We start from the raw sequence: 115343 nt of genomic DNA, 5'->3' as shown, positions 1-115343 counted from the left end.
CAGATTTTAGGTATGCGAGACTTCATGGACACCATGCGTTCAAGTGGCGAACACACAGGCGGTCCAAAGGCGTTCTCCCAGCGCGACAAACAAAACTTTGCCAATGCGCTAGACCGCCTCCTAACCCAAGGCCTCCGCAACCTCAAATAAAATATTGGGGTCAGAGTACATTTCTACAGCATGCAACACTCAAAATATGGGGTCAGAGTACTTTATGTACTGAAAAAAGTACTCTGACCCCATTAACTTTAGCAGTCGCCACCGCCGCCGCCATCACTGCTGCAAGATGAGCTTGAACTTGAACTGATACTTGGCGTGTAAATGGCAGCGCTACTGTCTCCGTGGGAACCGGACTTGCTGCTGCTAGTCTTTGTGGCAAACGATACTAAAAACACCAATGTACACAGAGCAATAATAGCGATAGATGCTTTCCATTCTCCTGTTGTAGCGCCCGCGTAGCATGCATATGCAGCCACGGCGATACTCACAAGCCTTACTAGTATTCTCATAACGTTCTCCATTGCATCGGAAAGTATTGGGGTTGTCGCTATTTTACGATGGTCATTTCTTCGATGAGGTTTGTTGCACCGTCAACGTATTCCATTACCCATAGCATGTAGCGGCTATCTACATGGATGGTACGGGTTGTTTTCGGGTCAAAGTCCCAATCTGAGTTAACGCTTTCAAATGTACCGTCAAACAACAACCCGATTAGTTCTGCTTTTGCGTTAAGCGTTGCAGAGCCTGAGTTTCCACCTGTAGAATCTAAATCCGTAAGGAAGTTAACCGGCACGCTATTGATGTCTTCAAGTTTGTACGGACCGTACTGCTTGTCTTTAATAAGCTCAAGCTGCTTTTTCGGTGAATCAAACGGTGTTTCGCCGGTATCTTTTTCCGTAATGCCTTCAAGACGAGTGAAGGGTTCGTAGATAAGGCCATCTTTTGGCGAACCGCCCATCACATTACCGTAAGTCACACGAAGCGTGCTGTTTGCATCTGGGTAAGCAAGGCTGCCTAAAGATTTTTGCCACTCAATAATAGCACTCATGTATTTAGGACGAAGTGCAGCAGCTTTACCGCTTAGCGTTTTGCTTTCATCTTCGATTGCCATTTCGGTATCGAAAAGTGCAACTGCCAGCTTAATGAATGGGTCATTGCTGTTTTCAAAATCAGCACGGCTTGCGGTTAACCATTTTAAACGTTCCTCAGTGCTTGTAAGTGAAGTATTGTCGTAAAACGCTTTTAACTTCTTCTGAAGTGTTTTTCCGTCAGTATCACCATCAATGCCTACTGCTTTATCGAAAGCCGCAACGCGGTTTTCTTCAGGCTGCTCTAGGTACATGCTGATCATCTTTTGCCACACAGCTTGATCAACAACCGCATCAAAACGGCGCTCAATGCGTTCTACGCCTTCTTTAATGCGTATTTGATCACGCTCTTGATACCCACGCTCACGCTCGGCATCTGGCTTTTCTCTCTCAATAGCATTGCGATAGAGGTTTTGGGCAGAGGATAAAAGCTGCGCGCGACTTAGGTTGTTGTACCAGAAGTTTTGCTTGTTCATTTGCATTTGTTCAGCGCTAACCGCATCAAGATCGGCAAGTGCTTGCTTCATTTCACTCTTACCGTTTTTATCAAGCCATGCTGCCAGCTGCTCTTCACGTTCTGCGCGACGGGGAACGAGTCCAACACGTTTGGCGCCAGAAAGCTGCCCCAAGGTGTTTTTGTGAAAGTTGTTTAAGCCCGCTAGCGTTGCTTCATACTTAATGCGCGCATCACTGCCTTCTTCAGACGCATTTTCAATGGTTTTGATCCATTCACCCACCAGTTCAAGGTAGGTTGGATATAACCAATCAAATGTGTAAGAGACTTGCGACAAACGGGCATAACGATTGGTTGAGCCCGGGTAACCCGCCGCCATTACAAAGTCGCCGTCTTCAAGGCCAGCAGCTGAAACTTTTAAGAAATGGTCTGGTTTAAATGGTACGTTGTCTTCACTGTAATCAGCTGGTTTGCCGTCTTTGCCAACATAAGCACGATAGAAAGAACAATCACCAGTGTGACGAGGCCACATCCAGTTATCTACATCACCGCCGTATTTACCGATAGAGTCAGCAGGCGCATAGGCAATACGCACGTCACGGATTTCCATTTGCTTAATAAGCTTATACTCAAGGCCTTGGAAAAACGAAGGAACAGAACAGCGGAATCCTGCTTCAGATTCACATTCTGCAATTAAGGCTTTGCGATTTGCTTCAATGAGGTCGTAGCGTTCACGCCCTTGAACATCATCACCGATACCGCCAATAACTTTGTCGGTTACGTCAGAAAAATCGACCGTAACGAACATGCGTGTACCCGGTGCTGCGGGTAGTTCATCACCAATTTCCTTCGCTAAAAAGCCGTCTTTTAAGTAGTTGTTTTCTGGGGTGCTGTTGTATTGCACTGAACCGCGTGCGCAGTGATGATTGGTTACTGCTAAGCCTTTGTCAGACACAAAGGATGCTGAACACCCACCAAGTGAAACAATAGCGCCCATAGGAAAGGCGGTTAAATCGTTAATGCTCCTGGCAGGAATTGCCAAACCGGTTTCTTTTAAATCGTCTGCAATTGAAGGGAGCTGTTCTGGCGTGAACATACCTTCCTTAGCGTTAACCTGCATTGCCGCGCCAATCAACGCAGCCGAAATACAAAATACACTTACTTTAGACATCGGTGATCCTTGTTCTTGTCGTCTATCTCATTGTTATAAATCAAACTTAATACATACCAAGTTAACGTTTACGTCAACATTGTTACAGTGTAACTAGAATACTCTGTGTGCCCTATAAAAAAGCGTATAGCGCACAGCGCAAATTTGTTAGGAAGTGTGACAAACTGCCAATGAAGGCAGAGAAAGGCGCTTTTATCGCAGAATTAGGAAAGACGAAAGGCAAATAATTCGAACGAAAACAAAAAAGGCAGAGTATCAAACTCTGCCTTTAGAATTAGAAGATCGGTAGTTAGCGATTAAAGTACTGACACCAATGCTTTCGCTAGTGTTTCCACGTTTTCTTGATTGATGCCCGCAATGTTTACGCGACTAGAATCTACAAAGTAAACGCTATGCTTTTCACGTACTTCGCGCACTTGCTCAGGTGTGATACACAAGAATGAGAACATACCTTTTTGGTCGTTCACGAAGCTAAAGTCTTTTGGTGAGCCATTATCGTGAAGGTTTTGAACAAGCATGGCACGTAGAGACTTCATGCGGTCGCGCATTTCGTTCACTTCAGATACCCACTCGTTATTAAGTGCTTCGTCAGAAAGAATGATGTCTACTAGTGCACCGCCGTAGCTTGGCGGCATTGAGTAGATGCCACGAGCAATAGACTGAATTTGACCCTGTGCAATTTTACGGGTTGCTGAATCTTCAGTAATAATAGCTGCTAGACCAACACGCTCACGATAAAGACCGAAGTTTTTAGAGCAAGACGCCGCCACAATTACTTCTGGAAGATTTTCAACTAACAAACGCATGCCGTAAGCATCTTCGTCTAAGCCTTCACCAAAGCCAAGGTAAGCTACGTCGATGAAAGGCAAGAACTCACGCTCTTTCGCTACTTCTAGTACTTCATCCCATTGTGCATTAGTAAGATCTGCACCTGTTGGGTTGTGACAACAGCCGTGAAGAAGAACGATATCGCCTTTTTCAGTTTTGCGAAGGGTTTCCATCATAGCATCAAAACGAATGCTCGCTGATGCTTTATCGAAGTACGGGTAGGTTTCAATTTTAAGGCCCGCAGAGCCGATAAGTGGAATATGGTTAGCCCATGTTGGGTCACTTACCCATACTTTGCCATTTTCATTACAACGCACTAGCAACTCTGAAAGAATACGCAGCGCGCCACAACCACCTGGTGCTTGAACCGCTGCAACGCGGTCAGCAAGAAGTACAGGGCTATTCTTACCTAAAAGCAAAGACAACATACCGTCGATAAAACCTTGGTTGCCCTGAGGCGTAATGTAGGTTTTGCTGGTTTCTTTGCCTAAAAGCACTTTTTGCGCTTTTGCGACACTTGAAAGAATAGGTGTATTACCTTGCTCATCTTTATATACGCCAACACCTAAATCGATTTTATTTGGGTTGGTGTCTTCACGAAAAGCAGCTGACAGGCCAAGAATTGGATCTGGGGCGAGATGGGGTAATACTTCAAACACGATATGTCCTCACGTTACGTTGGTGTGCAATAATTAGCAGGCAGGCATTATGCCACCGATGGTAGAAAAAACGACCCCTAAAGGTTGAAAATATTTCAATTAATCTGCTTTATAAAGCGTAAACGAAAGTTTCATTTCAAAAATACCTTAAATTGAAAAAGAAAAGGCACGAGTTTCCAATGCTTTTCCTTTGTCTGAGAACCGACGTTCCTTCCAAGTGAGCGTATTGTTTTTATCAACCAATACCAGAGTAGATGTACGCGTGCCGTATTTTTCGGTTTGAATGAAAATGGAAGATAACGCCTTTTCCCATTCATAACCTATCCCCGTGTCGGGTAGCAGGGCATCCTCTGCTTTATTTTCGTGGCGTAAAATATCAAATAAATCGTCATTATTGATTGTGCTTTGATGCTGCACATAGTCATTTAAGGCAGTAACGCCTTGAGTGACTTTTGGCCAAGGAGTAGCAATATCAGCATTTGACAACCCATATACACCGGTATCAATTGAGTGGGTCGAATTGTTTACGTTGTTGTAAACGCGAAGTGCATTTACATCACCAAATAGTAAGTTATATCCGTTGTACTGGTGACGAGTTTCTTCAAGCGTAGCTAAATATGCCGACTGTGCGGCATATTCGTCGTTGGTTGGGTTCTGTTTTAACCAATTAGCAACCAATTCCCCGCGGGATACTGCATTTTTATTGACGTTGTGTGGGTCCCTCACATTGGTAAGCGCTGCAATTTTTCCGTTACGCGTAACACCCATCCAGGTGCCGTCAGCTTCTAAATCCTGCCCCGCAAGCAAGTGCGGGTGGCTTTCCCAAAATGTTGAAGGTGCAGTTGGTCTTGCGTAAAACTCGTCTCGATTCGCCGCAATTATAAGAGGGTAATCATCTCGCATCTTGTTTGCGATAAATAAAATACACATAGCGTACTAGTGTCCTTTTCTTAACTTGTCCACCGCACATCGCTGAATTGCTTCTGTTAACAATTGCGTTACATTTCTGTTTTGATTACTCTTCGTTAATGTACGCGCAGTATGATGTGTTACGTGCAGTATAGTGTGTTACGTAATAAAGGAATATGCGGGTACAAAACAGAAAAAGAAAGCACGAAGGTAAATGAAGTATTGAAAGCAAACTGCCAATAATGCCATGTGATATAGCTCACCAGTATATAAATTGCCAAACCAAATCTTAAATAAAACCCAATATAGAACAAAAAGCAGAGCATAATAATAATGACAAAACCCTCGCATTCTAATAACCACTCTAAATTAGCCAGTAAAGTCGTCGTAGGGAGCAGTATTCCTCGTAAGTGGCCAAACTGGCTGTCGTCGTTTGCCGCATGGGTGCTCACAAAAAGAGGCTGGCAAGTAGAAGGCGAACTGATTAATCAGAAAAAAGCCATATTAGCGGTAGCACCGCATACATCAAACTGGGACTTTTTTATTGGCTTATTCGTGGTTTTTTCATTCAAGCTGAATATTAACTTTTTTGGTAAACACACCATCTTTAAGCCACCCTTGGGTGCCATTGTAAGGAGGCTAGGGGGCATTCCCATTGAAAGAAGTAAAGCCCACGGCGTGGTCACCTCTATTGCAAATAAAATTAAAGAGGCTGATCAGCTTATTCTTGCCTTAGCGCCAGAAGGTACTCGTAGCCCCATTTATCCATGGAAAATGGGGTTTATGCATATTGCACAACAAGCTGAAATTCCTGTTCAAGTCATAGGTTTGGACTACGCTAGAAAAAGAATTGTATTGGGGCCAATTATTCAGAAAGTGACTAATATAGATGAACAAATGCAAACTATTTATACGTTTTATGATAATGTTTGCGCAAAATATCCTAAAAACTGCATTATAAAGCCATAACCATTTTTGTAAGTGGTATGTACGCACCTGTCTTACACAGACGCATACGGTGCGTATTTGGCTAGTTCGCAAACATTTAATTCCGGAGCTTCACCCGTGACAAAATTGGGATTCACAACCCGTCAGGTACATTCTGATCGCATGCTAAACACCCCAGAACATGGTGGTGTTCACAGCAGCACATCTAATTCGGTTCTTTTTGAGTTTAAAGATGCGCAAGGCATCATAGATGCGTTTCAAGGCAAGCGCGCAGCTCACGTTTACTCTCGTTCTTCTTCGCCTTCGGTGGCTGCATTACAAAATATGCTGAATGACTTAGAAGGCGGTGTAGGTACGTTATGCTACTCAACCGGTATGGCGGCTATAAGCAGTTCTTTATTTGCCTTGTTAAAGGCGGGCGATCATTTAATCGTAAGCCAATACCTTTTCGGCAACACAAGAAGCTTTTTTGAAACAATTAAAGACTTCGGTGTGCAGGTTACCTACACAGATGTGACCGACATTCAACAAGTTAAAGAGGCGTATCAGCCAAACACGAAAGGTGTCTATACGGAAACCGTGGCAAACCCTGTAACTCAGGTTGCTGATCTTCATGCCATTGGTCAATTCTGTGAAGAAAAGCAAATGCTGTTTATGGTTGATAACACTATGACGCCGCCACCTGTTTTCTACGCAAAAGATGTTAAGGCATCATTGGTGTTTTGCTCATTAACCAAATATATAGCAGGTCACGGCAACGTATTAGGCGGCGCAGTAGTCGACACTGGCAACTTTGACTGGACAAAGTTTGACAACCTCAAGCCTGCTTATCAGGTTGCGGATACAGCACAGTGGGGCATTACTCAAATCAAAAAGAAAGGCCTTCGTGATTTAGGCGCTACATTGGCACCTCAATCAGCCACGGCTATCGCTTTAGGCATGGAAACCTTAGATTTGCGTTTATCTCGAAGCCAACACAACGCGATGCAGCTAGCAACCTTTCTAGATAATCACCCGAAAGTCTCTAAAGTGTTTTATCCAGGTCTTGCCGACCATCCACAGCATTTTATGGCACGGGAATACCTTAACGGTGGCTACGGTGCAATTTTGAGTTTTGATCTAATTGATGGTGCTGACCCTGTTGCGTTTTTAAACGAGATGGAGCTGGTAATCTGCGCCACACACTTAGGCGATAATCGTACCCTCGCACTACCTGTAGCACCTACTATTTATTTCGAGAACACGGCAGAAGAACGTGAACTTATGGGTATTTCCGATACCATGCTACGTATTTCGGTAGGTATTGAAGACACTCAGGATCTTATTGCGGATTTTGAAGCAGCGCTAAACACGATCTAGGCAATGTTTTGCTGAGTTAGAGTAAAGAAAAAGGGGCTTTCGCCCCTTTTTTATTTTATACTAATTGCCTTCAATATACTTAAAGCAATACGTGTGACCGGACCCTGTTAGTCAAAACCTAGCGTAATTTGTCCACGAATTTCACCGCTTGGGAATGCATCTGAGTGGAAGTTAGTGTAAAGACCTCCGTCTGCCATCACGCCCATTTGCTCATTGGTTAACGTAGTATTAGCTGGTACAGACCACATACCGCTGGTACCGGCAGTAAGTCCGATTAGAACATCTCCATTTACGCCCATTTCACCCTCATGAATGTGAGCCATGTTGGCTGTCATACCAGTTATAGTTACGCTTCCTGACAGTGCACCTGTTGATGTATTCAAAGTAAATGCACCAGCGCCGCTTGCTGTAGTAGTTACTGCAGGCACTTCTTGTAGGCCGTTGGCAATGATGCCGTACACTTCAATGTTGTCAGGCGTGATCTGACCTCGAATTTCGCCACCAGTATTGGCTGCTGTATGTACGTTTACATAGTGGCCTCCTGATAGTAATAGCGTAGCTGTGGCTTCATCTAGCGCTATGCTTCCGTCTGTCATCCAAACACCAGCAGTGCTTTCACTTTCCACAAGTCCTACAAGTACGTCCCCATTTTCACCAGCAAACCCGGTATGAATGTGCGCCATAGTCGCGTTTTCAATAGTGGTTACCGCCACAAGAGAAACGTTGTTGTCCGTGGTATCGAAAAGAGCATAGCCAGACCCCATTGCCATGGTGTCAACCGCTGGCACCTCTTGGCTGCCGCTTAGTGAGAAGGTTACTACCGCAGTTGTGTCGGGTACAATTTGACCGCGCACTTCACCATTAGGGTTAGCGGTAGTGTGAACATTTAAATACCACTCACCGCTGGTAAGTGCGTCTAAGTTGCTAGGTGAAATATTAGTTTCAGCTAGAACATACGTACCATTGCCAGCATCAGTTAGTGGGAAGGCAACTGGCCCATTCATGCCGATGCCGCCATCGTGTACGTGTACACCCGTAACGTCAGTTAGGCCTGAAACGTCAACGCTTACACTAAATGCAGGCAAGTCTTCGTCAATCTCAACGACTGCTGTTGCGGTTGACATGGTATCAACAGCAGGCACTTCTTGTGAGCCACTTAAATTAACGTTGTAAGTCATGTCAGCGTTAAAAGCAGGTGGAGGTGGTGCTAGGCCATCAAGTAATGCTAATTGAGGTAAATCACCTTCCATTGCGCCGTCTAGTGCAATTGCCGTGTAAATTTCGCCGTTTTCTAATGATAAGACGTCTGTTTCAATTGCCGCTGTTTTGGTACCAGTAGGCGTAACCGTCACTACGTAGTCACCTTCCGCCAAACTTACGTAACCTGTTTCAACAAGCTCACCAGTCTCAAAGGCAATATCAGCAAACGCTGGGTCCACCGCACCAATTTCACCATCTGCGGTTACGTAAATGTCTACGTTACCTGCTGAAGGTGAAGCATGTACAATGCGCACTTTCGCTTCTGTCGCGACTGAGCGAGGCATATCAACAAGTACATCAAGTTCTGGCGCGGCTAAAACGTTATTTGCGATAGCGGTATAAGACATACCTACTTCTAGTGTCAATTCTGCATCGTCAACAGCCACAATACTGTTGTCACTATCGGCTACAACATCAATTAAGTAATCACCCGCAGCAACAGACAGGTAATCGGTGGTGCGTGGGAACTGAATGCCGTCTACTAGCACAATCTCGTTATTGGCAATAACGTCCACCGCTGGCGCGTCGCTAATACCATGTACTACGCGAATTTCGGCACCTGCCTCTGAATCCCAAATTTTGAAACTGCTGTCACCGTCTGCTGCCAGTAATGTTACTGGTGAGTCACCTGTACCTACGTTATTAGTGGCAGCGATAAGCAAATCAGCACCGTCAGCTAAGTTAACCGTACCCGAGTCGTATACAACCGTTGTATCACCTGCCGGTGTAATGCGGATTTGATAATCGCCCGCAGGTACTTGAATCAAATCTGTTGCGTCGGTAAATTCGGCAGTAACAAGCGGCTGCTCGGCGGTGATTTCTGTGTCTGGTGCTGTAACATAAATATCAACCGTTGGGGCCATAGACGCTGCATGTACAATCTGTACTTGAGCGTTACCAGCATCAACCGCGGTTTCCATACTGGTCACAGTTAAAAGCGATAATGTTTCATCGCCAACATTACCCACGGCAAAAAAATCGTAGTTCACGTCAGCTTCTAAAGTAACGTCAGCTTGCAGCACTTCAGCGTTTTCACCTGGAAGAATACCTGTAACACCAATATCGTATGTACCTGTTTCCACCTCAAAACGCGATGAAGCGACTTGGTAATCAACGCTTTCAAGATCGTTGAGTATGGCGTCATTAGCAGTAATGTTTACCATTGGTGCGTCTGATGCTGCGTGAACAACTCGAACGTTTGCGTATTCTGGGGCGGGTGTGGGCTCTTGTACGACATCGTCGTCATCGTCAGAGCAGCCGATTAAAAATAGTGGTAAGATTGAACATGCAAGGAGCGCTTTGGTCCTTCTCATTTTTTGTATCCTCTTAATTGTGTTGTGGCAAACTCGATTACGCGAGGCAAATAAGAGAAGATCATCCTCCTTGCAACATTAACGTAATGTAATGTTTTCAAATAATTTACAAGGCAGTCTAGTTTTTCAAATTTCGTTCGATAAACTAGAACAGTTACCTCATTTTTTTGAGATTCTCATCCTAACTTATTCCGCTAATATGATTGTGTACCACCTAAACAACACATATTGGAGTGCGGCATGAAAACAGTTTTAGCTATATTTTCCAGCCTTAGTGGCGAACAAGGTAATTCTTCAAAAATTGCAAACGAATACCTTTCAAAAATTGAAAGTGATGACTCAGTACGTATTAATCGTGTTGATGTAGCCTCGCTGGCGCTTCCTCACCTAACAGGTGAAGAGATGCAGGCGTGTATGACCGAAGCATCTGAGCGAAATGAATCACAGCAGGCATTGGCAAAAGTCTCTGACGATATTGTTGAAGCAGTGAAAGCGGCTGATGAAATTGTATTGGCAGTTCCAATGTACAATTTTGGTATTCCATCGAGCTTGAAAGCCTATTTCGACCGTATTGCACGATCGGGCATAACATTTAAGTATACCGAGACAGGTCCTGTCGGTTTGCTAGAAAATAAATCAGCCACGGTTTTTGCTGCTCGCGGTGGTGTATATGCTGGGTCTGACTTCGATACACAGACGCCATACTTAAAACACTTTTTAAATTTCATAGGTATTAGCGATATAAAATTCGTTTATGCTGAAGGACTTAACATGGGCGAAGAGCAAGCAAACAAGGCTTTTGCTGAAGCAAGTGAAAAAATTATTGAACTAACCAACAACTAAACACACTAAATTAATGCAGTTAGCTAAAACGTAGGAAGTATGTTTTCAGCTAAAAGTGTGTTCCAAGTTGAGTGTGCTTGATTGCCCCGCCTGTTAGGCGGGGCTTTTTTATGTGCAGAGCTTTTACGGCTATGCTTTCAAATGAACAAGAATAAATAATTAAATACCTATTCACCTTTAATGAGTGCTTCTACATCGGCAATGAAGGCAGGATCAGTAGGTTTAGTTGAGCTTGGGTAATGAGTGATTTGTTTACCCGTGCTATCAATTAAGTATTTATTGAAATTCCAAGAGGGTGCTTTCCCGGTAGCGGTTTTAAGCATTCTATACATAGGATCTGCGTCGTCACCTTTTACCGATACTGGTTCGAACATCGGAAACTTCACGCCATAGGTTAATTCACATAGCTCTGCCGTTTTGCCCTCATCGCTGTCTTCTTGGTTGAAGTCGTGTGAAGGGAAACCTAGTACGACAAAGTCCTTATCTTTATAGTCGCTGTATAGCGCTTCTAATCCTTCAAATTGTGGCGTGAAACCGCAATAGCTGGCAGTGTTAACGACAAGTAGTGTCTTTCCCCCATATTCACTGCACAAATTTACCGTTTCTTGCGAGTTAAGCTTACGTTTCATAAACTTAAGTACGCTAGGGCACTCGTTCGCAAAGCTGGCAGATGTGAAAAAGCTGAGCGCAAGAAGCGCCGGTACAATACCTTTTTCTTTCATCGTGTTTTACCTCATCAGTTAATTTTTGTTATTTTGTTGAAGATCATCAGACCTTATTCCAAGACCATAAACGGCAATGGTTTACGTTTGGTTCACTATCACACTCGATGAACGTTAGCGCTTTAGCTATGGCTCTGCGTATAATGTTAACGATTTTTACATAACAACGACTTAAAATAATGAAAAAATACTCTTCTTTACTCATCGCAGCTAGCGTTACCTTTGCGTTGGGCGGATGTGCAAGCACCACTAACGAACCCTCTAGCCAAACAACCTCTGCATCGCTTCCGGCTGCCACAGTTCAGCAAACCGTTACACCAGCTGTAGCGCCCCAGAACAGCGTGCAAAAAGGTGAAATTACTTTAAAGCAAATAATGTCAGATCCCCAATGGATGGGCGCGCTACCTGAAGGTATGGGGTGGTCGGTGAATGGCGATAAAATTGTTTTTGAAAAGGAAAGACAAGATAGTGCACTGACAGATGTCTATATTGCAGAGCTTTCTAACCCTACAAATGCTGTAAAAGCACCATTGTCCGATTTGCACAAATACCGTTTTGACGAACGTGTAGTAAGAGATGACGGAGTTATTGCTTATTCATTTGAAGACAGTGTTTATGTGCAGTTTACCAACGGTGAAACCGTGCGTATCGCTCGTGGCGGTAATGCGTTATCAACACTTTCATTTATGACTGATGGCCGTTTAATGGCGTTAAGCGGTAACAAATTCATTGCTATAGACCTATCTAACGGCACCCGCGAAGAATTGTTGAGCTGGGAGTTTAGCGACGAACCCAAATCGGTTGAGCCGCCTAAAGATTATATTGCCGATCAGCAACAGTCGCTGGTGGAATACATCAAGCTGCAGCGCAAAAATAGGCAAGAAAAAGACGACGCTCAAAAAGCGTTAGCTAAAGAAAACAGCAGTGTAGCACCTACGCCGTTTTACTTTGATAAGTCGCATCGGCTAGCGGGTATTAGCGTATCACCTGCGGGTAACTTTGCAGTAGTCGCCACCACGGAAAGTAAGCCGACTCGTGATGACAGCGACATCATGCCGCATTATATCCAAGAAGACAGCCGTATCGCCGCGAAACCAGTACGCCAACGTGTGGCTGATGCAGAATCGGTAAATCACACACTTTGGCTGCTAAATATTAAAACTGGCGAGAAAAGCGAACTTAAATACTTCAATCTGCCTGGTTACAATGACGACGTACTTGCAGACGTTAAAGCAGAGAACGCAAAAGCGAAAGGCACAACTTATGAAGTGAACCGTTTGCCCCGCGACATTACCTTACTGCAAAGCTGGTATTGGACTAAGCCTTCGATTCGCTGGCACAAAAACGGTAACGCTGTTGCCGTTATGCTAGAAGCGTGGGACAACAAAGACCGCTGGATTGCAACGGTCGACTTAGCGAATAAAACGCTAGAAAACCAACATAGGCTTCATGACGATGCGTGGGTAAACTACCGTTTCAACGCATTTGATTGGCTAAATGACAGCGAAACACTTTACTATCAGTCTGAGCATACTGGTTACTCTCACCTATACGTTCAAAAGCCAGGCGAGAAACCTGTCGCGCTAACCAGCGGCCGTTTTATTGTTGATGACTTAACGCTTTCTAGCGATGACAATTATATCTACTTTAAAGCCAACATGGAGCACCCGGGGCTTTACGAAGTTTATCGTGCAGATTTAAGTGACAATACCATCGATACCATGACTGATTTGAATGGTATGACAGACTATTCACTTAGCCCTGATGGTGAACATTTGCTGCTAAGCCATAGCAAGGTGAATCAGCCACAAGAGCTTTACATTAAGCCAGCAAACGAAGCAACAGCGGCAAAGCAAATCACGCAAAGCACCAGTGCAGATTTTAATGCACTTCCATGGGCGGTGCCTAACATCGTTGCTATTGAATCGTCGCATACCGATGCACCTATTTACGCACGAGTATATTTACCGGAAAATTACGACAAGACGGCACCAAATAAAGCGGTAGTGTTTAATCACGGTGCAGGCTACTTGCAAAACGCCCACATGGGATGGTCTGGTTACTTCAGAGAATACATGTTCCATAGCATGCTCGTACAGCAAGGCTATGTCGTACTAGATATGGACTATCGCGCTAGTGCTGGCTACGGACGTGATTGGCGAACGGCTATTTATCGCCAAATGGGTACGCCTGAAGTGCAAGATTTGCGTGATGGTGTTAACTGGCTTGTTGAAAATGCAAATGTAGATCGTGAGCGTATTGGCACATACGGCGGTTCATACGGCGGCTTCTTAACCTTTATGTCTATGTTTACCGCGCCAGATCTATTTGCGGCAGGTGCAGCGCTTCGCCCGGTGACCGATTGGGCGCATTACAACACGCCATACACGGCAAATATACTGAATACGCCTGATATCGATCCCATCGCTTTTGAGCGTAGCTCGCCAATTTATTTCGCAGATGGGCTAGAAAAGCCATTACTTATCAATGCGCCAATGGTTGATGACAATGTGTTTTTCCACGACACCGTGCGATTGGTACAGCGTCTTATCGAGCTTGAGAAAGAAGATTTTGAAACGGCTATTTATCCGGTAGAGCCACATGGCTTTGTGCAGCCAAGCTCTTGGCTTGATGAATACCGCCGTATCTACAAGCTATTCGAAGAAAACTTATAGGCAGAAATGCGAGTGCAACCCAGTGATCAAGAGCCACTGAGTTGCTCACAGCGCGATAGCTATTTAAGACGGATAAAAGCTTACTAAAAAGGCCCAAACTCAACGAATTCGGGCCTTTTTTAATATCGTAATTCTCTTACTAAAGCGTATTTTATCTATTTCACGACTCAAGGTGCGCAATAAGAGTGATGCTATATTGCTCGAGTTTCTATTTTCTTTTCGCCGTAATAAACATAAGTAGAAAGATTGCGATACCGGTAAGCGCGCCGAATAAATGCGCATCTACGGCAACTTTTGCGTCAATTAGGTTTGCGACTTGTTCGCTGCTACCGTCTATTTGTTCGTAACCTACTTTTATGGCTAAGCCAATAAGCAACAACCAACCCGACTTCATTTTCTCTTTTATATCAACACAGGTGCCCCATGCGAAAATACCGTGTAACGCACCAGACAAACCTGCGTACCAAATAAGATCGGGTGAAAACAAGTAAAGCCCAACACTAGTCCCCAAGCAGCACCATACAAAAACTTTTAAGTACAAACCAATGCGATAATGTTCGCCGTGTAGCGCCCACAACAGCGCCAGACCTGCTAAATTTAAAAGTAGGTGGTAGCCATTGGTATGCACAATATTACCGGTGACTATGCGCCAAGTTTCTAAACCTTGAATGGCATACCTATCGTAAGCCAAATAATTGCCAGACATAGGCTCAAAGAAAAACGCGACAACGGAGCATAGCGCAATAAAAAGGGGACCCGCGCTATACTTAAGCGAAAACGGCAGTGACATCATCAGTGTTAGTTATTTTTGAATTTCGAATTTGCTGGCTATGATACAGAAATTGCCTACTGGGTGAAAACTGAAGTACACCCGAAATAAAAAAGACGACAGTAAAGGAGTGATTATGTCTTACATCATTACCGAAAATAATCAGCAGTGCTTAACCATTACGCTCAACCGGACTGACAAGAAAAATGCGTTAACGCGCGATATGTACCAAGAAATGGCGAATGCCATATTAGGTGTTAAGAACGATGGCTCAACGAAAGTGGTGGTGATAAAAGGGGCCGGTGATTGTTTTACTGCAGGAAATGATATTGGAGACTTCGCACAGCAACAAGATCATGCCCAAGTGCCAGAGACTGCAGCATTTATGCGTGCACTAGCCGCCTGTCACTTACCGGTTATTGCACAAGTTCACGGATTAGCAGTGGGCATAGGCACAACGCTTTTACTTCACTGCGATTTTGTATACGCCACACCAGATACCCGATTTGTTCTACCGTTCATCAACTTAGGGCTTGTTCCCGAGTATGCATCAAGTTATCTTTTGCCTAAGGTTGCGGGTCATATCAAAGCGGCAGAATGGTTGATGCTAGGTGAACCCTTTACGTCTGCCGATGCTTATCAATTTGGTATTCTGACAAAAATTATTGACGCACACGAAATGGATCAAACCGTTCAAACTACGGTAGACAAACTTGTCGCCAAGCCTTCGTTCTCGCTTAGACAGACTAAAGCTCTATTAAAAGGTGACGGGGAGCGAACAAATCAACAAATGAACGAAGAGTTTGATATATTTTTGGAAGCGTTGGGCACAACCGCAGCCCAAGAAGCGTTTGATGCGTTTCTTAAAAAACGCCCAATTAACCCCGAAAAATTTAAATAAGAGGAAGTATTATTTTGAGACGCAGTGCTTTGTTCAGAGCTTCAGTAGTTACTCTTGCATTATCTAGTTGCTTCATTTTTGGAGCTAACGCTAAACAAGCTCGCGAAGTTGGTGAGCCTGAAGCGGCTACAGGCTACATAGAGAAAAAGGCTTTTGAAGCCAAAGACTATATGGTAGTGGCGGCAAACCCCTATGCGTCATGGGCGGGGAAGAATATTCTAGAAAAAGGCGGTAGTGCGATAGATGCTGCGGTGGCTGTTCAATCAATGCTTTCTCTGGTTGAACCGCAATCATCAGGCATCGGTGGTGGTGCCTTTATCCTTTATTGGGATAATAAGAACAAAGTACTTCACACCTTTGACGGCCGTGAAACCGCGCCCAAAGCCGTCAATTCTCATTGGTTCATTGAAGGTAACAAGCCAATGCGCTGGTTAGATGCCGTAGTTGGTGGTAAGTCAGTAGGCGTGCCCGGTGCAGTAAAAGCGTTAGAAATGGCTCAAAGCGAGTTTGGTAAGCTACCTTGGAATACGCTATTCGACGATACAATTAAAACAGCTGAAGATGGTTTTAAAGTATCCCCGCGTTTAGCTAAGCTGGTGGCGTTGGACTACCACCCAGGCCTTAAAACTTTTCCTGCAAGCTCTACTTACTTCTTTCCAGCAGGCCTCCCTTTAAAAGAAGGCACGGTTAAGAAAAACAAAAAGCTCGCCAAGACTTTAAAAGGTATTGCGGAAAAGGGCAGCGACTATTTATTGAAAGGCGAGGTCGCTGAAAAAATTGTAAAAGCGGTAAATAGCGCTGAAATCAACCCAGGTCAGATGACGTTAGAAGATTTAGCAAGCTACGAGCCTGTAAAACGCGAACCTGTTTGTGGGTTATATCACAAAAAGCGTATCTGCGGTATGGCGCCACCTAGCTCTGGTGGTGTGAACGTTTATCAAATTCTTAAAATGTTAGAAGGTTTTGACCTTAGCCAGTATGCGCCGGATTCAGTTGAGTTTGCGAATTTGTACTCGCAGGCAAGTGCGCTTTCATACGCTGATCGCGAGAAGTTTATAGCAGATAGCGATTTTACTAACCTGCCGTTTGCGGCCATGATCAACACTGCCTATCTTGAACGCCGAGCTGAGAATATTGCTGTAGATAAAGAGTGGCGTCGCAAACGCGCGGGTAATCCATACGCCGATGCGAATGTAGCGCTTGGTACATCAATGGAACTGCCCAATACCTCTCACGTCTCTATAGTAGACAAAGAAGGCAATGCGGTATCAATGACCACAAGCATTGAATTTATGTTTGGTTCTGGGATTATGGTAGAAGGCTTCCTGCTTAACAACCAGCTTACCGACTTTTCATTTTCGCCGACTAAAAACCGCTTTCCTGTACCAAATCGTGTAGAGCCTGGTAAACGCCCTAGAAGCGCGATGAGCCCTACAATGGTCTTCGACAAAGAAGGGAACCTAGAGGTTGTTGTCGGCTCGCCGGGCGGCTCTAGAATTGTAAGCTATGTCGCTCAAACCCTAATTGGTGTTTTAGACTTCGGCTTGGATATTCAACAGGCTATCAACTTGCCTAAAATAACCAATAGGAATGACTACACGGCGTTAGAGAAGGGCACGCCAATAGCTGAGCTTGAAGAGCCGTTAAAGGCACTCGGCCATAACGTCAAAGTAGTGGATCTAAACAGTGGTCTTCATGGCATTCAGTTTAAATCAGGTAAATTAATTGGCGGCGCAGATCCTCGCAGAGAAGGCATTGCAGTAGGGCGCTAATTTGGCGTTTGCCTTGTTAAAACTAGATGCAGTAATGCGCTGTTGAGTGAGTGAAAGCGGAAGATTAAATATCTTCCGCTTTTTTGTTTGCGCTGGGGAGTGTAAATAAAATGGTCTGCTCTTTCTAGTTTCTACTCTTAACTATATGATTTTTCAAGAAGGAGCAATACTGAACGAATATGTGCGGAGAACGACGCCGCAGGTGTTACTTGAATAACACGCCAGCCCTGATTGTTGTACTTTTTAATTTCTTCGTTAAGGGTGTCTAAATTGAGTTGGCTAGACCAAAAGTTACGAGTTTTAAATTCAACGACTTTTTGCATTTATATAGTTCCTTCTACAGCTTTATTCTTTAAATTATTAAATAGTAATATAACCTTCAAGGTAAGACACTGCTTGGCCAGAAATAAGCACGCGATCACCTGCTACTTCACACTTCACTGTACCACCTCGTTTAGATGCTTGATAAGCCATAAGTTTTGAACGTCCAAACACTTTTGCCCAATAGGGCGCCAGCCCAGTGTGGATTGAACCGGTAACCGGATCTTCATCACCGCCGTTCGCAGGCCAGAAATAACGGGATACAAAGTCAAATTGCGTACCCGGTGCTGTCACTACCAAATCATAGGGCGCAAGTGTTTTAAGCTGCTCGCTGTCTTGAATTACACTTAAAACGTCGTCTTCGTCAGAATAAACAGCAAAATAAGCTTGGTCATTTTTTAAAACATTTTTGGGCTTGATGGAAAGCCCTTGCAATAACGCTTCAGGTACGTCGCTGACTGGGCTAGGCATTCTATTAGGAAAGTCCATTTGAATGAATCCGTCGTCTTTCTTAACGACTTTCATCATCCCCACCGATTTGGCGAATAGAAAAATGTGCGGTAGTTGGTAATTTTCGCTAAAGATTACGAACGCGGATGCCAGCGTTGCGTGACCACAAAAGTCGATTTCCGTTATGGGAGAGAACCAGCGTATAGCAAATACACCGTTGTCGTCTTCTACCAAAAATGCGGTTTCTGAAAGGTTATTTTCAGCAGCGATTTCTTGCATTTTGTCATCGCTAAGCCATTTACCCGTTATAACTACAGCAGCAGGATTGCCCTTAAACCTTACATTGGTAAATGCATCGACAACGTTAATTTTAATTTTCATTCGAACGCGCTTTTTTTATGATCGTATTTAAGTTTGGTTTAATTGGCATTGCCTTAAATGGGCTAACGTTAGCCCCGCCTGTATTTCCATGAGGTACTAGCCCAAAAATAGTTTTCGTGGCTGCGCCAGTTATTCTGAAAAGCTGACCAAAAAACTCGTGCAAATTACCTTGTTTCACTGCCCATAAAAGCATCTGAACGTGTACTTTAACGTGTAGCCTTGTAGAGGCTTGACCAAGAACGTGTGCATTTTCTAAGTGTGAAAAAGCACACTGTTGGCTGTTTTGGTTTTGCTTTTTATGAGCTAGCGCTATTTCAGCTTCTACATATGGGCGAATATTGCGCGTAAAGCCTTTTGCTTTGAACATGGTGTAAGCACCTTTTATTGAGGTTGATTTAAACCAAGGGCTTTTTGCATTTTCTTGGTTAACCCTAACGATACAAGTTTATATGATGCGCTTAAATAATATTCTAACGCTTCATCTTCATCGCTCTCACAATTGTACTGCTGTATCCATTTCATTCCACGACTAGCAAGATAGGGCGCAGGCCTATAGCCAGGCTTTTCTTCCAGAAAATAATAATTTTGCTCAGACGTTTTAAAGGTAAAAGCAGGGTACCCATCTTTGCCAAAATTCCCTATAGCAAAAACTTTCCCACCTATCTTCCATACATCTGAGTTTCCCCATTGAACAACATGGGTAGTATGGGGTAGCGCTTTGCAAAAGAGATTGAATTCATCGATTGTCATATCATTCTATTTATTGAAGAAGTTAACTAGCGGTTATTGTGCTTCATAATCCACCTTAACCTCTTGTTAGAAACACCCAATACACTAAACGCGATAACAGTTCTGCCCAGAATGCCAAACCATGGTGTGAAAAAAACAACAGCTTTCCATTTAACTTCTACACGAACATCTGATTTCGCCATTTACATACCTTTCACTATAATTAGCTGCTGGGCATTGCATTTTTATTTGATTGCACTTAGAGCGGTTACCACTAGACACTTTATTTCCGGTAATTGTTGAAGAAACCACGTCACCTAGAACCTCCTCAGCAGTCCAGGGCTCAACATCAAGTGCAGTGCACCCAGACAGCAACCCTAATAGTAAAATAGCAGCAAAAACGGTTTGTACTTTTCTCATAATTTGGACTTTTATAAAATCAAGACCTGGACTTCTGTTGTTTGACCTACGACTTAGTGTATTTATATTCAAAAGACACAACCGCAGCACACAATCCGCCGACAATAAAACAAAACAGGGCAGTAGATACTGTGCCTGCACTAAAAAGCCACGCTATACTTCTCGCGCCATCCCAATACGCTGAAAAAATTTGGCTATTTGAATCGCCATACATAGTTCTTGGCCCAAGGAATATACTAGAAACCCAAAGTAAAATAGTCAGCAACGAAAAGATATAGCCAAGAACACTCGTGGCTCTTGCAGCGAAGAGTAGGGTAGGAAGGTTATCCGTTTTAATCTTTGAGTGTGGGTAAAACTTCATGAAAATCCTTTTAAAGCTTTGAAAGATTAGATATATAGTTCTTCTAAACTTGCTTAAACAAACTGTTTATCAAATCACGTACAAATTGAAAAGCATCACGTATAACCTAATAGCTTTGCTGCCAGTAGTGCCAACGATATTACAGCAATAAATATTTGTAAAAAAACTAATTTCGCTTTTGGCTTCTTTTCCGACACCAAAAATTGTTTGATGTTCACCTGAGCGGTCAAAAACAATACTGAGATTAGAAGCATAGACACAGCAACAAATGGCTTGTCTGATTGAAAATAGCCAGCAGCTAAATATATTGGAGCTATTGCAAAGAAAGTGAGAATAATCCTAGCCGGTATTTCATTTTTTATCATAATACTTCCATGTGTTGGTATGAATACTGTGCTTCATCTTAATATTACAACAAAGCAGGCGTTGAGCTTTGTTGCAGCTGCTAAGCCTTAATAGCGTCAATGATGAATAAATAATCCCTGTCATCATTTATATACAGTTTTAACAGCAATTCTTAACGGTGTGTTATACGACAATATCAAACTATAAGTAACCTGAACTTTTATATTTCGCGGTCGTTTGGGCGTGTGAGTGAAGCCTCCCAAGAAACAAGTGCAGCAAATAGAGCAGATAAGATCAATATAACTAAAGCAAAAACAAGAAAAATTAATCCCATTTTGTACGTGTCTGCATGATAAGTTTCTCCTTGGCCTCCAACCGGTATACTTGGAAATGCATAATTATAAATTTCGGAAGCGAAAGCTAAAAGGGCTATACCTATAAAGAAATAACCGACATAAGCTAACAAACGCGCAAAAAATAGAATTATGCCCAAGTTCCTGGGCTTTAAATCAGAGTAAGGTATTAGTTTCATCATAAGTTTCTTCCATTAACTCGCTGTGCGCTATCGATTTCAGTAAACGACTGAGGCAGTGCGGCACTATTATTAAATTCAGTGAAGCCGTTATTCACGAGTCTGTTTTTGCAAATAATGGATGCTAAGCAGACGAGCAGAGTTGTACATCCAGTTAACGCAGATTCCAAAGATGATAAATACAGGCAGTGAAAACGTTGAGAGTGATAATATATTGGCTTGAGATGCGTTTAGCCCGGCTAGCTCTAACAGCAAGCCAGAAAACAAAACCGAGATTATAAAAATTACTACTTTAAAGGAATTATTGTTAGTAACACCCATTATTACTCTCCTTGCGGGTTAAGCTGCGCAGACAATACTTTTCCGCTTTCAGTTCTTATTAAAAGGAATAGAAGAAAGCCGAAAGCACCAATAGAATTAAGCCAAATAAAATGTAAAAGATTAGTATCCCTTTATTGTATATAGCCATTCACAAAAAAACTGCTTTTCGACAGCCTTCACTTTCTAACAGCGCATAAGGTTCTATTAATAGGTTGCTATGCGTCCATTGCTGCCATTAAAAGAAAATAAAATGTAGCAATATCACTGCTCCCATCAAGAGCATATTCAATAATCTAAACCTTTTAAACTGTCTTATTTTTTCATCGGCTACAGTTGAAAAAAAGCCTGTTTTGAGAGATTCATTTAAATTTGCACTTGTAACAGACCATTGAGAAACGCTTAAAGAGTTGCGGGATAATTTTCCCCATTCTTCTGGGTAGGTGAAAGATAAATATTTACACATATCTCTAAATTTTTTTATTTGGAGAAAAATAAGTATAGATATTAGAACTAAGGGGATGAAACTTTCCATGTGATTGTAACCTCCTGTGCGCACGACTCTTAAATAAAGGGCGCATATACTAATTCTTTCTTTAATCAAAGCGAAGCACTAGAACCGCCGCTTTTGTGTCCCTTTGATACCGCGAGCGACGTGTTTTAATTGTTATATCGCAGTTTTGCCAGAGATACCAGAAGCTATAGATTGGTTTATTTTGTATTGAAAGTAGATGACGTGAAAAAAGCTGCTAAGAAATGGGTCTAGCCACAAATAATTGCCTTTTGACGCTTTGTTTATCCTGTTGATTCTATTTCTAACTTTGATAATCCATACAATATGGAAAACTGCGGATATTAGATGAAGAACCTTAGCCGTAACGAGTAGCGCTGCTGGTGCAGGGAACAGAAAATAGTAAGCGAGTCCTAGTAACGAAAGTATGTGAATCGAAATTGCAGTGGATGTAAATGCCTTTGATATGTGGCTTTTTATTGTCGAATTCAGTATTTCAGTTAACTGCCACAGGCGATACACAACGTAAACCCCAAATGAGAAAACGCACAAAGCTAGAACCGTTACTATTGATTTTTCTTCAAACAAACTATTTATTTGTGGCATTTCTTCATCCTTGAATTAATCGTTAAAATATCAGTGTGGTCTGCTGATAGTTTTTCAAGGCTGAGAAAGTTACATAGTTAATTCTTTGTGTTGCACTTCGAGTTGAATTCGCGACGCGACTTGTAAAAATTGCTGGCATATAACAACCTAACGCAAGAAAGCAGTAGGTTGATTAGGTTGTTATTCAAAGAGCCAATTAATTCATAGAAAGAAGGCTACGAGGTTTAAGCTCTAAATTACTTTCTAAGCTTTCTATTTTTAAGAGAAGATCTTGATTAGCTTTGCTTGTTTGTTCAATTTGACTCTGAAGCCTGTCTACTTTGCCATGTAGAGTACTATTTGCTTGATTTTGCTGATACAGGATAAAGGACTGCAAACTTATTACAGATGTGAAAGCAACGGCTGATAAAACTATTTTTGTACGGCTTTTCATAGAACTTCCTTATTTGAATAGAGCTTTTAGGTTACCAATGATTTTCTTATGTTTCACATTTATTCGTATAACTTTCTAATGACGAGGCCACAACGGCTAAACTCTGAAGCAACGCGGAATTGAGCAAAGCTCTAGCTGTCCCGTGCCTAGTTGGTTTTATATAAAGCCAACTGTTAGCCGCCCCGAATTTATGCGTGTCAGCCTGTCGAAGCAGGCCAGCTTAATTGTTGTTAGGCATGTTCGTCCACAACCTTCAGTTGCGATATGTCCATTACTCTTACATGTGTTTGGTAATAGTACTTACCGGTAGGTTTGCCGTCTGATAAAAATGCAATCTCAACCCGCTGTGCTTCACCATTAACTACTATTGCTTTATTTAAAAAATATTCTTGCGGCGGCATTCCATATTTAGCGGTTAATTGTGCAATTACTTTTGGGTGTAAAGCGACGGTTACTGCTCTCTGATCACGATAGTCTTTTTCAGTATTTAAATAGACATATTGCCCTTGGCTACCAGTTGCGACTATTTGAAGAGTGTATTGTCCAGGTACACCTTTAGGCGCTGAATCTGCAGCAGCCTTTATTATTTCCATTGTGTCTGAGAATACAGATGTAGTATGCGAGGTTGTGGAAGTGCAACCAGCAAGTAAAAAGATAAACGCTAAAACAACATTTTTCATAATTTATTTCCTTATATTTATGCCACTGCGTCGCTGCCTTTTATTCGCTAATTGCCAGCCGTAGAAACATGCAGGAAGCATGATAATAGAGCTAAATACTGCTTTGGTGTTTAACTCTAAAATACCGAACAACAAAAATACTGACGAGAATAGTCCGAATACGACACACCAAAACTTTAGCGCCAAAGGAGATATTAAACCACCATATTTTTTAGGTTTATGAAAAAGCAGCCTGTATGAAAGCAACGCAAACCATATGCCTAGAGAGCTTGAAGCTAAAATACCTATTGCTGCGGCAAAAGAAGCTTCACCTTTAACAAAAATAATTAAAACTAATCCAAAGAAGATAAGTGAGATAAATGTCGTCACGATGCCAACTATAATTTCGCTAAAACGTCCTGTATTCGCTTGATAGTCCACCAATTTTTCCTTTAACGTAACACCTTGTTATAACGATTTTTCAATAGGCTTTGAAATTTCTTGTCCACCAAATATAAAAGCTAACATAAACGTTAACTCATCTAATAGCCATAAATTAGCTAATCCCGTTAGAAACATTACGATTATTAAGGCAACACCGGGTATGAAAAATGTGAGAAAACTATTTTTCCTTTGACTTGGGAAAAGAGATAAGTATAAAAAAGCTAAAATAACGCCACAAAAAGCTGATAGCAAATAAGGCATTAAGTTGATAGGCCTCATCTCAACTTCTGAATAAAAGCTACGGGTGAAAAAAAGCGTCAAAGCCATAACAACTGACATTATAGTTGTTGACTTTATATTTTTCGTTGTAAGAAGCATCGTGATGTTCCTTATCGTTATAGCACTAAGCTAAAGGGCGCTTTTCTTTAGAGTATAATGGCGAAGCCGTCCTGCGTGTTAGCGTCCCAGCAAGCGATAGCGAATGACTTTATTTTTTTGTTAGGCGGCATGCAGATCTATTGGCTGCACGTTATCCAAGTTGATGTTCTGTTTGGCCTGCCAAAGTTCGTAATTGTCTTGCATGCTGAGCCAACTTTCAGGGCTGCGCCCCAATACTTGTAATAGTCTTAACGCCATTTCTGGCGTTACTGCACTTTTCCCCTTCACTACACGATTTAATGTTGAAGCGGCAACACCAAGATGGGTAGCAAGGGACCTGCAACTTATACCATGTGGCTCCATGTAAATAGACTCAATAAATTCACCTGGATGCGGTGGGTTATGCATATTCATTAGTGATAATCCTCGTAATTTAAGATGTAAGCATTACCATCCGTGAACTCAAAAGTTACTCACCAATTACCGTCCCAACCCGCGCAGCGGGCGAACTTGATTTTTTGTTAGGTGCGTGCATTTTTAAACCACTACCCTAGGTGGTTTACCATGAGAGTCCAAGTACAATTTTCTGAGATTATCTGGTACGAGAGGCCAGCCACGTTCAACGCCTTCTTTGGTACCTTTCCAGAATAAGTGCTCTGTATAATATATATCTATGTACTCGAGTTCCGCCTTGGTTGCAGTATCTAGTTTCTCGCTCATGTACTGCAACTGTTCTAGCGCTTCTTCTAAGTCGCCTTGGTTTAACAAAATAGTTGTCAAATTTGCGAACTCTTCCATTAGAAATGTAAGCGCCCAACTCTCATGTTTTTCCATAAGAGGAATAACGTGAGGAAACTTAGTGCGGATCTCTTTTAAGAATCGTCTTATTTCTGATTTAGCCATTGATTTCCCAGAAGCACCTAACACCCGCATAAGGGGCGCATGTATGCGTCCCAGCGAACGCAGTGAGTGCGTTTATTGATTTGTTATCTTCTTTCCTTGATTGCCTAAAAGAAGACCATTTACACTTAAGTCCTCATCCAATTGAGGCCAATGAATACCTTCGCCATCACCCAGTATCTCCCAATCTTTAAGTTGATCTTCAGTCGCAGATGAAAGCGATGGAAACCAAGCTAAAGGAACAGAAAGAGAGCGGCCATCAATTAGACTGATAATAAGTGAGTCTGAGTCAAAACTAACTGAGTGAGCAAGAGGGTGATGTTCAACTGCTAAAATAGCCATTCAAAGCCTCCAAAAATGTTTCTTTATTTTCGACCACCAATTGCTCGAGTTTTCTTAACTCTTTCGGTGGAAAACGAGTAGAGCTAGCTAAAGCAACGGGCTTTAACCAAAATTTAGCAAGCATCTTCTCTCGCTGAATATGAATGTGTGCGAGTTCACCGTTTTCATTACTATAAAAGAAGAAACGATAAGGCCCTAACCTTAATACTGTCGGCATATATTAAGATTATCGCAGAAGAGCACATATGCCAATTGGACGATAACTTTTCAATAACGGGCGCAGGCACGTAAGGCATAATGGCGAAGCCGCCCCGCGTAAATGCGTCCGAGCGAACGAAGTGAGTGAGTTTATTGAGTTGTTAGCTACCATAGTCTGAAAAAACTGCATGGCTAAACACGTTTTTTGCTTTACCAATCTCACTATCTAGATGCTTTGGTTGCACCCAAACATCAATGGCATTGTTGCTGTTTTGAAAGAGGCTTAATCGATTCCCGTGAATCTCAATTTTTACAACGCTTTCAATTGGAATAGATTTTTTGTGTGCCAAAATAAACTGAAGTTTAGCTGTTTGATTAATCAGTACCTTGTTTCCATTAACCTCAAAAAGTTCTCTGTTTCGATTCCTGATGTGCAAAATAAAACAATGGGACGCTAATGCAATCAATAGGATTAAAGACAGATTTTGCATTAAAAAAGAGAATAATTCTTCCATGATTTCCTCTGGTAGCTAACACCCTAATAAGGGGCAGTAATACATGGGCTAAAATCGGAGCGAAGCGACAGAGCCCATGTGTTACTGTCCCAGCGAACCCGCGAGCGACTGAGTTAATGCGATTGTTAGTTGCCGTAAATTCAATAGTTGTGCTAACATTTGTGTGCACATTTCATAAGGAGTTTACCATGGATACCCGTATTCAGTTTAGAGTAGATGAAGAAACTAAACGGCTAGCTCAGATAATGGCCGAAAGCCAAGGACGCACTTTAAGTGACGCTTGTAGAGAGCTTACGGAAGAACTCGCTGAACAGCAACGAAAAATAATTACTCATGATCAGTGGCTTACTGAAGAGGTTAATGCTGCGTTCAGTAAATTAGAGAGTGGGCAAAGCAAGTTTGTCAGTCATGAAGAAGCGAACTTGGACATGGAAGCTCGAAAAATGAAAATTAGGAATAAAGCCAAAAAATGATCTTATGGGAAAAAAGTTCGTTGGACGATCGTGAGGCTATTTTCGAGTTTTTATACGAATTTAACCCATTAGCAGCAGAAAAAACTGATGCAATAATTGAGAAGAAAGTTGAAAACTTGAACCAGCAACCTCGTATGGGAGTGGAGAGAGAGGGTATACCGGGAAGACTGTTAATAATTCCAGAGGTTTCAATGATTGTTTCATATTTCATAAAAGACGACACTATTCACATTCTTCGAGTTTTACACCAAAAGCAAAAATTTCCTGTAGGCAACTAACACCCGCATAACGGGCAAAAATACGTAGGCTATAATACCGAGCGAAGCGAGGGAAGCCTACGTGTTTTTGTCCCAAGGAGCGCCAGCGACTGAGTTAATGCGCTTGTTATATTTACATTACTCTAATACTTGGCTTAAGTACGGTTCTATATTTCCGCTTTCATCATTAGCTGATTTAACCTCCAGAATGAAGATAGAAAGAGCAAACCAACCGATAGCAAAACCATAGTTGAATACCCAAAATAGAATTAAAGCGGGAATACCGCACCAAATTAAAATTGTCAGTATTCGACTTTTCACATTCAACGGTGCGTCTTGTCGATAGAGCTTTACAGCATTATTCACAATCTCAACTTTCTTACTGTGCTTGAGATTCTTTAATCTTTTGTCTTCATATAGCTTAAAATGGAACACTGAACCTCCTTGTAAATATAACGCCGTGCTTTGCGGCAAATTTGGAGCGCAGCGGAGAATTTGTTCGACAACAGCACCTTTTTAGTGGTCCTCTTTTCGTATGGCACGGAGTCTATTCATAACTGATTGGCCATAAGGAGTAAGTGTCCAATATGTACCTCTATCTTTAACGCTTCTATTTTTTACGTTTTGTGCAATTAACCCTAGGGCATTAAATTGGACAATAGAGGTTTCAAAATCTGACTTTTCGTACTCGATTGATCTGATGTAGCCATAGCCCTCAAAGCTCTTTGCATCTGGAACAACTTCATTTATACGCCTGCGAACAAACTCCCCAAATCTAGAAGCCAGTTGAATATTACTTGCTTCATGCATCATTAACGGAGACACCTCATAGAATATTTCATTCCATGTTGCCTCAATTTCCCAGTCCCATGAGTAGCTCTCATAGTTATCAAGCTTCTTGGATTCAAATTTACAATTAATGGTGAATGTATCGTCTCCTTGCGATAGTTTTTCTGTCCCTTTTGGAGCCTCGGTTTGGGCAGATGCCATTTCCGTTTCTAGCTCCTCTATTCTTCGGCGTAGCCGAAGAATTTCTGTGCTAGCCTCTGAACTAGCAACTTGATCACCACGAACCCAACCAATTCCGGGGTGCTTCTTTTGCAGCATGATTAGGCTACGACTAACAACAGAGCCAAGTTCTGAGGGAGTGTTCCAATACTTACATACTTTTTGCTGTGACAACTCTCTAAATTCTTTTAGCTTAGTTTTTCCTTCCTCAGTTTGCTCGGTATATTTGGCGGGAATTGAATCAGGATCTTTATGCAGAAATGCAATGACGGGCTTTTCAGTTTCGATTGCATAGCGGTATTCCATTTCCGTATAGCTTATTCCTCCAGGTCCTAAACTTCCGTAACGACCGCCGATTACAACAATATAATAATCACATTCGTCGATTACGCCCTTTATCAAGGACCACTGATCTTCGTCAGCGGCTGGAAACAACTCCATTCCTGCAGGAATGCAATCTAGTTCTAAAAGTGCATTCATAATTTCCTGTCTTTCAGGTATCAGGTCAACATAAGTTGAGCTAACAAATACTTGATATTTTTTATTTATATTGCTCATTGATTCTCTCTTGACCACTAACTTTTAAATAAGGGGCGCAGACGTGTGGGCTAAAATCCGAACGAAGTGAGCAGCCCACATGTTTGCGTCCCAGCCCGCGCAGCGGGCGTGCTTAATTTTTTTGTTAGCCTTTACCTAACCTTTCTTTTCAGATGGTTGCGGAGGCTTAACTTTTGGCATTGGAGTCTCAGTTGACGATGGAGGTAAACCTCTATTTTTTTTAATATCGCGACCTTGGCTTTTGTTTTCTTTCATGATGATTCCTCAACCATAGAAATTTTTAAAATACTGCCCGGCTTGATCTTTAGCCTTAACCAATAGTGAATCGATTATAGGTAGAGGATCAGCCCCTAAGTGTTTATTAATTATTTGACGCCTTTTCTCTTTGTAATTCATGTGCAGCTTATGAATTTCATTGTTTGACAATTGCCCTTCAGCAATTCCAAACCAATCGCTTTCCATTGCTAAGAAAAGAGCTTCCATATCGCTGGTTATACCCTGTAGTGCCTTTAATCTTTTTGCGTAAGGTAGGTAACTTTTTATGGCTGAAATTACTTGAGAAATTGCAATTAGTGCAGCCCACATGAAAGAAAATTGAGACCAAATAGCCCAGCCAGCGATACTAGAGCTACTGGTAATGGCTAAGTACATATTGATGCTTCTATCTTTACTAATATTCTTTTCTTGGTAAAGCTCTAGATAAATTACATGGATCTTTAATTGGTCTAGCTCTCTCCAATATTTTTCTTGATACTGCATCCATACTCCAATTAAGGGCTAACTTTTAAATAAGGGGCGCAGGCATGTGGGGCATAATGGCGAAGCCGCCCCGCGTGTATGCGTCCCAGCGAACGTAGTGAGTGTGTTGATTGGGTTGTTAGGTTTGACCCAATAAAACCTCATTCTTGCAAAGCCGCTGTCACCTATTCTTTCGATATATCGACGGACTCATTGTACTTACGTTTTAGATATTTAACGCTAGCATTTAGTTCTTTGAGCTCCTTACCATACTCAACCCCCATGTCCCTGATATTTTTTACTCTCTTAGATATCAGAAAGACAAAAATGGGCACAGCAATCCAAAGCAAAATGAGTATCAAATAAAATAGCGCACCGATCGCGCCAACACCTGCAAATATAGAATCCATTTAATTTTTCCTCCTTAAAACCTAACACCCCACTAAGGGGCGATAACACATGGGCTAAAATTAGGAACGAAGTGACGCAGCCCATGTGTTAGCGTCCCAGCGAGCGAAGCGAGAGCCTTGAGTGGTTTGTTAGGTGCGTGCCTATTACGACCTCAAGGTTGCTCATACATTTTGATAGGCATGCCATTTTCGTTTCTCACTACTCTTTTGGGTTTATTTCTTTCTAATTCAGCCTTCCACTCAGGTCTTACTACCAAATAGTAGTAAACAATAAACCCTAACCATGATAGGAAAAACGCCATTAAAAACCAGATGACCTTGTTATTACCCGAGGCTTTCTTAGATAGCAATGCAAGAACCCATGGTAGGGCAGTTAAAACGAAAATGAATAAGAGAGATATAAAAAAAATTGCAACCTTCATAAAGCATCCTTTCTTTCTGATTATTCAATAAAGCACCTAACACCCACATAAGGGGCAGTAACGCGGGGGCTAAAATCCGAGCGAAGCGACAGAGCCCACGTGTTACTGTCCCAGCGAAGCGACTTAATGTGTTTGTTATAATTTTCTATTATAGACTTCCTCTGCGCCCTTTGGAGCGGGCAATAGAAGTTTCCCCTCTCTGATACAGAATGTATTTTGTTGTATATCCAGAGGTATTCTTGTGTCTTCAAATTGAAGGACAAAGCAGCCTTCATCATCCGGTGGAGTTATTAGCGAGAAATGAGTTCTTATGGGGTTTCCTCTACTTGGATAAACAGAATATAGGCCGTCAGATATTACTATTTCCTGATTTTTTAATATCTTTGAGAATTTATGAACTTCTTCTTCACTCATTTCTGAATTTTCAAAGCTTTCAATTGTTTCTGCCTTACTGAAAATCCAGTGTCCAATAAATTCATACTCTGTACTCTTGATAGTCTTCCCAATCGTATAGCTGCTATATAAAATTAGGCTAACCGAGATAACTGTAAGAAACGTCCTTTTCATTAAAATCACCCCTAAATTATAACTTTCCAATAACGGGCGCAGGCATGTGGGGCATAATGGCGAAGCCGCCCCGCATGTATGCGTCCCAGCGAACGAAGTGAGTGTGTTGATTGGGTTGTTATGTGCAACCATTAATAACCTTGTTCTTTTGCAAGTTTTATTTCTAGTATCACTCTTTGGAGAAGGAGTTTCCCAAATTTCTCTGTCAAGTAGCTAGTAAAACCTGTCATTTCATGCTCAACGTGCTCCGCCACTTCGCTCGGTATTTGAAGTGATAGATTATAATTAAACTGATAATCATCAAACGCATCTTTCATGCGTGATATAACTATATCGGTCATCTCTAATGATGCTTCGCTTTCCGCTAATATATTCTTAAGAGTTTTTTCAAAGCTGTTCCACTCTTGAACTGCTTTGGTTGGAAAATTGACTATGTTATTCATGTTCATCCTTGCACATAACTTTTCAATAACGGGCGCAGGCACGTGGGGCATAATGGCGAAGCCGCCCCACTTGTATGCGTCCCAGCGAACGCAGTGAGCGAGTTAATTGAGTTGTTATGTTTCTAATACTCCTCACCCTCATCCCCTACAAGTCTGGCTCCAAGTAATTTAGCTAACTTTTTCGCTTTCCCTATTTGGGCCTTGTCACTACCTAAAGTAATGCTGCCATTTGAGAATGTGAAATAATATTTTCTGCGTAAAATTGGACTAGTCCAAACGCAACCATTTGGAGTTTGGATTTCAATGGTTTCACCCGTTTCCGGATTCATTGCTTTAGCAACATGCTGCACAGTTAATGACGAATCGCTTTCGCAAATCGCCAACCATTCACTTACAGAAATCTGGTTATCACGCTCAATATGCAAACTATAAGAAGCCATAATATTCCAGCTTATTAATAATAAAATCCCAACTAAAATTTTACGCATAGTTTTCGAGAAACATAACGCTAAGCTTTGGGGCGTTAGCACGTGGGCTAAAATCCGAACGAAGTGAGTCAGCCCACGTGTTAGCGTCCCAGCGACCGGAGGGAGTGCCAACAGCGTTTTGTTAGGCGTACAAAGGAACGTACGCAGCTTTGCTGCCACCACTAGCCAAATAGACCGCGTGTTTAAATTATTGAATTTAAGATAAAACAACCCTGTGCGAAATACCAGATGTTAAGGACATTGCTGGATAAAAGAGCGAGTTTAGAAGACTGATGATGTTGAATGTTGGTATTTCGGTGTTGATAAAAAGCGCGTTGCTAAAGCCGGCGAAACTACCGAAAAAGCAAGCTGTAAAGACAACCTAGCGAAACAACCTTGATGCTTTAATGTCACGGTTAAACCCACTTTTTTACGTCCGTTCTTAAGCGCCTTGTTAGGCACGTGTGAATCGAAGAGCTCTTTTATTAATTTCACTTTATTAACTGATTGGCTCTCAAAGAGCTAATCAGCAATAGAATTGCCATCCCACTTATGATCTGGATCTGGAACAAAAGTAAGTCCGGCTCCGCGTTGATTTGACATAGAGACTAGCCACCCTCCGCTAATTTTGGTTCGATATGTATATTGGCTGCTACCGTCATTATTTTTGAGTGCTTGCCAGCTCAACGTTGGTGAGTCAGCTGAACCACTTGAAAAAAGGCCCATAAAATCTCCTTTATAAAAAAAGTGCCTAACAATTTAGTGTACGGAAAAAATCCTTTATGCAGGGTGGAATAAATCCGTATATCAGTTTTGTGTTGTTTTAAGTTATCACCTTAAAACAACACATTAAACCAAAAATAAATGTATCCGAGCTCAAAAGCCGGAAAACATCCTTTTTATTTTTACTTATCGTAAAATTGGCAAGGGCTGTATATAAAAACAGTGCCTGCTTTACTTGTTATAAGTAGGCATCGGGGTGAATTTTGTTTACCTTCCATTCACCATCTTCTTTAATCAAATCAAGGCTTCGAAGGTCTTCTACCTTGTCGCCATTGTAGTTCCCGCTTAAAAACACCGTAATGGTCGACTTTTCTGAAAATTCGTTTCTGCCAATCTTACCTGCACTTTGCGGGGTTACGGTCACAGTGTCGTACTTTAAATTAAGCAGATGTCGTTGAACGTTACTATTGGTGTGGTATCGCGTTAGTATGCGCGACATTTTTTCACTGGATAGACGTATTGCTGTATCAAGATTATCGTCTTCGTAAACACTTTTTAGGAACATAACTGTGGTGTATTCAGGTGTGCTTTCGTCAAGCATGCCATACCGCCCAATTCCTTCTTTTTTCTCACCACAAGCCGATAAAATCAAAACTGTAAAAAGCCCTAATAGGGCGTACCACATACGCGTTTTCATTTGGGTTACCTTAATATAAAGAGGTCCGTTTCTTATTGATAGTTTCATATCTTAACTAAGTCAATGTAACGACTGCCAAGAAGTTTGCTAAGCGGATTATTCACAAAAAACTGTATAAAAGCAAAGTGACGATAGGGTTTTACAAATTGTTGTTATAAAGAGGTTTTCTTTGAAGCATAAAAAAACGAGGCACCGGGCCTCGTTTTAGCATTATTGAAATTGAAAGGCAGTTATTGCACTTCTTCTTGCTCGTCAAACGCACCAGCAAATAGAGGGCTACTAAGGTAACGTTCTGTACCACTTGCTAGCAGTACCACAACCACTTTGTCTTTATTTTCTGGGCGTTCAGCAAAACGCTTAGCGGCAACAACAGCTGCACCAGAAGAAATACCCGCAAGAATACCCTCGTCGGTCATTAGCTTGCGCGCCATGTCCATACATTCTTCGTTGGTAACTTGCTCAACTTCGTCAATTAGGTCTAAGTCCAGGTTACCTGGAATGAAACCTGCTCCAATACCCTGAATCTTGTGTGGGCCAGGGGTTAGTTCTTCACCCGCAAGCGCTTGGGTAATTACTGGTGAGTCTGTTGGCTCAACAGCAATTGAAGTGATCGCTTTACCCTTTGTGTTCTTAAGGTAGCGGCTTACACCCGTTATAGTACCACCCGTACCTACACCTGCTACGAATGCATCAACTTTACCGTCGGTATCTTCCCAAATCTCTGGGCCCGTCGTTTTTTCGTGAATAGCTGGGTTAGCAGGGTTGTCGAATTGTTGAAGCAATACGTATTTGTCTGGATCTGATGCCACAATTTCTTGTGCAGCGGCAACGGCACCTTTCATGCCCTTAGGCGCTTCGGTAAGTACAAGGTTTGCGCCCAATGCTTTTAGAAGCTTACGACGCTCAAGACTCATGCTGCTGGGCATGGTTAGCGTTAGCTTGTAACCGCGAGAAGCCGCAACAAACGCTAAGGCGATACCAGTGTTACCACTGGTAGGCTCTACAATTTCTTTACCTTCGGTAAGGACGCCGCGCTTTTCAGCATCCCAAATCATGTTAGCGCCAATACGGCACTTAACGCTGAAACTTGGGTTACGCGATTCAATTTTTGCGTATACATTACCTGATGTTACGCGGTTTAGCTTAACTAGTGGCGTGCGGCCAATAGATAGGGAATTGTCGTCAAATACGTTCATTATAAATCCTTACCTCGTTCCTTATTTTATAGGAAACCCCGTCTGTCGTGATCTGTACGACCTTTTTAGTAGTTAATAATTCAACGCGTGTGATAGTTAATAATTCACACCCTGAATTAGGGGATTTCGTCATACCCCTATATCATTGGTCCCAATCAGTAAAATGCAAAGTGCTTTTTAGCTATATGTTATATCTATGGGCAATCGTGAGAAGGTCTTGATATTATAGTTAAAATTGCAAAGACGAAAAATTATACGGAGTACAACAATAATGGCTTTCAGTGGCACGTCTAATTATATTGCAACCAAAGACTTACAGCTGGCGGTTAACGCTGCCATCACGCTAGAGCGTCCGCTTCTAATTAAGGGCGAGCCAGGCACAGGTAAAACTATGCTTGCTGAAGAGTTGGCAGAGAGTTTAGGCACCGAATTAATTCAGTGGCACATTAAATCAACCACCAAAGCGCAACAGGGTTTGTACGAATATGATGCAGTATCACGGCTTCGCGACTCTCAACTTGGCGACGATCGCGTTCACGATATAAGCAACTACATAGTAAAAGGTAAGTTGTGGGAAGCATTTAGCGCAGAAAAACGGCCAGTGCTGTTGATTGACGAAATCGACAAAGCAGACATTGAGTTCCCCAACGACCTGCTGCTAGAACTCGATAAGATGGAGTTCTTCGTATACGAAACACAAGAACGCGTAGTAGCAAAGCAGCGTCCTATTGTTATTATTACGTCTAACAACGAAAAAGAACTACCTGATGCTTTCTTGCGCCGCTGCTTCTTCCACTACATTCAGTTCCCGAACCCAGATGAAATGCAAGAAATCGTCAATGTGCATTTTCCTGATCTAAAGAAAAAGCTGCTTGATGAAGCGCTGAAAGCATTCTTTGAAATTCGCGATGTTCCAGGGCTTAAGAAAAAGCCTTCTACGTCTGAACTTATCGACTGGCTTAAGCTTTTAGTTGCTGAAGATATTCCACCTGAGGCGCTGCATTCAAAAGACGGTAAAGCAGCGATACCGCCGTTATACGGCGCATTGCTTAAAAATGAGCAAGACATTCATTTGTTTGAAAAACTGGTCTTTATGGCGCGTCGCTAATGCTTATTCAGTTTTTTTATACGCTGCGAAAATATCAGGTCAAAACTACGCTACGCGAGTTACTGGATTTACTTAAAGCGTTAGAGCATCACGTGGTATATGCCGACATCGAAGCTTTCTACAGCTTGTCTCGTACTATTATGGTGAAAGACGAAACCCAGTACGATAAGTTCGATAGGGCGTTTGCTGAGTATTTCGAAGGGGTAGAGTCTATCGACTTGTTCGGTAAAGACATTCCTGAAGAGTGGCTTCGTAAGGAAATTGAGAAAAACTTAAGCCCTGAAGAGCGCGAGGCACTGCGTAAAGCGGGCGGCCTCGACGAACTGATGGAAACTTTGAAGAAGCGCTTAGAAGAACAAGAAAAGCGCCACCAGGGTGGAAATAAATGGGTTGGCACGGGCGGCACCTCGCCCTTTGGCGCTTATGGCGACAACCCAGAAGGCGTGCGAATAGGGCAAAAAGGGAATAGAAAGTTCTCAGCGGCTAAAGTGTGGGATAAGCGTGAGTTCAAAAACTTAAGTTCAGATGTTGAGCTGGGTACGCGTAACATTAAGGTGGCGCTAAGGAAGCTGCGCAAGTTTGCTCGTACGGGTGCCAGCGAGCACCTAGATGTGCCAACAACGATAGGCGAAACCGCAAAGAAAGGTGGTTTGCTTGATATTCATATGGCGCCTGAGCGCCATAACGCAGTAAAGGTGTTGATGTTTTTTGATGTGGGAGGCTCTATGGACCCTCACGTTAAGAGCACCCAAGAGCTTTTTTCAGCAGTGCAGACCGAGTTTAAGTACCTTGAGTACTTTTACTTTCACAACTGCGTGTATGAAGAAGTGTGGAAAGATAACCTTCGCCGCAATAAAGAGCGCATTCCTATTTGGGATATCATTCACCGCTACGGGAAAGACTATAAAGTTATTTTTGTAGGTGATGCAACCATGGGGCCGTATGAAATTACCTACCCAGGGGGCAGTGTAGAGCATTGGAATGAAGAGCCAGGTAGTGTATGGATGCAGCGTTTGCTGAACCACTTTAACAATGCTGTGTGGCTTAATCCGCAAGCTGAGAATTATTGGCCGTATTATTCGTCTATTAAAATTATCCGCGAAATAATGAAAGACAGAATGTACGGGCTTACTCTTGAAGGGTTAACGGAAGCGATAAAAGGGCTTAGTAGAAGCCGTTGAGTCATTTAAGGGAAAAAGGCTTTTTTGCACACGCGAATACAGCGCTGGCTCTTGCTTTGCTAACTACAAACGGGTCAGATTGCGACGTTAATGATTTTGCGTTTGTCTTGATAAATCGCGTTGACTAAAAGGTGTTACATTGAGTTCGGATGTTTATCGCTTAGCTTTCGTTTTACTTGCTGGCGGGCAAAGTTCCCGCTATAACGGCAACAAACTCTTATCAGAGCATCCGATTACAAAATTGCCGCTTGTTCAGCACAGTGCTAACGAAGTTATTCACGCTCGCGATAAAATAGTGTCGATCAGCAAACATCCAGTTACGGTTGTTACAGGCAAATGGCACGACAGCGTGAGTTCGCAGTTAGCTGAAGCTTTTTCTGGTCTACCTGTATCGCATATTGAGGTGATAAACAATAAGCAGTGGGAAGAGGGGATAGCGTCAAGCATTCGCAGCGGGCTTTCACATTTACTACGCCCGGCATTACAACGTAAAACGTCGCTTTCACCAGCTTCGCTTCCAAAACCACCTCTACAAACATCGTCGTTACCTGAAGGAGCATCTTCTAGCACCAATCCTTCACATGTGCTTGTTACCCTTGCTGACTTGCCAAGTCTTAACACACAGGATCTTATCCGCCTTATTGATGCTTCTAAAGCTTACCCAAACCACATAGTGTGTAGCGAGTGGCAGAAGCATGGGCAGAGGGATGGGCAGAAAGACGACCAGAAGGATGGAAAGCCTAATAGTCGCTTAACAGTGCCTGCCATTTTCCCAGAGGCAATGTTTAGCGAATTATTAGCGCTACAGGGAGATACTGGCGCTAAGCCAATTATTAAAAAGTATGTGAAGTTAGGGAAAGTAACGGCTGTGTCTATACCCAATGCACAAATTGATATAGACACCCCGCAAGATTGGAAAAAACTTAAACAGCGAAATTAGCCCTTTTTCTACCGCGTTTTAGGCAGTCTTCGCTAACAATTCTGTTTAAGCATTCGCTCAGCGATGAGCTGCACTTGGCCTTTGAATATAAAGAAGTCGCGCTCCAAGCATTACGGCTGCTGCACTTAAGCCTACGATGAATCCTATCCAGAACCCCGCTGCCGCCATCGGCTCAGCCGTGACCCAGTCTGTTCTTCCTAAAACTACACCCGTAGGAAGTCCTATTAACCAGTACGACACAAAGGTAATGATAAACATCGCCGTAGTGTCTTTGTATCCGCGCAATGCATTGGCAGAGATAACCTGAACGGCGTCTGACAGCTGAAACAGTGCAGCGTATATAAGTAGCGCATTGGCTAACGTGTAAACTGCATGGTCGCTGGTGTATAGCCCAATAATGAAACCTTTAGCCAACAGAGTGAAGCTCGCTGTACACGCAGAGGTGAAAAAGCCGATAAGAATAGCGGTACGGGCTGCTATTTTGGCCTGACGCTGATTTCTTTGCCCAATGCGATACCCAATACGGATCGCGGCAGCCATCCCAATACTCATAGGAAACATAAACATGAGCGCCGAAAAATTCAGGGCTACTTGGTGGGCTGCTACCGTGGTAGCGCCAAATGGTGCTAATAACAATGCAACTAGCGAAAACAGTGTTACTTCGAACAAAATCGTCATGGCGATGGGTAAACCCATCTTAAAGGTTCGGCTTATGGTTACCATGTTTGGCTTGTACAGCTGACTAAACAAATTGTATTTTTGCAGGGCAGGGGCAAAGCGCACATAGACAAAGGTTGCAATCAGCATAGTGTAAATAACGATGCCGGTAGCAATACCACAACCAGCGCCACCCATAGCAGGCAGCGGGCCAACACCGTAAATAAATAGGTAGTTTCCAACAATATTAGCCATCAAGCCAATTACGGTAATGATCATCGTTGGTTTGGTTTTACCTAAACCTTCACAATAGTTTCTAAGCCATTGGTACAGAGCAAAACCAGGCATGGCAAATAGAACGTAAAGCACATAGTCTACCGTGATGCTGTGCAGTTCAGGCGCCATAGGAAAAAGCGCTACCATATTTTCAGTGAATGGAATTAACCCTGCTATTACCAATCCCACGAAGAAGACCAGGTAGCCCGCTTGCTGACTGGCATCAGCAATGTTGCTAATACTTTTGTTGCCTTGTAACCGCGAAATAATAGGGGGAAGCGCAAGGGCTATACCTTGTATAAAACACAGAAGTGGTACGGTTATGCTAAACCCTAGGGCCACTGCTGCCATGTCCGTAGCGCTATAACGCCCCGCCATAATGGTATCGCTTACGCCCATTAGCATTTGTGTAATTTGCGCAACTAGCAATGGCCACGCAAGCTTTAAAATATCTCTTCCTTCTACAAGAAAGCGTTTCTTATTCACGGTAATGTGTCTCTATATAAGTCGCCAAGAGCGACGAGGGTGATGGCTAATTGTTTCGCGTAATGCATTGATAATTATTTTAGGTAAATACAGCCGTCAAACCGAATCGCAAAAAAAATGATCTAACGTAAAGCGTTTAAACTACAGCCATTTTAAAAATGAAGCGGCATGACGGGAACAGTGTCGCCAATGTTTAACTCACTTATATCCTCATGCACTACCATAAGGCAGTTGGCAGAGGTGATTGACGTCATCACGCCAGAACTTTGTGATTTAAACGGCGTGACTTCCCATTCTCCTTGGTTGTTTCTCACCATAGTTGCACGTTGGAAATCTCGTCGACCCGCACGGCGTTTAAGCGGTGTGGTAATAGTCGCGTTCACAAAAAACGGCTCGTGGCTTTGTGCTTGCCCCTGCATTTTCTTGATAACGGGCACAACCAATAACTTGGCGGTAACAAATGAAGATACGGGGTTGCCCGGTAAACCACAAAACAAGGTGTTATTAATTTTGCCTAAAGCGAAAGGTTTTCCCGGTTTAACCGCGACTTTCCAAAAATCGATAGTGCCTAGTTCAGCGATGATATCTTTTACGTAGTCTGCGTCACCAACTGAAACACCACCGCTACTTACCATCACGTCAACACGCTCGCTGGCTTCAATAAATAGCGTACGCAAAGAAGCTTCGTCATCTTCCACAATACCGAAATCTACAAGTTCTACGTTTTCATTGCGTAATATACTGCTCACGCCAACGCGGTTCGACTCGAAAATTTGAGTTGGTTTAAGGGCGTCACCAGGGCCGGCAAGTTCAGAGCCGGTTGCTACCACACCAACGCGGAGCTTTCGGTAAACTGCTACGGTGCTTTTTCCTTGAGAGGAAAGCAACATAAGATGCTCGGCGTGAAGGCGGGTGCCTTTACTAATTAGCGTATCGCCACAGGCAATGTCATTGGCTTTCTTGCGAATATTCTCTTTGGCAGAAGGAAGTTTGTTTATGACTACAGCCTTGTCGCGGGTTTCAGTATTTTCTACCATCACGACGGCATTGGCATTATCCGGAATGGGCGCGCCAGTCATTATTTTAAACGCTTTACCATTTTCAAGCGGCTCGTCAGCGCTCATACCTGCGGTAATAACACCTTGTACTTCAAGCTCAGCGTTATCAGAAAGGTCTTCAACGTTAACGGCGTAGCCGTCCATCGCAGAGTTGTCCCACGGTGGAACATTGATATGAGCGATAACATCTTCTGCTAAGATGCGGTTGTTGGCGTCAAAAATACTCACATGTTCAATGTCGCTTATCGTTTCTGCAGCGTTAAGCGCTTTAGTAAGGGCTTCTTCAAGTGAAAGCCATTTAGATGACATACCAACAACTCCAATTAATTATTTAACAGGCGGATATTACAGAAAAAACATCCTTATACCAAAGGTTAAAGCGTGAAATAAAAGAAAGTAGCTAGCAATGCGTGTAAAGCGCAGTCACGGATTCTACCCAAGTGACATCTATAGAATTTTATCAATAACGCAGTGTCAGGATTTCACTAAAGCTGTCGAACACCCAGTCAGGTTGATAGGTAGAAATACTTTCGCCGTAATTGTAGCCATAGGTAAGGCCAATACTTTTTATGTTGGCGGCCTTCGCAGCAAGAATATCATTCTTGGAATCGCCTACCATCACACATTGTGAAGGTGAAATATTAAGCTGTTCACAGGCGTTTAAGAGGGGCAGGGCAGACGGCTTTTTCTCCGGTAAACTGTCACCGCCGATAGTAAGTGAAAACAGAGACAACAACGAGAACGAAGACAAAATAGGCTCAATAAATTCTGAAGGTTTGTTAGTTATCAATACTAGCGTATAACCACGCTGTTTTAACGCATGTAGCGTGTCAAAAACACCATAGTAAAGCACAGTTCTTTTAGTTTCTAACGTTCTGTAATAGAAAAGAAATTTTTCTAACGCAGCATCAACCTCCAATTGCTTACGGTTGTGGTTTATTTTCGTATCTCCACTTAACCCGCGTTCCACTAAAACCCGGGCGCCATTTCCCACCCAGTGTCGTATAACGTGCTCGTCATAAGTAGGCAGTTGATAATCGCTTAGCATCTTATTTAGGGCGGTTGCCAAATCAGGCACAGAATCGACAAGCGTTCCGTCTAAGTCGAAAAGAAAGGTATTAATTTCTTGCATTACAAACTTGATTAACTAACTAGTGTAAGAAGCATAACACCGCAGTATCCATACCGCGGTAGATTTTTTAACCATCTAGACTTTTTTCAACTATTTACTCAAAATCTTGGTTGCTGATCCAAAGTACTTGATAAGGCTTCATTTGTAAGAAACCGCTGGATAGCGCTATTTCATCACGGGTGATAAGGTCAATCCAGTTATCAGTACCAATAAGATTAATGTCAGACAGCAGAATAGTTTGTTCTTCATCTGAAATATTACTAATACAGAAAATACTTTGTTTTCTGTCCAAGCTTTGGCGCCAGTAGCCAAATAATTGGTCACCAAGCTGCAAAGTAAACTGCGTAGCATTGGGGTGGAATGCAGGCTGTGCTTTACGTATGCGTATAAGCTGCGAGATTCGCGTGAGTACCTTGTGGTGCTGAGAAAAAGGCGAGTCTAACTGAGCCTCTAATTCACTAAAGTCCCAGCGCTTTCTATTTATAGAGCGATTTTGGCCGGTATTAGCAACTTTTTCATAATCGTTAGATGTACCAAGTAAACTGTGGATGTAAATACCTGGAATACCCTCCATACCTAACATAATGGCATGCGCACAGATAAAACGGTCAACCTGATATTTGTCTGGGCCCTTGATAGTGCCTTGCAGAGCGTCGAATAGCGTTATATTTATTTCATAAGGTTTTTGCTGGCCGTGCTCAGATGCACGCCACGACACTTTGCCGCCAAAATGCTGCATAGCATGTACTAAATCAGATATTTCTTCTTCGGAAAGTAAGCCTTCTGCTGGGCGAAGTCCAATACCGTCATGAGATGCAATAAAGTTGAAATAAGCCGTGCCGTTTTGAGCCGGCGGCATACTCATCATCCAGCTTTTCAAGTACGAGCAGTCACCGGTCACTAGGGTGTTTACAAGCAAAGGCGGTAGTGAAAAGTTATAGATAGCGTGAGCTTCGTTTGCATTACCAAAATACGTCAAATTTTCCCTGTTAGGAATATTGGTCTCGGTAATGATGATGATGGATGGGTCTACATGCTCAATAAGGGTTCTTATTAAGCGAATAACCTCGTGGGTTTGGAATAAGTTGATACAGTTTGTACCTACAATTTTCCAAAGAAATGCAACGGCATCCAGGCGGAAAATCTTTGCGCCTTTGTCGATGTAAAGCTTAATAATATCAATAAAGGCCAACAGTACTTTCGGGTTTCTAAAGTCAAAGTCAACTTGGTCATGACTAAAGGTACACCAAACGTGTTTAGTGCCGTTCGCAGTTTCTGTTTCGCGAAGTAATGGCGACACGCGAGGGCGCGTCACCATAGATAAGTCATCGCTTGGGTCGGCTGTGAAGAAAAAGTCAGATCCCGGACCTTCACCTTTGATAAAGTTATCGAACCACACGCTTCTTGCAGAACAATGATTGATTACTAAATCTGTCATCAGTCCGTAATCAGCGGCTATGGCTTCAATATCGTCCCACGAGCCTAAAGATTCGTTCACGGTGGAATAATCGATAACCGAGAATCCATCGTCTGAACTGTACGGAAAAAATGGCAAGATATGCACGTTGTTCACCGTATTCTTACAGTAGCGATGCAGAAACTTGTTTAATGTAACCAGAGGGCGCTCACCGTCGTCAATAACGCTATCACCATAGGTAATCATGATGATGTCGTCTTCATCCCAATAGTTGTGGTGTGACTTAGGTGACGCAATGTCGGTTTGCTGCTGAATGCCTATTGTATTCATTAGCTCAGTCGCTAGCGTCTCATAAGAGACGTCTAGCGCTACATCAGCATAAATGCTTTCTAAATGGTGCTTTACTTTGTCATGGAGATGATCCCATGCCATATTACTTACTCCATATATTCTGCAGTATCGGCTTCAACCGCTTCTAATAATCGTTCTAAAATATCTGGCACCGCACTGGTTACGCGGTTCCAGCTTGGTATAAACGGTGTTTCCATCGGGTTTTCTAAGAAGTTTTGCCCCGCTTTCATTATATTGCTGGCGAACATCTCTACCGCTTTTTCTTCGCTATGAATGTCTAAGTTCAGTCCATTCATTACCGCGTCATTGTGATAAGTTTCTATAAAGTCTAGCGCAATTCTGAAATAGGTCGCTTTAATCGAACGGAACATTTCATTGCTAAACGTGTAACCTTGCGTAGCGAGCTTTCTGAAAATTGCCTTTGTAATGTCGATAGACATTTTAGACAAACCACCCTGGTCATTATTAAGCGAAAGGTCTTGGTGTTTATGGTCATAAATATCGCATATATCTGCTTGGCACAGACGATTGTGTGAATAGTTGCGGTGCATTTCCGACAACACGCCAATCTCTAAGCCCCAGTCACTTGGTATACGAATATCGTTTAATACATCTCTTCTAAAAGAAAATTCACCTGCAAGTGGGTAGCGGAAGCTGTCCATAAACTCTAGGTACTCGTTATCACCCATAATGCGTTTTAGTGCGCGAAGTAGGGGGGTGACCAGAAGACGTGAAACACGACCGTTAATTTTGCCGTTTGCTACTCTTGCATAATACCCCTTACAAAATTCATAGTTGAACATAGGGTTAGCGACAGGGTAAATAAGCTTGGCAAGCAAGTCTTTGTTGTAAGTAACAATGTCGCAATCGTGTAATGCTACAGATTCTGCTCTGTTAGATGCTAATACATAGCCCATGCAGTACCAAACATTGCGGCCTTTACCTAACTCTTTAGGTGCTAGGCCTTGTGCTTGAAGTTCTTCGTCAAGCGCTTTAAGACGCGGACCATCGTTCCAAAGTACTCTGTGATGCTGAGGTAGCTTTCCAAAGAACTTGAGCGCGTGTTTGTACTGTTCTTCATTGGCTCGGTCTAAGCCAATAACAATTTCTGATAAATAGGGAACGCCAGTGAGTTCGTTGACAATATGCGGAAGTGCATCACCTTCTAGTTCTGAAAACAGCGACGGAAGAATAAGTGCCATAGGGCGCTTTTGTGAAAACTGTAATAGCTCTGTTTCTAACTCTTCGGTAGGACGACGAGCCAAGTTATGTAACGTAGTAACCACACCATTTTGATAAAAATCAGCCATGTGTCCTCCTGATCATAGGGATAATAATTGGGTAAGCATTTCGTTCCAGCCTTCAGGGCCGGTTAGGGTGCTGGTATAGACCTCTTCTTTTTTTACAGCTGGCGGAGGATTTACCGGTGATAAAATGCGAATTGGGACGTGCGCTGCTTCAAGCATTGCTACATCATTTTTACCATCGCCAAGGGCAATAGTCTTTACTTTAGTGGTATGTTGCTTTTGATATTCACTAGCCAGCCATTTTAGCGCTTGGCCTTTATCGCAATTACCTGAAATATGAATAAAACGGCCGCCCTCTAGTGGAAAGGCACCGCGATCTTTTACAATTTTTAAAAATCGCTGTTTCTCTTCGTCGCTGCCCAACCATAAAACGGGTTCGCCGAATTGACGCTTAGCTGCAAGTGATGCAGAACGCTCGTCTAGACCTGTACATTCTTGAATTTCTGCGTTTGACATTTTTGAGAACTGCTTATATTTACCCTCAAATTCGCTGCCAATTTTTTCCAATAGCTTAATCCAATAATTTTTATTGGAGATAAAAGCTTTGCACCAATAGCCGTCTATCCAAACCGTGCCGCTAGGCTTTTGTTTAAAAAAGCCATGGGGGATGAAAATAGCAGCACCATTTTCAATAATAAACGGCCCGTCTAAGCCAATTCTTTCACGCAATGGCTGTAATTCAGCAAAGGTTTTACTAGTGGTGGGAATAACGGGAATGTCTTGTACTTCTAATGCCGTTAAAGCCGGTTTCGCCGCCTCAAAAGAGTAGGTATGGTGGTCTAACAGCGTGCCGTCCATATCGGTGAAAACAAGCGTTTTCGTCATCGTTTTACGTCCTGTTTAGTTATCGTTCTTGTTTCATCAAGATAAAACACGGTATCGCACTTTTCAGGCAAATGCGCTAATGCGTGTTCAGTGATGCGCTGATAGTGTTGCACAAAGTTTGCCACTTCTTCATCAGACATGACGCCGTCGCTATCAATGGAAGCTTTTTGGGCAAGTTTGTGTTCTTGTTCTAACCGCCATTGATAAACACAATCGAAACTGGGAGCTTTAAGCATGATGCGATAGTCAATTTTATCGAAGAGTGTTTGGTAATCACCCGCTAATTCAGTATTAACGAACGAACGCCAAATGCTTAGTGGATCTTCAACTTCTTCAAGGTGATTCACGGGGCGTTTTAATTCGCTAGAAGCCTGGGGCGGCGCACCTACACACCATCCTTCTAGTATGATGAAGTCAGGTGAAGATTCTATTACAGGCCATTGCTCTTGCGGGAATGGGTTGTCCGTTGCCTTGTTAAAACGAGGTAGAGATGTCCGCGTGCCCTTGGCTAAACTACGAAGCGTATTTAAAGCTAAAGTTACGTCATGTGTGCCCGGTACACCGCGTGTTGCGAGTAGCGGATGTACTTTAATTGCTAGCGCGTTGCGCTGGGATTGGTCGTAGTAAAAGTCATCAATAGACAGTGAAACAACTTGTTTATTATGTACAGATGAGAGGAAAGATTCGATAAAACTGGTCAGAGTAGATTTACCTGAACCCTGACTACCGTTTATACCAACAATAAAGGGTTTTGTTGCACCTTCTTGGTGCTTTAGCAGCTGCTTGCATAATGGTGTGAACCATTTTTGTGCAGTTTCTGCATAGCTACTTGGCAATTGGTGCGTCGTTAAAAAGCTATGTATATCCATGTTGTCACCTTAATCAATGCAGAATTCGCACGTTCTTCTTGATTAAGATAACAACATTTGTGCCAATCGGGTAACTTGCTAGATACCCGAAGAATTACTTCTTATTTGCTACGATAACGGCCCGTTGTGGTGCAGGATAACCTTCTATGGTGCGAGTAATATCTTCTTGATCGAGAAAATCTTTCAAAGATTGCGATTCCATCCAAGACGTTGAACGTTGTTCGTCTAGAGTAGTGTGGTTAACATCCACAACGCGGATGTTTTCAAATCCCAGGCGCCCCAGCCATACAGAAAGAGCGGCGGTACTGGGTAAAAACCAAACATTTCGCATTTGCGCATAGCGCTCACCGGCCATTAGCACAGTGTTTTCGTCGCCATCAACAACTAGGGTCTCAAGTACTAACTCTCCACCTTTTCTTAGCTGATCTTTAAGCTGCTGCAGAAAGGTCATAGGATCTTTGCGGTGATAAAGCACACCCATCGAAAATACAGTGTCAAAGGCTTTCAATGGCTGCATCTCTTCAATGCCTAATGGCAAAAAGTGGATGTTGTCACAGGGTGTTGTGGAATTACTGATAAATTGCTTAATGGCGTGAAACTGGATAAGAAACAACTGAGTAGGATCTATACCCACTACTTTTTCGGCCCCTTCACCGAGCATACGCCACATGTGATAGCCACTACCGCAACCTACGTCTAAAACGTTTCGGCCTTTTAAAGAGGTAATGTGAGGCGCTACACGGTCCCATTTCCAGTCTGAACGCCACTCGGTATCTATGTGAATGCCATGCAGGTGGAAAGGACCCTTACGCCACGGCATAAATTGTTTCAGCAAACCTTCTATTTGCTTTTGCGTATATTCGTCAATGTCGTCTTTTGTACCTATCGAAACGCTCGATGAAAGGTCAACATGGCTTGGAGAGGTCGACGGCAGTTTTCCAAGCATCCGGCACCATTTATCAAATTCGCCGTGCTTAGCGTTTCGCTGCCAGTCGTCCATGTGAGCTGGAAGGGTTTGCAGCCAATGCGAAAGAGGGCTGTCTATCAACGATTTGTAGCAATCGTTAAACCAAGTCTGTTCTAGTTTACTCATAGTCTTCTTTATATGTATTGAAATCGAAATAACACGAAGCTTGAAATGCGCTAGTGCCTAACTTTTAATGGCGACCATGGACGTAAAGTTATAGCACTTGTACCACATCACTACATCTGTAAATCCTACTTTTTTCAGGCGCGTTTCATGTTCACTGAAGGTGTCGGTTAACATGACCTTCTCTAGCGCTGCGCGTTTTTGACTTACTTCTAGCTCGCTGTATCCATTGTCGCGTTTAAATTGGTGGTGTAAGTCTACAAGTAATTCGTTTCCATTGAGGGTAGGGTGACGAATTTTTTCTGACAATACTAAAAAGCCGCCTGGGTTTAACCCATCGTAAATGCGCTTTAATAGTGCTTCGCGGTCAGCCGGTGGAATAAACTGTAAAGTAAAGTTCATCACAACCATGGACGCGTTACTTATCTCAATATCTTGTGCAAAGCCATGCTGGATAGAAATAGGATTTGGAAGTGAAAACGTTTGAACAACACGCTTACAGCGTTCAACCATGGCTTCAGATGCATCGACACCTATAATTTTACATGTTTCTGCAGGCAGCGCCCTAGCTACAGATAGACTCGCAGCACCTAAACTACAGCCAAGGTCGTAAACCACAGAATTTGGAGTGACTGCATTTTTAGCCAATTCACCTATGGTGTGAACAATCGTTTCGTACCCGGGGACTGAACGCTGAATCATATCAGGAAACACATCAACGACAGACTCATCAAATTTAAAGTCATCTACTTTATTGAGTGCCTTTGCATAAATATTGTCGTGTTTCTTCACTGTGAATCTTCTATTAGCCAATTTGGGGCGCAATTTTACCGTCTGATACGTAAATGCCAATGGAAAACGCTAAATTTGTTAGTTTTTTACAGGATTTTTGGGTTTTAGGTCTTTTCGTTACTGGTCTAAAGTATTAATCTATAGTCATAATACAAAAAGGAAGCAGTAACGCTAATGACGAGAATTCTAGTAGCAGACGATCACCCATTGTTTCGCGAGGCGTTGAGCGGCGCGTTGGAACCTTACTTTGAAAATGCACAGATAATTCAAGCCGGAAGTTTGGACGATGCATTAGCAAAACTTAACGAATTCGACGGCGTTGAACTGGTGCTTCTTGACCTTAACATGCCAGGCGGTGAATATTTTAACGGCATTATCACATTACGCGAACAGTATCCAAACATCCCTATCGGTGTAGTCTCAGGTAGCGATACGGTGGAAGTGGTAGCACAAGTGATGAGCTTAGGCGCACAGGGCTTCATTCCTAAAGTATCGCAAACGCGAGAAATTGCACAAGCTATCGTAGATATCATCGGCGGTAAGAAATGGCTTCCAGAAGGTATGGAAGAAGAGCTTGAAAAAGTTGATGATGAATTGAAAGTGTTACTTCAGCGCTTCCGTGAGCTAACGCCAAAACAAATTCAGGTGCTTTCGTACTTAAGAGCAGGCTTGATGAATAAGCAAATTGCTCATGAAATGAATGTTACTGAAGCAACTATCAAAGCACATATCAGTGCCATACTGCGTAAACTAGAGATTAATACACGTACGCAGGCTGTGTTGCTGATGGATAAGCTTCAGCTTAGCTAAGCGTACTTCACTTTAAATAGAACCGGATGATTCATCCGGTTTTTTTGTCTCTAAAATTTTGTCTTTAAAGTTCTGTCTTTAAAGTAATGTTGCCGCTCTCTGTTACAATATCTAAACCTTTATCAGGTACATGATCAAACTTCTTTTGGCGTTTCAAGAGTAACGTCGCTGATGAGTTATCGTCTTCTAGAGAAGTCGCATTGTCCGCTAACTTAGTAAGATAAACCGCCCAGTATTCAACATGCGGTGTTGAAGAGTCTTTATGAAACGCGATACCGATTTGATCTTGCTCTTCATAAAACGGAAGTTCGCCTAATAAGTGCTGTCGATGAGAAGTAGACCTTTTCAATGCATACCAAACATCATCAGCCGTAGTGTACCCGCCCGCTAACGCTTCAACTTGGTTGCTCATAGCCTTACCATAATATTCAGGTAGAGAGAGCCCCGCATTTCGAATGCGAGTGTTAGGGCTACCACCTAAAAAATGTGAAACTAAGCCTCTATCGGCCATATCTTTCACTTTAACTTCAGCTAATTCAACGAGTGTAGGGTTGCACTGCAACAGATTGCGTTTTTGACCTTTATCGTTAGCAATAAGTAAAGACAAAGCTTGTGCTTGCTCAGTACTACCGCAGGTTGCTGGGTTGGCGAAGCTAGTACTTTGTGCAGTCAGAGCAATCAGCGTAGCTATAATGAATTTTTGACAAAAAAGGCCGCGAAAGCGGCCTTTTTTTCTAGGGTTTGAACTAAGCAGCTTTACCACCTCGTTTCTTACTAGCTGACGTTGAGTTAACTTTAGCTACTAACTCTTCGTGATCGAAATCATCAACGTTGATTGTGCGAAGTCGTCCTGCTTCCGTCTTGCGTAGCAAGTTCGCTTCTTCTTCGTTAATAACACCTTCAGCTAATGCCTCATCAGCGAGTACGTCTAATCGAGTGAACGGTAGCTTGGCTTTCTTGTGCTTACAAATGCGCTCGAAGATAGGTTCACTTGCTAATACATCGTCAAGTGTTTGTTCTAGGTCGCCAAACAAACTGCCTTCCTCACGAGTTAGATACTGGCCATAGCCTAAACGGCTACGGGCAGTTGAAGGCGTTTGAAGCATTTGCGCAATAGCGTGCTCTGTTTTATCAGAAGGCTTGCCAATACGACGACCAAAAGGAATAACCATAACGCGAAGTGCTGCCGCAATTGCACGATTAGGGAAGTTCGCTAAGAAGTCATCAATTGCAGTTTCAATGTCGTGCAACGTGGTTTGCATCGCCCAATGAAGAAGCGGAAGATCTTCTTTCAAACGACCTTCTTCGTCAAAGCGCTTCAAAGTAGTGCTACCCATGTAAAGGCCACTTAAAATGTCACCTAAACGCGCAGACAAGCGCTCGCGACGCTTAAGGTCACCGCCAAGTACGCCCATAGAAACATCAGTAAGAAGTGCTAGGTTAGCGCTATAACCTTGAAGCAATTTATAGTAACGCGCTGTTTCATCAGTAAATGGCGCACTGCTAAACGCACCATTGGTTAATGAAAACCAAATACTGCGCACTGTGTTAGCTACCGCAAAGCCGATATGACCGAATACTGCCTTATCAAACGCTTGAAGGGCCTCTTTCTTGTCTTCAATAGATGCAGCTTCAATTTCCTTAAGCACGTATGGGTGACAACGCATTGCGCCTTGACCAAATATCATCATGTTACGAGTAAGGATATTTGCACCTTCAACCGTAATTGATACAGGTACGCCTTGATAGCCGCGGCCCAAGTAGTTGTTTGGCCCAAGCATTACGCCTTTACCACCGTGAACATCCATCGAGTCGTTGATGACTTGACGCATTTTCTCAGTTAAATGGTACTTACAGATTGCCGAGATAACAGAAGGTTTCTCGCCTAGGTCAACACCCACTGTTGAAAAGCGCGTTACGCCATCCATTAAGTAAGCATTACCACCAATACGCGCAAGCATTTCTTCAACACCTTCCATATGACCTACCGGCATACGGAACTGACGACGAATACGTGCATATGCACCGGTTGCAAGTGAAACAGATTTTGCGCCACCAGCAGCAGAAGAAGGCAGGGTAATACAACGTCCTACTGATAAACATTCTACAAGCATGCGCCATCCGCGACCCGCCATCGCTGGACCACCGATAATGTAATCGATAGGTACAAAGATTTCTTCACCCTTGATAGGGCCATTTTGGAATGGCGTATTAAGAGGGAAATGACGACGGCCAATTTCTAGACCTTTAGTGTCGCGAGGGATAAGCGCACAGGTAATACCCGGCTCTTTGTTATCGCCAAGAAGACCTTCAGGATCTTGCAGTTTAAAAGCAAGGCCGATTACTGTAGCCACAGGTGCAAGAGTGATATAGCGCTTGTTAAAAGTAAGGCGCATACCCAATACTTCTTCACCGTTCCATTCGCCTTTACATACCACACCTACATCTGGAATTGCACCAGCATCAGAGCCTGCTTCAGGACCAGTTAATGCGAAACAAGGGATTTCTTCACCCTCTGCAAGGCGAGGTAAATAGTGATCTTGCTGCTCTTTAGTCCCATAGTGCTGAAGTAGTTCACCCGGGCCTAGTGAATTTGGTACACCAACTGTGCTTGATAGCACCGCGCTTACACCTGCTAGCTTTTGCAGAACACGTGATTGCGCGTAGGCTGAAAATTCAAGACCACCGTATTCTTTCTTGATGATCATGGCGAAGAATTTGTGTTCTTTTAAGAACTGCCAGATTTCAGGAGGTAGGTCTGCATCTTTGTGGTTTATTTGCCATTCATCGACCATAGAGCAAACTTTGTCACAAGGGCCATCTAGGAACGCTTGCTCTTCTGCGGTTAAGCGACCTTTAGGAATGCGATGAAGCTTGTCCCAGTCTGGCTTACCGCTAAAGATATCGCCGTCCCACCAAACGGTACCCGCATCAATAGCTTCTTGTTCTGTGCTCGACATTTCCGGCATAACCTTGCGATAGAAGGCTAGCAACTTTTTAGAGATGTGCTGTTGTCTGATATTAGCAAGTGTGAACGGCAGTGTTAAAGCAAGGAACACTACCCAGCCTAGCAGGCCGATATCACCGAAAAGGGTGCCTAAAATCATAACACCTGCGCCCATGGCAACAGCCGTTACCAAGCTGGTACGCTGATAGCTAGCAATCGCTAGTGTCAGAACGACCAGTAAAAACCATATAAAATCTGCCATACTTCACTCCTGAAAGGCGTTAAACGTTACGCTTGTCATATTCTCGATGCTGTAAAAACGCTTCAAAAAAAGTCGTTAGCGATCGAGGTCTGACCAGCATGCTGTAAACCTATTATTTAATAGGGCAAAGATCAAGATTTTTACATGAATATTCTATTAACAACGACATAAATAATAGGGTAGTGGACTTCACTACTGATAAGTATAGACGTTACTTATATAGCGTGATTGGAAACGTGAATTACTTTCTCTATATGGTGCTTACCGCAGTTAGATTACGTCGCAATTTGTTAATAAAAAAAGCACGCCTAAATCTGATTTAGAGCGTGCTTTTTTAATATTTAAATAAGTTGTTACAAAGAGAGCTGTAGCGCTTTAGCCCACTTACAGTGTTTCGAACGACTTTAACTTGATATCGCCTTGCTCATCGCCTTCTTTAAACTGCTGAAGTCTGACTAGCGTATAGTTAAGCGAAGGTGCGAACCATGCAAAGGTTTCACGTTTCTTAGAGTCACGAATAAGCTTTACTTTTACCGTTTCTATTTTTCCGAAAGGTAACGATAACACTTCTTCATCTACAACTTGAACGCCATAGTGGCGTAGCTCGCCGCGGTAGTTAACAAAGTTATAGTCTAGGGACGTTTTACCTTCGGCTAGCTGCTTGGCCAAATCTATTCGATAAATTTGATTGTCAAACTCACCGTTCCATTCAAAGGTTTCGCCATTTTCGACTTCAATTTTACCTTGACCTTGCTGGCTAAACGTTACTTTGAGCTCTTTATCCGGCCCAGTTCCCGAGCGGTTATAGTAATACTCCGAAGGTACAACCGTATCTTCGCTTACCGTGAAGATCGAGTGTTCGCTGCGCTTATCTGATAAGAAAAACTTCGAGACCTTGGAGGTATAAATTAATGAATATTGTTGGTTTCCTAACTTCGAAAGCTCAATATTCGCTTCGCCTACGTCGTCACCCCATTTGTAAGCGGTATACGTAGCCTTGTAAGGTTGAAGCGGTAGCTCAGCTTTCTCTGCGCTGGACGTTGTTTGCGCGTTCCCTGAAAGGGATACCACCACTAACAGTGCACCAACAGCAAAAGGCTTAATCGCTTGCATAACCAGATTCTGGTAGTTCTTGCTCATCTAAAACTGCCTTATTGTTTCGCATCGTTAATCGACCAGCACTAAACCATGATAGTACAAGCGGATAGATGCGGCGTTCTTGTTCTTGAACACGCTCAGCCAAGTCGCTAGCTGTATCTTCATCAAATACAGGCACACGACTTTGAATGATAACCGGACCACCATCAAGCTCCGGTGTAACAAAGTGCACACTTACCCCGTGCTCTTTATCTCCATTGTCGATGGCTCGCTGATGCGTATTCAAACCTTTGTACTTCGGCAACAAAGATGGATGAATGTTCACTAATTTTCCAGCAAAGCTATCGACGAACTCTGGAGTTAAGATGCGCATAAAGCCAGCAAGTACAACACAGTCAGCGCCAAAAGCATCAATTTGTGCTTTAAGTGCTTCGTCATAAGACTCGCGAGTATCAAAATTAGTGTGATCGAGGCACACGGCTTCGATCCCTGCTTCTTTAGCGCGCTCAAGACCATAAGCGTTAGGGCGATTGCTAATTACGCCGCTGATTTTAGCGTTAAGACGGCCGCCTTTTATTTCATCAATAATGGCCTGCAAGTTACTGCCATTACCGGAAATAAGTACGCATATTTTGGTTACACTACTACTCACGCGTTGATCTCTACTTGCTCTTCGCCGTCTTTTGCAGCGATGTCACCAATAACCCACGCATTTTCACCCTGTTGCTTAAGGATGTTTAGGGCTGCATCAGTATCGCTTTCGTCAACAACGATAACTAAGCCAACACCACAGTTAAAGGTGCGGTACATTTCATGGCGCGTTACGTTACCGTTTTCTTGTAGCCAAGAGAAGATAGCAGGCCATTCCCACGAACTTTCATCAATTACCACTTTCGCATCTTCAGGAAGTACGCGAGGGATGTTTTCCCAGAAGCCACCACCTGTTATGTGTGAAATTGCGCTAACTTGAACCTCTTCAAGCAAAGCCAATACCGACTTAACGTAAATGCGAGTAGGCTCAAGCAGCTGATCAATGATTGGCTTACCGTTTAGGTCTGCATTTACATCAGCGCCACTTACTTCGATAATTTTTCTTACTAACGAGTAACCGTTTGAGTGAGGGCCCGAGGAACCTAAAGCAATGAGCTTCTGGCCGGGTTTAACCTTCGTGCCATCAATAACGTTATCGGCCTCAACTACACCAACGCAGAAGCCTGCAATGTCATAATCGCCATCGTGATACATACCAGGCATTTCAGCGGTTTCACCGCCTATAAGTGCACATCCTGCCTGTTCACACCCTGCACCAATACCAGTAACAACTGAAGCCGCAACGTCAACATCAAGCTTACCTGTTGCGTAATAGTCTAGGAAAAATAGCGGTTCAGCACCTTGCACTATTAGGTCGTTAACACACATTGCTACAAGGTCAATGCCTACACCGTCATGACGATTCGCATCCATTGCCACTCTTAGTTTAGTACCTACGCCGTCAGTACCTGAAACAAGTAGCGGCTTTTTGTATTTTGTAGGTAGTTCGCAAAGTGCACCAAAACCACCCAAATTACCTTTTACTTCTGGTCTGTGGGTTTTCTTTGTAACTGATTTGATGCGTTCAACAAGTTGATTGCCTGCATCGATATCTACGCCTGCATCTTTGTAACTTAAAGAGGTTTTATTTTCGCTCACGGTTGGGCCCTGAAACTAAGAGGTAGAAAACCGCGGATTCTACCAGCAAGTCGGCACAAGTCCAATTTGTGACGGCTATTTTATGCGCTTTTTGATCTTTTTTATTTTAAGGGTGAAATTAAATTGAATATAAAAGACAATAGAGCGCTATCTTTTGGTGAATGTCTTGCTAAATCTTGGCAAATAAAATGTCTTGCTCGGATATTAGGCGTAAACAACGTGAATGTCGGGGCTGCTTTCAAGCTTTATATGAAAAGTGTTTTGCTCATGAAAGGGTAGGCAAGGAATTGATTTTTAGAGTGTATGGAGTGTTAATGTTGACGGCAGTAATGGGTAACACCAACAAGGCAAATAAGCAGAGAGTAGGTTTGAAACGAATACTGAGTGTCTCCCTTGTTGCAATGCTAAATTACAGTACAGTCACGCACGCTGCTCAGCGCGTTGTTGTTAATGAAGCGCAAATTCAAGTTGAGGATCAAACACAGCGCACTCAGCAAGCAGCGCTCAAAAAAGCGCTAAAGCAAGTATTTATTAAAATGTCAGGCAGCGAGAGTGTACTCGATAATGCGGGTGTGAGAGCGGCATTAACATCGCCTCAGTCGCTATTACGCTCATATCGCTTTGCGTTTGATAACAACAGAACCTATTACATTGCTGAATTCGACCAAGCGAAACTCAATGAAATTTTGCAGCGAGAACTGCTTCCGCTTTGGGGTGACAGACGCCCTGAGACTATAGTGTGGCTGGCTCAAGAGGACGAAAACGAAACTCGTGCCATTCTTGAAGAATCACTCGATACTGAACTACAGCGTGCACTTAAACAAACTGCTAAAGAACGCGGCGTACCTCTCAGCCTTCCTCTAATGGACTTAACAGACAGCGTTAATATATCTACCTACGATGTGTGGGGACGATTTGCAGAGCCGCTTCGTAAGGCTTCTTTGCGTTATAGCGTCGATAACATTATCGGTGCCAGGGTATATCGCAATGACCCAAATGCAATACCAGATTTACCCGAAAACGTTGTGCCGTCTGGTACCGTTGAGTCTATAGATAACGTGCTTAATGATGAAGCACAGACTAAGCGTTACGATGACCAACTAAACGACTCAGCTGACGCTGAATCGAACCCGTTACTAGGAAATAGTGAGAGCTTAGTAAACGAGAACGATGCTCTTACTGGTCAGCCTAGTGAAAACGTCGAAGAAACATCGCCTGCAGGACAACTCGCAAATACAATTGAACCATTTACTATGGACGAATTTGCGAATTACGCGAAAAGAGCAGATGAAGGCGACTTTGCGCTGGATTGGATTTTTATTGGCGGTGGTAAAGTAAGCTACGGCAGCATCTATGGAGACTCACCGGAAGAATTGGGTAATGCACTGGTAGACGCGTATTCAAATTATTTGTCATCGCTTTATGCGGTTGTGGGTATTGAGGAGTCTGAACGAGAGGTGATAAAAGTCTCAATCGCCAACGTTGGTTCCATTGCAAGCTATGCCAGTGCCACAGACTATTTGAACAGCTTAAGTGTGATTGAAAACGCGACTCTCGTAGAGCAATCAGGTACCGTGGCCACTTATTCTTTAACGTTAATAGGCACAGTTGACGATTTACTCAACAGCTTCAAGTTAGAAAATAAACTACGCCCAGTAACCGACGCCTACGGACAAACCGTTAACGAAAATAGTTTCTATTGGAGCAATTAAATTAGCATGCAGCTGCCTTTGCCAGTAACGTTACCTGTAGATGAAAACTTCGATAGTTTCGTTTGTACGGGTAACGAAGAAGTGGTTTCAGTGCTTGAGCAGATTTCAAAAGCGCTGCCGCTTTGGCGAGATGACTCGAAATTGAGCGCTTTAGCGTCATTGCAACTTCCATTACTCACCTTATTAGGCAGCAGTGCGGTTGGCAAAAGTCATTTGCTATTTGCCACCTGTCATCAGTTAGCAGGCCGATCTGTCAATCATCTGTACTTAAACCTTAATGACTTTAAAGCTTGGTCTTTAGATATCTTCGAAGGGTTGGAAAACCTGTCGCTGATAGCGCTAGATAACATACATGCCATAGCGGGTGATAAACGCTGGGAAGAAGCGCTGTTCGATTTATTCAATCGCGTTATGGAAGCTAAACAAGCCATGGTGATTTGCACCAGTCATTTAGGTCCATCAAACCCGGCTTTCGTGCTACCTGATCTACGTTCCCGTTTGGCATGGGGCGTTATTTATCATGTTAATCAGCTTGATGATAGCGGTCGTGAGGAGGCGGTACGCCTGCGTGCTGAAGAGCGGGGCCTTAAGCTTTCAAACCAAGCACTACAGTTCCTTTTACACCACAGTGAACGCGATTTAAAAAGCCTCATGTCTTTGCTAGCCCGCCTAGACACCCGCTCACTCCAAGAACAAAAACGCCTGTCGGTGGGCATGGTTAAGCGCGAGCTTAACCTGAATTAGCAAAGCGTGAGCTTAACCTAAATTAGCTAAAGCGCGAACTTAACCTAAATTAGCCAAGCGTGAGCTTAACCTGAATTAGCTAAAGCGTTACTGTTGTCCTTGCTCAAAACGTGCTTTTTCTTCTTTCATTTCTTCTTTTAGCTTTTTAAGGCCTAACCCTAATTCGCGACCACGTTTTCTGGCAAAAGCGCTACATCCAACAAACATGCCGGTGCACAAAACTATTTCTACTACCGCATACCAGCGTTCAGCAGGCACGGCGTAGGCAACGGTACACCCGTGAATAAGATAAAATAAGACAACAAAATTCGCCCAGGCGTGAGTATATGGTTTGCCTTTCAATACACCCCAATAGGGTAACAACAAGGGTAAAATATAAAACAGGGCAATAAATACTGGGGAGTAAGTATGCTCTTTAGTAAATGTAAATTGCCAAAGTGTTATCCATATGATTAGCCCAGTGTGGCTGATAAGTGCTAGATAGCGAAAGAAACGCGTATCTGGTGCCATGTTTATTCTCCGAAGAAATCAGGTTTTAATATTTATCTAAACGTTGTCTCTATTCGCGTTTGTCGTATCGCGAATCAATCGTTATCTGCTAGTCTTTTTGCAAACCTAGCCAGGCGCTTACCTTGAGCAAAACACAGCGCTTTTTCATCTGCGCTCAATTGTTGTGGAGCACTTAAACTGTGGTGCGCGACATGTGTTACGCCATAGGGGCTACCACCCATGTTTGTGTTGTGCAGTTCTGGCTCGCTGTAAGGAATACCGCAAATTACCATACCGTGATGGATAAGCGGTATCATCATAGACAACAGCGTGGACTCTTGGCCGCCATGCATGGACGATGACGAAGTAAAAACGCAGGCCGGTTTATCAATCAATGCGCCCTTCAACCATTGGCTGCTTGTTGAGTCTAAAAAGTGTTTAACTGGCGCGGCCATATTGCCAAAGCGAGTAGGGCTACCAAGGGCCAACGCGCTACATTGCTCAAGTTCCTGAAGTGTAACCTCAGGGACTGTACTAGAAGCATCATTTGAGACATCTTCAGAAGTGCTGCTCGATTCGTTAATACTTTTAACTGTGCGCACTATAACCGGCACATTTTGTGACGAAATACCCTGGGCAATAGCATCAGCTAAACGCTTGGTGCTGCCATGTCGGCTGTAATAAAGTACAAGAACGGGTTGCACTACAAAATGTCCAATACCGATTCAGGCGGTCGACCGATACGTGCGTTCTCGCCTTTAATAACAATTGGGCGTTCGATTAGCTTAGGCGTCTGAGCCATGGCATCAAAAAGTGCTTCATCAGACAATGCATCGTCCCCTAAATTAGCGTCTTTATACTCTGTCTCTTTTGTACGCATCATATCCCTAACCGATTCAAGGTTAAGTTTTTTAAATATCGCTTTAAGCGCTTGTGCATCTAGGGGATGTTTTAAATATTCAATCACTACTGGCGCTTCGCCTTTTTCTTCAAGTAGCGCAAGCGTTTGTCTGCTCTTAGAACAGCGCGGATTATGAATAATAGTAATATCTGACATATAAGCCCCTTTTTAAGGTTGTTACTTTTGGCGCGAACTATTGCGTTTTTACTTCTTAATATCAAGCAGTTTACGCTTAGTTGTTAATAAAGTGCGCAATATACCTCTACACCGTGCCTAATCAGCAAAATGCTTAGAATAGTATTTCAAAATCTGTTAGAGAAGGGGGGAAGAATCTGGCACTATGACAAAAACAGATGTAATTAGAGGCTTGCATGTCGTTCTCACCTTTAAATAGCAATGTGGGCAAAACTAATCCGCTTGTTCTTATCATCCTTTTTATTACAGCGGCTTTAGCCGGTTTCTTAACCTATCAGAGTCTTCAAAATGACTTTGAAACATTAGATGGTCAAGCATATAGCTGGAACGGTCTTAAAGGACAATGGGTAATTGTGAACTACTTTGCGCCCTGGTGTGCACCATGCCTTCGCGAGATGCCTGAATTAACATCATTTCATCAGTCTTTGCCGAGTGATACCCAGCTGTTTGCAATTAATTACGACCCTAAAACAAAGGCCGAATTGACGGCAATGACAAAGAAGCACGGCATTGCTGTGCCAATTATTGTTAGTTCTACCGATACTAAGCTACCTATGGCTAAGCCCCCATATTTACCTGCCACTTTTATTGTAGGCCCAGATGGAAACATTAAAGACACGATAATGGGTGAAGTAACAGCTGACGGCTTGCGTCAGCGCCTTAGTGAACTAAAAAGCGCTGAACGAGATTAAGTCAATAGTGTATAAACGCCCGTAACGCTGCACACTAACGCACTATAAACGCACTATAGCCGTTCTAAGCGTTCTTCCTGATCGCGAAACTGCTTTATACGTGCTCTAATTCGTTGCTTTGCAAGGTGGTTGTCGCCTGCAAAATTGTAGGCATATTGAAGTTCATCCACTGCGCGATTGTATGCACCATAAAGGGCATAGACTTCCGCTTTGCTTTGATGCATTTGCGAGAACTGCTTAGCTTTTTGATACGCTTCACTCATTAATTGGTGGGCTATTTGATAATCCTTCCTAACCAGTAGAAAATCTTTAAGCAACGAAATAGCGTCGTCGTACTTCTGTGCACTGATGTAGGCGTTCGCCTGATTTAGCGCAAGAACCTGATTTCTCGGATTGTGATTAACGTGAGGCGTTAGCATTTCTACCGCTTTTAACGGTTGTCCCAATGAGATGTAAATGTCAGTCATTGCATCGAGATAGAAAAGGTTATCGCTATCGCCGGCAATAAGCTTATCCATTATTTTTTTTGCTTTATCAATGTGTTCGTTTCGCATGTAGGCGAGAGCTAAACCGTAAAGGGATGCTTCTTTACTTCGCTGAACATCTTGGTCTACCGCTGCTTCAAAATACTCCATTGCGTAATCTGCTTTAAACGAATACCGCGCCTTTATTCGTGCTTTCGCTAATTCAAACTGTTTGTTGATAGGAAGGTAACGTCTAGGGTAATCCCCAGCGCGGTTCCTCGCGTCAGCAATACGGGTTTCAGTTAGGGGGTGAGTGAGAAGTCGTGCAGGCGGTCTAGAAACCATACGGTATTCTTCTGCCATTGTAGAAAAGAAAGACGCAGCAGCGTTTGGATCAAAACCGGCTCTCGCCAGCATAGCAATACCGATTCGGTCTGCTTCTTGTTCATTTGTTCGTGTATAGTCAATTTGAAGTTGTGCCGATGCTGCAGAACCTGCCTGCATGGCTGCAATGCCAGCTTCAGGGTTAGCCATAGCTATGAGTACGCCACCAATAAGCGAAGCCAATGCTAATGGCGATGAGCGCCGTTGGGCTTGCATGCGTCGCGCAATATGGCGTTGAGTAACGTGCGATATTTCGTGAGCAAGTACTGAAGCCAGTTCGCTTTCGTTTTTAGCTCTGCGCATTAAGCCCGTATGTACGCCGATATGACCACCGAAAAATGCGAATGCATTTATGGCGTCGTTGTTAACCCAGAAAAACTCGAAGGGAAACTTTGCGTTGTCGGCATGGACGACTAAACGGTTGCCAACATCTTGCAAATACTCATCCAATACTGGGTCTGAGATAACCGGGCTTTGCCCGCGCATTTGGCGCATGACTGCATCGCCAACAATCATTTCCTTATCAAGCGATATGGCATCAGAAGCAACCACACCTATCTCAGGTAGTGCATTTTTATTGCTGTAATTGGCATCTTGTGCAACAGCCGTTAGGCTCGATGTGAGCACAAAGGAAAGGGCGACCAAAGATGCTGAAAAATGTTTTCTCATGAACCTACAATTATTGTACATGTTTAATACTGCATAACGCTTAGAGCACTAAGTTGCTAAACAGTTTCAAAATTTATTATTTTCTTATATCTACTTTTTCAGTAGACGAAATTTAAAATTTAGCGTTGTTTTACTAACACGAGTCAGACAAATACTAGAGCGAGTTTCCAGCAGTTATCTAATTTAGTCATATGCTCTGACTATATCGGTCACACTCATCTGACTATTTCAGCCAAACGCTTCGCAGGTATTACGACACATTGACCTAGTTTAGTTAACAACTATCTAAACTCTCACTCTACACGCTAATAGTTATACTGTAAAAACATCATACCAGTTTGATTTTGAAAGATTCTTAACTACTACTTATTGCTAATTGCTAGTGCTATCAACTATGATGCGTGTCCTATTCTTGGTTATTTCTAGGCGTTTCTATGATTAGCGTTTTTGGTCGATGGTACCGACGCAAATTTTCTGACCCTGACGCGGCAATGCTGCTCATTTTGATTCTTTTAACCACCACAGTATTGCTGTTGTGGGGCGAACTAATTATGCCTGTGCTGGTTGCTGCGGTTATAGCTTATCTGCTTGACTGGCCGGTAAGTCGTTTGGTGGGTGTGGGAGTTAGCCGTACTCTGGCATGCGGCGTGGTAATGCTCGCATTTATCACTATCACTATTTTAACCTTAATTGGATTGGTTCCAATTATCTCAAAACAGAGCGTGAACCTTATTCAAGAAACGCCGTTAATTTGGCAAAAGGCCCAGGAATGGATTTTAACGCTACCTGATAAATACCCTGATTACGTGCAGGTGTATCAAATCCATCAGATGATGGAAGGGTTAAATGAAAAGCTAGTAGAAGTAGGAGAAACCCTAATTTCCGCTTCGTTCAGTAATATCGCCAATTTAGCCGCGCTGCTAGTTTACATGGTGCTGGTGCCCCTGATGGTATTTTTCATGTTGAAAGACAAGCTTTTCTTTCTAGACAGCATTTCTCGTTTGTTGCCAAAAGAACGCCGCTTAATTACTCAAGTGGGCCACGAAATGAATTCTCAAATCGCTAATTATATTCGCGGCAAGGTGATTGAGATTATTATAGTAGGCGTAGTGAGCTGTGTGACTTTTGTTCTTATGGACTTGCGCTACGCCATTTTGCTTGGCGTTTTAGTCGGCTTTTCTGTACTCATTCCATATATCGGTGCTGCAGTGGTCACAATACCTGTGGCAGTTGTTGCAATGTTTCAGTGGGGAATATCGCCAGAGTTTTGGTATCTAATGATTGCCTACGGCATTATTCAAGCATTAGATGGTAATTTATTGGTTCCGTTATTATTCTCTGAAGCGGTTAGTCTTCACCCGCTTTATATAATTGTTGCTGTTTTAGTCTTTGGTGGTCTTTGGGGCTTTTGGGGGGTGTTCTTCGCCATACCACTCGCTACATTGGTAAAAGCTGTGGTTACTGCGTGGTCAAGCAACCCTGTTGCAATTCCCGAAGAGGCAAAGTAGCTAACGCTAAGTGTAAAAAAGCCCCGATAACTGCACGTTATCGGGGCTTTTTTGCTATGTAAGAAATTTAGCTGTTCAGATAATCAAGAACAACTGTGTGGTGTTCTTTTGTTTTGAACTTATTGAAAACATGTTCAATTACACCGTTCTCGTCTATCAAGAAAGTTTGACGGTGAATGCCATCATATTCTTTACCCATGAACTTTTTAGGTCCCCACACACCAAATGCGTCGGCGACAGTGTGGTCTTCATCAGAAAGTAGGGTGAAATTAAGGTTTTCTTTTTCTATAAACTTAGGCAGTCGCTTAACCGCATCTGGGCTCACACCTAGTACAACCACGTTCTTCGCGGTAAGTTCATCATTAACATCACGTAATCCCTGTGCTTGCGTCGTACAGCCTGGCGTCATTGCCTTAGGGTAAAAATACACGAGTACTTTTTTACCTGCGTAATCAGTTAAAGATACGGTTTCGTCATTTTGGTTCTGCAATGAGAATTGTGGAGCTTTATCACCAGCTTGTAACGTTTTCATTGGGATCCTTCTTATGTTTGTCTACTACTTTGCCTGTCACGTTTAACGATTCGAACAGGGACATTAGATCAGATTCTAAAACATCGATATTTTCATCTGAAGTCAGCGAAACAATAAATTTGCATCGCATGTTGTCTTTACCAGTGGCTTTGTCTTTGTAAGTGCGCTGTCTAAACGCACTAATCATGGCATCTCGCTCTGCGAAAAAGCCGGTAACGGCTTTAATCAGGCCCGTTTCGTCTTCGCCACTAAATTCAACATTAAAGAGGTGCGCGAGATTTTGCTTTTCATGGTGGCTTGTTCGCTTCATCATCGACAGCAAATCAAGGCGCTGAAATAACGCTGGTAGTATGCACTCAGCTTTTGTAATAGCCGTTTGCGTTCCCTCTATGATCATAGTCAACGAGAACTCTTTGCCATATATAGCTTGCCTGCTATCTAAAATATTGCACTGAGCTTCTGATACCGTTGATGCAATTTCGCTTAGGATGCCAGTGTTGTCTGTACCTAAAATGGTAACGATAAGTTGTTGTTTCGACATCTACTTCACTTCAATGGTAATAATGTCGGGATGTTAGCACAGAGTTTTTTTAGAAGTCAGCGCCTTTTTCCCGCCTTTGAATAAGATATTGTCAAATTCTTGTCATTTTACATGCGCTATTACTTGTGTTTAAGCACTGACATAATTACCATGTGCGCTCACATTTTGCGGAGAGATTATGTTTACTGGTAGTTACGTAGCACTCGTCACGCCGATGCTCGAAAACGGCGATATCGATTACAAGTCTTTAGAGAAACTTGTGAAGTTTCATGTAGAGCAGGGCACTCATGGTATTGTGTCTGTTGGCACTACAGGTGAGTCAGCAACGCTACCGTTTGATGAACATATCAACGTGGTTAAAGAAACAGTAGCAATGGCATCAGGTGCTATCCCTGTTATTGCAGGAAGTGGTGCAAACTCTACTGCCGAAGCGATTTTTCTTACCGAGCAATTAGGTGCTACCGGTATTGATGGTTTCTTAAGCGTGGTGCCTTACTACAATAAGCCGCAACAGGCGGGTATGATTGCCCACTTCAACGCCATTGCCGATGCTAGCGACTTGCCTGTGATCCTATACAATGTTCCGGGCCGAACCGTAGCTGATATGCTTCCTGAAACCGTTGCAGAATTATCTACCCACAAAAATATTGTTGGTCTTAAAGATGCAACTGGTGATATTGCTCGATTAAAAGAAACCCAGCCTCTTGTTCCGGAAGACTTTGTTATTTTAAGTGGCGACGATGGCACAAGTGCTGAATTCATGTGCGAGGGCGGGCATGGTGTCATTTCAGTTACTGCTAATATAGTACCTAAAGCTATTGCACAAATGTGCGAAACTGCCCTCAATAAAGATTTCGATAAATGTCGAGAGATCGACGAAACAATCAAGCTATTGCACAGTGAGCTTTTCATTGAACCAAACCCTGTAATGCCTAAGTGGGCGTTATACAAAATGGGAATGATGAAAAGTGCTGTTATGCGATTACCTATGGTTTTACCGGAACTATCAAGCCAAAAACGTATCGAAGAACTACTAAAAAAATACGCATTGATTTCTGGTTAATAAGGAATACAGATGAAAAGAACGCTGGCTATAGCAAGTTCAGTAGCAATGGTTGCACTTGCAGGTTGTTCAAGCCAAATAGATAGAAAGACTGCTTCTGGTAGCTACGAGTACTTAAAAACTAAAGAACAAAAGACGTTAGAAGTACCTCCTGGCTTAGATGCACCTACCTTTTCGAGAGACTTTGCTTTACCAGAGGTAGGCAAAGAAGCAGACCCGTCGCTAGTAGGTAAGAACTTGATGGTTCGTTCTCCTGCGCTGGTTCTTCCTTTAGTTACTGGTTCTCACGTGGAAGAAGGTAAGAGCTCAGCAACGATTTGGTTCGACCAAGTTGATGATAGCCAACCGCTAAGCCAAGCAATCTGGAACTCATTATTAAGTTTCTTAGATGAGCAGGGAATAGGTGTAGATAGCTTTAGCCCGGAAGATAAAGTTTTGATTACTGACTGGATGGTCATGACCAAGGAAATTGATGGTCCTTGGTATAGCTTTATTGACGAAGAGAGCGAGATAGGTCGCCGTTTCGAATTCAATCTAGACGTTAAACCTCACGGTCGTAGCGCTGCATTAACGGTTGATTTAAAAGACTACATGCAAACCGTAGGCAACGACGTAGTTGCAGAGGTCTCTTCTTTGGAAGAGCGTCGCGAAGAAGTTGAAGTATTAAACCAGGTTATCGGTCATTACGAATATCAAATTCAGCTTGCTGAAACGCGAAGAATTGCGAAGATTCGTCAAGGTATTAATACGGAAATGGGCTTTAACGATGACGGTGACCCAGCATACATCGTAGAAGCGCAATATGACGTTGCTTGGCCGAGAATGCTTTTGGTGCTTCGTAAACTTGGGTTTGATGTTAAAGATTTAGATAAATCAAATGGCCTGCTTTTCATCGCTTATAATGGCGATCAGGGGAGCTGGTGGGATGGTTTATTCTCAAGCGATGCCGAATTACTCAAAAAGGGTGATTATCGTTTGAAAGTTGCAAAAGCGGGTGCAAATCGCACATCAGTTACCTTCATGAATAATGAGAGTATACCGTTTGAAGCAAATCAGGTTTCCGACCTTTACAGTGCATTTGCTGAGGTCATGTCAGAAGATAACCTTGATATATAACTGAGACTGAGAATGGAAAAACGCGACGAGCTTTACCGAGGTAAAGCAAAAACTGTTTATTACACTGATGATAGCGATAAACTAATTCTTCACTTTCGAAATGACACTTCAGCGTTCGATGGCGAAAAAATAGAGCAGCTTGATCGTAAGGGTGAAGTAAACAACAAGTTTAACCACTTTATAATGACTAAGCTTGAAGAAGCGGGCATTGCAACACAAGTTGAAGCTTTGGTTTCTGATACTGAGTCTTTGGTTAAAAAGCTCGACATGATTCCTGTCGAGTGTGTGGTGAGAAACTTGTCTGCTGGCTCTTTAGTGCGCAGACTAGGTGTGGAAGAAGGTAAAGAGCTTAACCCACCTATTTTCGAGTTTTTCCTTAAAAACGATGCGCTTCATGACCCAATGGTAAATGACTATCACATTCTATCATTCGGTTGGGCAACCGAAGCTCAGATTGCTGAAATGAAGGCGCTTACCTTCAAAGTTAACAATGTACTTAAAGCATTGTTTGACGAAGCAGGTATGCTTCTAGTTGACTACAAACTTGAGTTTGGTGTCGATAAAGATGGCAACATCGTGTTAGGCGATGAGTTTACGCCTGACGGCTGTCGCTTATGGGATAAAGAAACCCGTAAGAAAATGGACAAAGACCGCTTTAGGCAAGGTCTTGGCTCGGTTGTAGAAACTTACATTGAAGTTGCTGAGCGTTTAGGTTTGTCTTTATAGGTACAGACCTGCTTGCAGTTTGAATAGAAGAGGACCTTTGGGTCCTCTTTTTTTGTTTATTCGCTTACAACTGACGTTTAAAAGTTGGTTACTTGAAGAAAACCTTTTTAAGTTATTATTTTAGCGATACATTCTTTGAAAGAATGAATATTTAGGAATAAAGACAAGCACAAAGGAGCGGTCATTGTTTAAAACACTTTCTTTAGTCACGGTAGCAATGGTTGCTTTTGCTGCAAATTCGTTACTGTGCAGAATGGCGCTGGCAAATACAGATATTGACCCCGCTAGCTTTTCTGCGTTGCGAATAATAAGTGGTGCATTAGCACTTACGTTCTTGTCGCTCTTTTCTTTGCGAAAAGTACCAGGGGACTCAGGCCTTTGGGTTAACCTAAAAAGTAATGCAACCTTCCTCGGTGGCGCTTCACTATTTTTGTATGCACTTTGTTTTTCATACGCCTATATTTCTATGGCTACTGGCACAGGGGCATTGTTGTTATTCGGCGCAGTACAGCTGACTATGATTAGCTTTGGCCTTGCAAGAGGAGAACGGTTTAAGCGTTTTCAATGGCTAGGTTTTCTCCTTGCATTCGTCGGTCTAGTAATTTTATTGCTGCCGAGTGCATCGGCGCCACCGCTTTTAGCTGGCATAATCATGGTCACCGCAGGAATCGCGTGGGGTGTGTATTCGCTGTTAGGCAAAAAAAGTAAGTCCGCGCTGTATGCTACATCGGGCAACTTTATATACGCATCTATTTTATGTATTCCATTAGTTGGTTTTTTACTATCACTGAATAGTACTGAATTAGTATTCGACAGTACTGGCGCCTTATTAGCACTGGTTTCTGGCGTTGTGGCGTCAGGATGTGGTTATGCAATTTGGTACAGCGTGCTGCCAGTTATTAAATCAACTACTGCTGCCACAGTTCAGTTGAGCGTTCCAGTAATCGCAACTTTGATGGGATGGGCTATACTTGGAGAGCAACTTAACATTCAGATTGTTATCGCTTCTATTATGACGCTGGGTGGCATCTATTTGGTGATAAAAAGATAGCTTGCTACACGGAAAATAGTGCGTTGCACTTTTAACTACCTCAATTTTTATTGTAAGCATTTTTCAACAGGTTGTTAATGTTCACATGTTTTTGGGTAAGACGTAACGAGAGATACATATCTTTTTAGACTAAAGCAAAATGTTATATTGCTATCCGTAATGCTAAAGTTCAGCGATTAACAATGTGTATATCGTCGGACGCAAAGTGGCGAAGTGAAGCAGCAACTATTGGTGGGAAAGTTTATTGGAGCGCAGAGTGGTAATTAAAGGAGCATTGTCTGACGAACTCGAGAGGGTATCTGTTCTGAGAAAATTAGCGCTACTAGATACGCCCAATGAAGCGCGTTTTGATCGGATCACGAGTTTGGCAAGTAGTGTACTTAATTGCCGATTCGCAACGATAACGCTAATTGATAGCAATAGACAATGGTTTAAATCCTCGGTCAATCTTGATCTTAAAGAGTCCGCTCGCGATATTGCCTTTTGCAGCCACACCATCTGTGAAACAGACCCATTAATTATCCCTGACACCAAAGAAGATCCGCGCTTTAAAGATAATCCATTTGTTTTGGGCGAGCCCCATATTCGCTTCTACGCGGGAATAAAGCTTGTTGTAGATGGTTACGCTGTGGGTACTCTATGTGTACTTGATACGCAGCCACATGACTTTAATGAAAGCCAACTTTTTCAGCTAGAAAAGCTAGCTGAGCTGGCAAATGCAGAAATTTGTAGGAAAGAAGATGCTGAGCTATCAAAGCAAATTACTGAGTACCAATATCAACTCGAGCAAACGCAAAAACTTACGCGGGTCAGAAGTGCTATTCTCGAAAAAGTAGTAAATGCGGAATCTCTTCACAGTGTACTTTTCGATATAGTTGATGCCATTGAAGGGGAGTATCCGAATAAACTCTGTAGTATTCTGCTGCTACAAGAGGGCAAGCTAAGAAAAGGTGCAGCGCCATCCTTACCTGATTTTTATAATGATGCTATAGACGGCGTTGAAATTGGGCATGGCGTAGGCTCTTGTGGCAATGCAGCAGCCGCTAACAGTCCTACAGTCGTGGAAGATATTAGCACACACCCCTATTGGGATGGCTATCGAGAATTGGCTGCGAGGGCGGGGTTAGCGTCTTGCTGGTCTCAACCTATTAGAGGTGCAAACGGGAACGTAATTGGCACCTTCGCAATCTATCATAGTTATAAAGCGGTACCCACGCCCGAAGAAATCATTCTCATAGAACAGTTTGCACATATCGCGAGTATAGCGATAGAGAGAGAATCGGCTAACGACCTTATTTGGAAACAAGCCAACTTCGATACGCTTACTGGTCTACCGAATAGAAACCTTATGCTGGATCACCTCGACTTAGCGATTAAGACAGCTAAAAGAGAAAATGACAAGGTTGCTGTTCTTTTTCTAGATCTCGACAACTTTAAAGATATAAACGATACCCTCGGACACGATGTAGGCGATGAGCTTTTAAAAGAGTGTGCTAAGCGATTTACGCAAAACGTACGCGCTAATGATACCGTTTGTAGGCTAGGTGGTGATGAATTTGTTATCATTTTAAATAGCATCAATAGCTTAAGTTCAGTAGACGCCATAATACAGAAGCTGCTCGAAGTGATTGCAGAGCCGTTTGTTATCGATATTGATCGCGTACATACAAGTGGTAGTGTGGGGGTAACTCTATATCCAGATGATGCTAGTAATACGAAAGACTTGTTGAAGTACGCAGACCAAGCCATGTACCAAGCGAAAGCGTCGGGGAAAAATAGTTACAAATTTTATACCTTAGACTTGCATGCAGCTGCGGTAAAGCGACTGTCTCTTTTAAATGACCTCCGCTATGCCGTTAAAAACAATGAACTTTTCGTTGAATATCAGCCTATAACGACACTTAGTAATGGTCAGATTTTAAAGGCGGAAGCTTTGCTTCGATGGCAGCATCCTCAAAAAGGGCGAATTCCGCCGGATGAATTTATTCCTTTAGCAGAAGAGTCTGGTTTAATTATCGAAATTAGCGACTGGGTTTTTGAAGAAGTGTGTAGGAATGTAAAGCATTGGCAATCACTTTATCGCCGTGATCTTCAAATAAGTATAAACACATCACCTTGCCAATATTTTAATCAAGAATCGAATATTACGAACTGGCTTAACAAATTGCTCGAGATAAATGTTTCAGCGAAATCCATTTTACTTGAGGTCACAGAAAACCTTTTAATGAAGGCCGACGAAGAAGTTTCTAAAAAGTTGTTCCAGTTTAGGCAAGCAGGTGTTGGTATAGCCCTTGATGATTTCGGTACGGGATATTCTTCCATTTCTTATCTGAAAAAGTTTCCTACCGATTTTATAAAAATCGACAAAAGCTTTGTTAAAACGATGACAGACGTCAGTAACGATAAAGTGCTGTGTGAAGCTATTATCATTATGGCTAAAAAGCTTGGAATAAAAGTGGTTGCAGAGGGTATTGAAACTCAAGAGCAGTTTGAAATTCTCAAAGCAATGGGGTGCGATTATGGTCAAGGGTATTACATAGCAAGGCCCATGAGTAAGGTTAACTTCGAGTCCCTTCTAAGAGCAACTAGCACCGTATGCAGTGCTAGTTGAAATGTTCAATTAGCTCATCGAATTAGGACAAGGTAGCTAGGGCCTTTCCAGAGTACTGTTCTAGTTCCTGAGTTCGGTTTTCTTTAATCTTATTGGCCCAGTTGGGGTCTTGTAACAAGGCTCTTCCAACCGCGACTAAATCAAATTCACCGGCATCAAGGCGCTCGAGTAAATCGTCAACAGCACGCGTGCTTGAATCTTGGCCTTTGAAGGCGCCGAAGAAGTCATCATTAAGCCCTACTGAACCAACGGTAATGGTAGGTTTTCCAGTAATCTTTTTAGTCCAGCCTGCAAGGTTTAACTCACTTTCTTCAAATTCACTCTCCCAGTAGCGGCGCTGTGAACAATGAAAAATATCTACGCCAGCATTACTGAGTGGAAGCAAAAACTGCTCTAGCTCCTGTGGCGTGTGTGCTAAACGAGCGGTGTAGTCTTGCTGTTTCCATTGTGAGTAGCGCAGCACAATAGGAAAATCGGGACCAGTTGCTGCGCGAATAGCTTTGATTATTTCCACCGCAAAGCGACCACGATTCTCCATACTACCGCCCCAGCTATCAGTACGCTGATTAGTGCCTTCCCAGAAGAACTGGTCGATTAGATATCCATGTGCTCCGTGAATTTCTATCCCATCCATGCCAATAGCTTTGGCATCAGCCGCTGCTTGAGCAAAAGCGGATATTACAGATTCAATGTGCTCAACCGTCATGGGTTCAGCGCCCTGTTTTCCAGGTTTGAAGAGTCCTGACGGCCCGGCACTTGGAAGCTCAGGGTAGGGCGCTTTTTCTGCAACCCGTGCCATACCCACATGCCACAACTGTGGCATGATTTTACCGTCTACACTATGAACCTCGTCTACCACATTTTTCCATGCGGCCAAGGCCTCGTCGCCGTGGAATTGGGGAATGTTCGCATCCATGGTAGCGACTTTGTCGTTTACGGTAGTACCTTCGGTAATGATTAAACCAGTACCACCTTGAGCGCGGCGTTTATAGTAACCGGCCACATCGCTGGTAGGTATGCCGTTAGGTGAGAACTGGCGAGTCATGGGCGCCATAACGATGCGATTATTTAACGATAGGTTGCCTTGTGAATAAGGCTTAAACAGTGCGTTTGCTGTCATGTTTTATCTCTACGTTTTTAGATTGTTTTCAGATAGTACTGGCGAGGTGGGCTAAGTCAATTTTCAAATGTTGATAGTAAGACATAAGTAAAAGTGAAGTGCGATGTTAACTTAAGCGGGCGTTCTCATTAACTGACTAAATAATAAGTTAGGAGCACAGTCACACAGGCATGGTCATAAATGTCACTGTATAAACGTATACAACGTAGGGCATTTTTTAATTAGACCGTTATGGCTACCGGTAACAAGTGGTTAGCAAACACGTTAATATGCAAAATTATAAGCATGATAACGTTTAAGTGTCTTCAAACAGTTTGTCTTAACAAAAATGCTATTAGCCAAAGACAGTAAAGTTGACGTTATTACAAATAACATAAGAGGGATGAAAATGAACGAAATCACATTTACCCGTGAGGAAAAAGACGCATTGGTCGCTAAACTACAACGATACTGTGATGATGAGTTAAATATGGAATTAGGCCAATTTGACGCAGAGTTTCTTCTCGATTTTATCAGTAAGGAAATGGGCGCAACCTTTTATAACAAAGGCATAAGTGATGCTAGAGCGGTTGTAGCATCGCGCTTACAAGTTATTGATGAAGAACTATATGCCATCGAAAAGGTACTTTAACTAAATACAGTCATTTAAAGCCTGCACTCAGCAGGCTTTCATATTAAATGGCAGATGGTTCGTCTAGCCCATTAACTGACAAATGATCGGTACTAGAGTTCCTGATTGGTAGGTCTGATGATCATTTCGTTGATGTCTACGTCACCAGGCTGCTCAATGGCAAAAGTTACCGCACGTGCAATAGCATCTGCATCGATAGCATCGTCGTACATATCTTCTGCCATTTGCTTCGAGTCTTTGTGAGATATGTGGTCGGTAAGCTCTGTCGCCACTGCACCTGGTGAAATATTCGTTGAGCGAATTTGACCGTTTGACTCTTTGCGAATACCTTCGCTTATTGCCTTAACTGCAAATTTAGTGGCGCAATATACCGTAGCTCCAGGGAAAACTACATGACCCGCCACAGAGGATAGATTGATAATATGTCCGCTTTGTTGTTCACGCATGCGCCCTAAAACCGCTGCTACGCCGTACATAACGCCTTTGATGTTTACATCTATCATCTGGTCCCACTCATCAACCTTCATCTCGTCAAGCGGAGCGAGGGGCATAAGGCCAGCATTATTGACTAGCACATCAATGCGGTCGTAGGTATCTATTGCAGCTTTTGCGAGTGCCTCAACCTCTTCTCTTTTCGTGACATCGACCGTTTTATAGGTTGCGTGTCCACCTGAAGATTCAATTTCATCTACAAGTTTTTTAAGACGGTCTTCACGGCGAGCGCCCAACACTAATTTAGCGCCTTTGCCTGCAAGCATTTTCGCAGTAGCTTCTCCAAGGCCACTACTTGCACCTGTGATGATGACTACTTTTCCAGAAACTTCATTCATAACATTATCCTTACGTTTGATTAGTTGTAAGTTGCTACGTCTAAGTATTGAAGTGGATTACATTAATTCGTATAAATGCTGTGAGAATGCTGATGAGAGCGGTGAATGAAGAGGTTACAGGGGGACTTTTATTTTTAGCGGGCATTTAGCCACGCAGCAACAAGGAAGAATTTCATCATCATCAATAAAGGCGAGGGGATCGGTGGTGTACTCAACTTCGCCTTCAATAAGCTTAGTTCGACACGCACCACAAAAGCCTTCACGGCAGTGGTAGTGAATATTGACGCCTGCTGATTCGAGGGCGCTTAAGATTGTGGTATCAGAGGGGGAAATAATCGCCCCCACATCGACAACGTCGATGCGGAGTGATTTATCGTTACTGCTCATTAAGCTGTAGGTTTACAGCTCAAAATCAGCAAAGTCGTCTTCGCTTACTGCAGAATCTATTTGTCCAACTAGGTAAGAGCTGATTTCAGATTCTTGTGGGGCTACTTGTACATTGTCTGAATTTAGATAGTTATTCATCCAAGGTAGCGGGTTGCTGCTAATCTCAAATGGTGTATCTAGACCTATGGCAGACATACGCTGATTCGCAATGTACTCAACGTACTGGCAAAGAATTTCTTTGTTAAGGCCAATCATAGACCCGTTTTGGAACAGATAGTCAGCCCATTGCTTTTCTTGCTCAACCGCATTCATGAAGATAGCGCGGGCTTCTTCTTTACACTCTTCTGCTATTTGCGCCATTTCAGGGTCATCTTTACCCTTGGCCCACAAGTTTAGAATGTGCTGAGTTGAAGATAAGTGAAGGTTCTCATCACGGGCAATCAATCGAATGATTTTCGAGTTACCTTCCATCAACTTACGCTCAGCAAAGGCGAACGTACAGGCAAAAGAAACATAGAAGCGGATTGCTTCAAGTGCATTTACCGAGTTCATACACAGATACAGTTTCTTCTTCAGCTCATACATGTTGATGGTGTGTGCGACACCATTCACCGTATGTACGCCTTCCCCCTGTGTTTGCCAAAGTTGAGTGGCAAAAATGAGGTCGTCATAATACTTCGAGATATCAGCGGCACGGCGCTTAATCTCGTCGTTTACTACGATATCTTCAAATATTTCACTCGGGTCTGAGAACAAATTACGCAAGATATGGGTATATGAGCGCGAGTGAATAGTCTCAAAGAAAGACCATGTCTCAACCCATGTTTCTAACTCGGGTAGCGAGATAATAGGCAAGAACGCAATATTTGGGCTACGACCTTGTACCGAATCTAACAGAGTCTGGTACTTAAGGTTGGAAATAAAGATGTGTTTTTCTGGGTCGGTTAATTTTTGAAAATCAACACGATCGCGAGAAACGTCTACTTCTTCAGGGCGCCAAAAAAAGCTAATTTGTTTCTCAATAAGCTTTTCGAAAATGGCATGCTTTTGCTGATCATAGCGTGCAACGTTTACGGGATTACCGAAAAACATCGGCTCGATCAATGGATTAGTACTTTGCTGATTAAACGTAGTGTATTTCATGATGGCCTAACTAAAAACTTAATGATTAACGCGTATTATTGTTTGTGTTCTTGCTGCGAAACGTTAATGGCAGGCGTTACCGTAAAATCCTTTTACGAACCTGCCATTTTTGCAAAAGGGCGTGTTTTAGATTTTACACGCACCGCCTGCACAATCATCATCTTCCTCTACCACGACTTCTTCTTGACGTGGCATAGGCTCGTTTGCTTTAGCGTCTAACGCCGAGGTGTCTGAAGCACCGTCACGAGTGTTATGATAATAAAGTGTCTTAACACCAAGCTTGTAAGTAGTAAGAAGGTCTTTAAGCAGAAGCTTCATTGGGACCTTGTTACCTTCATAACGACTTGGGTCGTAATTAGTGTTTGCAGAGATAGTTTGGTCGATAAACTTCTGCATGATACCCACAAGTTGCAGGTAGCCATCGTTTGAAGGAATATCCCAAAGTAACTCGTATTGGTCTCTTAGCGTTTCGTACTCAGGTACAACTTGCTTAAGAACACCATCTTTACTCGACTTAATGCTGATGAAACCACGTGGCGGCTCAATACCGTTGGTCGCATTAGAGATCTGCGAAGATGTCTCTGAAGGCATTAATGCAGACAGCGTAGAGTTGCGCAGTCCGTGTGTTTTGATTTCTTCGCGAAGTGCATCCCAATCGTAATGAAGCGGTTCGTTACATACGCTATCAAGGTCTTTCTTGTAGCTGTCAATTGGCATGATGCCTTGCGAATAAGTCGTTTCGTTAAACTTAGGACACGCACCTTTCTCTTTAGCCAGGTTGTTCGACGCTTTCAGTAGGTAATACTGCATTGCTTCAAACGTGCGGTGGACTAAACCGTTTGCGCTATGATCTGAATATTTAACGCCGTTCTTAGCAAGGTAGTAAGCGAAGTTGATAACACCCACACCTAGAGTACGACGGCCCATAGTTGCGTTGTACGCAGCAGGGACAGGGTAGTCTTGGTAATCAAGTAGATTATCAAGAGCGCGTACTGCTAGATCGGCTAGTTCTTCAAACTCATCAACTGACTCAATCGCACCTAAGTTAAATGCAGACAGCGTGCAAAGGGCAATTTCACCATTTTCATCGTTTACATGTTGTAGCGGCTTAGTCGGTAGCGCAATTTCAAGACACAAGTTGCTTTGACGAACTGGCGCAACTTCTGGGTTGAACGGGCTATGCGTATTGCAGTGGTCAACATTTTGAAGGTATATACGACCTGTGCTTGCACGCTCTTGCATGAACAAGCTAAACAGTTCCATCGCTTTGATTTGTTTCTTACGGATGCTGTCGTCGTTCTCGTATTTAACGTATAGCTCTTCGAACTTGTCTTGATCAGCAAAGAACGCATCATAAAGACCTGGAACGTCAGATGGACTAAATAATGAAATGTAGCCATCTTTCATCATGCGCTGATACATGAGTTTGTTGAACTGAACACCGTAGTCTAAGTGACGTACACGGTTTTCTTCTACACCGCGGTTATTCTTAAGCACTAGTAGAGATTCTACTTCCATATGCCAGATAGGGTAGAACAATGTAGCCGCACCGCCACGAACGCCACCTTGTGAACAGCTTTTCACTGCAGTCTGGAAGTATTTGTAGAATGGAATACAGCCAGTGTGGAATGCTTCACCACCGCGAATAGGGCTGCCTAGTGCACGAATGCGACCTGCATTCACACCAATGCCTGCACGCTGGCTAACGTATTTAACTATCGCGCTTGCCGTTGCGTTAATTGAGTCTAGGCTGTCGCCTGTTTCAATAAGTACGCACGAGCTGAACTGACGCGTAGGCGTTCGTACGCCTGCCATAATTGGGGTAGGTAACGATAGCTTAAACGTTGAAGCAGCATCGTAGAAACGACGGATATAATCCATACGCGTCGCTTTGTCGTAATTTGCGAAGAGACATGCTGCTACGAGAATATAAAGGAACTGTGCACTTTCATAAATTTCGCCAGTAACACGGTTTTGAACTAAATACTTGCCTTCAAGTTGTTTAACCGCAGCATAACTGAAGTTCATATCGCGCCAATGGTCGATGTAGGTTTCCATTTCTGCGAATTCTTCAGGCGTGTAGTCTTCAAGTAAATGCTTGTCGTACTTTCCTAAATCTACCATTTTTCCAACGTGTTCAAGTAACGCTGGCGGCTCAAATTGTCCGTACGCTTTTTTACGAAGATGGAAAATAGCCAAGCGCGCGGCCAAGTACTGGTAGTCTGGCGCATCAGTAGAGATCAGGTCAGCCGCTGACTTAATCAGTGTTTCGTGGATCTCGCTGGTATTAATGCCGTCATAGAACTGAATTTGCGCTTTTATTTCAACTTGTGAAACAGAAACGTTGTTTAATCCTTTGGCTGCCCATGTAACGACTTTGTGGATTTTTTCTAAGTCGATGGACTCTTTTTCACCGTTTCGTTTGGTGACGAATAAGTTGTTGTTCATGTTACTGGCCGTTTGTCTGTTAGCGCTTGATGCGTGGGCTATCTGTTGCCCATTTTCGTTTTAATTTTAAATGCGTATGTTCATAACGTTGTTGGCTCACGCCAGTTAAAAACACACACAAAAAGCGGCCTAAACTAATACCAAGAAGTATTGTAGTAGAGACTGCTCGTTAAATTCTTTACTGCCTTTTTGTTTTCAGCGAGATTATTGTTTCAAACTATAAGTGGTGTCCCAGAGACAGTTTGTCATTAGTTGAGATCCCGAAAAATTATTGGTGGGATCCCGTGCTGAATTAAACACAAGATAGTGAGGTTTTGTCTTGATTGCAACCCAATATCTGGTGGTATTTCAAGCACTCAATCTGGCATGAAATTTATGTTAGTAACAACTAACTTTTTAGCGTTCTACAAGCGTAAAATATCTGGAATGCAAGCGTTTTAAACAAAATCTTAAGTATAAAAATTAATTTATTCTTAGAATTCAATTTTTATACAGACACGATATATGGTGTTTAAAATATCGCCGCAGCCCAACATATAGTGTTAAATTAACTTTGCGCTACTGTATATAGTAAGTAGTTTACGTCTACGTTATTAGACGAAAGATAAAAGCCTTGAGAAATCGGGTCCATATGCAAACCTGTCATGTCGCGAGGAAGCAAACCTGCTTGATCCGTCATCGCCATAAGTTCTGAAGGCTTTATAAATTTACCGTGATCGTGCGTACCTTTAGGTACTAATTTCAGAATGTATTCTGCGCCAAGGATCCCCATCAAATATGACTTCAGGTTTCTGTTCAGTGTAGAGAAGAAAACATGGCCGCCAGGTTTGACCAACTTCGCGCAAGCCATAACAACAGAAGCGGGGTCGGGCACGTGCTCTAACATCTCCATACAAGTAACTACATCGAACTGACCTGCGTTTGCTTCAGCAAATGCTTCAGCTGTAGAGCAGACGTAATCAACTTTAACCCCAGACTCTAAACCGTGAAGCTTGGCCACTTCTAACGAAGCCTCTGCCATATCTAGCCCTGTAACTATTGCTCCAGCACGGGCCATAGATTCAGCGAGAATGCCGCCGCCACAACCGATGTCCACGACTTTTTTGTCAAATAAACCTTCACTGTGTTGATTTATAAAGTTTAAACGAAGTGGGTTAATAAGGTGTAATGGCTTGAACTCGCCTTCTGGATCCCACCAGCGAGACGCAAGTTCAGAGAATTTATTGATTTCTTGTTGATCGACGTTCGTCATTAGTAAAACAATCCTTAACCTATCTCTTTTTAAGATATCGTAAATTCAGGTTGTGTTTCACTGTTTTTAAACAGAAATAGCTAAATTATACGAAGGGATGAACGAAAAATAATCGCTTGCCTTTTAGTTGATTAATAAGCGTAATTAAGCGCTACATAATTCTGTCATCAAGTGGTACACTCGAAGCACGATTATGACCCACATAATAACAACAGTGCGCTCCCAAGCCTTGCTTTCACAATGATGTGAAGTTAAGCGCTGGATAACGCAGAACAAACCAAAATAAAGGGATTAAGCAGTTTATGTCTGATAACGCTAAAGAAATCCTCCCCGTTAATATTGAGGAAGAGTTAAAGAACTCCTACCTTGATTACGCGATGAGCGTTATTGTCGGGCGAGCCTTGCCTGACGTAAGAGATGGCTTGAAGCCAGTGCACCGTCGTGTGCTGTTCGCAATGAACGAACTGAAAAACGACTTTAACAAGCCATACAAAAAATCTGCCCGTGTGGTAGGTGACGTAATTGGTAAATATCACCCTCACGGTGACTCTGCGGTTTACGACACTATCGTTCGTATGGCCCAACCGTTTTCACTGCGCTACATGCTGGTTGACGGTCAAGGTAACTTTGGTTCTGTAGACGGTGACTCTGCCGCTGCGATGCGTTATACCGAAGTTCGCATGGCGAAAATTGCGCACGAATTACTTGCCGATTTAGATAAAGAAACCGTTGATTTTGTACCTAACTACGACGGTACTGAATTTATCCCTGAAGTATTGCCAACTAAGGTGCCTAACCTTCTAGTTAACGGTTCGTCAGGTATTGCAGTTGGTATGGCGACAAACATACCGCCGCATAACCTTACCGAAGTCATCAACGGCTGTGTTGCTTTAATTCAAGACCCATCGATCACCATTGATGATCTGATGACCCATATTCCTGGTCCTGACTTCCCAACGGCGGCGATGATCAGCGGTCGTAAAGGTATTGAAGATGCGTACCGCACTGGTCGCGGTAAAATTTATCTTCGTGCTAAAGCCGAAATCGAGACAGACAACAGTGGTAAAGAAACCATTGTTGTTAATGAAATCCCTTACCAAGTTAATAAAGCACGTCTTATTGAAAAGATCGCTGAACTGGTAAAAGAGAAGCGTATTGAAGGCGTTTCGGCACTGCGTGATGAGTCTGATAAAGACGGCATGCGCATTGTTATTGAAGTTAAACGTAACGAATCTGCCGAAGTTCTGCTTAACCATTTATATGCCAATACCCAGCTTCAAACGGTATTCGGTATTAATATGGTTGCGCTAGACAATGGTCAGCCTAAAGTATTTAACCTTAAAGAGACGCTTGAAGCCTTTATTCTTCACCGCCGTGAAGTGGTAACACGTCGTACGGTATTTGAATTACGTAAAGCTCGTGACCGTGCCCATATCCTTGAAGGTTTGGCAATCGCACTTGCTAATATCGACCCGATTATCGAGTTGATTAAAGCGTCGCAAAGCCCGGCAGATGCCAAGAAATCGCTTGTAGCACAAGGTTGGGACTTAGGTGATGTTGCACAAATGCTTGAGCGCGCAGGCGATGACGCAGCGCGTCCAGACTGGTTAATGCCAGAATTTGGTATTCGCGACGGCAAGTACTATCTAACAGAACAGCAGGCGCAAGCGATTCTTGACCTACGCTTACACAAGCTAACCGGTCTTGAGCACGAGAAGATCCTTGAAGAATACAAGCAACTTCTAGAGCTAATCGCAGAACTTCTTCACATCCTTAATAGCCCAGAGCGCTTGATGGAAGTGATTCAAGAAGAACTTGAAAAAGTCCGCGATGAATTTGGTGATGAGCGTCGCACTGAAATTACCGCTGCAAGTCACGATATTGATATTGAAGATTTAATCGAGCAAGAAGACGTTGTTGTAACGCTTTCTCGCGAAGGTTATGTGAAGTACCAGAAACTTACAGATTACGAAGCACAACGTCGTGGTGGTCGTGGTAAGTCAGCAACTAAGATGAAAGATGAAGACTTCATCGAAAAGCTTCTTGTTGCGAATACCCACGATCACATACTTTGTTTCTCTACCCGTGGTCGATTGTATTGGTTGAAGGTGTATCAATTGCCGTTTGCTAGCCGAAATGCACGCGGACGCCCGATTGTGAACATACTGCCGCTAGAAGATAACGAACGTATTACTGCTATTCTTCCTATTAAAGAATTCGAAGAAGGCAAGTTTGTACTGATGGCAACGGCAAACGGTACAGTGAAAAAGACTGACCTAAGCCTATATTCTCGCCCTCGTTCAAGCGGTATTATCGCCGTTAACCTAAATGAAGGTGACGAGCTAATTGGCGTTGATATTACCCACGGCGATGATGACATCATGTTGTTCTCTGACGCGGGTAAAGTAGTTCGCTTTAACGAGAAGCTTCGCGACAGCGAAACCGGTGAAGTGAAGCGAGATCCAGAAACGGGTGAAGAGCTTCTTGCACTTCGTCCAATGGGAAGAACAGCAACAGGTGTTCGCGGTATTCGTCTTCAAGATGGGCAAAAAGTGGTATCACTTATTGTTCCTAAAGGCGACGGCCCAATCCTGACAGCAACAGAGAATGGTTTCGGTAAGCGTACTCCGCTTGAAGATTACCCGGCGAAGAGCCGTGCGACACAAGGCGTTGTATCTATCAAAGTATCTGAGCGTAATGGTAAAGTAGTTGGCGCTGTACAGGTAGACGAAACCAATGAAATTATGCTTATTAGTGACCAAGGTACACTGGTTCGTACTCGTGTAGGCGAAGTGTCAGTAGTAGGCCGTAACACACAGGGCGTTCGCTTAATACGTACAGTAGAAGGCGAGCATGTTGTAGGGTTACAGCGTATTGAAGAAGTGGCAGAGTTACAGGAACTCGATGAGGACGGTAACCCAATCATTTCAGAAGATGCGCCAGAACAAGCAGAAACTGCTGTTCAAGAGCAAGAAAACACCGCAGAAGACGGTGACGGCTCAACGACAGAAGAGTAGGGATAGCGCGCAGGCTTAGGCCATGCGCATTATCAGTGTTCTTTCAAACAAGCGGCTTAAGCCGCTTGTTTACCTAATAGACCCGCAAAACGTTGAAAACAAAGCGAGTTAAACGGTAATTATTTACAGGTGTTGAAAAACGCAATGAAAGAGGTTTTTAACTTTAGTGCTGGGCCGGCCATGCTTCCCAAAGAAGTGATGGAAAAGGCACAATCAGAATTTACAAATTGGCGCGATTTAGGCTGTTCTGTTATGGAAGTCAGTCATCGTGGTAAAGACTTCATCGAGATAGCCGCAAAAGCAGAGCAGGATTTGCGTGACTTGCTATCTGTGCCATCTAACTACCATGTGCTTTTCACGCACGGTGGCGGACGTGGTCAATTTGCTGCTGTTCCCCTCAATTTGTCATCCGCCGGTGATACCAGCCTTCACTTAGTGAGCGGATCTTGGTCAAAAGGCGCGGTAAGTGAAGCAAACAAATACAATAACGCGGTAGTGGTGGGCGACGTCACAGAAAAGGACGGGCTTCACTATATCGCTAAGCCTGCTCTGAGTGATATCGATCAGTCTGCGGCCTACTACCATTTTTGCCCGAACGAAACGGTAGACGGTATTGCTTACGATTGGTTACCGGAGTCAGGAAAGGTTCCGCTGGTTTCTGATATGTCCTCGACGATATTGTCACAACCGCTAGACGTGGCAAAACACGGTGTTATTTATGCCGGCGCACAAAAGAATATCGGCCCAAGCGGTTTGTCTGTGGTTATTGTTCGCGAAGACCTAGTTGGCAAAGCACGTAAAGAAACGCCCTCTATTTTCGATTATGCCTTAGCGGCAAAATCTGATTCTATGTACAACACACCGCCAACGTTCTCATGGTACTTGGCAGGGCTTGTATTTGAATGGCTTAAAGACATGGGCGGCGTTGACGCTATGGCTAAACGCAATGCTGAAAAGGCGGCGTTATTGTATTCAGCTATCGACAGCTCTGACTTTTATTCAAGTAAAGTTCACCCTGACAACCGTTCAAAAATGAACGTGCCGTTTCATTTAGCCAATGCTGAACTTGACGGACTGTTCCTTAAACAGTCACAAGAAGCAGGGTTACTTGCTCTTAAAGGGCATCGTTCGGTAGGGGGCATGCGTGCCAGTATTTATAATGCAATGCCGGTAGAGGGCATTGTTGCGCTAGTTGAATTTATGCGCGAATTTGAAAGAGTGAATGGATAAAATGGAGCAGTTAACATTAGACCCGATTGCAAAAGTATCGGGAGAGGTCAATGTACCTGGCTCAAAAAGTCTGTCTAATCGCGCACTGCTGCTTGCAGCGCTTGCTGAAGGTGAGACTGAATTAACCAACTTGCTTGATAGCGAAGATATCGAGCATATGCTCAACGCACTTACTAAGTTAGGTATTAGCTATCGCTTAAGCGAAGATAAAACTCAATGCGTTGTGCAAGGTAATGGTGGCGCGTTTAACGTAGCTGAGCCACTTGAGCTTTTCTTAGGTAATGCCGGTACAGCGATGCGACCTTTATGTGCAGCACTTGCCGCAAGTAACGTGGATACCGTGTTAACGGGTGAACCGCGAATGGAAGAGCGCCCAATTGGCGATTTAGTGGATGCACTACGCGAAGCAGATGCTGACGTAACTTACCTTAAAAATGAAGGCTACCCGCCGCTTCAAATTAAGGGTAAAACATTAAGCGGTGGCGAAATGTCGGTTGATGGCAGCGTGTCTAGCCAATTTCTAACGGCACTTTTAATGGCAGCACCCCTGTTTTCAGGAGATGTGACTATTCGTATCAAAGGCGAATTAGTGTCTAAGCCTTATATCGATATCACGCTAGACACCATGGCTAAATTTGGTGTTACTGTTGAGAATGACAACTACCAGACGTTTACGGTTTCTGGCAACGCAAAGTACGTTGCGCCAGGTAAATTTATGGTAGAAGGCGATGCTTCTTCTGCATCTTACTTCCTTGCAGCCGGCGCCATTAAAGGCGGAACGGTACGCGTAACCGGAATTGGGCAGAAAAGCATTCAAGGTGATATCCGCTTTGCTGACGTGCTCGAAGCCATGGGTGCAAAGGTAGTGTGGAACGATGAATATGTTGAAATAACCGGTGCGCCACTTAAAGGCGTGAACATGGATATGAACCATATTCCGGATGCAGCCATGACCATTGCCACTACAGCGCTGTTTGCCGAAGGTCCAACGACCATGACTAACATCTATAACTGGCGTGTTAAAGAAACAGATCGTCTAGCGGCTATGGCAACCGAACTTCAAAAGCTAGGTGCGAAGGTAGAAGAAGGGCACGACTATATAAAAGTCTGGCCAACTGATTCACTAAAACATGCTGAAATAGATACGTATAACGACCACCGTATTGCAATGTGCTTTTCACTGGTTGCATTAAGCGATACCCCGGTAACAATTAATGACCCAGGTTGTACACGCAAAACCTTCCCAGACTATTTTACCCGCTTTAAAACTTTATATAGCGCGTAAAAGCCTTATATAAATAAGTCACAGGTTAATGAAGGGCTATGTAGGTTAACCCTTTAGTTGCTTCGTTGATCTGAGTCAGATTTATCCTAATGTACAATGCCGTCACTAAGAGGCGGCATTGCTTATCTCTCACTAAAGCGTATAATTGCGCGCGATTTTTAGTAATTTAAACGATGGAGCAGGTATGCATTCCACACCCGTAGTCACGGTTGACGGTCCTAGTGGTGCTGGCAAAGGTACATTAAGTAGCTTGCTGGCAAAAAAATTAGGGTGGCACTTTCTAGATAGCGGCGCAATTTACCGCGTATTAGCAGTTGCTGCACTACACCACGACCTTCCGTGTGATGATGAAGAATGTGTTGTTCCTCTAGCAACCGGTCTTGATGTTAGTTTCGAGACGAATGGCGATACCACTCGCATTATCTTAGAAGGCGAAGACGTTACTGACGATATTCGTACTGAAGAGGTTGGCGCTGTGGCATCAAAAGTTGCAGCATTACCTCGTGTTCGCGAAGCGCTACTTCGCAGACAGCGTGCTTTCCAACAAGATCCAGGTCTTGTTGCTGATGGCCGCGACATGGGGACCGTGGTATTTCCTGATGCGCCTGTAAAGATTTTCCTTACAGCAAGCGCAGAGGCCCGTGCTGAACGGCGCTATAGCCAGTTGAAAGCGAAGGGCATGGATGTTAATATTGCGCGCCTTTTAACCGATATCAAGGCAAGAGACGAGCGCGATACACAACGTGCAGTGGCTCCTTTGGTACCGGCACAAGATGCAGTAATTATAGATTCAACGGACTTGGATATTGACCAAGTCTTTGAAAAAGCGATGGATATTATTTCCTCACGCCTTTAATGACGAGAGCTGATCGCATCCAAAGCAGTGTTGCTACAGGAAGTGGCGACTAATTTTAATAACCCCGCGTTATCCGGATAAGAAGCGTGGATATCAACTTAAAAGTTATTTGAGACTTATGACTGAAAATTTTGCACAACTTTTTGAAGAAAGCTTACAAGAACTAGAAACACGTCCTGGTTCAATTGTAAAAGGTACTGTTGTTTCTATCGACAAAGACATCGTTCTTGTTGATGCAGGCTTGAAATCAGAAAGTGCTATCCCAGCTGACCAATTCAAAAACGCTGAAGGCGAACTAGAAATCGCTATCGGTGACCAAGTAGACGTTGCACTAGATGCAGTTGAAGATGGTTTCGGTGAAACTATCCTTTCTCGCGAAAAAGCGAAGCGTCACGAAGCGTGGGTTGAGCTGGAAAAAGCTTACGAAGATAAAGCTACAATTAAAGGCGTTATCAACGGTAAAGTTAAAGGCGGTTTCACTGTTGAAGTTAACAGTGTACGCGCGTTCCTTCCTGGTTCTCTTGTTGACGTACGTCCAGTACGTGACACTACGCACCTTGAAGGCAAAGAGCTTGAGTTTAAAGTTATCAAGCTAGACGCTAAGCGTAACAACGTTGTTGTTTCTCGTCGTGCAGTTATCGAAGCAGAAAGCAGCGCAGAGCGCGAAACGCTTCTTGCTAACCTTGAAGAAGGTCACGAAATCAAGGGTATCGTTAAGAACCTTACCGATTACGGTGCGTTCGTTGACCTTGGTGGCGTAGACGGTCTTCTACACATCACTGATATGGCTTGGAAGCGCGTTAAGCACCCAAGTGAAATCGTGAATGTTGGTGACGAAATCAACGTTAAAGTACTTAAGTTCGACAAAGAGAAGCAGCGCGTTTCTCTTGGTATGAAGCAAATGGGCAACGATCCATGGCAAGAAATTGCGTCTCGTTACCCAGAAGGTACTAAGATCAACGGTCAGGTTACTAACCTTACTGACTACGGCTGCTTCGTTGAAATCGAAGACGGCGTTGAAGGTCTTGTACACGTTTCTGAAATGGACTGGACTAACAAGAACATCCACCCATCTAAAGTTGTTAACCTAGGTGACACTGTAGATGTAATGGTTCTTGAAATTGACGAAGAGCGTCGTCGTATTTCTCTAGGTCTTAAGCAGTGCATTGCTAACCCTTGGGAAACATTTGCTGAGTCACACGAAAAAGGTGACAAAGTGTCTGGTAAGATCAAGTCAATCACTGACTTCGGTATCTTCATCGGTCTTGACGGCGGCATCGACGGTCTAGTTCACCTTTCTGACATCAGCTGGAACAAGTCTGGTGAAGACGCGGTTCGCGACTACAAGAAAGGCGACGAAATCTCTGCAGTTGTACTACAAGTCGACCCAGAGCGTGAGCGTATCTCTCTTGGCGTTAAGCAAATCGAAGAAGATCCTTTCAACAAGTATCTGACAGATAACAAGAAAGGTGCTATCGTTACTGGTACAGTAACAGCAGTTGATGCGAAAGGCGTTACTGTAAACCTAGCTGAAGAAGTTGACGGCTACATCCGCGTTGCAGATCTTGCTGTAGAGCGTGTTGAAGACGCAACAGAAGCGGCTAACGTTGGTGATAGCATCGAAGCGAAGTTCATGGGCGTTGACCGTAAGAACCGCACTGTTAACCTATCTGTTAAAGCCAAAGATCAGGCTGACGAAAAAGAAGCTATCGATAAAGTTAACCAGCAAGAAGATGTTGGTTTCGCTAACGCGATGGCAGAAGCATTTAAAGCTGCTAAAGGCGAATAATGCTTTTGTGGGTGTGCATCTGCACACCCAATTCGCGATAGCTGTTTAAACAATAATATTGACAACGAGGTTAAACATGACCAAGTCTGAATTAATTGAACGGCTCGCGGATCAAGCGCGTCATATTCCGGCGAAAGAACTCGAACTGGCTATTAAAGAACTTCTAGAACAAATGGCGCAAACTCTGCAAAAGGGCGAGCGTATTGAAATTAGAGGCTTCGGAAGTTTCTCTCTTCACTATCGCGCACCACGCGTAGGTAGAAACCCTAAAACGGGTGAGACGGTGAAACTTGACGGTAAGTATGTACCGCACTTCAAGCCTGGTAAAGAGCTTCGCGAAAGGGTAGACGCCTCAATCGCATAATGTATTTTAAAAGCCGCTGAAAAGCGGCTTTTTTGTGTCTGGTGGAAAGTATCATCACAATAAGCCTTTCATTTAACCCTCTGCCTAGCTTAAATTAACGAATACCCTGATATACTTTTGTTTAATTTTTAATACTTATTGACCCCGACTAAAGTAGGGTTATATATTATTCGAATAATAATAAACGGTGTACGTAGAAGTAATGTCAGCCGGCGATGAACAAGCAATAATAAAACAGTACCAGCCGCTCATTCGCGCGTTAATTCCATATGAACAACAAAACAGGTTGTTAGAGGGAATTAACAAGTTTTCGAAGCGTTTGCCTAGTAGTGTCCGTAAAGTTGTGAAAGAAGAGGTCGTTCGATTAACATCGTTAACCGACGCTCCCGCCGATAATTCTGCCTTCGCCCAATTCCCTGTCATGAAGTTCAAGCACTTCGGTGTTCAGATGCGCCTCGATAAAGTTGGCGCGCAGATCCTCAAAAACGAAACATCGCTCTATCAAGACAGGTACACCGTAGGTGTGTTTGAGTCAGTAATGAACTCAGACTTTTACCAAAACCAGATAAAAAAAGAACAGTTCAAAAAAATTGTCGATGCATTTAACGTTGAAAGCCAGTCGTTTACCGATATCGACTTTGGTGATGACATTGCTATTCGGCCCAACTTTACTATTTCTTCCCCCGAATTCGAGAAAGGCCGTCATTGCTCAATAAGCTCTATGTCACATAAAGGAATTACTTTAGAGACGAAAAGGCCACCAAATGCATCCACCGGCGATGTAATCACTTTCACCATTCCCGAAGTTAAAGGTCTAACCAAAGAACCTACTGAAATTACCCTTGAGCTAGAGTCTGTAAAATACAATAAACATTTAGGGAAATACGAAACGTCATTTAATTTTCCTGATGACGTCGATAAGGTTTTTTTAGCAACGCTCAAACGTTATGTTGCGGTAACTGCCTATAAGCAACCGCTGCAAAGAGATTTAGAAATAGAGCGTGCTATGCAGGAGCTCGAGCGCGACCGAATACTTGAAAATAGCCCGTGGCTTCCTGTTTTTCTTGCACCTGAAAAGCAATCTCTAAAACCTATGATAGCCCTTTTTACTAAGGCGAATGTCGAGCACAATGATGCGGACAAACTACTGACAAGTTTGCAAGATAAGCCTATTTTCTCTACGTTAGTTGATGAGTTGCGAAAGTACAACGAAGCTTATGTATTTCATGGCAATATTAAAACCAAAAGTGGTAACGTACAGATAACCGCTACACACAGGCAACTACTTGCGCTTAAGCAACTTAATGCGCTTGTATATTTGCTTGCAAAAAGTGGTGACTTTATATGTACCCACTGTCGCCTAGATAGTGTCACCCGTGAAGATAAACAAAAAGCCTTTGCTATTCACGATATTGCGAGTAAAGAATTTGAGCAGCTTGCCCAGATCTCCCATGTTTTATACTGCAAAGATGTATCAGCCTACCTCACAAACTTAACGCTTTCTGCTAAATGCGATTTCAAGCCTTTGTCTAAAACGTTGAAAGCTAGCGGTGACAACTGGCGCATAGATTATGTCATGGAAGAAGATTTAGATAGACGGAGTGAAACTCGCTACGTTATCGATAAACCCGCTTCCATCAAAGTAGGCTTGCTTACCTCTCTTGACGCGCGAGTGGCCGATTTAAGCGCCAGCGGTATGAAATTGACAGTTGCGCCGCACAGCGATCTGCAAAAAGAGATACGAGTTTCTGTGCCGGAACTAAAAATTAAAGGCGAAAAATATAAGGTTGTGCATTACCAAGCTGAAACTGGCGTGGTCAGGCTATGCCTCGTAGAAGACACACGCAAAGCTAAAGTGAGCTCTAACGTCGATCACATGGTTGAAGAAAATACGGCTTATTTTAAAGTGAGAGATATTGCTCGTATTCAGCGATCAACACATCGTTACATTTGGGAGCTTGCCGTAAGGCATATGCCGTCGCTATCGGTACTTTGCGTAATGAATAGGTTTACACTCGACAGGCTAAAAACCGTCTATCAAAGCGATGCATCTGACGATCTTTATCCCTTTTCACGTACAAAAAATATCATCCCGCTTCATGGTTTCTTTGCAGACAAAGGTCAGGCAAAGCCTAAATCCCAAATATTAGAAGCCATGTTTAAAGAAACCTCTGAACAAGCTTTAGTTGTGCATTGCGTGAGAAAAAGCGACAGCCGTTTGGTGTATATCAAAGAACGGGATTTCTTGTTCTCTAAGCTTCGTACACAAATCAAAACTCAGTTAGATGAAGAAAAAATTCAGCTAAGTGCTACTGATGTTACCGCAATACGCTGCCACGGGGCTATAACACCGTTGACCAAAAAGCGGCTAGCGCAGCTTTCGAAGTTAGATAAAGCTATGTATGACAAGCTTGAAACCATGCAGGCAGGTTATACGCACTGCATATTCATCACGAATATGTCTGCGCTTCACCATGATTTAGTGGTGGAAAACCTAATAGCAAAACCTCAGCGCCATGAAATTGAAGGTGAAGGTGCAGCTTAATACTATTTCTGCATTCCCACGCTTTGCTAGGAAACTTGCCTGCGCCTTATGAGTAGACAATTATCTATGTGTATTGGTATAACAGCATTTCCGACACGCTTTTAGTGTTATCTCTTTTCGCATTTTGCTATTCTTGTAAATAAATCAATAAAAAAGGGTTGAGTGTTGAAAGGGATCATAGCGTTTCTCATTATCTTAGTGCTACTTGCCATTGCATTTGTGATTGGCTCTCAAAATGAAGCACAAGTAACAGTTAATTATCTCATTGCTCAGGCGAATCTTCGCTTATCAACATTGATTGCGATTACACTTTCAATAGGCGTGGGTATCGGCATTTTAATCATGTTAATGAGTTGGCTGAAACTACGTGTTCAGTTAATGTCTGCGCAATCTAAAATACAGAGTTTGGAACAAGACCACTAATGCTCGAACTGCTGTTTCTCCTTTTACCTGTTGCGGCAGGGTATGGTTGGATAATGGGGCGCAATAGTGTCCGTCAAGCGCAGCGAAAACAGTCAAGTATCCTATCTAAGCATTATTATAAAGGGCTAAACTTTTTACTTTCAGACCAGCCCGATAAGGCCGTTGATACGTTAATCAAAATGATTAACGTGAATAGCGATACGGTTGAAACCCATATTGCCATGGGCAGCTTTTTCCGTCACCGCGGTGAAATAGATCGGGCTATTAAAGTTCACCAAAACTTGGTTAGTCGCGACGAACTACAACCAGCGCAAAGAGAAAATGCGCTTCGAGAACTCGGTCACGATTATACGCAAGCCGGCTTTTTAGAGCGCGCGGAAAACGCATTTCTTCAGCTTTTAAACAGTGAAAAACATTATTTGGTTGCTCAGCAGCAGCTGTTTAGCATCTATCAAACGACGAAAGAGTGGGAAAGAGCAATAGAATTAGCGGAGCGTATGGTGCAATGTCATGGTGATAATGATGACCTGTGCGAACGCTTAGCCCATTTTTATTGTGAACAGGCATCGGTTGAATTGAAGAACGATAGCCAAGGGGCGGCATTGACCTTATTACAAAAAGCGGTAAACGCCGACGAACATGCGGTTAGGCCGTGGCTTATGTTAGGTGATATAGCGCTTGATCAGAAACGCTTTACTGATGCCAACGCGTATTTTACCCAAGTAGCCGAACGCGATATCAATTGGTTCAGTGAAGCCGTGCCTAGCCTTGAAAAAATTGCCGAAGAAACCGATGACTGGGAAAGTTTTCAGAAAAACTTAGAAGCGCATTGGCAAGAGTGCGCAACGTCTTATTTAGCCATGGTTGATGTGCTAATGAAACGCGGTGAAACAGCTCAAGCCGCAGAATACCTATTAGAACAGCTTCGAAAACGTCCAACCATGCGCGGCTTTAAAACCCTTATGGGGCTTTATATTGACCAGCTTTCAGACAAAACTACGGCTGATAGCTTACGTTTACTTAAAGAATTGGTGGAAAAGCAAATGTTGCAGCGCCCTAAATATCGCTGTGGCAGCTGTGGCTTTTCCGGCCGTAAATTATATTGGTTATGCCCTAGCTGTAAAAAGTGGGGCGTGGTAAAACCTATCAAAGGGCTAGACGGAGAATAAAAGAACATGCATGACCCACGCGTTATTGTTGCATTAGACTATGACAATAAAGACACTGCATTGGCGTTTGTTGACAAATTAGATTCAAGCTTATGCAAGCTAAAAGTGGGCAAGGAGATGTTCACCTTATTCGGGCCGGAATTCGTAAAAGCGCTAATTGCTAAAGGCTTTGACGTTTTCTTGGATCTCAAATTCCACGACATTCCAAATACAGTAGCGAAAGCGTGTAAAGCAGCGGCGGAGCTAGGTGTATGGATGGTAAACGTACATGCATCCGGCGGCCTACCTATGATGCAAGCGGCTAAAGAGGCGATTGCAACAAGCAGCAACCCACACACTAAGCTTATTGCGGTCACTGTACTTACCAGCATGGACGAGGCACAACTGGCTGATGTGGTAAGCGGTGTAACACCAGAGCAACAAGTACTGCGCTTGGCAGCACTAACAGAAAAAGCAGGTTTAGACGGCATCGTCTGTTCAGCACAGGAAGCCAGCGCGTTGCGCGAAAAACACAGCGATGACTTTCTATTAGTTACGCCAGGTATTCGCCCTGTAGGCGCTGACGCTGGCGACCAGAAACGTGTTATGACGCCACCTGATGCAATGAAAGCAGGCGTAAGCTATTTAGTTATGGGGCGACCTATCACGAAAGCAGAAGACCCTATTGCAGTATTGAAGGCCGTAAACGAATCAATAAACGGTTAGACTTAATGCAAATACAAAAAAGCTCGGATGTGGTGTTCACATACCGAGCTTTTTTCTTTAAGCCATTTTTAAGGCTCTTTATTCACGAGAGTGATCTAGAGCCAATAAAATAATCGAAAAACCTTATTCGCCTTTAAGCGCTACTTCAGCTGGCGTATAGGTTAAACCGAGTTCTTCACCTAGTGCATCAACAACCGCTTTATAGGTTACTTTACCTTCGTGAACGTTCAAGCCGTTTAGCAAGTGCTTGTCTTCTAACATAGCTTTGGCTGGGCCTTTGTTTGCCAGAGCCAAACCAAATGGCAAGGTCGCATTGTTAAGCGCCATAGTAGAAGTGCGCGCAACACCGCCTGGCATGTTAGCTACACAGTAGTGAACTACGTCATCAACAACGTAAACGGGGTCTTGGTGCGTAGTGGCTTTAGACGTTTCAAAACAGCCACCTTGGTCAATAGCAACATCTACAAGCACAGAGCCCGGCTTCATCGCTTTAATTTGTTCACGGGTAAGTAGCTTTGGTGCTGCTGCGCCAGGAATAAGGACTGCGCCAACAACAAGGTCTGCTTTAGAAGAGTAATGCTCGATAGCATCAACTGTAGAGTAAACCGTCTTAACTTGACCGTTAAAGATATCGTCTAGCTGGCGAAGACGCGGAAGCGAACGGTCTAGAATGGTGACATCAGCACCAAGACCTAGTGCCATTTTTGCAGCGTTAGTTCCTACAACGCCACCACCAATTACCAGTACTTTGCCTGGCGCTACACCGGGTACACCACCAAGAAGGGTACCGCTGCCGCCGTGCGCTTTTTCAAGGTAGTGCGCGCCAGCTTGAACAGACATGCGGCCCGCTACTTCACTCATTGGTGCAAGCAATGGAAGACCACCACGGTCGTCAGTTACTGTTTCATAAGCAATACAGGTTGCACCTGACTCAACTAATAACTTAGTTTGCGTAGGATCTGGGGCTAAGTGAAGGTAAGTATAAAGCGTTTGGCCTTTACGAAGCATTTTACATTCGTTTGGTTGAGGCTCTTTCACTTTTACAATCATTTCCGCTTCAGCAAACACTTGCTCAGCAGTAGGTGCAATCGCAGCACCGGCGTCTACATACATTTCGTCAGTGAAACCGATTGCATCACCGGCATTAGTTTCAACAAGAACACTATGACCATGAGTAACAAATTCTTTTACTGCTGCTGGCGTCAAGCCAACACGATATTCGTGGTTCTTAATTTCTTTTGGTACACCAACTAACATGTATCGTCCTCAAATTTATAACGAGCTTCTATGTGGCTCTGGTTGAACTTTGTTTCGTAGCAATCGGTCTTGAAAGCCCGTAAACCTATTTGGCGAGTATACGTCATAAAAAAACGAACTATCTGCTGAATAATGAAGTTATGTAGCATATAATCCTTTAAAAGATAGCTTGTGAGGTATTTTATATGTTGGTAAAGACGCCTAAACACCTTGACCGGATAGACAGGAATATACTGGTACAACTGCAGAAAAATGGGCGTATATCTAATGTCGAACTTGCTAAAGAGGTGGGCTTAAGCCCAAGCCCTTGCTTAGAGAGAGTCAAGAGATTAGAGGCTCAGGGCTATATAAAAGGCTACCACGCCTTAGTTGACCCAGAAAAGCTTGGCGCTGCTATGCTCGTGTTCGTTGAGATTACATTAACCAAAACATCGGTAGATATCTTTGCAGAATTTTCTGCTGCGGTAAAACTGCATGACGATATTCAAGAGTGTCACTTGGTATCTGGTGATTTCGACTTCTTATTAAAAGCCCGTGTTGCGGATATGGGCAGTTATAGAAAACTGTTGGGTGATACCTTATTGCGTTTACCGGGTGTAAGTGAGTCTCGGACCTATGTTGTGATGGAAGAAGTAAAAAGCACATCATCACTGCGCATTAATTTGAAGTAATGAAAGCATGGCTCAATAGCGTGTTTTTATGGTAGGCTGTGCAAAAATACAGTGTTTGTGTGCAACGAAAGGATTGTTGCGGTTCACATACAATAGGGTAGGGGAGCATCCCAATAGCTTTCTTAATAGGCTCAGCTTCTTACCAACATTACTCAAATAATAATTATTTAGGGATTGCAAAGAGTTCGCTAAGCTCTTTGTAGCGTTTAACGCAAAGATAGTACGTATAGGCTAAGACCATTAGTCGATATAAAACTACATGCGATAGAAATTGAAGGTTCTTTAGGGTTATGGCGCGATTAACAGGGGTTCAGCGAGTGTGGGAAGCAGGCATGATTATCGCCTGTGTTTTCGCCTTCTTCTTATTGCTGGCACTAGTATCTTTTCATCCAGGTGATCCAGGTTGGAGTCAGGCTGGATTACAATTAGACATTCACAATTGGGTTGGCGCCACTGGTGCATGGGTTGCTGACTTATTGCTATTTTCATTTGGTTTTCTTGCTTATTTGCTCCCATTTGGCTCTGCATTTTTAGGGTGGTTCCTTTTCCAGCACATTAAAGAGCTGGACGAATTCGACTATCTCACCATTGGTTTGCGAATTATCGGTGGGTTATTAATGGCCCTTGGCGTAACGGGCATCGCCAGTATCAATTTTGATGATATCTACAACTTTTCAGCCGGCGGCTTTGTAGGTGATGTGATTAGTTCAGCGCTTATACCGTACTTTAATACCGCTGGTACTATCCTATTGTTACTTTGCTTTTTCTGTACTGGCTTTACGCTTTTAACAGGTATAAGTTGGCTTACTATTATCGATAGGCTAGGGGAAGGAACGCTGTGGTTGGGGCGTAAAACCCTGTCTGCACCACAAAGTTTATTGGCACTTGAAATGCCACGTCTGGCGCTGACCAATAAATCTTCAAACCAAGAGAGCACCGACACTGCCGAGCTGGATATTACCAGCATGCGAGCTGAACCCTTAGCTTCTTCCGCACAAGCCCAGGAACAGCCACAGCAACCGCAAACGCCTACGCAGAGAGCTACTCCGACTCGCAATGAACCCTCTTTCGGTATTGATGAGCTTGATGATGAGCCACCGTTTTATACTTATGATGGCAGCGATAAGGCGCAAGCTGAAGGTAAGTCGACGCAAGATAGCGAAAACTTACGAAGCGATGAAGCGCTTTCAAATGCGGGCGAAAGTGAACCTGAGACGAAGAAGTCAGCATTTTCATTATCAAGTATGCGCAATGCGGTAACGGGTAGCTTTAAAGATAAATCAGGCTTGGGTAAATCTAACCAAGATGAGCCAGTGTCGCCGGAAAGTGAAAGTATTCAAAGTGAGCCTCAGGTTCAGCAAAGCCCGCATATTAATTTTGATGAGCTAGAAGAGTTTGACGAAGACTTACCCTATGAAACAGGAAGTAAGCCCGCGCCTTCGGTAAGTGTTAGCGAAACACCTGCGCCAGCAGCACAGGCACAAACAGCGAGCCAAGAAAGCAATCAAGCATTCACGCCTGCAGCACTTGGTGCTAAGCCGGTTAAAGCGAAATCGGGTGAGGTTGACCCTGATTTACCACCTATGCCGTCGTTCGATTTGCTTGAACGTGCTGACAAACACGAAAATCCGCTGACGCCGGAAGAGATTGAAGGTATTTCTCGCCTTGTTGAAGAAAAGCTGGCTGATTTCAATATTGAAGCCACTGTAGTGGGTGTGTACCCAGGGCCAGTAATTACGCGTTTTGAGCTTGATTTAGCGCCTGGCGTTAAAGTGAGCAAAATTACAGGGTTATCAAAAGACTTAGCCCGTGCAATGTCAGCTATTTCGGTTCGTGTAGTAGAGGTTATTCCAGGTAAGTCGGTTATTGGGTTAGAACTACCCAACAAAAAACGCGAAATGGTGCGTTTGAGTGAAGTAATTAGCTGCGATACCTTCCAGTCTAATAAGTCGCCTTTAACCATGGTGCTGGGTGCAGATATCTCTGGTCAGCCAGTAGTGGTTGATTTAGCTAAAATGCCTCACCTTTTAGTTGCCGGTACTACAGGTTCAGGTAAATCTGTAGGTGTGAACGTGATGATATTGAGTCTGCTTTATAAAAGCACGCCTGAAGACGTTCGCATGATCATGATAGACCCTAAAATGCTTGAGCTTTCGGTTTACGAAGGTATACCGCATTTGCTTGCTGAAGTGGTTACTGACATGAAAGAGGCCGCCAACGCGCTTCGTTGGTGTGTAGGTGAAATGGAACGTCGTTATCGCCTAATGAGCGCTCTTGGCGTACGTAACCTAAAAGGCTATAACGCCAAGGTAGAAGAAGCTATTGCTAACGGCACACCAATTAAAGATCCGCTTTGGAAGAATGAAGAAAGTATGGATGCCGAAGCGCCAGACTTAGCAAAACTTCCAGCTATTGTTGTGGTAGTCGACGAATTCGCCGACATGATGATGATTGTGGGCAAGAAAGTTGAAGAACTTATTGCACGTATCGCTCAAAAAGCGCGTGCTGCTGGTATTCACCTTATTCTTGCTACACAGCGTCCATCGGTAGATGTTATTACCGGTTTGATTAAAGCGAACATTCCAACCCGCTGTGCATTCCAAGTTTCTAGTAAAATAGACTCAAGAACAATCCTAGACCAACAAGGCGCAGAAACCCTGCTAGGTATGGGTGATATGCTTTATCTTCCACCTGGAAGCCCAGTACCTACCCGTGTTCACGGCGCGTTTGTAGACGATCATGAAGTACACGCGGTAGTGGCCGACTGGCAGAAGCGCGGCGAGCCAGAGTACATTGATGAGATCCTTAATGGCGAAGCAACGGCGGAAGTCTTACTGCCAGGTGAGCAGCCTGAGGGTGAAGACCAAGAATTCGATGCCTTCTATGATGAGGCAGTCGCATTTGTTACCGAAACTCGTCGTGCGAGTGTTTCGAGTGTGCAGCGTAAATTCAGAATAGGTTACAACCGCGCGGCGCGCTTGGTTGAACAAATGGAAATGAGTGGTGTCGTAAGTGCACAGGGGCATAACGGAAACCGTGAGGTGCTTGCACCGCCGCCCCACAAAGAATAACGAATGGATTGAATAAATGAATAAAGCAGTTTCGGTTTATTTTGTGAGTGCAATGGCAACGGCAGGTACAGCAATTGCTGCTGCTAACGCTGCGGTAGAATTAGATACTACAGGTTCAACTATTGGCAAGAACAATGCTCACGAGGTTGTCAGTGCTCATGACACTATTCAGGCTAATGCCACAGTGAACACCAGTCAGCCTAAAGCTTCATCGCTTAACAATGATTCTGCGAGCACGTCGCTGCAGGCATTGTTAAGCGATATGAAACAGTTTCGTGCAAGCTTTGCGCAAACAGTGGTGGACGCCCAGCAAAATGTGGTGCACGAGGCGCAGGGTACGTTAACCATGACCCGCCCCAATAAACTTCGCTGGGAAACCACGTTTCCTGATGAAACCCTATTGGTTGCCGATGGCGAAGCGGTTTGGAATGTAGATACCTTTGTAGAGCAGGTGACAGTCCTATCTCAAGACAATGCGATTAAAGATAACCCTATTGTTTTGCTTACATCGACAGATGAAGCAACGTGGTCAAAGTTCTATATCAGTCAATTAAATAGCGGTTCATCGGCTGTAACACCTGAAAATGGCGCGGCAGACAACATCAATGGTGTTAGCGTAACAAAAAGCTACCAAATTACGCCTAAAGAACAGGGTGGCCAAATCGCAACGCTTACATTAACCTTTAATCAAGATAATGAGCTCGCTTCGCTTAATATGCTCGACGCGCAACAGCAAATCAGCACTTTGGTGTTCAGTAATATTGAAACGCGTTTTCCAGTGCCAGCTGATACGTTCTCAGTTGATATTCCAGACAGCTTCATAATTGATGACCAGCGTTAATCAAGATTTCGCGCCCCTCGCGGCGCGAATGCGCCCAGTTACCATTGAACAGTACAGCGGACAGGAACATTTACTTGGCGAAGGTAAACCACTTCGTAAAATGCTAGAGGCGGGCCACTGTCATTCTATGATTTTGTGGGGGCCGCCCGGTACCGGTAAAACTACCCTTGCAGAACTCATTGCTCATTACACCAACGCATCTGTATTGCGTATTTCTGCGGTTACTTCTGGGGTAAAAGATATCCGAGCCGCAATGGATACGGCAGAAGAAAACGCCCGCTATAACCAGCGAACTTTATTGTTTGTTGACGAAGTACACAGGTTTAACAAAAGCCAACAGGATGCTTTTCTTCCATTTGTTGAATCGGGTGTGGTTACCTTTATAGGCGCAACAACAGAGAACCCGTCGTTTGAATTAAACAAAGCGCTTTTATCTCGAGTCCGTGTTTATGTGCTAAAGACACTCGAGCAGAACGCGTTATCAGAATTAGTCGATAGAGCATTAAGTGATACCGAAAAAGGTCTTGGTGACAGAGCCCTTGGTATTGAAGAGATAGCAAGAAACGCTCTTATAGATTTAAGCGGTGGCGACGCCAGGCGCCTTCTTACCTATTTAGAGCTGGCTGCAGACTTCACAAGTGCTAACGATATTACCGTTAGCGATGTTGAGCATGCGGTAGGTGAGAAAGTAGCAAGCTACGACAATAAAGGCGACACCTTCTACGACCTAATCTCCGCGTTTCATAAATCTGTTAGAGGCTCAGATCCAGACGCTGCACTTTACTGGTATGCAAGAATTTTGGATGGCGGCGGTGATGCACTTTACGTGGGGAGGCGATTACTTGCTATCGCGTCTGAAGATATTGGTAACGCCGACCCCAGGGCTATGCAGCTATGCATAAACGCATGGGATACATTCCATCGCGTAGGGCCTGCAGAGGGCGAGCGTGCCATCGCACAAGCCGCCGTTTACTGTGCCTTAGCTGCAAAAAGTAATGCGGTTTACATGGCGTTTAATGAAGCAAAAGCGTTAGCTAGAAAGACCTCGGATGCACCGGTTCCTATGCATTTGCGCAATGCACCTACATCGCTTATGAAAGAACTGGGTCATGGAGACGGTTATCGCTATGCACACAACGAGCCGAATGCCTTCGCAGCTGGCGAAACATACTTACCAGATAGCCTTGCCGGTACTCGCTTGTATAATCCTAACGAACGCGGTTTAGAGAAAGCTTTGAAAGCCAAGCGTGAATTTCTCGATTCACTTAATGCGAGAAGTAACAATAAAAGGTAAAGTTGCAGACAAGTAACTCAACTAGTTCAGATTATATGAATTAGTTAATAAAAAATGCGCTAGGGAGTTTTCGTGCCTCAAGGGTTAGCTTTGTATTGTTTTATTGCCGCTGGCGGTGCGACCGGCGCCTGTTTACGCTATTTTGTTACCACAAGTGTTGATTCCTTATTTGGAAAACACATGCCGTTTGGTACACTAACGGTGAATGTGGTCGGGTCGTTTGCACTCGCATTACTGTACGGTTTTATCGAACGTCATGATTTAAGTGACTCTCCTTACCGAGCGCTTATCGGTGTAGGGCTATTAGGTGCCTTTACCACATTCTCAACATTTTCCGTTGAAACCTTAACTTTATTAGAAAACGGGTTGTGGCTTAAAGCCGCAGCAAATGTATTTCTTAACGTTGGCGCTTGCCTAATAGCAGGTTGGCTAGCCATTCAATTGATGAAAGGATAATTAGAAACACATGTTAGATCCAAAGTGTTTGCGAAGCGATATAGAACAAACAGCTAAGCGATTAGCTGCCCGTGGTTTTAACCTCGATGTAGCAGCTTTCAGTTCGCTTGAAGAAAAAAGAAAAACACTTCAGTCCAGAACACAGGATCTGCAAAACGAGCGCAACGTACGAAGTAAATCCATTGGTAAAGCTAAGGCGCAGGGTGAGGACATTGCACCGCTTTTAGCTGAAGTGGGTAAACTGGGTGATGAACTTGACGCCGCTAAAGCAGAGCTTAGCGAACTGTTAGAAGAAATAAACACCCTTACGCAGGGCATTCCTAACTTGCCGCATGAGTCTGTACCAGAAGGTAAAGATGAAGACGACAACGTGGAAATTTCTCGTTGGGGCGAGCCTCGCACGTTTGATTTTGAAGTAAAAGATCACGTAGATGTCGCTGAAGGCTTAAGCAACGGCTTAGACTTCGCTACTGCAAGCAAGCTTACAGGAAGCCGCTTCGTCGTCATGCGTGGCGATATGGCCCGCCTAAACCGTGCACTTGCTCAGTTTATGCTTGATATCCATACACAAGAACACGGCTACCAAGAAATGTACGTGCCTTACTTGGTTAATGCTGATAGCTTGTACGGCACAGGCCAATTGCCTAAGTTTGGAGAAGATTTATTCCATACTAAGCCAGCAACCGAAGAAGGGCAGGGGCTAAGTCTTATTCCAACGGCAGAAGTACCGCTAACGAATATTGCGCGCGATGAGATCTTAGACGCGAAAACACTGCCTGTTAAGATGACGGCACACACACCGTGTTTCCGCTCAGAAGCCGGTTCTTACGGTCGTGATACCCGTGGTCTAATTCGTCAGCATCAATTCGACAAGGTAGAACTTGTACAGCTAGTTAAGCCAGAAGATAGCTTCGACGCGCTAGAAGCGCTTACTGGCCATGCAGAAGTTATTCTGCAAAAGCTAGAGTTACCTTACCGCAAAGTTTTGCTATGTACGGGTGACATGGGCTTTGGTGCATGTAAAACCTACGATCTTGAAGTATGGCTACCGGCACAGAATACTTATCGTGAAATTTCATCATGTTCTAACATGCTGGACTTCCAAGCGAGACGTATGCAGGCAAGATTCCGTAACCCTGAAACGAATAAAACTGAACTGCTTCATACACTGAATGGTTCTGGTTTAGCGGTAGGGCGTACGCTTGTAGCTATACTGGAGAATAACCAGCAAGCAGACGGAAGCGTAACCATTCCAAAAGCGCTAGTGCCTTACATGGCAGGCCAGGAAGTGATAAAGGCGACTAGTGCGTAAATAAACTCTACCAGTAGATAACCCATGGCAATTTCAAGCCACTCTATTATCTATAAGCATCAAAAAATCCGGTACCGTAATAGGTATCGGATTTTATAATTTTCCCTCCTACTTCTGAATCTCATACTTATTGCTAAGTAAGTTTGTATGCTATTTAAGCAAACTCTTGGCATGTAATAAAATCCATATATAAACAACACCTTGTAGCTCAATAAGTGAGCAATAAAAGTTGTTTCTAAATGTAAATGGATAGCGCTTTTCGGTCATAAATCACATATATTTCATGCGCTAAAGTCATAATTGACACTTACAATTATATCTTATACTTTTGGCTAATGTTGCGCTTGACGTAACAAAACTGAAATGTAAGTTCACCTCAATCACAATAATGAAAATAGGTCGTATTTACATTTAATTAAAAAAAGAAAGCTTCATGGATAAATGGACTTACCTTTCGGTAGCTCTGTTTGTTCAGAAAGCCGAATTCCAGGGAACAAATATGGAAAACCGAAACACACTAAACCGATTATCTCAAGGGATAATCGTCGCGCTTGGTCTTGGAGGAGCTTCATTCGTAGCTGCTCAAGAAGAAGCTGATAAAAGTGCTGAATCTGTAGAACAGATTTCAGTAGTAGGCTCTCGTATCCGTACCGACTCTTTTGCTAATGACACACCTATCGACATCATTTCTGTTGAAGATGCTGAAGGCGAAGGTCTAAAGACATTGGGCGAACTACTTCGTACAAGTACTGCAGCAGCAGGTTCAAGCCAGATCACTGCAGCGCTTACAGTTGGTTATGTAACTGATGGCGGTACTGGTGCAGAAACTGTTGGTCTTCGCGGACTAGGTGCAAACCGTACACTTATTCTTTTAAACGGCCGTCGTGCAGGACCTGCGGGTACACGTGGTGCAGTTTCTTCATTCGATTTGAACAGTCTGCCACTTTCAGCTATCGAGCGTGTTGAAATACTTAAAGACGGTGCATCAGCTCTGTATGGTTCAGACGCGGTAGCCGGTGTAATTAACATCATCACCAAAAAAGGCGACGAGAAGACAGTAAACGTTGATATCAGCCAGCCAATGGAATCGGGCGGTGAAGACCGCCGTATCAACATCTCTTATGGTGAAGAGTATGCTGAAGGCTCATTCCGTGTGACTGCTGACTATCGCAAGGTGTCAATGCTTCGCCGTGGCGATCGTGACTATTTCAACTGTACAGAACGTCTACAGTTTGCTGAAGACGGTTCACGTACCGATCCTATCGACCCTCGTACAGGTGAATACCACTGTGCCGAAACCGGTTACGGTTTGTGGTTGTACGGTGATGTATCTTCAGCATACGGCGGTAGCTTACAAGCAGCGTATGACTACGATAACTTCTTTGCGAACAATGGTTTTGAAAGCATTAACGATGCAAATGTTGGCTTTACAACGCCAGAAGGCTGGTATCCGGTTTCATTTAACGATGACTATGCCAGTGAAGGTTGGTGGGATCAGAACCACCCATTCTTAGGCTCGCAAACTGTTGTGCCAGAAACACAAAATGCGTCAATCTATGCAACAGGTGAATATAACCTTACTGATGATGTAGTGGTTTACGGTGAATTCATTCACAGCCGTCGTACAACAAAAACTGATGACTATCGTCAGTTTTGGACTGCTGATGTGGGCACTCTATCTACTGATGTATTGGATGGTTTTGATGGGGCAGGTTCAGTTTTTCCTGTTGCTTTAACAGATCATTTCAGCTCAGAAATTCAAGTTGACTATACCCGTGGTGTTGTTGGTGCAACTGGCGATATTGGTTTTTGGACTTGGGATTTATCTTACCAGTATAGCTACAACGATGGTAAGTACGAACAAGATATTATCTATAACGATGCTATGTTGATGGCACAGTTCAATGCTGCTGATGGCGTTAGTTGTTCTGGTGAAGTAACCGACTTTAGCGGTAATACCTGTGTTGACATTCCATGGACTGATCCAGAATTCCTTTACGGTAACAGAACACCAGCACAAGAAGCGTTCTTGTTTGGCCGTGATAGCGGGCAAACAACTTACGACCAACAAACCCTTGAAGGTTATGTAACTGGCGACTTGTTCACTTTGCCAGCTGGTGAAGTAGGTGCCGCATTCGGTTTCCAAATCCAAAAAGATGAAATCGAGGATACACCTGGAGAGAATACTCTGAACGGCAACTCTTGGGGCCTATCTGGCGCTGGTATCACTGCTGGTGACCAGTTAACTAAAGCAATTTACGCAGAAGTGAAAATTCCAGTTTTAGAAGACGTTACTGGCTTCGAAAGCCTGGATTTAACTGCTTCTGGTCGTTGGAACGATGTTGATACTTATGGTTCAGACACTACGTTTAAACTAGGCTTGAACTGGTCAATCATCGACGGTGTGAGTGTTCGTGCAAGCCGCGGTACGTCTTTCCGTGCTCCAGCACTTTACGAGCTATACCTTGCAGAACAGACAGGTTTCGCTGGTCAGCTAGCTATCGACCCGTGTCTTGACTATGTAAATCAATTCGAGTCAGGTGCAATTAACGATACCGTTTTTGCTAACTGTCAATCTGAGGGTATTCCTGCAGATTACGAGCAAGGTGGAAGTTCAGCATTACTTGTTACTAGCGGTGGTGTAGGTCGTCTTGAAGCAGAAACTTCAGTTGCAGAAGGCATCGGTCTTGTTCTTACAAGCCCTGAAGATACATACGCTTTCTCAATTGACTATTTCAATATTGAAATTTCTAACGAGATTGACAACTTGGGCGGTGCAGACATCGTAAACCGTTGTTATAACTCTATCGATTTTGCAAACGAGCCACTATGTGATTTATTTACACGTAGAGACGGTTCGGATGCAAACGATTTTGGTATCGACCAAGTTAACGGTGGTTACGTAAACATTTCATACCAACGCGTACGTGGTGTTGACTACAACTTCACTTATGATGAGGAATTTGATTGGGGTAATGTTCGTTTCCGCGTAGAACACACTATGCAGATTGAAAAGTATGGCCTGTTGTTTGAAGACTCTCCATATAATAACGAAGTTGGTGAAAACGGTATTCCTAAACACGTAGGTGTGGCTCGTCTAACCTATGGTAGAGACGACTGGAGCATTACGTGGACTGCTAGCTACTTCGACTCTACCAATGATTACGAGTACTACAGTAGCGAAACAAATACTACTACGCTAAATGGCGAAACAGTGACGTTTATTGATGAAACAAAATGGACGACATATCACGCATTGTCGGGCTCATTTGTTTACGAAGACTTCGATGTTACTGTGGGTGTAGCAAACATGTTTGACCAAGAGCCACCTCGTTTATCTAGAAGTGGTTTTGAGTTAGGTAACTCTGCTTTATTCTCTCAGTACGACTTTATCGGTCGAAGAGTATTTGCTAACGTTAAATATAACTTCTAAAAATTTGACTTGAAGTAGCAAGCCTCCGTTAATCGGAGGCTTTTTTCATGGAGAAAATTAAAAAATGAAAGCGCGTTTGAAACTACTGAAAACGGTCATTTTGGGAAGCCTTGCTTTTACGTTTTCAGCGAATGCTGATGTAAATAAGCCAGTTTTAGAGAGCTTTGCAAAGCATTCTCAATATTTGGATATAAAGATTTCCCCAGATGGTAAATATCTTGCTTCTACTTCGAGAGATGATGATGGCATTGTCTTCCTTACAGTACTTGATATCGAGAAGCAAAAAATTGAGTCGGTTACTAAAGGGCGAGGCAAAGAATCAGTTGGTACCTTTAACTGGTTAAACGATGAGCGTTTGTTATTAGGCATGGAACGCGAAGTGGGCTCTCTAGAGGAACCTGTTCCTACAGGTGAGCTGATAGCAATGAATGCAGATGGTAGTGATAACGTAATACTTACTGGCTACCGTTCTAAAAGTGGTGACACTCGCTATTCTCAGGTTGTTGACTTTTTGCCTGACGATCCAGACGCTATAGTGGTTTTTAGTGTCCAAGGGTCGACAAAAGAACCCTTTTTAGACCTTTATAAAATGAAGGTTAGCAATGGACGAAAAGCATCGTTGGGTAGAATGCCGCTGCGTATGTATAAATCCACAGGAGATAGCTTACGAATCATAACCAACAGCAACGGTGAAGCTTTGGCAATGACGAGCTCAGATCCTAACGAAGATAATAAAGTAACGCTAATGGTTCGAAGTTCAGTAGACGACGATTGGCGAGTGGCATTTGAGGCGGAATCCTTTGGTTCATTTTTCCGCCCATTAGTATTTTTGGCCGATGATAAAACGCTAGTGGGGCTCAGTACAATTGAAACTGATACAACTGCTGTTGCAACCTATAACATCGATACTAGAACCCATACGGTTTTAGCGGCCCATGATAAAGTTGATGTATTACCTATCTTGCATGTAGTGAGAGGGCAAGTGCAAGAAGTTATAGGTGCGGAATTTGAATATAAAGATTTAGATGCTACTTATTTTAGCGATGTCAAAAACGCTGATGAACAACGAATTTTAGCTAGCTTGCGCCAAGCCTTTAAAGGTAGTGTAGTGTCTATTACATCTTCAACTTATGACGGCTCGAAGATGGTTGTTGCCGTTGGCGGAATTAATCAACCCACAGCTTACTATTTGTTTAATAAAAATAAGAAACAGTTAGCAAAACTAACTGATTCGCGACCGTGGTTAAACGATTTCGATATGCCTCAATCCAAAATCGTTACCTATAAGGCAAGAGATGGTCAGGAATTATCGGGTATTCTTACGTTACCTGTCGGTAAATCCAAGAACCTTCCTTTAATAATGCACCCGCACGGTGGTCCTCACGGTGTAAAAGATACACTTACTGAAATGAGAAGCGATGCTAAAGTCTTGGCGGCTCACGGTTATGCGGTATTCCAACCTAATTTCAGAGGTTCAGGAGGCTATGGCTTAGAGTTTCTGAAAGCGGGTTTCAAGTCTTGGGGAACACTAATGATTGACGATATGACCGATGGCGTTAATTATCTTGTTGAGCAAGGAATTGTTGATAAGGATAGAATGTGTGTCTACGGCGCTTCGTATGGAGGCTATGCAGCGCTGCAAAGTGTCATTAGAGAGCCTGACTTATATAAGTGTACTGTAGGTTTTGTAGGAGTATATGACCTAGCACTGATGAAATCTGCAGGCGACATCCCAGAGTCTCAAAGTGGTATAAACTATTTAAATCGCGTACTGCCTAATGATGATAGTCAATCTCCGGTAAAAAATGTCAATAAGATAAAAGTACCTGTATTCATTATTCAAGGCGAGGAAGATGTTCGTGTACCAAAAGAGCATGCTTTTGCCCTACGCGATGAGCTAGAAAAGCAAAATAAACCGTACGAGTGGATGATGAAGTCTGGCGAAGCTCACGGTTTTTATAAAGAAGAAAACAACGTTGAGCGTTGGACTGAGATGATTGAGTTTTTTGATAAATACACAGCTCAATAAATAGTGTTTAAAGTTTGTTCTTTATTTAAAAAGGAGATGGTGAATGCCATTTCCTTTTTTTGTTAGCTAAGTTATCTTTGCGATATGTTCTATCAACAATCTAACTTTCCAAGCCATCTTAGCAAAGAGGCCCCATGTGCGGATTTATACAACGCATTACTGACTCACCAGACGTTATAGCGCTGCTTGAAGAAGTGGGGCTCACACAAACCATTCCGCTTTTTGTCAACGAATCTTCCACAAGCAATGTCATTAACTTTTATCCTGCATTTGGAAAAGCACCTGAACGACAAATTACGAATTTAATAGTGTCTGGTGTTAACACCATAGATGCTACATGGTGGTTTGATGCTAAGCCTGTTGACAATACGTTAAAAGTTGGCAACAGAACAACATTTAACGCCCGTAATTTAGATAGCCCTTACTGGAGCAAGTTCATTCGTGAACGACGAGCTATAGTCGTAGCAACGGCAGTAGGTGAGTCAAACCCACTTGGTAAAGGAAAAGCACATTACTTAATGAAGCCCACTGGTGGAGCATTGCTGATTGGCGCAGTATATCGGCGGTTCAGTAATGGGCTATTTTCCTGTGCGGTAGTAACACGCCCACCCGTAGAGGGTTTTAGTCAGTATCACGAGAAATCCATTCCATGCTTTCTTCCTCACGATAGTCACGCTATTAATGCATGGCTAACCGCTGACAAACAAGGCTCATTAAATAATGAGGTAGAGTATATTTTGAATAACCCTCGTATTTATACCGACCTTGAAGTCACGCGAGTAAAAACGTTTAAGAGTGCCGATGCAATCGGTGAAGTTAACATGTTAAAGGCTGACTAAAACTGTTAAATCAAACCGCGCATACAAATAAAATAAAGGCGGCCTTAATCACAGCCGCCTCTAATCTTAGATTTACAGTAGAACGTTTTATTTAAGATAGGAAAGCAAGGTTTCCTCGTCCGCGCCTAAAACATTCTTTTTCACTTCTTTGTCGACGACTTCTGAGCATTGAGATGACATTCCGCCTCGCAATTTTCCAAGAAACCCCGGCCCGCTAATAATATCTATTGAGCCTAGCGCACCTCGTTTACGCTCACCATCCAGCCACTCTGCGATGTCGCTGGCAAATCGTTCATCTTCGAGTTCTGCGGCATCTTTTCGGTTCATACTATCAACGCCCGGCACTTGCGAAGCGGGAGCCGATTGTCTACCGGGTTTATCCGTATAAATATCTTGGTCACTCGCGCCGCTAAACTCATTGTGCCATTTCTTTACTTCAACAAGCGCACTTCCGTGGTTGGTATAGGTGTAAGCTGTGGCGTCGTCGTGGTTAGCCACAATTACGTAGTGTTTCTGAACTGTCATACAGCCTCCTATGTCCTTTTATGTAAAACATTCACGTTTATGGTGTTTTCTAATGGCAAGTATGAAAAATGTGCCTAAAACCCGAAATAAAACGCTAATGTAAAAGGGGTGTTGCAATATCAACACCAAAGCTAAGAAAAATAACAACGGGGTGGCGCTTGTGATAGCTACTTTGAATCAGTCTTCAAACCGTGCAAAGAGCTCTGGTCGAATAATAATTATGACGAAGCAAATTAATGCCTAATCCATAAGGTTAGTATAAATTATTAAATCGTAATGTATTGTTTCTTAAAAATAATATTGATTGAAGGGGGGGCGCAGTCTACATTAATTGCTACAAGAATTAAGAAATAAGGACTTTTCAATGAAACAAATCGGAATATTAGCGGCGTGTCTATTCTTACCCGCAATAGCGAATGCTACGACTATGATTGAACCCGGGCAGCCGAACTCCTTTAATAGCCCTGAAACGAATTCTTTTGCCTCACTTACACAATCATCATCTAGAACGTCAGCCGCATGCTATGTCGTCTCTCAATACTACAATGGAGTAAAGGGGCAAAAAGTAGTCAGCAACCAAATTGAAAGCAGTATTATAGAACACGTTAACGGTAAAAATCTGGACCTTAATGATTTAGGTAAAGGTGAGGAATTGACTGGTCTAGAAATTGAAATCGATGGTCATTCAGTAGACTTTAATGTTTATCGTGATTTAAGTGAAGAGTCTAGCATTGCTATTGTTGGTGACACTGAAGATAGCTTAGTTTTTAGACTTGGTTTTTTATCGGAACTCTCTACAAATCATAAATATAAGTTAAATTCGGTAACACTAAGCCTAGAGAGAGCAACGTCTAAAATTGATGGGATGACCCATGCTCTAGCATTTATAAATGGCGAAATAGATGAATTAACTAATACCATTACTGACGACGAGCAGTGCCGAAGAGAACTTGCTAAAAACCAGGCAAAAAACCAATATTGGGGGGCTTATGTCGGTCCTGGTCTAGACTCTTCAAATATTTTAGAGACCATTTCTCCAGGTATTTGCAAAAGAACAGTGAGTATGCGTACTTGCTATGCGAATAAGGGCCAGACTCCTTGTACAGAGACAGTGTACTCTTTTCCGGAACGGTGCGATTGACGGAAAACAGAACTAAACGATGCCTGGCCTTTTCAACACCAGCTTTATAAGCACTTAGCAGGTTTGGGCAACCCAGCCAGTTTGGTGGCTTGCTTCGCCGGGCCTTTTTTAAAGAGTCGCTGCAGGTAGCGGCTATTACCTTTTTCTGGCCCAAACTTATTGGCCATGGCTTTCACCAAAGCACGAATTGCTGGGCTGGTTTCGTATTCTTCATAGAATGCGCGCACAAAACGCACCACTTCCCAATGCGCCTCGGTTAGCTCAATGTTCTCTTCTTGCGCCAGCAGCTCAACCATACCTTCGTCCCAAAGGGTATAGTCAAGTAAATACCCGGCTTTGTCAGTAGGGATCGCTTGACCTTTATAATTGAAGCTATAGGTTTCTTGTGTCATTAAAGGGGGATCCAATGCTGATTTTTCGCTGATATTGCAGCAAGTTCTTTGAAGGAAATTGGGTTAAAATGTTCAGGCAGATTTGCGCCCCTAGTAGCCGCGTCTGTACTCAAGAACGACAGGTTTAGCGTTGGTTTGTCTTTTGCCGTGCCTTTTGTCGTACTCTCTACCGTGCTTTTAACCGTATTGGCCAACTGCTCAAAAAACGCGGTGTTTAACGTAGGGGCATAAACGCCATCACCAACGAATACTACATATGCAGAGGTCGCTTGCTGAAAGGTGGCTTCAATAAGCTGTTTGTATTCAGTGCTCAAATTTGGCGTTGAAATAGTAATAAGCATTAGAATGTCACCACATGATCTACGCTTTGGATAAGCGCGACTTTTTCTTCTGGGGTTATCCACTCACAGTCTAACTCATCAACTAAGCTGGTATTAGCAAGAACCTGGTCAATGTTGTAGGTATCTGCACTCACTTTACACACAAAGCATTCTTCTATATCGAAAAATGGCATGCTAGCTAAACGTTTGGTGTGATTTTTCAGCCCTTTGGTAGACGCTGCCTTAACAAGCTGCAGTACACCTTGGTTTTCAAAAAGCACTTTAACATCGTGCCCATAGTTTGTTGCAGCAAGCGCAAAATCTAAACCATCTTGGCTTTTCGCGTTGGAAAAAGGGCTTTGCGTAAACCTAATTAGTAAATGCGCCATTAGAATTGTACCAACCTGTTGCAATCGTGAAGCGCAGCGAAGAATTCGCCCAAGCCTGCTTGCTCGAAAGGCGCGGTTAAGTTGGCCTGAGACAAACCATTTTCGTTCGCCTCTACCTCACTCACAATGCCTCGCTTAACGGCAGCGGTAATGCATACGAGTAACTTTACTTTGTGTTCAGTTGCCAGAGCCTTCCAGCTATCTAGTGCGTAGAGTTCGTCGCCCGTCTTTAGCATTAAGTTATTAGTGTGGTGTACACCTTCGCTATAAAAGAAAACGTTGCTAATTACATCACCATTATCAATAACGCCTTGCGCAAAGGCGAGGGCGCGTAACGCTGTGTCGCCTTGAAACGGTGATGATGTGATAAGTATTGAATATTCTGCCATACAAATAAAAACACCCCGTTTAAGGGGTGTTTGTCTTTTCAACCTTTAACGCTAAATTAATCGTCGCCGCCAAATGCACCTAGAAGGTGAAGGATAGACGTGAACAAGTTGTATATGTTCAAGTATAGCGAAACTGTAGCGCGAATGTAGTTTGTTTCACCACCGTGGATGATACGACTTGTATCAAACAAGATGAAGCCTGACATAATAAACACAATCGCTGCACTAATCGCTAGGCTTACCGCAGGAACTGCGAAGAAGATGTTCGCAATAGCGGCTACAAGCACTACAACTAAACCAACAACCAAGAAGCCGCCCATAAACGAGAAGTCTTTCTTTGTAGTAAGGGCATAGCCAGATAGCGCAAAGAACACAAGGGCTGTCGCACCTAGTGCTTCCATGATTAGGCCGGGACCTGCTACACCTAGGTAGAAATTAAGCGTGTAACCTAAAGACGCGCCCATCAAACCGGTGAAAGCAAACACCCAGTAGATGCCAGATGCAGAATCTGCTTTTTTCTGGACTACAAAAAGAGTAATAAATGCGCCGATAGTCATAACAAGAGACATCATAGGAGAAATGCCTACCGCCATTGCTATACCAGCACAAACCGCACTAAACGCTAGTGTCATCGCAAGCAGCATATAGGTGTTGCGTAGAACCTTGTTCGTCTGCAATACCGATGGTTGAGATGCACTTGAATACATCGAACGTTGATCCATTGTTTCCTCCAATAGGACTTATGATATGACCAAAATGGTACACAATTATTTAGTGTATGTTGTATGGGTTTTAGTTCCCATTTTCAAGTAGTTTCAGATGAAAATGGTGTCAGGTGAATATAAAAACATCTTTTATACGTGCTAAATAGCGTATTTGGTTGAAATCTCGGCACTTAACCAAATTTTTTAATTTTTCGCTTTACAGTCATAAAAATATCATTAAGATACGCAGCACTTCAGGAGAGTTGGCAGAGCCCGGTTTAATGCACCTGACTTGAAATCAGACGTGGGGTCAAACCCACCGGGGGTTCGAATCCCTCACTCTCCGCCATATTAGGAAAACCCGCACATCGTTGCGGGTTTTTTATGCCTGTTTACCACGTTAAACTTTCGTATAAGACCACAGTCGCATTGTTACATTCCATTCACATGTTTAGGCTTGCGTTTTCTTCGCGCAATCTAAAGGTGTTATGTGTCACAAGAAAGTTCTTCTTATCAAAATCTTCACAAACCAAGTAGTAGCTTTGAATCACGAGACGACTATTTAAATCACGAATTACAAATACTTTCTCCTAAACGCTGGCGGTTAAACCTGCCCGGTAAAGACTACCGCGTTGAATGGGAAGACTTTGTACCCGGGATGGCTGCAACCATAGGTAAAATAGTTATGGTTGCCGCTGTAGTTGGTGCATTTGCAGCGCCACTTGGGTTATCCCCTGAGTTTGTTATTGAAAACGTACGCTTCGAGCTGCTTATAGCCGCAGTCTTGTTCGTTGTTTTGATTTCAGGTTTTCTTAATCCGTCTGCTAATTTGGCGGGTACGCATGGTCCGCTTTTACCTTTGGTGCCTCTTATCGTTGCTTCTGGTGGTCACCCCATGGCGCTCGGGCTGCTTATCGGTTTGTTTGGTTTCATATTAGGCATAACCAAGGGCGGTAGCATACTTGCTAAGCTTACCAGTAACGGTGTTTGCGGTGGGTTGCTTTTGTACTTAGGGTTTATTGGCATTACAGGCCAAGTGAAGAAGCTATTTGCCTGGGCAGAAAGCTTCGATATGGCCTATCTAGCTTTTGTAGTGATCATCGCCACTATTCTTATGTACGCATGGCTAGAGCATATTAAAAAGCGCTGGCTGGCTATTCCGCTTGGTGCGGTAATGGCAGCTGCAATAGCTTTTGCTTTTGGTGCGCCGTTTGAGTTCACGACATCGCCTGGTATGCCTAATTTAAACCCTGCTTATTGGTGGGGCGAAGACACTGGCTGGAAACTAGGCCTGCCAGACTGGTCGCACTTCATTGCGGTGTTGCCTTTTGCTGTACTTGCAGTGTCAATGTGGTCGCCGGACTTTTTGGGGCATCAGGTGTTTCAAAAGCTCAGTTACCCGAAGAAAAGTGAAAAGGCTCACATGAACATCGATGACACCATGATTGCTGCTTCAAGCCGTCAGGCGGTAGGAAGCTTATTAGGTGGGGGAAATATCTCATCATCGTGGGGAACCTATATTATCCCTGCATCTATTGCGCGCAGACCAATTCCAGGTGGTGCATTAGTTACCGGTCTATTATGTGTTGTCGCCGCGCTATGGGGTTACCCTATGGACTTAGCCATTTGGCCTCCAGTACTCTGTGTTGCTTTGATTGTTGGCGTGTTTCTTCCGTTAATGGAAGCGGGTATGCAAATGACGCGAGAAGGTAAAACAACCCAATCTGCGGCACTGGTCGTTATTTCATCTGTACTAGTTAACCCTGTATTTGGGTGGTCTTTTACTATGCTATTGGATAATTTAGGTGTAGTTGGGTGTAAAGACAGAGCTGGCGATTTAGGTAAAGCAGGCCGCTGGGTAATTCCTGGTATTACTTTCTTGGTGCTGTGTACGGTTATGGCACTAATTGGTATGTTCCCGGGTGTGCCCGCGATTATGGAAACCTTCAGAATGTAGTGTTGAAAGTATACGGCGTGGGAACTTTCTTCCACGCCGTTTGATGTCCTTCGTAACTCTCTCTTGCCTCTTCTGTTGTCTTTATCCCTTGCGTGCTAGGTAACTTAACCCTAAGGATGCTTGCAGGGTTACGCGTACCATTTTTTTAGTTTACGCTCTATTCGTCCCAGTGGGGTGTATCTCCAAAGTAGTTTGACAAGAAGTCGATGAAAACCCTGAGTTTATTAGAGACAAGCTTTCTGTGCGGGTAAACGGCGTATAACGAAATTGCTTGCGGTACGAATTCATTTAGTATGGAAACGAGCTCACCGTTTTTAAGCGCTTCACCAACAATAAATGTAGGTTGAAGTACGTATCCTTCACCTTGTTTAGCAACATTAGCTAGCACTTCTCCATTATTAGCAGTTAGTTTAGGCATCACTTTCTGGGCGTTTGCCTTTAACGCTGTAATCAGCATTGACTTATCGTTTTCATAATTCACGTAAGAATATTCAAGATAGTGCTCCGGCTTTAAATCGTTGGGGTGTAGTGGCGTACCGTATTTTTTCAGATAGGCAGGAGAAGCGCATAAAGCAAGTTTAATAGTTGTGATTTTCTTGGCCACCAGCGTTGAGTTGGCAAGGTGGCCAGCACGTATTGCAATATCAAACCCTTCATCTATGACATCAATTTTTCGGTCATTAAGTTGCAAGTTTATCGATACGTTAGGGTGTGCTTGTTGAAACGCGCTGAGAGCGTCGGCTAAGTGCAGTGTTGAAAAGGTAACTGGAGCACTGACATATAAAACTCCCTTAGCTTGCGTACTTAGCAATCCAAGCTGACTTTCCATGTCGCTTACACTTTCAAGGATATGATTAGCATGTTGCAAGCATTGTTGGCCGGCCTCGGTTAAATGGATTTTTCTTGTAGTGCGGTTAAATAAGCGTGCATCAAGCTGCTTTTCTAACTCTGCAATGTATTTACTCACCAGTTGGTTCGACGTGTCGAGCTTTTCTGCAGCTTTAGTGAAGCTGCCCTCGTTTGCAACAACGGTAAAGGTCTTCAACAGAGATAATTTGTCCACTTTTAACCCGTATTATTTAATTAACAACATTATGTTGGTAATAATTCAATAATTGCCATCTTTATTCAATAGCTGTTGGTAACTATTCTAAGCACATACGGTTAGCGCAGTCGCTACTAAGAGATTGTACAAGCAGCGCGCTCTAATTTTTAAGTTACGACATTTTTGAACATGGGACTTTTCGTCACCAAAGGTTTTAAGGATATGGCAATGAATAAACAAATTTTGAAAAGCATTTTTACATCTAACAACAGTGTTTCTAGCTTGGTTTTACGCGTTCCGGTTGGCATTATTTTGAGTGCTCACGGTGCGCAAAAGCTTTTCGCATGGTTCGGCGGATATGGCTTGGAAGGTACCGGGCAGTGGATGGAAAGCATAGGCTTAGCACCTGGTTTTTTAATGGCACTACTAGCTGGAAGCGCAGAGTTTTTCGGTGGTCTAGCACTTATAGTTGGGTTGCTTACTCGTCCTGCTGCTTTGGTGAGCGCCTTTACTATGGTTATTGCTATTTTTAGCGTGCATGCACCTAATGGGTTATTTATGAGCAACAACGGTTACGAATTTCCTCTTGCGCTTCTAGCTGCAACGACTGCATTGACTATTCAAGGTGGCGGAAAATTATCTATCGATACCCTTATTAGCGATAAGCTGAATAAGTAAAACAACCGAACTAGGTTATTGAAGCCAGCTTGTTATAGCTGGCTTTCTGATAAGCCAAGTCCTTAATTGCAGTTAACAATGAGTGATGCTATGCAACAGCGACCCCAGTCAAATATTCACCCCACAGCGCGGATCACAACAGCCTATATCTCTCATGGCGGCGGCCCGCTTCCGCTTCTTGAAATGCTTTCAAAAAGTGAGGAGGATGCACCAGCTTATCACGCGGAAATGATTAAAGCGTTGAAAGGATTATCAATAGAACTTCCAAAGCCAGATTTAATTATCGTGATAAGTGCCCACTGGGAAGAAGCAGAAGTCTGTGTGACGACACACCCGCGCCCATCATTAATTTATGATTATTATGGCTTTCCACCAGCCGCGTACTCTATTAAATACCCTGCCGAAGGGGAGAAAGGCTTTGCGTCGTCAATAGTTACAAATCTGAAAAAGCAGGGTATAACGGCGCGGGGTGATAATGAGCGAGGTTTCGATCACGGTATGTTTATCCCATTGAGTATAATGTATCCCAAGGCTGATGTGCCCTGTATTCAAATGTCGATAACGTCTGATTTATATGCCACCAAACATATTGAATTAGGGAAAGCGCTGAGAAAAGCGGTCGAAACTGCTACGACGGCTAATTCATCGCAAAAACACATTCTGATTTTAGGCTCGGGTTCTTCTTTTCATAATATGCAGGGCTTTTTTGACAAAGCCAGCGATACAATGCAAAAAGCCACCCGTTTTAATAATTGGCTACAAACAACAATGCAAAGCAAGGCATACAGTGAAAATGAGCGCAGAGCTAGATTAGTCGATTGGCCCGAAGCCCCAGACGCACGATATGCCCATCCCAGAGAAGAGCACCTGTTACCACTGCATGTTTGCTACGGAGCAAATTTCAAAGCAGCTGACAAAGCCATTTCTTTAAGACTGCTTAGTAAACCAGCAAGTATGTTTGTTTGGCACTACTAATTTCACGTTAGCAGCTATTTTATTGGGTCTCGCATTACGAGATGTAGTATAAAATAAAGACATACCGAGTGTGCTTTTACCAATTATTAAGCACTTTGTTTATCAATTGTTCGCTTAGGCCGAAATCTTACAATTAGTGCTTTACAGGCCCTCAGAAATCATTAAGATACGCATCACTTCAGGAGAGTTGGCAGAGCCCGGTTTAATGCACCTGACTTGAAATCAGACGTGGGGTCAAACCCACCGGGGGTTCGAATCCCTCACT

At 43.3% G+C, this 115343-nt stretch carries 116 protein-coding genes, 1 tRNA gene and 1 pseudogene (1 of these 118 running past the window's edge); 47 read left to right on the top strand and 71 right to left on the bottom strand.

The window, feature by feature from the left end; translation table 11 throughout:
* Positions 1–150: the final stretch of a YaiI/YqxD family protein gene (locus ACXAGK_RS15265; RefSeq protein ID WP_474856877.1), read on the top strand. The gene continues 309 nt to the left of window position 1, outside the view; only the last 150 of its 459 coding nucleotides appear in the window; the start codon falls outside the window, past its left edge; the stop codon is at positions 148–150.
* Positions 151–248: 98 nt separating this feature from the next.
* Here ACXAGK_RS15265 and ACXAGK_RS15260 read toward each other — a convergent pair whose 3' ends face one another.
* The 4 genes from ACXAGK_RS15260 to ACXAGK_RS15245 form a co-directional block, all read right to left on the bottom strand.
* Complete coding sequence (locus ACXAGK_RS15260; protein ID WP_474856876.1) at positions 249–509, bottom strand: hypothetical protein; 261 nt, start codon at positions 507–509, stop codon at positions 249–251.
* A 38-nt stretch (positions 510–547) separates the two neighbouring features.
* Positions 548–2713: a S46 family peptidase gene (locus ACXAGK_RS15255; protein ID WP_474856875.1), complete on the bottom strand. Its 2166-nt coding sequence runs from the start codon at positions 2711–2713 to the stop codon at positions 548–550.
* Between the two features lie 296 nt (positions 2714–3009).
* Positions 3010–4200: an amino acid aminotransferase gene (locus ACXAGK_RS15250; protein ID WP_474856874.1), complete on the bottom strand. Its 1191-nt coding sequence runs from the start codon at positions 4198–4200 to the stop codon at positions 3010–3012.
* 147 nt (positions 4201–4347) lie between these two features.
* Positions 4348–5130 carry an NRDE family protein gene (locus ACXAGK_RS15245; RefSeq protein ID WP_474856873.1) on the bottom strand — a complete coding sequence of 261 codons (783 nt, stop codon included), beginning with the start codon at positions 5128–5130 and terminating at the stop codon, positions 4348–4350.
* 312 nt (positions 5131–5442) lie between these two features.
* Between ACXAGK_RS15245 and ACXAGK_RS15240 the strand changes: the two genes are divergently transcribed.
* Positions 5443–6078 (top strand): 1-acyl-sn-glycerol-3-phosphate acyltransferase, encoded by a 636-nt coding sequence (locus ACXAGK_RS15240; protein WP_474806422.1) that lies wholly within the window; start codon positions 5443–5445, stop codon positions 6076–6078.
* Between the two features lie 96 nt (positions 6079–6174).
* The gene (locus ACXAGK_RS15235; RefSeq protein WP_474856872.1) at positions 6175–7416 is read left to right on the top strand and encodes a cystathionine gamma-synthase family protein; all 1242 of its coding nucleotides are present in this window, start codon (positions 6175–6177) and stop codon (positions 7414–7416) included.
* Between the two features lie 107 nt (positions 7417–7523).
* On the opposite strand, the gene ACXAGK_RS15230 is transcribed toward ACXAGK_RS15235, so the two are convergent.
* Positions 7524–9989: a CHRD domain-containing protein gene (locus tag ACXAGK_RS15230; protein WP_474856871.1), complete on the bottom strand. Its 2466-nt coding sequence runs from the start codon at positions 9987–9989 to the stop codon at positions 7524–7526.
* Positions 9990–10229: 240 nt separating this feature from the next.
* Between ACXAGK_RS15230 and ACXAGK_RS15225 the strand changes: the two genes are divergently transcribed.
* Positions 10230–10832: an FMN-dependent NADH-azoreductase gene (locus ACXAGK_RS15225; RefSeq protein WP_474856870.1), complete on the top strand. Its 603-nt coding sequence runs from the start codon at positions 10230–10232 to the stop codon at positions 10830–10832.
* Between the two features lie 167 nt (positions 10833–10999).
* Here the strand turns inward: ACXAGK_RS15225 and ACXAGK_RS15220 are convergent, their stop codons facing one another.
* Positions 11000–11554 carry a glutathione peroxidase gene (locus ACXAGK_RS15220; RefSeq protein ID WP_474856869.1) on the bottom strand — a complete coding sequence of 185 codons (555 nt, stop codon included), beginning with the start codon at positions 11552–11554 and terminating at the stop codon, positions 11000–11002.
* A gap of 179 nt (positions 11555–11733) precedes the next feature.
* Here ACXAGK_RS15220 and ACXAGK_RS15215 point away from each other — a divergent pair, with 179 nt between their 5' ends.
* Complete coding sequence (locus ACXAGK_RS15215) at positions 11734–14229, top strand: prolyl oligopeptidase family serine peptidase (RefSeq protein ID WP_474856868.1); 2496 nt, start codon at positions 11734–11736, stop codon at positions 14227–14229.
* A gap of 208 nt (positions 14230–14437) precedes the next feature.
* On the opposite strand, the gene rrtA is transcribed toward ACXAGK_RS15215, so the two are convergent.
* Positions 14438–15022 carry a rhombosortase gene (rrtA, locus tag ACXAGK_RS15210; RefSeq protein ID WP_474856867.1) on the bottom strand — a complete coding sequence of 195 codons (585 nt, stop codon included), beginning with the start codon at positions 15020–15022 and terminating at the stop codon, positions 14438–14440.
* Between the two features lie 112 nt (positions 15023–15134).
* Here rrtA and ACXAGK_RS15205 point away from each other — a divergent pair, with 112 nt between their 5' ends.
* Complete coding sequence (locus ACXAGK_RS15205; RefSeq protein ID WP_474856866.1) at positions 15135–15899, top strand: enoyl-CoA hydratase; 765 nt, start codon at positions 15135–15137, stop codon at positions 15897–15899.
* Positions 15900–15913: 14 nt separating this feature from the next.
* Complete coding sequence (ggt, locus tag ACXAGK_RS15200; protein WP_474856865.1) at positions 15914–17671, top strand: gamma-glutamyltransferase; 1758 nt, start codon at positions 15914–15916, stop codon at positions 17669–17671.
* Between the two features lie 137 nt (positions 17672–17808).
* Here the strand turns inward: ggt and ACXAGK_RS15195 are convergent, their stop codons facing one another.
* From ACXAGK_RS15195 to ACXAGK_RS15105, 19 genes and pseudogenes are all read right to left on the bottom strand, one after another.
* On the bottom strand, positions 17809–17994 hold the full coding sequence (locus tag ACXAGK_RS15195) for a DUF4177 domain-containing protein (protein ID WP_474856864.1): 186 nt from the start codon (positions 17992–17994) through the stop codon (positions 17809–17811).
* Between the two features lie 37 nt (positions 17995–18031).
* On the bottom strand, positions 18032–18823 hold the full coding sequence (locus ACXAGK_RS15190) for a PhzF family phenazine biosynthesis protein (RefSeq protein ID WP_474856863.1): 792 nt from the start codon (positions 18821–18823) through the stop codon (positions 18032–18034).
* A complete protein-coding gene (locus ACXAGK_RS15185) occupies positions 18813–19190 on the bottom strand; it encodes a DUF3703 domain-containing protein (RefSeq protein ID WP_474856862.1) in 378 nt (125 codons plus the stop codon). The genes ACXAGK_RS15190 and ACXAGK_RS15185 overlap by 11 nt, the downstream gene beginning before the upstream one ends.
* A gap of 14 nt (positions 19191–19204) precedes the next feature.
* Positions 19205–19573 carry an MmcQ/YjbR family DNA-binding protein gene (locus ACXAGK_RS15180; RefSeq protein WP_474856861.1) on the bottom strand — a complete coding sequence of 123 codons (369 nt, stop codon included), beginning with the start codon at positions 19571–19573 and terminating at the stop codon, positions 19205–19207.
* Between the two features lie 26 nt (positions 19574–19599).
* Positions 19600–19755 (bottom strand): hypothetical protein, encoded by a 156-nt coding sequence (locus ACXAGK_RS15175; RefSeq protein WP_474856860.1) that lies wholly within the window; start codon positions 19753–19755, stop codon positions 19600–19602.
* Between the two features lie 263 nt (positions 19756–20018).
* A complete protein-coding gene (locus tag ACXAGK_RS15170) occupies positions 20019–20333 on the bottom strand; it encodes a hypothetical protein (protein WP_474856859.1) in 315 nt (104 codons plus the stop codon).
* A gap of 95 nt (positions 20334–20428) precedes the next feature.
* Positions 20429–20698: a hypothetical protein gene (locus tag ACXAGK_RS15165; RefSeq protein WP_474856858.1), complete on the bottom strand. Its 270-nt coding sequence runs from the start codon at positions 20696–20698 to the stop codon at positions 20429–20431.
* Between the two features lie 200 nt (positions 20699–20898).
* Positions 20899–21213 (bottom strand): hypothetical protein, encoded by a 315-nt coding sequence (locus ACXAGK_RS15160; RefSeq protein WP_474856857.1) that lies wholly within the window; start codon positions 21211–21213, stop codon positions 20899–20901.
* 553 nt (positions 21214–21766) lie between these two features.
* Positions 21767–22063, bottom strand: coding sequence for a hypothetical protein (locus ACXAGK_RS15155; protein WP_474856856.1), 297 nt, complete (start codon positions 22061–22063; stop codon positions 21767–21769).
* Between the two features lie 778 nt (positions 22064–22841).
* Positions 22842–23078 carry a hypothetical protein gene (locus ACXAGK_RS15150; RefSeq protein WP_474856855.1) on the bottom strand — a complete coding sequence of 79 codons (237 nt, stop codon included), beginning with the start codon at positions 23076–23078 and terminating at the stop codon, positions 22842–22844.
* 230 nt (positions 23079–23308) lie between these two features.
* Entirely contained in the window at positions 23309–23758 is a 450-nt protein-coding gene (locus tag ACXAGK_RS15145) for a hypothetical protein (protein ID WP_474856854.1), read from the bottom strand.
* 3 nt (positions 23759–23761) lie between these two features.
* Positions 23762–24178, bottom strand: coding sequence for a hypothetical protein (locus ACXAGK_RS15140; RefSeq protein ID WP_474856853.1), 417 nt, complete (start codon positions 24176–24178; stop codon positions 23762–23764).
* A gap of 27 nt (positions 24179–24205) precedes the next feature.
* Complete coding sequence (locus ACXAGK_RS15135) at positions 24206–24559, bottom strand: hypothetical protein (protein WP_474856852.1); 354 nt, start codon at positions 24557–24559, stop codon at positions 24206–24208.
* Between the two features lie 120 nt (positions 24560–24679).
* Positions 24680–24973, bottom strand: a complete 294-nt coding sequence (locus ACXAGK_RS15130; protein ID WP_474856851.1) for a HigA family addiction module antitoxin — start codon at positions 24971–24973, stop codon at positions 24680–24682.
* A pseudogene (locus ACXAGK_RS15125) lies at positions 24973–25047 on the bottom strand (type II toxin-antitoxin system RelE/ParE family toxin); the annotation flags it as partial. The pseudogene ACXAGK_RS15125 and the gene ACXAGK_RS15130, both read right to left, overlap by 1 nt.
* Positions 25048–25096: 49 nt before the next feature.
* Positions 25097–25462, bottom strand: coding sequence for a DUF7674 family protein (locus ACXAGK_RS15120; protein ID WP_474856850.1), 366 nt, complete (start codon positions 25460–25462; stop codon positions 25097–25099).
* Between the two features lie 72 nt (positions 25463–25534).
* Entirely contained in the window at positions 25535–25801 is a 267-nt protein-coding gene (locus ACXAGK_RS15115; protein WP_390609594.1) for a DUF2442 domain-containing protein, read from the bottom strand.
* Positions 25782–26018, bottom strand: a complete 237-nt coding sequence (locus ACXAGK_RS15110; protein ID WP_474856849.1) for a DUF4160 domain-containing protein — start codon at positions 26016–26018, stop codon at positions 25782–25784. Before ACXAGK_RS15110 ends, ACXAGK_RS15115 begins: the two co-directional genes overlap by 20 nt.
* 142 nt (positions 26019–26160) lie before the next feature.
* Positions 26161–26514, bottom strand: a complete 354-nt coding sequence (locus ACXAGK_RS15105; protein WP_321825118.1) for a hypothetical protein — start codon at positions 26512–26514, stop codon at positions 26161–26163.
* 188 nt (positions 26515–26702) lie between these two features.
* On the opposite strand from ACXAGK_RS15105, the gene ACXAGK_RS15100 reads away from it, so the two are divergent.
* Both ACXAGK_RS15100 and ACXAGK_RS15095 read left to right on the top strand, forming a co-directional pair.
* Positions 26703–26987 (top strand): type II toxin-antitoxin system TacA family antitoxin, encoded by a 285-nt coding sequence (locus ACXAGK_RS15100; RefSeq protein WP_013783738.1) that lies wholly within the window; start codon positions 26703–26705, stop codon positions 26985–26987.
* Entirely contained in the window at positions 26984–27265 is a 282-nt protein-coding gene (locus ACXAGK_RS15095; RefSeq protein ID WP_474856848.1) for a type II toxin-antitoxin system RelE/ParE family toxin, read from the top strand. The genes ACXAGK_RS15100 and ACXAGK_RS15095 overlap by 4 nt, the downstream gene beginning before the upstream one ends.
* A 117-nt stretch (positions 27266–27382) precedes the next feature.
* On the opposite strand, the gene ACXAGK_RS15090 is transcribed toward ACXAGK_RS15095, so the two are convergent.
* From ACXAGK_RS15090 to cysK, 11 genes are all read right to left on the bottom strand, one after another.
* On the bottom strand, positions 27383–27610 hold the full coding sequence (locus tag ACXAGK_RS15090; protein WP_474856847.1) for a hypothetical protein: 228 nt from the start codon (positions 27608–27610) through the stop codon (positions 27383–27385).
* A gap of 150 nt (positions 27611–27760) precedes the next feature.
* On the bottom strand, positions 27761–28810 hold the full coding sequence (locus tag ACXAGK_RS15085; RefSeq protein WP_474856846.1) for a DUF4062 domain-containing protein: 1050 nt from the start codon (positions 28808–28810) through the stop codon (positions 27761–27763).
* Positions 28811–29074: 264 nt separating this feature from the next.
* Complete coding sequence (locus tag ACXAGK_RS15080; protein ID WP_474856845.1) at positions 29075–29569, bottom strand: hypothetical protein; 495 nt, start codon at positions 29567–29569, stop codon at positions 29075–29077.
* Positions 29570–29733: 164 nt separating this feature from the next.
* A complete protein-coding gene (locus ACXAGK_RS15075; protein WP_474806508.1) occupies positions 29734–29958 on the bottom strand; it encodes a hypothetical protein in 225 nt (74 codons plus the stop codon).
* Positions 29959–30110: 152 nt separating this feature from the next.
* Positions 30111–30380 (bottom strand): hypothetical protein, encoded by a 270-nt coding sequence (locus ACXAGK_RS15070; RefSeq protein WP_474856844.1) that lies wholly within the window; start codon positions 30378–30380, stop codon positions 30111–30113.
* Between the two features lie 135 nt (positions 30381–30515).
* Complete coding sequence (locus ACXAGK_RS15065; protein WP_474806482.1) at positions 30516–30947, bottom strand: hypothetical protein; 432 nt, start codon at positions 30945–30947, stop codon at positions 30516–30518.
* A 131-nt stretch (positions 30948–31078) separates the two neighbouring features.
* The gene (locus tag ACXAGK_RS15060) at positions 31079–31390 is read right to left on the bottom strand and encodes a hypothetical protein (RefSeq protein ID WP_474856843.1); all 312 of its coding nucleotides are present in this window, start codon (positions 31388–31390) and stop codon (positions 31079–31081) included.
* 122 nt (positions 31391–31512) lie between these two features.
* The gene (locus tag ACXAGK_RS15055; protein ID WP_474856842.1) at positions 31513–31878 is read right to left on the bottom strand and encodes a hypothetical protein; all 366 of its coding nucleotides are present in this window, start codon (positions 31876–31878) and stop codon (positions 31513–31515) included.
* 501 nt (positions 31879–32379) lie between these two features.
* Positions 32380–32583, bottom strand: coding sequence for a hypothetical protein (locus tag ACXAGK_RS15050; RefSeq protein WP_474856841.1), 204 nt, complete (start codon positions 32581–32583; stop codon positions 32380–32382).
* 235 nt (positions 32584–32818) lie between these two features.
* Positions 32819–33277, bottom strand: a complete 459-nt coding sequence (locus ACXAGK_RS15045) for a nuclear transport factor 2 family protein (protein WP_118494447.1) — start codon at positions 33275–33277, stop codon at positions 32819–32821.
* Between the two features lie 230 nt (positions 33278–33507).
* Positions 33508–34473: a cysteine synthase A gene (cysK, locus tag ACXAGK_RS15040; RefSeq protein ID WP_014949690.1), complete on the bottom strand. Its 966-nt coding sequence runs from the start codon at positions 34471–34473 to the stop codon at positions 33508–33510.
* A gap of 271 nt (positions 34474–34744) precedes the next feature.
* On the opposite strand from cysK, the gene ACXAGK_RS15035 reads away from it, so the two are divergent.
* The 3 genes from ACXAGK_RS15035 to ACXAGK_RS15025 all read left to right on the top strand — a co-directional run bounded on the left by ACXAGK_RS15035 (position 34745) and on the right by ACXAGK_RS15025 (position 37702).
* On the top strand, positions 34745–35581 hold the full coding sequence (locus ACXAGK_RS15035) for an AAA family ATPase (RefSeq protein WP_012518654.1): 837 nt from the start codon (positions 34745–34747) through the stop codon (positions 35579–35581).
* Positions 35581–36762, top strand: coding sequence for a vWA domain-containing protein (locus ACXAGK_RS15030; protein ID WP_474856840.1), 1182 nt, complete (start codon positions 35581–35583; stop codon positions 36760–36762). Before ACXAGK_RS15035 ends, ACXAGK_RS15030 begins: the two co-directional genes overlap by 1 nt.
* A 139-nt stretch (positions 36763–36901) precedes the next feature.
* Positions 36902–37702: a nucleotidyltransferase family protein gene (locus ACXAGK_RS15025; RefSeq protein ID WP_474856839.1), complete on the top strand. Its 801-nt coding sequence runs from the start codon at positions 36902–36904 to the stop codon at positions 37700–37702.
* 57 nt (positions 37703–37759) lie between these two features.
* On the opposite strand, the gene ACXAGK_RS15020 is transcribed toward ACXAGK_RS15025, so the two are convergent.
* The 9 genes from ACXAGK_RS15020 to cmoA all read right to left on the bottom strand — a co-directional run bounded on the left by ACXAGK_RS15020 (position 37760) and on the right by cmoA (position 47962).
* Positions 37760–39121: an MATE family efflux transporter gene (locus ACXAGK_RS15020; protein ID WP_474856838.1), complete on the bottom strand. Its 1362-nt coding sequence runs from the start codon at positions 39119–39121 to the stop codon at positions 37760–37762.
* A gap of 152 nt (positions 39122–39273) precedes the next feature.
* Entirely contained in the window at positions 39274–40488 is a 1215-nt protein-coding gene (gene moeA / locus ACXAGK_RS15015; protein WP_474856837.1) for a molybdopterin molybdotransferase MoeA, read from the bottom strand.
* A gap of 151 nt (positions 40489–40639) precedes the next feature.
* Positions 40640–41311: a phosphoglycolate phosphatase gene (locus ACXAGK_RS15010; RefSeq protein WP_474856836.1), complete on the bottom strand. Its 672-nt coding sequence runs from the start codon at positions 41309–41311 to the stop codon at positions 40640–40642.
* A 94-nt stretch (positions 41312–41405) separates the two neighbouring features.
* Positions 41406–43160 carry a sugar phosphorylase gene (locus ACXAGK_RS15005; RefSeq protein ID WP_474856835.1) on the bottom strand — a complete coding sequence of 585 codons (1755 nt, stop codon included), beginning with the start codon at positions 43158–43160 and terminating at the stop codon, positions 41406–41408.
* Between the two features lie 5 nt (positions 43161–43165).
* Positions 43166–44389: a glycosyltransferase family protein gene (locus tag ACXAGK_RS15000; RefSeq protein WP_474832684.1), complete on the bottom strand. Its 1224-nt coding sequence runs from the start codon at positions 44387–44389 to the stop codon at positions 43166–43168.
* A 12-nt stretch (positions 44390–44401) separates the two neighbouring features.
* On the bottom strand, positions 44402–45211 hold the full coding sequence (locus ACXAGK_RS14995; protein WP_474856834.1) for an HAD-IIB family hydrolase: 810 nt from the start codon (positions 45209–45211) through the stop codon (positions 44402–44404).
* A complete protein-coding gene (locus tag ACXAGK_RS14990) occupies positions 45208–46080 on the bottom strand; it encodes a kinase (RefSeq protein WP_474856833.1) in 873 nt (290 codons plus the stop codon). The genes ACXAGK_RS14995 and ACXAGK_RS14990 overlap by 4 nt, the downstream gene beginning before the upstream one ends.
* Positions 46081–46174: 94 nt before the next feature.
* Positions 46175–47173 (bottom strand): tRNA 5-methoxyuridine(34)/uridine 5-oxyacetic acid(34) synthase CmoB, encoded by a 999-nt coding sequence (gene cmoB / locus ACXAGK_RS14985; protein ID WP_474856832.1) that lies wholly within the window; start codon positions 47171–47173, stop codon positions 46175–46177.
* A 57-nt stretch (positions 47174–47230) separates the two neighbouring features.
* On the bottom strand, positions 47231–47962 hold the full coding sequence (gene cmoA / locus ACXAGK_RS14980; RefSeq protein WP_474856831.1) for a carboxy-S-adenosyl-L-methionine synthase CmoA: 732 nt from the start codon (positions 47960–47962) through the stop codon (positions 47231–47233).
* A 174-nt stretch (positions 47963–48136) separates the two neighbouring features.
* On the opposite strand from cmoA, the gene ACXAGK_RS14975 reads away from it, so the two are divergent.
* Positions 48137–48772, top strand: coding sequence for a response regulator (locus ACXAGK_RS14975; protein ID WP_474856830.1), 636 nt, complete (start codon positions 48137–48139; stop codon positions 48770–48772).
* A gap of 64 nt (positions 48773–48836) precedes the next feature.
* Here ACXAGK_RS14975 and ACXAGK_RS14970 read toward each other — a convergent pair whose 3' ends face one another.
* From ACXAGK_RS14970 to purM, 5 genes are all read right to left on the bottom strand, one after another.
* Positions 48837–49535: a CAP domain-containing protein gene (locus ACXAGK_RS14970; protein WP_474856829.1), complete on the bottom strand. Its 699-nt coding sequence runs from the start codon at positions 49533–49535 to the stop codon at positions 48837–48839.
* A complete protein-coding gene (fadE, locus tag ACXAGK_RS14965) occupies positions 49519–51981 on the bottom strand; it encodes an acyl-CoA dehydrogenase FadE (protein ID WP_474856828.1) in 2463 nt (820 codons plus the stop codon). Before fadE ends, ACXAGK_RS14970 begins: the two co-directional genes overlap by 17 nt.
* 384 nt (positions 51982–52365) lie before the next feature.
* A complete protein-coding gene (locus ACXAGK_RS14960; RefSeq protein WP_474856827.1) occupies positions 52366–53121 on the bottom strand; it encodes a DUF3108 domain-containing protein in 756 nt (251 codons plus the stop codon).
* Positions 53081–53731: a phosphoribosylglycinamide formyltransferase gene (gene purN / locus ACXAGK_RS14955; protein ID WP_474825869.1), complete on the bottom strand. Its 651-nt coding sequence runs from the start codon at positions 53729–53731 to the stop codon at positions 53081–53083. Before purN ends, ACXAGK_RS14960 begins: the two co-directional genes overlap by 41 nt.
* Positions 53728–54768, bottom strand: a complete 1041-nt coding sequence (gene purM / locus ACXAGK_RS14950; protein ID WP_474856826.1) for a phosphoribosylformylglycinamidine cyclo-ligase — start codon at positions 54766–54768, stop codon at positions 53728–53730. The genes purN and purM overlap by 4 nt, the downstream gene beginning before the upstream one ends.
* 314 nt (positions 54769–55082) lie before the next feature.
* Between purM and ACXAGK_RS14945 the strand changes: the two genes are divergently transcribed.
* Entirely contained in the window at positions 55083–56480 is a 1398-nt protein-coding gene (locus ACXAGK_RS14945; RefSeq protein WP_474856825.1) for a DUF2066 domain-containing protein, read from the top strand.
* A gap of 6 nt (positions 56481–56486) precedes the next feature.
* Positions 56487–57224 carry a DnaA regulatory inactivator Hda gene (gene hda, locus ACXAGK_RS14940; protein WP_474856824.1) on the top strand — a complete coding sequence of 246 codons (738 nt, stop codon included), beginning with the start codon at positions 56487–56489 and terminating at the stop codon, positions 57222–57224.
* An 87-nt stretch (positions 57225–57311) separates the two neighbouring features.
* Here the strand turns inward: hda and ACXAGK_RS14935 are convergent, their stop codons facing one another.
* The 3 genes from ACXAGK_RS14935 to arsC all read right to left on the bottom strand — a co-directional run bounded on the left by ACXAGK_RS14935 (position 57312) and on the right by arsC (position 58770).
* Positions 57312–57734, bottom strand: coding sequence for a DUF2069 domain-containing protein (locus tag ACXAGK_RS14935; RefSeq protein ID WP_474806558.1), 423 nt, complete (start codon positions 57732–57734; stop codon positions 57312–57314).
* A 74-nt stretch (positions 57735–57808) separates the two neighbouring features.
* Entirely contained in the window at positions 57809–58417 is a 609-nt protein-coding gene (wrbA, locus tag ACXAGK_RS14930; RefSeq protein WP_474856823.1) for an NAD(P)H:quinone oxidoreductase, read from the bottom strand.
* Positions 58417–58770, bottom strand: coding sequence for an arsenate reductase (glutaredoxin) (gene arsC, locus ACXAGK_RS14925; RefSeq protein WP_474856822.1), 354 nt, complete (start codon positions 58768–58770; stop codon positions 58417–58419). Before arsC ends, wrbA begins: the two co-directional genes overlap by 1 nt.
* Positions 58771–58985: 215 nt before the next feature.
* On the opposite strand from arsC, the gene ACXAGK_RS14920 reads away from it, so the two are divergent.
* Positions 58986–59501, top strand: a complete 516-nt coding sequence (locus ACXAGK_RS14920; protein WP_474856821.1) for a TlpA family protein disulfide reductase — start codon at positions 58986–58988, stop codon at positions 59499–59501.
* A gap of 53 nt (positions 59502–59554) precedes the next feature.
* Here the strand turns inward: ACXAGK_RS14920 and bepA are convergent, their stop codons facing one another.
* Positions 59555–61018 (bottom strand): beta-barrel assembly-enhancing protease, encoded by a 1464-nt coding sequence (bepA, locus tag ACXAGK_RS14915; RefSeq protein ID WP_474856820.1) that lies wholly within the window; start codon positions 61016–61018, stop codon positions 59555–59557.
* A 434-nt stretch (positions 61019–61452) separates the two neighbouring features.
* Between bepA and ACXAGK_RS14910 the strand changes: the two genes are divergently transcribed.
* Positions 61453–62526: an AI-2E family transporter gene (locus ACXAGK_RS14910; RefSeq protein ID WP_474806566.1), complete on the top strand. Its 1074-nt coding sequence runs from the start codon at positions 61453–61455 to the stop codon at positions 62524–62526.
* Between the two features lie 67 nt (positions 62527–62593).
* Here the strand turns inward: ACXAGK_RS14910 and bcp are convergent, their stop codons facing one another.
* Together bcp and ACXAGK_RS14900 are read right to left on the bottom strand one after the other, a co-directional pair.
* Positions 62594–63058 carry a thioredoxin-dependent thiol peroxidase gene (gene bcp, locus ACXAGK_RS14905; RefSeq protein WP_474856819.1) on the bottom strand — a complete coding sequence of 155 codons (465 nt, stop codon included), beginning with the start codon at positions 63056–63058 and terminating at the stop codon, positions 62594–62596.
* Positions 63036–63599, bottom strand: a complete 564-nt coding sequence (locus ACXAGK_RS14900; protein WP_474856818.1) for a glycine cleavage system transcriptional repressor — start codon at positions 63597–63599, stop codon at positions 63036–63038. Before ACXAGK_RS14900 ends, bcp begins: the two co-directional genes overlap by 23 nt.
* Before the next feature lie 178 nt (positions 63600–63777).
* On the opposite strand from ACXAGK_RS14900, the gene dapA reads away from it, so the two are divergent.
* From dapA to ACXAGK_RS14875, 5 genes are all read left to right on the top strand, one after another.
* Entirely contained in the window at positions 63778–64662 is an 885-nt protein-coding gene (dapA, locus tag ACXAGK_RS14895; protein ID WP_269916984.1) for a 4-hydroxy-tetrahydrodipicolinate synthase, read from the top strand.
* A gap of 12 nt (positions 64663–64674) precedes the next feature.
* Positions 64675–65778 carry an outer membrane protein assembly factor BamC gene (gene bamC / locus ACXAGK_RS14890; RefSeq protein ID WP_474856817.1) on the top strand — a complete coding sequence of 368 codons (1104 nt, stop codon included), beginning with the start codon at positions 64675–64677 and terminating at the stop codon, positions 65776–65778.
* A gap of 12 nt (positions 65779–65790) precedes the next feature.
* Complete coding sequence (gene purC / locus ACXAGK_RS14885) at positions 65791–66504, top strand: phosphoribosylaminoimidazolesuccinocarboxamide synthase (RefSeq protein ID WP_179983555.1); 714 nt, start codon at positions 65791–65793, stop codon at positions 66502–66504.
* Between the two features lie 184 nt (positions 66505–66688).
* A complete protein-coding gene (locus ACXAGK_RS14880) occupies positions 66689–67555 on the top strand; it encodes a DMT family transporter (protein ID WP_474856816.1) in 867 nt (288 codons plus the stop codon).
* 256 nt (positions 67556–67811) lie between these two features.
* Positions 67812–70166 (top strand): sensor domain-containing phosphodiesterase, encoded by a 2355-nt coding sequence (locus ACXAGK_RS14875; protein ID WP_474856815.1) that lies wholly within the window; start codon positions 67812–67814, stop codon positions 70164–70166.
* Positions 70167–70188: 22 nt separating this feature from the next.
* Here ACXAGK_RS14875 and ACXAGK_RS14870 read toward each other — a convergent pair whose 3' ends face one another.
* On the bottom strand, positions 70189–71286 hold the full coding sequence (locus ACXAGK_RS14870) for an NADH:flavin oxidoreductase (protein WP_474856814.1): 1098 nt from the start codon (positions 71284–71286) through the stop codon (positions 70189–70191).
* A 388-nt stretch (positions 71287–71674) separates the two neighbouring features.
* Between ACXAGK_RS14870 and ACXAGK_RS14865 the strand changes: the two genes are divergently transcribed.
* Positions 71675–71917 (top strand): DUF2164 domain-containing protein, encoded by a 243-nt coding sequence (locus tag ACXAGK_RS14865; protein ID WP_474856813.1) that lies wholly within the window; start codon positions 71675–71677, stop codon positions 71915–71917.
* Between the two features lie 92 nt (positions 71918–72009).
* Here the strand turns inward: ACXAGK_RS14865 and ACXAGK_RS14860 are convergent, their stop codons facing one another.
* The 5 genes from ACXAGK_RS14860 to ubiG form a co-directional block, all read right to left on the bottom strand.
* The gene (locus tag ACXAGK_RS14860) at positions 72010–72747 is read right to left on the bottom strand and encodes an SDR family oxidoreductase (RefSeq protein ID WP_474856812.1); all 738 of its coding nucleotides are present in this window, start codon (positions 72745–72747) and stop codon (positions 72010–72012) included.
* Positions 72748–72861: 114 nt separating this feature from the next.
* Positions 72862–73134: a class I ribonucleotide reductase maintenance protein YfaE gene (gene yfaE, locus ACXAGK_RS14855; protein ID WP_474806584.1), complete on the bottom strand. Its 273-nt coding sequence runs from the start codon at positions 73132–73134 to the stop codon at positions 72862–72864.
* Positions 73135–73146: 12 nt separating this feature from the next.
* Positions 73147–74277: a class Ia ribonucleoside-diphosphate reductase subunit beta gene (gene nrdB, locus ACXAGK_RS14850; protein WP_014949649.1), complete on the bottom strand. Its 1131-nt coding sequence runs from the start codon at positions 74275–74277 to the stop codon at positions 73147–73149.
* 126 nt (positions 74278–74403) lie between these two features.
* Positions 74404–76725, bottom strand: coding sequence for a class 1a ribonucleoside-diphosphate reductase subunit alpha (gene nrdA / locus ACXAGK_RS14845; protein ID WP_474825818.1), 2322 nt, complete (start codon positions 76723–76725; stop codon positions 74404–74406).
* 547 nt (positions 76726–77272) lie between these two features.
* Positions 77273–77977, bottom strand: coding sequence for a bifunctional 2-polyprenyl-6-hydroxyphenol methylase/3-demethylubiquinol 3-O-methyltransferase UbiG (gene ubiG, locus ACXAGK_RS14840; RefSeq protein WP_474856811.1), 705 nt, complete (start codon positions 77975–77977; stop codon positions 77273–77275).
* A gap of 302 nt (positions 77978–78279) precedes the next feature.
* On the opposite strand from ubiG, the gene gyrA reads away from it, so the two are divergent.
* From gyrA to pyrF, 10 genes are all read left to right on the top strand, one after another.
* On the top strand, positions 78280–80994 hold the full coding sequence (gene gyrA, locus ACXAGK_RS14835) for a DNA topoisomerase (ATP-hydrolyzing) subunit A (RefSeq protein WP_474856810.1): 2715 nt from the start codon (positions 78280–78282) through the stop codon (positions 80992–80994).
* Between the two features lie 144 nt (positions 80995–81138).
* Complete coding sequence (gene serC, locus ACXAGK_RS14830) at positions 81139–82224, top strand: 3-phosphoserine/phosphohydroxythreonine transaminase (protein WP_474856809.1); 1086 nt, start codon at positions 81139–81141, stop codon at positions 82222–82224.
* A 1-nt stretch (position 82225) separates the two neighbouring features.
* Positions 82226–83509, top strand: a complete 1284-nt coding sequence (gene aroA / locus ACXAGK_RS14825) for a 3-phosphoshikimate 1-carboxyvinyltransferase (protein WP_474856808.1) — start codon at positions 82226–82228, stop codon at positions 83507–83509.
* A 184-nt stretch (positions 83510–83693) separates the two neighbouring features.
* Positions 83694–84365, top strand: coding sequence for a (d)CMP kinase (cmk, locus tag ACXAGK_RS14820; protein ID WP_014976668.1), 672 nt, complete (start codon positions 83694–83696; stop codon positions 84363–84365).
* 118 nt (positions 84366–84483) lie between these two features.
* Positions 84484–86154 carry a 30S ribosomal protein S1 gene (gene rpsA / locus ACXAGK_RS14815; protein WP_474806593.1) on the top strand — a complete coding sequence of 557 codons (1671 nt, stop codon included), beginning with the start codon at positions 84484–84486 and terminating at the stop codon, positions 86152–86154.
* Positions 86155–86230: 76 nt separating this feature from the next.
* Positions 86231–86518 (top strand): integration host factor subunit beta, encoded by a 288-nt coding sequence (gene ihfB / locus ACXAGK_RS14810; RefSeq protein WP_014949641.1) that lies wholly within the window; start codon positions 86231–86233, stop codon positions 86516–86518.
* Positions 86519–86720: 202 nt separating this feature from the next.
* Positions 86721–89063 (top strand): PilZ domain-containing protein, encoded by a 2343-nt coding sequence (locus tag ACXAGK_RS14805; RefSeq protein ID WP_474856807.1) that lies wholly within the window; start codon positions 86721–86723, stop codon positions 89061–89063.
* A 162-nt stretch (positions 89064–89225) separates the two neighbouring features.
* Positions 89226–89486 carry a LapA family protein gene (locus tag ACXAGK_RS14800; protein WP_474806596.1) on the top strand — a complete coding sequence of 87 codons (261 nt, stop codon included), beginning with the start codon at positions 89226–89228 and terminating at the stop codon, positions 89484–89486.
* Positions 89486–90655 (top strand): lipopolysaccharide assembly protein LapB, encoded by a 1170-nt coding sequence (gene lapB, locus ACXAGK_RS14795; RefSeq protein WP_474856806.1) that lies wholly within the window; start codon positions 89486–89488, stop codon positions 90653–90655. Before ACXAGK_RS14800 ends, lapB begins: the two co-directional genes overlap by 1 nt.
* Positions 90656–90661: 6 nt before the next feature.
* The gene (gene pyrF / locus ACXAGK_RS14790) at positions 90662–91360 is read left to right on the top strand and encodes an orotidine-5'-phosphate decarboxylase (protein ID WP_474856805.1); all 699 of its coding nucleotides are present in this window, start codon (positions 90662–90664) and stop codon (positions 91358–91360) included.
* 123 nt (positions 91361–91483) lie between these two features.
* Here the strand turns inward: pyrF and ald are convergent, their stop codons facing one another.
* Positions 91484–92617 (bottom strand): alanine dehydrogenase, encoded by a 1134-nt coding sequence (gene ald, locus ACXAGK_RS14785; RefSeq protein ID WP_474806602.1) that lies wholly within the window; start codon positions 92615–92617, stop codon positions 91484–91486.
* A 185-nt stretch (positions 92618–92802) separates the two neighbouring features.
* Between ald and lrp the strand changes: the two genes are divergently transcribed.
* From lrp to ACXAGK_RS14740, 9 genes are all read left to right on the top strand, one after another.
* Complete coding sequence (gene lrp, locus ACXAGK_RS14780) at positions 92803–93288, top strand: leucine-responsive transcriptional regulator Lrp (RefSeq protein WP_179983537.1); 486 nt, start codon at positions 92803–92805, stop codon at positions 93286–93288.
* Between the two features lie 290 nt (positions 93289–93578).
* On the top strand, positions 93579–96359 hold the full coding sequence (locus ACXAGK_RS14775) for a DNA translocase FtsK (RefSeq protein ID WP_474856804.1): 2781 nt from the start codon (positions 93579–93581) through the stop codon (positions 96357–96359).
* A gap of 16 nt (positions 96360–96375) precedes the next feature.
* Complete coding sequence (gene lolA / locus ACXAGK_RS14770) at positions 96376–97200, top strand: outer membrane lipoprotein periplasmic chaperone LolA (RefSeq protein ID WP_474856803.1); 825 nt, start codon at positions 96376–96378, stop codon at positions 97198–97200.
* On the top strand, positions 97187–98494 hold the full coding sequence (locus ACXAGK_RS14765) for a replication-associated recombination protein A (protein WP_474856802.1): 1308 nt from the start codon (positions 97187–97189) through the stop codon (positions 98492–98494). The genes lolA and ACXAGK_RS14765 overlap by 14 nt, the downstream gene beginning before the upstream one ends.
* Before the next feature lie 72 nt (positions 98495–98566).
* Positions 98567–98950 carry a fluoride efflux transporter CrcB gene (crcB, locus tag ACXAGK_RS14760; protein WP_014949631.1) on the top strand — a complete coding sequence of 128 codons (384 nt, stop codon included), beginning with the start codon at positions 98567–98569 and terminating at the stop codon, positions 98948–98950.
* Positions 98951–98960: 10 nt separating this feature from the next.
* Entirely contained in the window at positions 98961–100262 is a 1302-nt protein-coding gene (serS, locus tag ACXAGK_RS14755; protein WP_474856801.1) for a serine--tRNA ligase, read from the top strand.
* 499 nt (positions 100263–100761) lie between these two features.
* Complete coding sequence (locus tag ACXAGK_RS14750; protein ID WP_474857171.1) at positions 100762–103695, top strand: TonB-dependent receptor domain-containing protein; 2934 nt, start codon at positions 100762–100764, stop codon at positions 103693–103695.
* Between the two features lie 64 nt (positions 103696–103759).
* On the top strand, positions 103760–105724 hold the full coding sequence (locus ACXAGK_RS14745) for an alpha/beta hydrolase family protein (RefSeq protein ID WP_474856800.1): 1965 nt from the start codon (positions 103760–103762) through the stop codon (positions 105722–105724).
* A 134-nt stretch (positions 105725–105858) separates the two neighbouring features.
* A complete protein-coding gene (locus tag ACXAGK_RS14740) occupies positions 105859–106563 on the top strand; it encodes an SOS response-associated peptidase family protein (RefSeq protein WP_474856799.1) in 705 nt (234 codons plus the stop codon).
* An 87-nt stretch (positions 106564–106650) separates the two neighbouring features.
* On the opposite strand, the gene ACXAGK_RS14735 is transcribed toward ACXAGK_RS14740, so the two are convergent.
* Positions 106651–107088, bottom strand: coding sequence for a host attachment protein (locus tag ACXAGK_RS14735; RefSeq protein ID WP_474856798.1), 438 nt, complete (start codon positions 107086–107088; stop codon positions 106651–106653).
* Between the two features lie 364 nt (positions 107089–107452).
* Here ACXAGK_RS14735 and ACXAGK_RS14730 point away from each other — a divergent pair, with 364 nt between their 5' ends.
* A complete protein-coding gene (locus tag ACXAGK_RS14730) occupies positions 107453–108229 on the top strand; it encodes a hypothetical protein (RefSeq protein ID WP_474856797.1) in 777 nt (258 codons plus the stop codon).
* Positions 108230–108273: 44 nt separating this feature from the next.
* Here the strand turns inward: ACXAGK_RS14730 and ACXAGK_RS14725 are convergent, their stop codons facing one another.
* From ACXAGK_RS14725 to ACXAGK_RS14705, 5 genes are read right to left on the bottom strand one after another with little or no spacing between them, the layout of a single operon-like run.
* Positions 108274–108621 (bottom strand): TusE/DsrC/DsvC family sulfur relay protein, encoded by a 348-nt coding sequence (locus ACXAGK_RS14725; RefSeq protein WP_370135783.1) that lies wholly within the window; start codon positions 108619–108621, stop codon positions 108274–108276.
* Positions 108621–108962 (bottom strand): hypothetical protein, encoded by a 342-nt coding sequence (locus ACXAGK_RS14720; RefSeq protein WP_474856796.1) that lies wholly within the window; start codon positions 108960–108962, stop codon positions 108621–108623. The genes ACXAGK_RS14725 and ACXAGK_RS14720 overlap by 1 nt, the downstream gene beginning before the upstream one ends.
* Positions 108962–109330: a DsrE family protein gene (locus ACXAGK_RS14715; RefSeq protein ID WP_474856795.1), complete on the bottom strand. Its 369-nt coding sequence runs from the start codon at positions 109328–109330 to the stop codon at positions 108962–108964. The genes ACXAGK_RS14720 and ACXAGK_RS14715 overlap by 1 nt, the downstream gene beginning before the upstream one ends.
* The gene (gene tusD, locus ACXAGK_RS14710) at positions 109330–109719 is read right to left on the bottom strand and encodes a sulfurtransferase complex subunit TusD (RefSeq protein WP_474856794.1); all 390 of its coding nucleotides are present in this window, start codon (positions 109717–109719) and stop codon (positions 109330–109332) included. Before tusD ends, ACXAGK_RS14715 begins: the two co-directional genes overlap by 1 nt.
* 56 nt (positions 109720–109775) lie before the next feature.
* On the bottom strand, positions 109776–110441 hold the full coding sequence (locus ACXAGK_RS14705; protein ID WP_014949619.1) for a Bax inhibitor-1/YccA family protein: 666 nt from the start codon (positions 110439–110441) through the stop codon (positions 109776–109778).
* A 239-nt stretch (positions 110442–110680) separates the two neighbouring features.
* Between ACXAGK_RS14705 and ACXAGK_RS14700 the strand changes: the two genes are divergently transcribed.
* Together ACXAGK_RS14700 and ACXAGK_RS14695 are read left to right on the top strand one after the other, a co-directional pair.
* Positions 110681–110772: transfer RNA gene (locus ACXAGK_RS14700), tRNA-Ser, on the top strand.
* 141 nt (positions 110773–110913) lie between these two features.
* Positions 110914–112380 carry a DUF3360 family protein gene (locus ACXAGK_RS14695; protein ID WP_474856793.1) on the top strand — a complete coding sequence of 489 codons (1467 nt, stop codon included), beginning with the start codon at positions 110914–110916 and terminating at the stop codon, positions 112378–112380.
* A 157-nt stretch (positions 112381–112537) separates the two neighbouring features.
* On the opposite strand, the gene ACXAGK_RS14690 is transcribed toward ACXAGK_RS14695, so the two are convergent.
* Entirely contained in the window at positions 112538–113443 is a 906-nt protein-coding gene (locus tag ACXAGK_RS14690; RefSeq protein ID WP_474856792.1) for a LysR family transcriptional regulator, read from the bottom strand.
* A 210-nt stretch (positions 113444–113653) separates the two neighbouring features.
* Between ACXAGK_RS14690 and ACXAGK_RS14685 the strand changes: the two genes are divergently transcribed.
* Both ACXAGK_RS14685 and ACXAGK_RS14680 read left to right on the top strand, forming a co-directional pair.
* Positions 113654–114103 (top strand): DoxX family protein, encoded by a 450-nt coding sequence (locus ACXAGK_RS14685; RefSeq protein ID WP_474856791.1) that lies wholly within the window; start codon positions 113654–113656, stop codon positions 114101–114103.
* 90 nt (positions 114104–114193) lie between these two features.
* Positions 114194–115078, top strand: a complete 885-nt coding sequence (locus ACXAGK_RS14680) for a DODA-type extradiol aromatic ring-opening family dioxygenase (RefSeq protein ID WP_474856790.1) — start codon at positions 114194–114196, stop codon at positions 115076–115078.
* Positions 115079–115343: the final 265 nt, after the last annotated feature.

The sequence above is a fragment of the Alteromonas sp. ABM1_013 genome (assembly GCF_056160505.1).
Note: the sequence above shows the minus strand (reverse complement) of the source record. Positions and strands in the feature narration are given on the sequence as shown.

What these genes read in the sequence shown, in the direction of transcription:
- ACXAGK_RS15260 (WP_474856876.1), bottom strand. Translation starts at nt 509, where the DNA reads ATGAGAATACTAGTAAGGCTTGTGAGTATCGCCGTGGCTGCATATGCA.
- ACXAGK_RS15255 (WP_474856875.1), bottom strand. Translation starts at nt 2,713, where the DNA reads ATGTCTAAAGTAAGTGTATTTTGTATTTCGGCTGCGTTGATTGGCGCG.
- ACXAGK_RS15245 (WP_474856873.1), bottom strand. Translation starts at nt 5,130, where the DNA reads ATGTGTATTTTATTTATCGCAAACAAGATGCGAGATGATTACCCTCTT.
- ACXAGK_RS15240 (WP_474806422.1), top strand. Translation starts at nt 5,443, where the DNA reads ATGACAAAACCCTCGCATTCTAATAACCACTCTAAATTAGCCAGTAAA.
- ACXAGK_RS15230 (WP_474856871.1), bottom strand. Translation starts at nt 9,989, where the DNA reads ATGAGAAGGACCAAAGCGCTCCTTGCATGTTCAATCTTACCACTATTT.
- ACXAGK_RS15225 (WP_474856870.1), top strand. Translation starts at nt 10,230, where the DNA reads ATGAAAACAGTTTTAGCTATATTTTCCAGCCTTAGTGGCGAACAAGGT.
- ACXAGK_RS15220 (WP_474856869.1), bottom strand. Translation starts at nt 11,554, where the DNA reads ATGAAAGAAAAAGGTATTGTACCGGCGCTTCTTGCGCTCAGCTTTTTC.
- ACXAGK_RS15215 (WP_474856868.1), top strand. Translation starts at nt 11,734, where the DNA reads ATGAAAAAATACTCTTCTTTACTCATCGCAGCTAGCGTTACCTTTGCG.
- rrtA (WP_474856867.1), bottom strand. Translation starts at nt 15,022, where the DNA reads ATGATGTCACTGCCGTTTTCGCTTAAGTATAGCGCGGGTCCCCTTTTT.
- ACXAGK_RS15205 (WP_474856866.1), top strand. Translation starts at nt 15,135, where the DNA reads ATGTCTTACATCATTACCGAAAATAATCAGCAGTGCTTAACCATTACG.
- ACXAGK_RS15195 (WP_474856864.1), bottom strand. Translation starts at nt 17,994, where the DNA reads ATGCAAAAAGTCGTTGAATTTAAAACTCGTAACTTTTGGTCTAGCCAA.
- ACXAGK_RS15190 (WP_474856863.1), bottom strand. Translation starts at nt 18,823, where the DNA reads ATGAAAATTAAAATTAACGTTGTCGATGCATTTACCAATGTAAGGTTT.
- ACXAGK_RS15185 (WP_474856862.1), bottom strand. Translation starts at nt 19,190, where the DNA reads ATGTTCAAAGCAAAAGGCTTTACGCGCAATATTCGCCCATATGTAGAA.
- ACXAGK_RS15180 (WP_474856861.1), bottom strand. Translation starts at nt 19,573, where the DNA reads ATGACAATCGATGAATTCAATCTCTTTTGCAAAGCGCTACCCCATACT.
- ACXAGK_RS15175 (WP_474856860.1), bottom strand. Translation starts at nt 19,755, where the DNA reads ATGGCGAAATCAGATGTTCGTGTAGAAGTTAAATGGAAAGCTGTTGTT.
- ACXAGK_RS15170 (WP_474856859.1), bottom strand. Translation starts at nt 20,333, where the DNA reads ATGAAGTTTTACCCACACTCAAAGATTAAAACGGATAACCTTCCTACC.
- ACXAGK_RS15165 (WP_474856858.1), bottom strand. Translation starts at nt 20,698, where the DNA reads ATGATAAAAAATGAAATACCGGCTAGGATTATTCTCACTTTCTTTGCA.
- ACXAGK_RS15160 (WP_474856857.1), bottom strand. Translation starts at nt 21,213, where the DNA reads ATGATGAAACTAATACCTTACTCTGATTTAAAGCCCAGGAACTTGGGC.
- ACXAGK_RS15155 (WP_474856856.1), bottom strand. Translation starts at nt 22,063, where the DNA reads ATGGAAAGTTTCATCCCCTTAGTTCTAATATCTATACTTATTTTTCTC.
- ACXAGK_RS15150 (WP_474856855.1), bottom strand. Translation starts at nt 23,078, where the DNA reads ATGAAAAGCCGTACAAAAATAGTTTTATCAGCCGTTGCTTTCACATCT.
- ACXAGK_RS15145 (WP_474856854.1), bottom strand. Translation starts at nt 23,758, where the DNA reads ATGAAAAATGTTGTTTTAGCGTTTATCTTTTTACTTGCTGGTTGCACT.
- ACXAGK_RS15135 (WP_474856852.1), bottom strand. Translation starts at nt 24,559, where the DNA reads ATGCTTCTTACAACGAAAAATATAAAGTCAACAACTATAATGTCAGTT.
- ACXAGK_RS15130 (WP_474856851.1), bottom strand. Translation starts at nt 24,973, where the DNA reads ATGAATATGCATAACCCACCGCATCCAGGTGAATTTATTGAGTCTATT.
- ACXAGK_RS15120 (WP_474856850.1), bottom strand. Translation starts at nt 25,462, where the DNA reads ATGGCTAAATCAGAAATAAGACGATTCTTAAAAGAGATCCGCACTAAG.
- ACXAGK_RS15115 (WP_390609594.1), bottom strand. Translation starts at nt 25,801, where the DNA reads ATGGCTATTTTAGCAGTTGAACATCACCCTCTTGCTCACTCAGTTAGT.
- ACXAGK_RS15110 (WP_474856849.1), bottom strand. Translation starts at nt 26,018, where the DNA reads ATGCCGACAGTATTAAGGTTAGGGCCTTATCGTTTCTTCTTTTATAGT.
- ACXAGK_RS15105 (WP_321825118.1), bottom strand. Translation starts at nt 26,514, where the DNA reads ATGGAAGAATTATTCTCTTTTTTAATGCAAAATCTGTCTTTAATCCTA.
- ACXAGK_RS15100 (WP_013783738.1), top strand. Translation starts at nt 26,703, where the DNA reads ATGGATACCCGTATTCAGTTTAGAGTAGATGAAGAAACTAAACGGCTA.
- ACXAGK_RS15095 (WP_474856848.1), top strand. Translation starts at nt 26,984, where the DNA reads ATGATCTTATGGGAAAAAAGTTCGTTGGACGATCGTGAGGCTATTTTC.
- ACXAGK_RS15085 (WP_474856846.1), bottom strand. Translation starts at nt 28,810, where the DNA reads ATGAGCAATATAAATAAAAAATATCAAGTATTTGTTAGCTCAACTTAT.
- ACXAGK_RS15080 (WP_474856845.1), bottom strand. Translation starts at nt 29,569, where the DNA reads ATGCAGTATCAAGAAAAATATTGGAGAGAGCTAGACCAATTAAAGATC.
- ACXAGK_RS15075 (WP_474806508.1), bottom strand. Translation starts at nt 29,958, where the DNA reads ATGGATTCTATATTTGCAGGTGTTGGCGCGATCGGTGCGCTATTTTAT.
- ACXAGK_RS15070 (WP_474856844.1), bottom strand. Translation starts at nt 30,380, where the DNA reads ATGAAGGTTGCAATTTTTTTTATATCTCTCTTATTCATTTTCGTTTTA.
- ACXAGK_RS15065 (WP_474806482.1), bottom strand. Translation starts at nt 30,947, where the DNA reads ATGAAAAGGACGTTTCTTACAGTTATCTCGGTTAGCCTAATTTTATAT.
- ACXAGK_RS15060 (WP_474856843.1), bottom strand. Translation starts at nt 31,390, where the DNA reads ATGAATAACATAGTCAATTTTCCAACCAAAGCAGTTCAAGAGTGGAAC.
- ACXAGK_RS15055 (WP_474856842.1), bottom strand. Translation starts at nt 31,878, where the DNA reads ATGCGTAAAATTTTAGTTGGGATTTTATTATTAATAAGCTGGAATATT.
- ACXAGK_RS15050 (WP_474856841.1), bottom strand. Translation starts at nt 32,583, where the DNA reads ATGGGCCTTTTTTCAAGTGGTTCAGCTGACTCACCAACGTTGAGCTGG.
- ACXAGK_RS15045 (WP_118494447.1), bottom strand. Translation starts at nt 33,277, where the DNA reads ATGAAAACGCGTATGTGGTACGCCCTATTAGGGCTTTTTACAGTTTTG.
- cysK (WP_014949690.1), bottom strand. Translation starts at nt 34,473, where the DNA reads ATGAACGTATTTGACGACAATTCCCTATCTATTGGCCGCACGCCACTA.
- ACXAGK_RS15035 (WP_012518654.1), top strand. Translation starts at nt 34,745, where the DNA reads ATGGCTTTCAGTGGCACGTCTAATTATATTGCAACCAAAGACTTACAG.
- ACXAGK_RS15030 (WP_474856840.1), top strand. Translation starts at nt 35,581, where the DNA reads ATGCTTATTCAGTTTTTTTATACGCTGCGAAAATATCAGGTCAAAACT.
- moeA (WP_474856837.1), bottom strand. Translation starts at nt 40,488, where the DNA reads ATGTCATCTAAATGGCTTTCACTTGAAGAAGCCCTTACTAAAGCGCTT.
- ACXAGK_RS15010 (WP_474856836.1), bottom strand. Translation starts at nt 41,311, where the DNA reads ATGCAAGAAATTAATACCTTTCTTTTCGACTTAGACGGAACGCTTGTC.
- ACXAGK_RS15005 (WP_474856835.1), bottom strand. Translation starts at nt 43,160, where the DNA reads ATGGCATGGGATCATCTCCATGACAAAGTAAAGCACCATTTAGAAAGC.
- ACXAGK_RS15000 (WP_474832684.1), bottom strand. Translation starts at nt 44,389, where the DNA reads ATGGCTGATTTTTATCAAAATGGTGTGGTTACTACGTTACATAACTTG.
- ACXAGK_RS14995 (WP_474856834.1), bottom strand. Translation starts at nt 45,211, where the DNA reads ATGACGAAAACGCTTGTTTTCACCGATATGGACGGCACGCTGTTAGAC.
- ACXAGK_RS14990 (WP_474856833.1), bottom strand. Translation starts at nt 46,080, where the DNA reads ATGGATATACATAGCTTTTTAACGACGCACCAATTGCCAAGTAGCTAT.
- cmoB (WP_474856832.1), bottom strand. Translation starts at nt 47,173, where the DNA reads ATGAGTAAACTAGAACAGACTTGGTTTAACGATTGCTACAAATCGTTG.
- ACXAGK_RS14975 (WP_474856830.1), top strand. Translation starts at nt 48,137, where the DNA reads ATGACGAGAATTCTAGTAGCAGACGATCACCCATTGTTTCGCGAGGCG.
- fadE (WP_474856828.1), bottom strand. Translation starts at nt 51,981, where the DNA reads ATGGCAGATTTTATATGGTTTTTACTGGTCGTTCTGACACTAGCGATT.
- ACXAGK_RS14960 (WP_474856827.1), bottom strand. Translation starts at nt 53,121, where the DNA reads ATGAGCAAGAACTACCAGAATCTGGTTATGCAAGCGATTAAGCCTTTT.
- ACXAGK_RS14945 (WP_474856825.1), top strand. Translation starts at nt 55,083, where the DNA reads ATGTTGACGGCAGTAATGGGTAACACCAACAAGGCAAATAAGCAGAGA.
- hda (WP_474856824.1), top strand. Translation starts at nt 56,487, where the DNA reads ATGCAGCTGCCTTTGCCAGTAACGTTACCTGTAGATGAAAACTTCGAT.
- ACXAGK_RS14935 (WP_474806558.1), bottom strand. Translation starts at nt 57,734, where the DNA reads ATGGCACCAGATACGCGTTTCTTTCGCTATCTAGCACTTATCAGCCAC.
- arsC (WP_474856822.1), bottom strand. Translation starts at nt 58,770, where the DNA reads ATGTCAGATATTACTATTATTCATAATCCGCGCTGTTCTAAGAGCAGA.
- ACXAGK_RS14920 (WP_474856821.1), top strand. Translation starts at nt 58,986, where the DNA reads ATGTCGTTCTCACCTTTAAATAGCAATGTGGGCAAAACTAATCCGCTT.
- bepA (WP_474856820.1), bottom strand. Translation starts at nt 61,018, where the DNA reads ATGAGAAAACATTTTTCAGCATCTTTGGTCGCCCTTTCCTTTGTGCTC.
- ACXAGK_RS14910 (WP_474806566.1), top strand. Translation starts at nt 61,453, where the DNA reads ATGATTAGCGTTTTTGGTCGATGGTACCGACGCAAATTTTCTGACCCT.
- bcp (WP_474856819.1), bottom strand. Translation starts at nt 63,058, where the DNA reads ATGAAAACGTTACAAGCTGGTGATAAAGCTCCACAATTCTCATTGCAG.
- ACXAGK_RS14900 (WP_474856818.1), bottom strand. Translation starts at nt 63,599, where the DNA reads ATGTCGAAACAACAACTTATCGTTACCATTTTAGGTACAGACAACACT.
- dapA (WP_269916984.1), top strand. Translation starts at nt 63,778, where the DNA reads ATGTTTACTGGTAGTTACGTAGCACTCGTCACGCCGATGCTCGAAAAC.
- bamC (WP_474856817.1), top strand. Translation starts at nt 64,675, where the DNA reads ATGAAAAGAACGCTGGCTATAGCAAGTTCAGTAGCAATGGTTGCACTT.
- purC (WP_179983555.1), top strand. Translation starts at nt 65,791, where the DNA reads ATGGAAAAACGCGACGAGCTTTACCGAGGTAAAGCAAAAACTGTTTAT.
- ACXAGK_RS14870 (WP_474856814.1), bottom strand. Translation starts at nt 71,286, where the DNA reads ATGACAGCAAACGCACTGTTTAAGCCTTATTCACAAGGCAACCTATCG.
- ACXAGK_RS14865 (WP_474856813.1), top strand. Translation starts at nt 71,675, where the DNA reads ATGAACGAAATCACATTTACCCGTGAGGAAAAAGACGCATTGGTCGCT.
- ACXAGK_RS14860 (WP_474856812.1), bottom strand. Translation starts at nt 72,747, where the DNA reads ATGAATGAAGTTTCTGGAAAAGTAGTCATCATCACAGGTGCAAGTAGT.
- yfaE (WP_474806584.1), bottom strand. Translation starts at nt 73,134, where the DNA reads ATGAGCAGTAACGATAAATCACTCCGCATCGACGTTGTCGATGTGGGG.
- nrdB (WP_014949649.1), bottom strand. Translation starts at nt 74,277, where the DNA reads ATGAAATACACTACGTTTAATCAGCAAAGTACTAATCCATTGATCGAG.
- nrdA (WP_474825818.1), bottom strand. Translation starts at nt 76,725, where the DNA reads ATGAACAACAACTTATTCGTCACCAAACGAAACGGTGAAAAAGAGTCC.
- ubiG (WP_474856811.1), bottom strand. Translation starts at nt 77,977, where the DNA reads ATGACGAACGTCGATCAACAAGAAATCAATAAATTCTCTGAACTTGCG.
- gyrA (WP_474856810.1), top strand. Translation starts at nt 78,280, where the DNA reads ATGTCTGATAACGCTAAAGAAATCCTCCCCGTTAATATTGAGGAAGAG.
- serC (WP_474856809.1), top strand. Translation starts at nt 81,139, where the DNA reads ATGAAAGAGGTTTTTAACTTTAGTGCTGGGCCGGCCATGCTTCCCAAA.
- aroA (WP_474856808.1), top strand. Translation starts at nt 82,226, where the DNA reads ATGGAGCAGTTAACATTAGACCCGATTGCAAAAGTATCGGGAGAGGTC.
- cmk (WP_014976668.1), top strand. Translation starts at nt 83,694, where the DNA reads ATGCATTCCACACCCGTAGTCACGGTTGACGGTCCTAGTGGTGCTGGC.
- rpsA (WP_474806593.1), top strand. Translation starts at nt 84,484, where the DNA reads ATGACTGAAAATTTTGCACAACTTTTTGAAGAAAGCTTACAAGAACTA.
- ihfB (WP_014949641.1), top strand. Translation starts at nt 86,231, where the DNA reads ATGACCAAGTCTGAATTAATTGAACGGCTCGCGGATCAAGCGCGTCAT.
- ACXAGK_RS14805 (WP_474856807.1), top strand. Translation starts at nt 86,721, where the DNA reads ATGTCAGCCGGCGATGAACAAGCAATAATAAAACAGTACCAGCCGCTC.
- lapB (WP_474856806.1), top strand. Translation starts at nt 89,486, where the DNA reads ATGCTCGAACTGCTGTTTCTCCTTTTACCTGTTGCGGCAGGGTATGGT.
- pyrF (WP_474856805.1), top strand. Translation starts at nt 90,662, where the DNA reads ATGCATGACCCACGCGTTATTGTTGCATTAGACTATGACAATAAAGAC.
- ald (WP_474806602.1), bottom strand. Translation starts at nt 92,617, where the DNA reads ATGTTAGTTGGTGTACCAAAAGAAATTAAGAACCACGAATATCGTGTT.
- lrp (WP_179983537.1), top strand. Translation starts at nt 92,803, where the DNA reads ATGTTGGTAAAGACGCCTAAACACCTTGACCGGATAGACAGGAATATA.
- ACXAGK_RS14775 (WP_474856804.1), top strand. Translation starts at nt 93,579, where the DNA reads ATGGCGCGATTAACAGGGGTTCAGCGAGTGTGGGAAGCAGGCATGATT.
- lolA (WP_474856803.1), top strand. Translation starts at nt 96,376, where the DNA reads ATGAATAAAGCAGTTTCGGTTTATTTTGTGAGTGCAATGGCAACGGCA.
- ACXAGK_RS14765 (WP_474856802.1), top strand. Translation starts at nt 97,187, where the DNA reads ATGACCAGCGTTAATCAAGATTTCGCGCCCCTCGCGGCGCGAATGCGC.
- serS (WP_474856801.1), top strand. Translation starts at nt 98,961, where the DNA reads ATGTTAGATCCAAAGTGTTTGCGAAGCGATATAGAACAAACAGCTAAG.
- ACXAGK_RS14750 (WP_474857171.1), top strand. Translation starts at nt 100,762, where the DNA reads ATGGAAAACCGAAACACACTAAACCGATTATCTCAAGGGATAATCGTC.
- ACXAGK_RS14745 (WP_474856800.1), top strand. Translation starts at nt 103,760, where the DNA reads ATGAAAGCGCGTTTGAAACTACTGAAAACGGTCATTTTGGGAAGCCTT.
- ACXAGK_RS14740 (WP_474856799.1), top strand. Translation starts at nt 105,859, where the DNA reads ATGTGCGGATTTATACAACGCATTACTGACTCACCAGACGTTATAGCG.
- ACXAGK_RS14735 (WP_474856798.1), bottom strand. Translation starts at nt 107,088, where the DNA reads ATGACAGTTCAGAAACACTACGTAATTGTGGCTAACCACGACGACGCC.
- ACXAGK_RS14730 (WP_474856797.1), top strand. Translation starts at nt 107,453, where the DNA reads ATGAAACAAATCGGAATATTAGCGGCGTGTCTATTCTTACCCGCAATA.
- ACXAGK_RS14725 (WP_370135783.1), bottom strand. Translation starts at nt 108,621, where the DNA reads ATGACACAAGAAACCTATAGCTTCAATTATAAAGGTCAAGCGATCCCT.
- ACXAGK_RS14720 (WP_474856796.1), bottom strand. Translation starts at nt 108,962, where the DNA reads ATGCTTATTACTATTTCAACGCCAAATTTGAGCACTGAATACAAACAG.
- ACXAGK_RS14715 (WP_474856795.1), bottom strand. Translation starts at nt 109,330, where the DNA reads ATGGCGCATTTACTAATTAGGTTTACGCAAAGCCCTTTTTCCAACGCG.
- tusD (WP_474856794.1), bottom strand. Translation starts at nt 109,719, where the DNA reads ATGGCAGAATATTCAATACTTATCACATCATCACCGTTTCAAGGCGAC.
- ACXAGK_RS14705 (WP_014949619.1), bottom strand. Translation starts at nt 110,441, where the DNA reads ATGGATCAACGTTCGATGTATTCAAGTGCATCTCAACCATCGGTATTG.
- ACXAGK_RS14685 (WP_474856791.1), top strand. Translation starts at nt 113,654, where the DNA reads ATGAATAAACAAATTTTGAAAAGCATTTTTACATCTAACAACAGTGTT.
- ACXAGK_RS14680 (WP_474856790.1), top strand. Translation starts at nt 114,194, where the DNA reads ATGCAACAGCGACCCCAGTCAAATATTCACCCCACAGCGCGGATCACA.